The sequence below is a fragment of the Micromonospora sp. WMMA1947 genome, from assembly GCF_027497355.1.
GTDB lineage: Bacteria > Actinomycetota > Actinomycetes > Mycobacteriales > Micromonosporaceae > Micromonospora.
On sequence record NZ_CP114909.1, the window covers coordinates 4,445,808 to 4,561,150 of the forward strand.

General features: G+C 72.7%; 103 protein-coding genes (1 of these 103 only partly in view). 46 read left to right on the forward strand and 57 right to left on the reverse strand.

Annotated elements, in window-relative coordinates; translation table 11 throughout:
• Positions 1-92: 92 nt before the first annotated feature.
• Positions 93-1,001 carry an NB-ARC domain-containing protein gene (locus O7604_RS21000; protein WP_281577499.1) on the forward strand — a complete coding sequence of 303 codons (909 nt, stop codon included), beginning with the start codon at positions 93-95 and terminating at the stop codon, positions 999-1,001.
• Between the two features lie 49 nt (positions 1,002-1,050).
• Here O7604_RS21000 and O7604_RS21005 read toward each other — a convergent pair whose 3' ends face one another.
• The 4 genes from O7604_RS21005 to O7604_RS21020 all read right to left on the reverse strand — a co-directional run bounded on the left by O7604_RS21005 (position 1,051) and on the right by O7604_RS21020 (position 4,341).
• Complete coding sequence (locus O7604_RS21005) at positions 1,051-1,725, reverse strand: pyridoxamine 5'-phosphate oxidase family protein (RefSeq protein WP_281577500.1); 675 nt, start codon at positions 1,723-1,725, stop codon at positions 1,051-1,053.
• 71 nt (positions 1,726-1,796) lie between these two features.
• Positions 1,797-2,858 (reverse strand): IS110 family transposase, encoded by a 1,062-nt coding sequence (locus O7604_RS21010; protein WP_120572001.1) that lies wholly within the window; start codon positions 2,856-2,858, stop codon positions 1,797-1,799.
• Between the two features lie 251 nt (positions 2,859-3,109).
• Positions 3,110-3,892 carry a DUF2470 domain-containing protein gene (locus O7604_RS21015; protein WP_281577501.1) on the reverse strand — a complete coding sequence of 261 codons (783 nt, stop codon included), beginning with the start codon at positions 3,890-3,892 and terminating at the stop codon, positions 3,110-3,112.
• 152 nt (positions 3,893-4,044) lie between these two features.
• Positions 4,045-4,341: a DUF1540 domain-containing protein gene (locus O7604_RS21020; RefSeq protein ID WP_091416833.1), complete on the reverse strand. Its 297-nt coding sequence runs from the start codon at positions 4,339-4,341 to the stop codon at positions 4,045-4,047.
• 592 nt (positions 4,342-4,933) lie between these two features.
• On the opposite strand from O7604_RS21020, the gene O7604_RS21025 reads away from it, so the two are divergent.
• Positions 4,934-5,533 carry a VanZ family protein gene (locus tag O7604_RS21025; RefSeq protein ID WP_281577502.1) on the forward strand — a complete coding sequence of 200 codons (600 nt, stop codon included), beginning with the start codon at positions 4,934-4,936 and terminating at the stop codon, positions 5,531-5,533.
• A gap of 73 nt (positions 5,534-5,606) precedes the next feature.
• Here the strand turns inward: O7604_RS21025 and O7604_RS21030 are convergent, their stop codons facing one another.
• A complete protein-coding gene (locus O7604_RS21030; RefSeq protein WP_281577503.1) occupies positions 5,607-8,327 on the reverse strand; it encodes a sugar-binding protein in 2,721 nt (906 codons plus the stop codon).
• Between the two features lie 524 nt (positions 8,328-8,851).
• On the opposite strand from O7604_RS21030, the gene O7604_RS21035 reads away from it, so the two are divergent.
• The 7 genes from O7604_RS21035 to O7604_RS21065 all read left to right on the forward strand — a co-directional run bounded on the left by O7604_RS21035 (position 8,852) and on the right by O7604_RS21065 (position 17,435).
• The gene (locus O7604_RS21035) at positions 8,852-10,000 is read left to right on the forward strand and encodes an ROK family transcriptional regulator (protein ID WP_281577504.1); all 1,149 of its coding nucleotides are present in this window, start codon (positions 8,852-8,854) and stop codon (positions 9,998-10,000) included.
• A 195-nt stretch (positions 10,001-10,195) separates the two neighbouring features.
• Positions 10,196-11,248 (forward strand): extracellular solute-binding protein, encoded by a 1,053-nt coding sequence (locus tag O7604_RS21040; RefSeq protein WP_269705462.1) that lies wholly within the window; start codon positions 10,196-10,198, stop codon positions 11,246-11,248.
• A 61-nt stretch (positions 11,249-11,309) separates the two neighbouring features.
• Positions 11,310-12,383, forward strand: coding sequence for an ABC transporter ATP-binding protein (locus O7604_RS21045; RefSeq protein WP_269705463.1), 1,074 nt, complete (start codon positions 11,310-11,312; stop codon positions 12,381-12,383).
• Complete coding sequence (locus tag O7604_RS21050) at positions 12,380-14,128, forward strand: iron ABC transporter permease (RefSeq protein ID WP_269705464.1); 1,749 nt, start codon at positions 12,380-12,382, stop codon at positions 14,126-14,128. Before O7604_RS21045 ends, O7604_RS21050 begins: the two co-directional genes overlap by 4 nt.
• Positions 14,116-14,937, forward strand: coding sequence for a creatininase family protein (locus tag O7604_RS21055; RefSeq protein ID WP_269705465.1), 822 nt, complete (start codon positions 14,116-14,118; stop codon positions 14,935-14,937). Before O7604_RS21050 ends, O7604_RS21055 begins: the two co-directional genes overlap by 13 nt.
• A gap of 48 nt (positions 14,938-14,985) precedes the next feature.
• Entirely contained in the window at positions 14,986-16,440 is a 1,455-nt protein-coding gene (locus O7604_RS21060) for a lyase family protein (RefSeq protein ID WP_269705466.1), read from the forward strand.
• A gap of 95 nt (positions 16,441-16,535) precedes the next feature.
• Positions 16,536-17,435 (forward strand): ROK family protein, encoded by a 900-nt coding sequence (locus O7604_RS21065; protein WP_269705467.1) that lies wholly within the window; start codon positions 16,536-16,538, stop codon positions 17,433-17,435.
• 70 nt (positions 17,436-17,505) lie between these two features.
• Here the strand turns inward: O7604_RS21065 and O7604_RS21070 are convergent, their stop codons facing one another.
• Genes O7604_RS21070 through O7604_RS21120 form a run of 11 tightly spaced genes read right to left on the reverse strand, consistent with a single transcriptional unit; the run spans position 17,506 to position 29,207 of the window.
• Positions 17,506-18,255 (reverse strand): enoyl-CoA hydratase, encoded by a 750-nt coding sequence (locus O7604_RS21070; protein WP_269705468.1) that lies wholly within the window; start codon positions 18,253-18,255, stop codon positions 17,506-17,508.
• A complete protein-coding gene (locus tag O7604_RS21075; RefSeq protein ID WP_269705469.1) occupies positions 18,252-20,366 on the reverse strand; it encodes an acyl-CoA dehydrogenase family protein in 2,115 nt (704 codons plus the stop codon). The genes O7604_RS21070 and O7604_RS21075 overlap by 4 nt, the downstream gene beginning before the upstream one ends.
• Positions 20,363-21,091, reverse strand: coding sequence for a co-chaperone HscB (locus O7604_RS21080; protein WP_269705470.1), 729 nt, complete (start codon positions 21,089-21,091; stop codon positions 20,363-20,365). Before O7604_RS21080 ends, O7604_RS21075 begins: the two co-directional genes overlap by 4 nt.
• A complete protein-coding gene (locus O7604_RS21085; protein WP_269705471.1) occupies positions 21,088-21,882 on the reverse strand; it encodes a CoA-transferase in 795 nt (264 codons plus the stop codon). The genes O7604_RS21080 and O7604_RS21085 overlap by 4 nt, the downstream gene beginning before the upstream one ends.
• On the reverse strand, positions 21,879-22,697 hold the full coding sequence (locus O7604_RS21090; protein ID WP_269705472.1) for an SDR family oxidoreductase: 819 nt from the start codon (positions 22,695-22,697) through the stop codon (positions 21,879-21,881). Before O7604_RS21090 ends, O7604_RS21085 begins: the two co-directional genes overlap by 4 nt.
• Complete coding sequence (locus O7604_RS21095) at positions 22,694-24,097, reverse strand: 3-hydroxyacyl-CoA dehydrogenase NAD-binding domain-containing protein (RefSeq protein WP_281577505.1); 1,404 nt, start codon at positions 24,095-24,097, stop codon at positions 22,694-22,696. The genes O7604_RS21090 and O7604_RS21095 overlap by 4 nt, the downstream gene beginning before the upstream one ends.
• A complete protein-coding gene (locus tag O7604_RS21100) occupies positions 24,094-25,260 on the reverse strand; it encodes a thiolase family protein (RefSeq protein WP_281577506.1) in 1,167 nt (388 codons plus the stop codon). Before O7604_RS21100 ends, O7604_RS21095 begins: the two co-directional genes overlap by 4 nt.
• Positions 25,260-26,594, reverse strand: a complete 1,335-nt coding sequence (locus O7604_RS21105) for an AMP-binding protein (RefSeq protein WP_281577507.1) — start codon at positions 26,592-26,594, stop codon at positions 25,260-25,262. Before O7604_RS21105 ends, O7604_RS21100 begins: the two co-directional genes overlap by 1 nt.
• Entirely contained in the window at positions 26,591-27,229 is a 639-nt protein-coding gene (locus O7604_RS21110) for a TetR/AcrR family transcriptional regulator (protein WP_269705476.1), read from the reverse strand. Before O7604_RS21110 ends, O7604_RS21105 begins: the two co-directional genes overlap by 4 nt.
• Complete coding sequence (locus O7604_RS21115; protein ID WP_269705477.1) at positions 27,226-28,056, reverse strand: cyclase family protein; 831 nt, start codon at positions 28,054-28,056, stop codon at positions 27,226-27,228. Before O7604_RS21115 ends, O7604_RS21110 begins: the two co-directional genes overlap by 4 nt.
• The gene (locus tag O7604_RS21120) at positions 28,053-29,207 is read right to left on the reverse strand and encodes an acyl-CoA dehydrogenase family protein (RefSeq protein WP_281577508.1); all 1,155 of its coding nucleotides are present in this window, start codon (positions 29,205-29,207) and stop codon (positions 28,053-28,055) included. Before O7604_RS21120 ends, O7604_RS21115 begins: the two co-directional genes overlap by 4 nt.
• Before the next feature lie 215 nt (positions 29,208-29,422).
• Between O7604_RS21120 and O7604_RS21125 the strand changes: the two genes are divergently transcribed.
• Entirely contained in the window at positions 29,423-30,190 is a 768-nt protein-coding gene (locus tag O7604_RS21125) for an enoyl-CoA hydratase-related protein (protein ID WP_281577509.1), read from the forward strand.
• A gap of 9 nt (positions 30,191-30,199) precedes the next feature.
• Positions 30,200-30,829 carry an enoyl-CoA hydratase-related protein gene (locus tag O7604_RS21130; protein WP_281577510.1) on the forward strand — a complete coding sequence of 210 codons (630 nt, stop codon included), beginning with the start codon at positions 30,200-30,202 and terminating at the stop codon, positions 30,827-30,829.
• Between the two features lie 53 nt (positions 30,830-30,882).
• On the opposite strand, the gene O7604_RS21135 is transcribed toward O7604_RS21130, so the two are convergent.
• The 6 genes from O7604_RS21135 to O7604_RS21160 form a co-directional block, all read right to left on the reverse strand.
• On the reverse strand, positions 30,883-31,302 hold the full coding sequence (locus O7604_RS21135; RefSeq protein WP_194799006.1) for a heme-binding protein: 420 nt from the start codon (positions 31,300-31,302) through the stop codon (positions 30,883-30,885).
• A gap of 42 nt (positions 31,303-31,344) precedes the next feature.
• Positions 31,345-32,550, reverse strand: coding sequence for a CoA transferase (locus O7604_RS21140; protein WP_281577511.1), 1,206 nt, complete (start codon positions 32,548-32,550; stop codon positions 31,345-31,347).
• Between the two features lie 46 nt (positions 32,551-32,596).
• Complete coding sequence (locus tag O7604_RS21145; RefSeq protein ID WP_269705482.1) at positions 32,597-33,616, reverse strand: ABC transporter permease; 1,020 nt, start codon at positions 33,614-33,616, stop codon at positions 32,597-32,599.
• Entirely contained in the window at positions 33,613-34,539 is a 927-nt protein-coding gene (locus O7604_RS21150; RefSeq protein WP_269705483.1) for an ABC transporter permease, read from the reverse strand. The genes O7604_RS21145 and O7604_RS21150 overlap by 4 nt, the downstream gene beginning before the upstream one ends.
• 61 nt (positions 34,540-34,600) lie before the next feature.
• Positions 34,601-35,707, reverse strand: coding sequence for a substrate-binding domain-containing protein (locus O7604_RS21155; protein WP_269705484.1), 1,107 nt, complete (start codon positions 35,705-35,707; stop codon positions 34,601-34,603).
• A gap of 44 nt (positions 35,708-35,751) precedes the next feature.
• Complete coding sequence (locus O7604_RS21160; RefSeq protein WP_269705486.1) at positions 35,752-36,597, reverse strand: ATP-binding cassette domain-containing protein; 846 nt, start codon at positions 36,595-36,597, stop codon at positions 35,752-35,754.
• 336 nt (positions 36,598-36,933) lie between these two features.
• On the opposite strand from O7604_RS21160, the gene O7604_RS21165 reads away from it, so the two are divergent.
• From O7604_RS21165 to O7604_RS21225, 13 genes are all read left to right on the forward strand, one after another.
• On the forward strand, positions 36,934-38,043 hold the full coding sequence (locus O7604_RS21165) for an amidohydrolase family protein (protein ID WP_281577512.1): 1,110 nt from the start codon (positions 36,934-36,936) through the stop codon (positions 38,041-38,043).
• Positions 38,040-38,417: an iron-sulfur cluster assembly protein gene (locus O7604_RS21170; protein ID WP_269705488.1), complete on the forward strand. Its 378-nt coding sequence runs from the start codon at positions 38,040-38,042 to the stop codon at positions 38,415-38,417. The genes O7604_RS21165 and O7604_RS21170 overlap by 4 nt, the downstream gene beginning before the upstream one ends.
• 270 nt (positions 38,418-38,687) lie before the next feature.
• Entirely contained in the window at positions 38,688-39,896 is a 1,209-nt protein-coding gene (locus O7604_RS21175) for a substrate-binding domain-containing protein (protein WP_269705489.1), read from the forward strand.
• Positions 39,893-40,669, forward strand: coding sequence for an ATP-binding cassette domain-containing protein (locus tag O7604_RS21180; protein ID WP_269705490.1), 777 nt, complete (start codon positions 39,893-39,895; stop codon positions 40,667-40,669). Before O7604_RS21175 ends, O7604_RS21180 begins: the two co-directional genes overlap by 4 nt.
• A complete protein-coding gene (locus O7604_RS21185; RefSeq protein WP_281577513.1) occupies positions 40,666-41,763 on the forward strand; it encodes an ABC transporter permease in 1,098 nt (365 codons plus the stop codon). The genes O7604_RS21180 and O7604_RS21185 overlap by 4 nt, the downstream gene beginning before the upstream one ends.
• On the forward strand, positions 41,760-42,800 hold the full coding sequence (locus O7604_RS21190) for an amidohydrolase family protein (protein WP_151498808.1): 1,041 nt from the start codon (positions 41,760-41,762) through the stop codon (positions 42,798-42,800). The genes O7604_RS21185 and O7604_RS21190 overlap by 4 nt, the downstream gene beginning before the upstream one ends.
• Entirely contained in the window at positions 42,790-43,089 is a 300-nt protein-coding gene (locus O7604_RS21195) for a NifU family protein (RefSeq protein ID WP_052166116.1), read from the forward strand. Before O7604_RS21190 ends, O7604_RS21195 begins: the two co-directional genes overlap by 11 nt.
• Complete coding sequence (locus O7604_RS21200; RefSeq protein ID WP_281577514.1) at positions 43,086-44,294, forward strand: CoA transferase; 1,209 nt, start codon at positions 43,086-43,088, stop codon at positions 44,292-44,294. The genes O7604_RS21195 and O7604_RS21200 overlap by 4 nt, the downstream gene beginning before the upstream one ends.
• A 10-nt stretch (positions 44,295-44,304) precedes the next feature.
• A complete protein-coding gene (locus O7604_RS21205; RefSeq protein WP_135240666.1) occupies positions 44,305-44,736 on the forward strand; it encodes a heme-binding protein in 432 nt (143 codons plus the stop codon).
• Entirely contained in the window at positions 44,733-45,617 is an 885-nt protein-coding gene (locus tag O7604_RS21210; protein WP_269705494.1) for a hydroxymethylglutaryl-CoA lyase, read from the forward strand. The genes O7604_RS21205 and O7604_RS21210 overlap by 4 nt, the downstream gene beginning before the upstream one ends.
• Positions 45,614-46,765, forward strand: coding sequence for a CoA transferase (locus tag O7604_RS21215; RefSeq protein ID WP_281577515.1), 1,152 nt, complete (start codon positions 45,614-45,616; stop codon positions 46,763-46,765). The genes O7604_RS21210 and O7604_RS21215 overlap by 4 nt, the downstream gene beginning before the upstream one ends.
• Positions 46,762-47,511 (forward strand): SDR family oxidoreductase, encoded by a 750-nt coding sequence (locus O7604_RS21220; RefSeq protein ID WP_281577516.1) that lies wholly within the window; start codon positions 46,762-46,764, stop codon positions 47,509-47,511. The genes O7604_RS21215 and O7604_RS21220 overlap by 4 nt, the downstream gene beginning before the upstream one ends.
• Positions 47,512-47,540: 29 nt before the next feature.
• The gene (locus O7604_RS21225; RefSeq protein ID WP_013286904.1) at positions 47,541-48,176 is read left to right on the forward strand and encodes a GntR family transcriptional regulator; all 636 of its coding nucleotides are present in this window, start codon (positions 47,541-47,543) and stop codon (positions 48,174-48,176) included.
• A gap of 58 nt (positions 48,177-48,234) precedes the next feature.
• Here O7604_RS21225 and O7604_RS21230 read toward each other — a convergent pair whose 3' ends face one another.
• From O7604_RS21230 to O7604_RS21350, 25 genes are all read right to left on the reverse strand, one after another.
• The gene (locus tag O7604_RS21230) at positions 48,235-49,095 is read right to left on the reverse strand and encodes a CoA ester lyase (protein ID WP_281577517.1); all 861 of its coding nucleotides are present in this window, start codon (positions 49,093-49,095) and stop codon (positions 48,235-48,237) included.
• A gap of 10 nt (positions 49,096-49,105) precedes the next feature.
• Positions 49,106-50,569 (reverse strand): dihydroorotase family protein, encoded by a 1,464-nt coding sequence (locus O7604_RS21235; protein WP_281577518.1) that lies wholly within the window; start codon positions 50,567-50,569, stop codon positions 49,106-49,108.
• Positions 50,570-50,591: 22 nt separating this feature from the next.
• Entirely contained in the window at positions 50,592-51,998 is a 1,407-nt protein-coding gene (locus O7604_RS21240; protein ID WP_281577519.1) for an MmgE/PrpD family protein, read from the reverse strand.
• The gene (locus O7604_RS21245) at positions 51,991-52,830 is read right to left on the reverse strand and encodes a cyclase family protein (RefSeq protein WP_269705500.1); all 840 of its coding nucleotides are present in this window, start codon (positions 52,828-52,830) and stop codon (positions 51,991-51,993) included. Before O7604_RS21245 ends, O7604_RS21240 begins: the two co-directional genes overlap by 8 nt.
• Before the next feature lie 31 nt (positions 52,831-52,861).
• Positions 52,862-54,061 carry a CoA transferase gene (locus tag O7604_RS21250; protein WP_135240659.1) on the reverse strand — a complete coding sequence of 400 codons (1,200 nt, stop codon included), beginning with the start codon at positions 54,059-54,061 and terminating at the stop codon, positions 52,862-52,864.
• The gene (locus tag O7604_RS21255) at positions 54,054-54,911 is read right to left on the reverse strand and encodes an IclR family transcriptional regulator (protein WP_269705501.1); all 858 of its coding nucleotides are present in this window, start codon (positions 54,909-54,911) and stop codon (positions 54,054-54,056) included. The genes O7604_RS21250 and O7604_RS21255 overlap by 8 nt, the downstream gene beginning before the upstream one ends.
• Before the next feature lie 45 nt (positions 54,912-54,956).
• On the reverse strand, positions 54,957-55,946 hold the full coding sequence (locus O7604_RS21260; protein WP_281577520.1) for an EamA family transporter: 990 nt from the start codon (positions 55,944-55,946) through the stop codon (positions 54,957-54,959).
• Positions 55,933-56,397, reverse strand: coding sequence for an Ohr family peroxiredoxin (locus O7604_RS21265; RefSeq protein WP_269705503.1), 465 nt, complete (start codon positions 56,395-56,397; stop codon positions 55,933-55,935). Before O7604_RS21265 ends, O7604_RS21260 begins: the two co-directional genes overlap by 14 nt.
• A complete protein-coding gene (locus O7604_RS21270) occupies positions 56,394-57,221 on the reverse strand; it encodes an alpha/beta fold hydrolase (protein ID WP_281577521.1) in 828 nt (275 codons plus the stop codon). Before O7604_RS21270 ends, O7604_RS21265 begins: the two co-directional genes overlap by 4 nt.
• Positions 57,218-58,582 carry a M20/M25/M40 family metallo-hydrolase gene (locus O7604_RS21275; protein WP_281577522.1) on the reverse strand — a complete coding sequence of 455 codons (1,365 nt, stop codon included), beginning with the start codon at positions 58,580-58,582 and terminating at the stop codon, positions 57,218-57,220. Before O7604_RS21275 ends, O7604_RS21270 begins: the two co-directional genes overlap by 4 nt.
• Before the next feature lie 36 nt (positions 58,583-58,618).
• The gene (locus tag O7604_RS21280; protein ID WP_269705506.1) at positions 58,619-59,365 is read right to left on the reverse strand and encodes an SDR family oxidoreductase; all 747 of its coding nucleotides are present in this window, start codon (positions 59,363-59,365) and stop codon (positions 58,619-58,621) included.
• Between the two features lie 100 nt (positions 59,366-59,465).
• Positions 59,466-60,326 carry an ABC transporter permease gene (locus O7604_RS21285; RefSeq protein ID WP_013286892.1) on the reverse strand — a complete coding sequence of 287 codons (861 nt, stop codon included), beginning with the start codon at positions 60,324-60,326 and terminating at the stop codon, positions 59,466-59,468.
• 12 nt (positions 60,327-60,338) lie between these two features.
• Positions 60,339-61,169: an ABC transporter ATP-binding protein gene (locus tag O7604_RS21290; protein ID WP_281577523.1), complete on the reverse strand. Its 831-nt coding sequence runs from the start codon at positions 61,167-61,169 to the stop codon at positions 60,339-60,341.
• Positions 61,170-61,194: 25 nt separating this feature from the next.
• Positions 61,195-62,304, reverse strand: a complete 1,110-nt coding sequence (locus O7604_RS21295; protein WP_281577524.1) for an ABC transporter substrate-binding protein — start codon at positions 62,302-62,304, stop codon at positions 61,195-61,197.
• Positions 62,305-62,370: 66 nt separating this feature from the next.
• Entirely contained in the window at positions 62,371-62,757 is a 387-nt protein-coding gene (locus tag O7604_RS21300) for a hypothetical protein (RefSeq protein ID WP_281577525.1), read from the reverse strand.
• The gene (locus O7604_RS21305) at positions 62,757-63,068 is read right to left on the reverse strand and encodes a hypothetical protein (RefSeq protein WP_091417013.1); all 312 of its coding nucleotides are present in this window, start codon (positions 63,066-63,068) and stop codon (positions 62,757-62,759) included. The genes O7604_RS21300 and O7604_RS21305 overlap by 1 nt, the downstream gene beginning before the upstream one ends.
• Complete coding sequence (locus O7604_RS21310) at positions 63,068-64,144, reverse strand: class I SAM-dependent methyltransferase (protein WP_281577526.1); 1,077 nt, start codon at positions 64,142-64,144, stop codon at positions 63,068-63,070. Before O7604_RS21310 ends, O7604_RS21305 begins: the two co-directional genes overlap by 1 nt.
• Before the next feature lie 63 nt (positions 64,145-64,207).
• Positions 64,208-66,235: an FAD-dependent oxidoreductase gene (locus tag O7604_RS21315; RefSeq protein ID WP_281577527.1), complete on the reverse strand. Its 2,028-nt coding sequence runs from the start codon at positions 66,233-66,235 to the stop codon at positions 64,208-64,210.
• Between the two features lie 487 nt (positions 66,236-66,722).
• Entirely contained in the window at positions 66,723-67,307 is a 585-nt protein-coding gene (locus tag O7604_RS21320; protein WP_281577528.1) for a TetR/AcrR family transcriptional regulator, read from the reverse strand.
• 60 nt (positions 67,308-67,367) lie between these two features.
• Positions 67,368-68,093, reverse strand: coding sequence for an ABC transporter ATP-binding protein (locus O7604_RS21325; protein WP_269705514.1), 726 nt, complete (start codon positions 68,091-68,093; stop codon positions 67,368-67,370).
• Complete coding sequence (locus O7604_RS21330; RefSeq protein WP_269705515.1) at positions 68,090-69,220, reverse strand: ABC transporter permease; 1,131 nt, start codon at positions 69,218-69,220, stop codon at positions 68,090-68,092. Before O7604_RS21330 ends, O7604_RS21325 begins: the two co-directional genes overlap by 4 nt.
• 132 nt (positions 69,221-69,352) lie before the next feature.
• Positions 69,353-69,778 (reverse strand): DUF6069 family protein, encoded by a 426-nt coding sequence (locus O7604_RS21335; protein ID WP_269705516.1) that lies wholly within the window; start codon positions 69,776-69,778, stop codon positions 69,353-69,355.
• Positions 69,771-70,238, reverse strand: a complete 468-nt coding sequence (locus tag O7604_RS21340; RefSeq protein ID WP_269705517.1) for an SRPBCC domain-containing protein — start codon at positions 70,236-70,238, stop codon at positions 69,771-69,773. Before O7604_RS21340 ends, O7604_RS21335 begins: the two co-directional genes overlap by 8 nt.
• Positions 70,192-70,572 carry a metalloregulator ArsR/SmtB family transcription factor gene (locus O7604_RS21345; protein ID WP_269705518.1) on the reverse strand — a complete coding sequence of 127 codons (381 nt, stop codon included), beginning with the start codon at positions 70,570-70,572 and terminating at the stop codon, positions 70,192-70,194. Before O7604_RS21345 ends, O7604_RS21340 begins: the two co-directional genes overlap by 47 nt.
• Before the next feature lie 145 nt (positions 70,573-70,717).
• Complete coding sequence (locus O7604_RS21350; RefSeq protein WP_281577529.1) at positions 70,718-72,085, reverse strand: PHB depolymerase family esterase; 1,368 nt, start codon at positions 72,083-72,085, stop codon at positions 70,718-70,720.
• 236 nt (positions 72,086-72,321) lie between these two features.
• On the opposite strand from O7604_RS21350, the gene O7604_RS21355 reads away from it, so the two are divergent.
• Positions 72,322-73,290 (forward strand): PaaX family transcriptional regulator C-terminal domain-containing protein, encoded by a 969-nt coding sequence (locus O7604_RS21355; protein ID WP_281577530.1) that lies wholly within the window; start codon positions 72,322-72,324, stop codon positions 73,288-73,290.
• A gap of 9 nt (positions 73,291-73,299) precedes the next feature.
• Here the strand turns inward: O7604_RS21355 and O7604_RS21360 are convergent, their stop codons facing one another.
• Positions 73,300-73,974, reverse strand: a complete 675-nt coding sequence (locus O7604_RS21360) for a 4'-phosphopantetheinyl transferase superfamily protein (protein WP_281577531.1) — start codon at positions 73,972-73,974, stop codon at positions 73,300-73,302.
• A 102-nt stretch (positions 73,975-74,076) separates the two neighbouring features.
• On the opposite strand from O7604_RS21360, the gene O7604_RS21365 reads away from it, so the two are divergent.
• Positions 74,077-74,556, forward strand: a complete 480-nt coding sequence (locus tag O7604_RS21365; protein ID WP_269705522.1) for a hypothetical protein — start codon at positions 74,077-74,079, stop codon at positions 74,554-74,556.
• A gap of 30 nt (positions 74,557-74,586) precedes the next feature.
• Here the strand turns inward: O7604_RS21365 and O7604_RS21370 are convergent, their stop codons facing one another.
• Positions 74,587-76,170, reverse strand: a complete 1,584-nt coding sequence (locus tag O7604_RS21370) for a ricin-type beta-trefoil lectin domain protein (protein ID WP_281577532.1) — start codon at positions 76,168-76,170, stop codon at positions 74,587-74,589.
• A 517-nt stretch (positions 76,171-76,687) separates the two neighbouring features.
• On the opposite strand from O7604_RS21370, the gene O7604_RS21375 reads away from it, so the two are divergent.
• The 3 genes from O7604_RS21375 (at position 76,688) to katG (ending at position 80,549) form a co-directional block, all read left to right on the forward strand.
• Positions 76,688-77,686 (forward strand): glycoside hydrolase family 11 protein, encoded by a 999-nt coding sequence (locus O7604_RS21375; RefSeq protein WP_269705524.1) that lies wholly within the window; start codon positions 76,688-76,690, stop codon positions 77,684-77,686.
• A gap of 134 nt (positions 77,687-77,820) precedes the next feature.
• Complete coding sequence (locus O7604_RS21380) at positions 77,821-78,276, forward strand: Fur family transcriptional regulator (protein ID WP_269705525.1); 456 nt, start codon at positions 77,821-77,823, stop codon at positions 78,274-78,276.
• Positions 78,273-80,549 carry a catalase/peroxidase HPI gene (katG, locus tag O7604_RS21385; RefSeq protein ID WP_281577533.1) on the forward strand — a complete coding sequence of 759 codons (2,277 nt, stop codon included), beginning with the start codon at positions 78,273-78,275 and terminating at the stop codon, positions 80,547-80,549. Before O7604_RS21380 ends, katG begins: the two co-directional genes overlap by 4 nt.
• Positions 80,550-80,625: 76 nt before the next feature.
• On the opposite strand, the gene O7604_RS21390 is transcribed toward katG, so the two are convergent.
• Complete coding sequence (locus O7604_RS21390) at positions 80,626-81,639, reverse strand: AraC family transcriptional regulator (RefSeq protein ID WP_281577534.1); 1,014 nt, start codon at positions 81,637-81,639, stop codon at positions 80,626-80,628.
• Positions 81,640-81,831: 192 nt separating this feature from the next.
• Between O7604_RS21390 and O7604_RS21395 the strand changes: the two genes are divergently transcribed.
• Together O7604_RS21395 and O7604_RS21400 are read left to right on the forward strand one after the other, a co-directional pair.
• Complete coding sequence (locus tag O7604_RS21395) at positions 81,832-82,467, forward strand: hypothetical protein (RefSeq protein WP_281577535.1); 636 nt, start codon at positions 81,832-81,834, stop codon at positions 82,465-82,467.
• A gap of 302 nt (positions 82,468-82,769) precedes the next feature.
• A complete protein-coding gene (locus O7604_RS21400) occupies positions 82,770-84,989 on the forward strand; it encodes a carbohydrate-binding module family 20 domain-containing protein (RefSeq protein ID WP_281577536.1) in 2,220 nt (739 codons plus the stop codon).
• Positions 84,990-85,010: 21 nt separating this feature from the next.
• Here O7604_RS21400 and O7604_RS21405 read toward each other — a convergent pair whose 3' ends face one another.
• The 4 genes from O7604_RS21405 to O7604_RS21420 all read right to left on the reverse strand — a co-directional run bounded on the left by O7604_RS21405 (position 85,011) and on the right by O7604_RS21420 (position 87,865).
• On the reverse strand, positions 85,011-86,240 hold the full coding sequence (locus O7604_RS21405) for an MFS transporter (protein WP_281577537.1): 1,230 nt from the start codon (positions 86,238-86,240) through the stop codon (positions 85,011-85,013).
• A 76-nt stretch (positions 86,241-86,316) separates the two neighbouring features.
• Positions 86,317-86,790, reverse strand: a complete 474-nt coding sequence (locus O7604_RS21410; protein WP_281577538.1) for a hypothetical protein — start codon at positions 86,788-86,790, stop codon at positions 86,317-86,319.
• Between the two features lie 35 nt (positions 86,791-86,825).
• Positions 86,826-87,014 (reverse strand): ribonuclease, encoded by a 189-nt coding sequence (locus tag O7604_RS21415; RefSeq protein ID WP_281577539.1) that lies wholly within the window; start codon positions 87,012-87,014, stop codon positions 86,826-86,828.
• A 41-nt stretch (positions 87,015-87,055) separates the two neighbouring features.
• The gene (locus tag O7604_RS21420; protein ID WP_281577540.1) at positions 87,056-87,865 is read right to left on the reverse strand and encodes a hypothetical protein; all 810 of its coding nucleotides are present in this window, start codon (positions 87,863-87,865) and stop codon (positions 87,056-87,058) included.
• A 112-nt stretch (positions 87,866-87,977) separates the two neighbouring features.
• On the opposite strand from O7604_RS21420, the gene O7604_RS21425 reads away from it, so the two are divergent.
• Both O7604_RS21425 and O7604_RS21430 read left to right on the forward strand, forming a co-directional pair.
• Positions 87,978-90,638: a cation-transporting P-type ATPase gene (locus O7604_RS21425; protein ID WP_281577541.1), complete on the forward strand. Its 2,661-nt coding sequence runs from the start codon at positions 87,978-87,980 to the stop codon at positions 90,636-90,638.
• 33 nt (positions 90,639-90,671) lie between these two features.
• Positions 90,672-91,550 carry a universal stress protein gene (locus tag O7604_RS21430; protein ID WP_281577542.1) on the forward strand — a complete coding sequence of 293 codons (879 nt, stop codon included), beginning with the start codon at positions 90,672-90,674 and terminating at the stop codon, positions 91,548-91,550.
• Positions 91,551-91,599: 49 nt separating this feature from the next.
• Here O7604_RS21430 and O7604_RS21435 read toward each other — a convergent pair whose 3' ends face one another.
• Complete coding sequence (locus tag O7604_RS21435; protein WP_269705536.1) at positions 91,600-91,899, reverse strand: STAS domain-containing protein; 300 nt, start codon at positions 91,897-91,899, stop codon at positions 91,600-91,602.
• Positions 91,896-96,044 (reverse strand): SpoIIE family protein phosphatase, encoded by a 4,149-nt coding sequence (locus tag O7604_RS21440; RefSeq protein WP_281577543.1) that lies wholly within the window; start codon positions 96,042-96,044, stop codon positions 91,896-91,898. The genes O7604_RS21435 and O7604_RS21440 overlap by 4 nt, the downstream gene beginning before the upstream one ends.
• Positions 96,045-96,374: 330 nt before the next feature.
• On the opposite strand from O7604_RS21440, the gene rph reads away from it, so the two are divergent.
• The 7 genes from rph to mmsB all read left to right on the forward strand — a co-directional run bounded on the left by rph (position 96,375) and on the right by mmsB (position 106,292).
• Positions 96,375-98,990, forward strand: coding sequence for a rifamycin-inactivating phosphotransferase (gene rph, locus O7604_RS21445; RefSeq protein ID WP_281579993.1), 2,616 nt, complete (start codon positions 96,375-96,377; stop codon positions 98,988-98,990).
• A gap of 48 nt (positions 98,991-99,038) precedes the next feature.
• Positions 99,039-99,407, forward strand: a complete 369-nt coding sequence (locus tag O7604_RS21450; RefSeq protein ID WP_269705539.1) for a MerR family transcriptional regulator — start codon at positions 99,039-99,041, stop codon at positions 99,405-99,407.
• Positions 99,408-99,449: 42 nt separating this feature from the next.
• Positions 99,450-100,544 carry a 12-oxophytodienoate reductase gene (locus O7604_RS21455; protein ID WP_281577544.1) on the forward strand — a complete coding sequence of 365 codons (1,095 nt, stop codon included), beginning with the start codon at positions 99,450-99,452 and terminating at the stop codon, positions 100,542-100,544.
• A gap of 169 nt (positions 100,545-100,713) precedes the next feature.
• A complete protein-coding gene (locus O7604_RS21460) occupies positions 100,714-102,090 on the forward strand; it encodes an endo-1,4-beta-xylanase (protein ID WP_269705541.1) in 1,377 nt (458 codons plus the stop codon).
• 195 nt (positions 102,091-102,285) lie between these two features.
• Positions 102,286-103,425, forward strand: a complete 1,140-nt coding sequence (chvE, locus tag O7604_RS21465) for a multiple monosaccharide ABC transporter substrate-binding protein (protein WP_269705542.1) — start codon at positions 102,286-102,288, stop codon at positions 103,423-103,425.
• 81 nt (positions 103,426-103,506) lie between these two features.
• Positions 103,507-105,045 (forward strand): multiple monosaccharide ABC transporter ATP-binding protein, encoded by a 1,539-nt coding sequence (gene mmsA, locus O7604_RS21470; RefSeq protein ID WP_269705543.1) that lies wholly within the window; start codon positions 103,507-103,509, stop codon positions 105,043-105,045.
• Positions 105,042-106,292, forward strand: a complete 1,251-nt coding sequence (gene mmsB / locus O7604_RS21475) for a multiple monosaccharide ABC transporter permease (protein ID WP_269705544.1) — start codon at positions 105,042-105,044, stop codon at positions 106,290-106,292. Before mmsA ends, mmsB begins: the two co-directional genes overlap by 4 nt.
• Before the next feature lie 59 nt (positions 106,293-106,351).
• On the opposite strand, the gene O7604_RS21480 is transcribed toward mmsB, so the two are convergent.
• Complete coding sequence (locus O7604_RS21480; protein ID WP_281577545.1) at positions 106,352-108,007, reverse strand: ricin-type beta-trefoil lectin domain protein; 1,656 nt, start codon at positions 108,005-108,007, stop codon at positions 106,352-106,354.
• A gap of 639 nt (positions 108,008-108,646) precedes the next feature.
• Between O7604_RS21480 and araB the strand changes: the two genes are divergently transcribed.
• The 6 genes from araB to yjfF form a co-directional block, all read left to right on the forward strand.
• Complete coding sequence (gene araB, locus O7604_RS21485; RefSeq protein WP_281577546.1) at positions 108,647-110,329, forward strand: ribulokinase; 1,683 nt, start codon at positions 108,647-108,649, stop codon at positions 110,327-110,329.
• Entirely contained in the window at positions 110,326-110,997 is a 672-nt protein-coding gene (locus O7604_RS21490) for an L-ribulose-5-phosphate 4-epimerase (protein WP_269705547.1), read from the forward strand. Before araB ends, O7604_RS21490 begins: the two co-directional genes overlap by 4 nt.
• A 96-nt stretch (positions 110,998-111,093) precedes the next feature.
• A complete protein-coding gene (locus O7604_RS21495; RefSeq protein WP_269705548.1) occupies positions 111,094-112,089 on the forward strand; it encodes an ABC transporter substrate-binding protein in 996 nt (331 codons plus the stop codon).
• A gap of 72 nt (positions 112,090-112,161) precedes the next feature.
• Positions 112,162-113,703: a sugar ABC transporter ATP-binding protein gene (locus O7604_RS21500; protein ID WP_281577547.1), complete on the forward strand. Its 1,542-nt coding sequence runs from the start codon at positions 112,162-112,164 to the stop codon at positions 113,701-113,703.
• A complete protein-coding gene (locus tag O7604_RS21505) occupies positions 113,700-114,770 on the forward strand; it encodes an ABC transporter permease (protein ID WP_269705550.1) in 1,071 nt (356 codons plus the stop codon). Before O7604_RS21500 ends, O7604_RS21505 begins: the two co-directional genes overlap by 4 nt.
• Positions 114,767-115,343, forward strand: partial view of a galactofuranose ABC transporter, permease protein YjfF gene (gene yjfF, locus O7604_RS21510; RefSeq protein ID WP_091417258.1) — the 5' portion only. The gene runs 416 nt beyond the window's last position; 577 of the gene's 993 nt are visible here — the first part of the coding sequence; the start codon lies at positions 114,767-114,769; the stop codon falls past the right edge of the window. Before O7604_RS21505 ends, yjfF begins: the two co-directional genes overlap by 4 nt.

Below are 115,343 nucleotides of genomic sequence, written 5' to 3' on the forward strand. Positions count from 1 at the left end.
CTGCTGACTGCCCGCTCAGCGGTCGCGGCGTCGGTGGTCCACGGTCACGAATCCACCAGAACCGGTACGGAGACGACGCTGTGATCGGCTACATGGATACGCTGGGTCATGAAATCGCTACCGCGCGGCGGCTGGCCAACCTCACCCAGGAGGAGCTGGCCGCCCGCACCGGGCTGAGCGTCCGGAGCATCCGCAACCTGGAGTCGTCGCGGGTGACACGTCCGCGGCCCGCGACCGTCCGGCTGCTCCGCGAGGTCCTCGGCCTGCCCACCCACCCGGCGCCGTCGGCCCGGATCCGGCCCATGCAACTGCCGCTGGAGGTTCCCGGCTTCACCGGCCGTTCGACACAACTGCGGCAACTCGACCGGCTGCTCGACGGCGGGCCGAGGCGGATGTCGAACGTGGTGGTGTGCGTCCTGTCCGGCCGGTCCGGGATCGGCAAGACGGCGCTGGCGCTGCGCTGGGCGCACCGGTCGGCCGCCCGGTTCGCCGACGGGGTGCTGCACGTCCAGCTCGGTGGCAGCGACCCGGGCGGCCCGGCGGTGGCGCCGGCGGAGGCACTCGGCGGTCTCATCGAGGCGCTCGACGTACCCGGTGGGGTCCCGTGCGGCCCGGCGGCGCGCACCGGGCTCTACCGCAGCGCGCTGGCCGGGCGCCGGATGCTCATCGTGCTCGACGACGCCCGCGACGCCGACCAGGTGCGGCCGCTGCTCCCCGGCGTACCCGGCTGCATGGTGGTGGTGACCAGCCGGAAACGCCTCACCGGTCTGGTCGTCGGCGAGGCCGCGTGCCCGGTCGTGGTCGACGAGCTGGCCGCCGGCGAGGCGTGGGACCTGCTGGCGGCCCGCCTCGGCGAGCGTCGCCTCACGGCCGAACGCGGGGCGGTACGGGAGATCATCGCGCACTGCGCGGGCGTGCCCCGGGCGCTGGCGGTGGTGGCCGCCCGCGCGGCGGTCCAGCCCCGGCTGCCGCTGGCGGAGGTGGCCCGTCAACTGCGGTAGGGGACCGGCGGATCGGGGCGGTCGCGTGGCGGCGCGGCCGCCCCGGCGGTCAGGCGCGGTCGGCGCGGGTGCCGGCGCGCGCGGCGACGTGTGCCGGCGCCGTCGCCTCCGGCGGCAGCGCCGGGTCGGTGAGCGGCTGTTCCCAGCGCGCGACCAGCGGAAGCTCGCCGGCCCAGAGCCCGAGGGCGGCGTCCGGGCTGTCGCCGTCGTCCGGCGGGCCGCTGCGCGTCTTCACCGACGCCTCGGCCAGCGGCAGCGCCAGCAGCGCGGTGGCCGCCAGTTCCCGCCGGTTCGGCCGGCGGGCGTGGTCCCACTGGCCGGGGGCGACGTGCTCGGTGAGCAGCCGCAGGCCGTGCAGCTTCTCGTCGGCGTCGGTCACCCACCGGGGCCGGCCGTAGATCATCGCGCTGCGGTAGTTGATCCCGTGCTCGAACACCGAGCGCGCCAGGACCAGGCCGTCCACCACTGTGACTGTCACGCAGACCTCGGTGTCGGTGGTGAGGCTCCGGCTGGCCACCGAGCCGTGCAGGTAGAGGTGCCGGTCGTCGAAGCCGTAGACGGTCGGCACCACCATCGGAGCGTCGTCGACGAGCACGCCGAGGTGGCAGACGAAGGCGGCCCGGAGCACGTCGAACAGGGCGGCGCGGTCGCGGCGCCCCTTCTCCTTCATCCGGCGCAGGGTGGTGCGCGGTGTCGCGGACAACCGCTCGTCGGCATCGGTCATGGCTGATCTCCCGTCGGTCCCGCCGTTTCTACCGGGTCGGGCCGCGGTCCTCAAGGACCGTGGGGACGCTCCTATGGCGCGTCAAGTGGCTGGGGTGGGCTTTCGAGGCGTCGGTAGAGGTCTCTTGCGATGTATCGCTTGAGGCAGCGTTTGATCTCTCGGTCGGTTTTGCCTTGGGCGCGGCGGCGGTCGGCGTAGGCGCGGGTGGGTTCGTCGTAGCGCAGTCGGGACAGGGCGACGGTGTGCAGGGCGCGGTTGAGTTGCCGGTCGCCTGAGCGGTTGAGCCGGTAGCGGATGGTTTTGCCGGATGAAGCAGGGATCGGGGCGGCGCCGGCGAGCATGGCGAACGCGGCGTCGTTGCGGCAGCGTCCGGGGTGGGACCAGGCGGTCAGGACGGTGGCGGCGACGATGGGTCCGACGCCAGTGAGGTCGAGCAGGTCGGGGCGCCAGGAGCGCACGATCATGCGGATGGCTGTCTCGTGGCTGGCTGCCTCCGTTTCCAAGGTCCGAATGCGTCGGGCGAGATCACGTAACACTGCCAGCGCGGTGGCGGCCTCGATGTCGCCACCGGCCGTGGTCGGTCGCAGCCGGCCAGCCGTGGTGATCATCGTTCGGGTGCGCTGCCCGCGAAAGCGGGTTCGCACCGCTTCGGGAGCGGTGATGACCATCGCGTGCAGCTGCCGCTGGGCGGCGGTGGCAGCCTCGACGGCCGCCCGGCGGGCGGTCAGCCGCATCTGCAGCGCTGCCCGCTGAGGCCCGGTCTTGGGCTGCGTCAGCCGGGTGCGGGCCAGGGCATCACGGGCGGCGCGTTCGGCGTCGATCGGGTCGGACTTCGCCCCGGCCCGGCGAGTCGGCCGCTTGGGGCGGTCCAGCTCGACAACCAGCTCACCGGCATCGGCCAGATAACGGTGAAGGCCGGCGCCGTAGCCGCCGGTGCCCTCCAGCGCCCAGGCCCGCAACCCTGACTGCTCATCGGCCAGGGCTACCAGCTCGGCGTAGCCGTCCGGGTCGGTGTTCACCCTGACCCGTGCCAGCACGGCACCGGTGCGGGCATCGAGGACCGCGGCGGTGTGGGTGTCTTTGTGCGTGTCGACGCCGATGACGACCTCGACCAGATCTGCCAGCATGGACATGCGTTCTCTCCTCACCGTGGGGGACGCGAGGTCCGGTCCGGCGCGGAGATGGCAGGACTGTGATGAGACACGCCAGCCGCTAACTGGCGGTCAAGCTCCTGATCAGGCCAAACGTCTCCCGCCGGGCCGGCGCTGGCAGCAGCAGACGGACAAGTCCCGCCAAGGGCACAAAGCCAGTCAGACGAAGGGTCACGCCTGCCACTGCCAGCCATCAGCTCATCACTACTGAACCGACCCCGCCATGCTCACAGTCAGCCGAGCAGCGTCCGCAGCGCCTCGGCCAGGCCGGAACCGGCGGTGACCGGGCGGGCGAAGGACAACCGGGTGTCGGCGTGACCGTCCGGCCGCTCCGTGCGCAGCACGATGCCCTCGGCGTCGAGCGCGACCGGGACGATCCGCGTCGCACCGGCGGCGTCGACGAGCGCGCCGAGCCGGTCGAGGACGTCGCGGTGGCACCGCGTCAGGTGCGCGAGGTGGGCCGCCTCGTCGACGGCGATCGGATCCGGGCGGGCGGCACGGTACGCGCCGAGGTCCACCGCGACGGGATCGGCGGCCCGGTCGAGGACGACCTCGTCCGGCGCGATCGCCCACAGCGCCACCGGGGGCAGGTCGAGCAGCGACATCACGGTGGTCGGATCGCAGGAGTCGAGGGCGGCCGGGTCGAACCGGCGGGCGGTGCCGAGGATCCGCAGCCGGGCGCGCACCCGGGAGCGCACGGCGACCGGGGCGAGGTGGGTCACGTCGAGGCGTACCGCGCCGGTGTGGCCGCGCGCGGCGACGAGCAGGCCGCCGGTGCGGCTCATCGCGTCGACAGCGAGGACGACCGTGCCGTCGGGGAGGACGGCGTGGGCGGAGAGGAGGTCGGCGGTGGTGTCGCCGATCGTGAGCCGCAGCGAGGAGGCGGCGGTCAGCACGCACCGGGCGGTGACGGCGTCGCGGGGCGTGGAGGTGGCCGTACTGCCCGCCGACGGCCCTGCGGCGACCGGGACGAGACCGGCCGCCGGGGCCGGGCGCCCCGCGGGGTGCAACGCCATGTCTGTCTCCTCGGCCGGGAAGGGGTGAAGTCGGCCCAGGTCAGACGGTAGTAGGTAAGGCTTACCTGTGCAACGGCGGTGGGGTGCCGAAGACGCGGTACGGGTCACGACGGTGAGCGTCGTGACCCGTACGGGGCGTGCTGTCCGATTTGTCAGGCGGGCTGGTAGGTGAGGCAGTCGCTGACCGTGGCGCCCGGACCGACCGTGATCGACTCGGCGGTGCAGGCGAGGTTGGTGTTGTAGACGCACTCGGCCCGCGCGCACGCGCCAACCGCGCCGGTGACCTCCTTCATCCCGCCGCTGAGCGACGACTCGACGAACGTCGCGCAGGAGGCCGCGTCGGCGGTCGCCGCCACGGTGATCGCGGGAGCGTGACAGCCGCTGTCGTTGAAGCTGCACGCGGTGGCGGCGCATTCACGGACCGGCGGAGACTGCAACAGGGTCTTCATGGTGCCTCCAAGTCATGCGGGCCGGCGGACGGAAAGGCCGGCCTCGTGGTGCTCGAATGCCATCTCGTATTTGCCGTGCGGCCCGGTGCTCAAACCCGTCGGCCGCCAGTGAGGATCATGCTCACCTTAACAACAGAATGCGCGGTAGGCAGCCGTACGGAGCCGTTTACACGCCGAATTCCGTAGGGCGAAGATAAGGCTAACCTTTGTTAGGTGAGTCTTTCTTGACTCGCCGCCACGGCGAGTGCCGGCGCGCGTCAGCCACCCGTCCGACCCGGATTGAACTGCGCGGACGCCGCTGTCGCTCCGCTCGCGGTCGGTGCGCCGGTGACGGAGTGAGCGAGCGCGCGACGACGGCGATTCCGCCCACGGCCGGCGCCATTCGGGTCGCCGCCGGAATGAGCCCGGGAAATCAACGCAACGGCCGGGATTCGGGCCGGCCCGGTGGTCGGAATGCGAATCCGGTGGCCGGAGGCGCAGGCTCCGCATTCGCGATGTCCTCCGGGCGGGGGTCCCCCGTCGGCGTGGTCGTGGCACCCTGGGCGGACGGCAGGCCCGGCGGACGCGGGGCGGGACGACGGGTGGAGGCGGCGTGATCGAGGGGTGGCACGGCTGGTTCGGCACGATCAACGGGGTCGTGCTGCTCACGGTGGCCGCGTTGCCGGCGGCCGCGCTCGTGGTGTGGGTCCTGGCCCGGCGGCGCGGCGGCACGCGGCCGGCGTGGCGGCGGTCGCTGGCCGAGGTGGGCATCGTCTACGGGACCGTGCCGTGGGTCTGGATGATCATGTTGCCGGGGGACGGCGCCGGTGTGGTTCCCGGCCGGGTGAGCCTGGTGCCGCTGCGGGACCTGCTGACCGTCCTCGCGAGCGGGCCGCTGACGGTGACCGTCCAGATCGTCGGCAACCTGCTGGTGTTCGCGGCGCTCGGGTTCCTCGGCCCGACGCGGTTCGCGGCGCTGGCGTCGATACCGCGGATCCTGGCGCTCGCGGCCGGCTGCTCGGTCCTGGTCGAGGTGGCGCAGTACGTCCTGCGGCTGGACCGGGTGTCCTCGGTGGACGACGTCCTGCTCAACACCGCCGGCGCCGGACTGGCCGCGCTTGCGTCGCGCCGCTGGTGGCGCGAGCCTGCCGGGGTGCAACCGGCCGCGACCGGTCCCGGGGCCGGCCCGCTGAGCGGGGCGCGGTCCGGGTAGCCGGGACGCACGATGGGCCGGACCTGCCGGCCCGGCCCATCGCGTGCGTCAGGTCGACGCGATCAGTATCCGCTCAGGAGATCTTCTTCGCCAGAGCGGTGGTGGCGCCGCCGTGCTCGTACGAGACGAGCAGCGAGGTGCCGGCCGGGAGCGACCCGCTCAGCGGCAGGACGAGCGTGCCGTCCTTCCGCAGGCCGGCCTGGGTCTGCGCCACGACCTGGTTGCCGTCCCAGAGGAAGGCCCGGGCGGTGCCGGCCTTCTTCACCTGGAGCTGGACGGACACCTTGCTCGCGTTGCGGGTGACCTTCTTGATCTTCACGGTGTTGTCCGCCAGCTTGGCGTAACCACCCGGTGCGACCCCGTCCGACACGGACTGCAGCAGGGTCTGCGGCGAGTCCACGCTCAGCGCCGCGGTGTCGGGCATGATCGGAGCCTTCGGCGCCGACGGCTTCGCCGGCAGGTCCGGCAGCAGCGCGTTGCCCCAGCGCCACGGGTCGGCCCGTACGCCGCTCCAGGTCGACCAGCCGACCCGGGTCTGCGAGCTGAGGTCCTGCGTGTCCGAGTCGTTGACCAGGATGTTCAGGCCCATCCGGCTCGGGTCGATGGTGTCCGGCAGCACGCTGAACGGAATCTTGACCTCGATCCGGTACCCGGTGTACGGGTTGCTGGTCACCACGGAGGCGATCTCCACACCCGGCGCGGTCTCCGGGCCGCCCTGGTGGTTGTCCCGCTCCCGGGCGAAGCACGGCGGGTTCCCGTTGGCCGGGTCGTTCGTGGCCGGGAAGAGCGCCATGTTGAACACCGTGGACGTGTTCGCCGAGTTGCCGCGCGGGTCGATGCCGAACTCGATGTTGTCGTTACGCCGCGGACGCTTGCAGTCCTCCGGCGGCAGGACGGTGCCGAGCACGTCATCGGTGATGTTGAAGATGGCGTACAGGGCGTCGTCGGTGTGGGTGAGCTGGGCGGTGCCGGAGATGTCCGACGCCGGGGCGGCGGTGCCCTCCCAGCGGGTGGAGATGTCGATGACCTCGCCGGTGTACTCGTGGTCGTGACCGTGACCGTCCACCGTCGGCGCGGTGGCGGCCTTCGGGATCGTGGTGGTCGGCACCAGGTTGAACGCGCCCGGCTCGTTCGCGCTGCCACCGGTGTAGCTGGTCTCGATCTGCACCCGGTAGGCGCCGTTGTCCGGGGCCCGGTTGGCCGTCGGCAGCGACGTGTCGGTGTTGGTGACGGTGAACGTCACCGAGGTGGTGGCGCCCGGCTGGAGCCCGCTGTACGGCACCTGCTGCTCGGCCACCGAGAAGCCGGCGGGGACGTTCAGCTTGACCGCGCCGGACTCGACCCGGGTGCCGTGGTTGGTCAGGTTGACCTTGACACTGCGGGTGCCGCCACTGGAGATGTTCAGCAGGGACTCGATGAGGGCGTCGAGCTGCTGGGTCTTGTTGCGTACGGTCCAGGCGCGGAAGTCGGCGATCTCCTCCAGCGGCTCCAGGGTGCCGCGCACCGGAGCGGTGCCCTGCACGCGGGCGCTGCTGGTGCCGCTGCCGTCCTTCTTGCTGGTCAGCGTGGCGTCGAGCTTGAAGCGGGTGCCCACCTCGACCTGCGCGGGCGGGGTGACCGTGAAGGTCTTCACGACCTCCTTGCCCGGCGTGAGCGTGCCGACGTTGCCGTTACCGGTCACCGTCCAGCCGGCCGGGACGTCCAGGGTGACCTTGGCGCCCGGGATGGCCTTCTCGGCGTACAGGACGGTGTCCACCTTGATGGGCTGACCGCCGACGGCCTCCCAGGTGCGCGGACGCACGTGGACCTCGGTGCCCAGCGGCAGGCCGCCCGGGGCACGCAGGGTGGCGCCCTGCAGCGCGCCGGTGCCGGCGCCCACGTTCGGGTCCGGGTACGGGGTGCGGGTGTCGATCAGCGTCAGCCGGTTGCAGCCGATGGCGTCCGGGTTGGTCGTCGGGAAGGAGCTGTTGCCCCAGCCCTGCGACACGTACTCCCGGCGGGCCCAGGTCTGGACCGTGTTCCACCGGTTGCCGTCGTGGCGCGCCGACTCGTAGCCCTGCCAGGTGCCGAAGATGACGTTGCTGGCCTCGGCCGGCGTGAACGTGGTCTCGCAGGCGGGGCCGTTGGTGCCGGTGGTGCCGCTGCCACCGGTCTGGAAGATGCGGGAGACCCGCCAGGGCTCGAGCCCTTCCTTCTTGATCTGCTCCGGGAACGCCTTCGGGTCGGCCGCCGCGTAGAAGGCCTCCACGGCCAGCATGGCCGCCTTCTGGTGGTTGCCGTGGTTGCCCTGGGTTGCCGAGGGGTTCATCGTGAGGATGACCTCGGGCTTGGTGGTCCGCAGGACCCGCACGATCCGGGACAGCGTCTCCTGGTGGCCCCAGACCTCCTCGGTCAGGGGAGCGCTGGCGGTGTACCAGAAGTCCAGCGCGTCCAGGTTGTAGATGTGCTCGATGCCGGCCCAGCCGACGGCCTTGCGCTCCTCGGCCTCCCGCAGGATGCCGAGTTCCGGGCCCTCCTCGAGACCGGTGGCGTTGCCACCGCCCTCGCCGCGGGTGGTGGTGATGACGCCGGCCTTCATGCCGTGATACTCGTTCCAGTATCCGAGCATGCCGAGCTGGCCGGCCTCGTCGTCCGGGTGGGCGCCGATGAACATGATGTCCAGGTCGACCGGCTTGTCGGACTTCTTGGCCTGGGGCTTCGGTGCTGCTTGCTGGGGGTTGGCCTGGGCCGGAGTGGCCAGGCCCAACGACAGCAGACCGCACATGGCGATCGCTGCGCTGGTGCGCCATCTCATGGGCATACCTCTTCGTCTCGAAGCGAGAGTGCTGCGGCTGGGGACGGTCGGCCCGGCACGGGCCGGCTGACACGTGGCTCGTGCCGGGCCGTGATGCAGACAGCTGTCCACTGAGGACCGTCAGGTCCTCGGGGGTCGTGGTGCTCGACAACGGGATGGTGGTGCTCGCGCACCGTCACGGGGGTGAGCGGTTCGCACGGTGGTGACGTCGGTCCACCGGAAGGCCTTCGGGCCGTAACCTAGGGATCTTGCGGAGGCGTCGTCAATAGGCTCGGACGACTTTCTTCCTTATCCGAATAAACAATCGCCCCTGCTCAGCGCGATCACCGGGAGGTCGACAGTGACCTGTGGACAGTCTATGTCCCGGTTTGGGACCCCGATGTGAACCACAGGGCTCGTTTTTGCCTGCCATGTCGGGCTGGCCCCGGCCCGCCCCGCTTGTCGGCCGCGGAACTTTCCCTGGTCGGCGGACCGAGATCATCTCGTTACTTGACGGCAGAATTTTTTCTCACTAGGAAGAAAGTGTGTCTGACAAAGCCCCGACCAGCCCGGTCAGCCGTGAGCGGTCCCGTGAGATCAAGCGTCTCTCGGTGATCTTGGCCGCCCGGCAGGCCCGGCGGCTGTCCCGCGTGGACCTGGCCGAGATGACCGGCCTCTCGGCGGCCACGGTGACCGCGCTCGTGCGGGAACTCGTCGCCGAGGGCTACCTCATCGAACGTGGCCCCGGTGCGCCCACCACCGGCCGGCCCCGGGAGATGCTCGAGTTCAACCCCCGCGCCGAGCTCGTCGCGGCGGTGTCGCTGGAGCCGCCCCGGATCAGCTGCGAGATCGCCGACAGCGAGGGCGCGGTCATCGCGCACCGCGTCGCGCGGCTCGGCGCGAACGTGGTGGACACCGTCTGCGAGTTCGTCCTCGACCTGGTCGGCGACAACCTGCCCTCGCTGCGCGGCGTCGCGATCGCGGTGCCCGGCGTGTCCAGCAACGGCGCGGTACGCCTCGCGCCGTCGGTCGGACTGGTCGAGGCGTGGCCGATCGGCGAATCCGTGCAGCGGCGGCTCGGCGTACCGGTGGTCGTCGACAACGACGTCAACCTCATGGCTGCCGGCGAGTGCGTCGCCGGCGCCGGCGCGGACGTGGCGAACCTGCTGCTCATCCACGTGGCCGACGGCATCGGCGCGGGTCTCGTGCTCGACGGCAAGGTCCGCCGCGGTGCCAGCGGCGCCGCGGGCGAGGTCGGCTTCCTGCCGCTGGGCGGCACCGCCGAGCGCCGCTACAGCGGCGTCGGCGAGTTCGAGGCCCGGTGGTCGGTCAACGCCGTCGCGGAGCGGGTCGTCGCGCTCAACCCGGGCCGCCGGCCCGAGTCGCCGGTACGGGAGCTGAGCCGGCTCGCCGCGACGTCGGAGCCCGCCCGCGCCTACCTCGACGAGGTCCTCGGCGCCTGGGCCGGGCTCATCCTCTCCTGCGCCTGCGTGGTCGACCCGGGGCTGGTGCTGCTCAGCGGCGCCGCCGCGGAACTCGACGACGCGGCCCTCGACCAGCTCCAGAATCTCGTCTCCGCGCGGACCCCGGCACCCACCGAGGTGCGCCGGGCCACCCTTGGCGACCAGGCCGTGCTGCACGGAGCGATCAGCTACGCGCTCTCGGCCGCGGTGCCCCGACCCTCGCTTCCCTGACCGAAACCGCCCCCGACGCCCCCGACCCCGACACCCCACCCGCACCCACCACCCACCTCACCGACGCCGTCGCGGCGACCGCGTCCGTACCCACGGACGGCCGGTCGCGGCGCGATGCGTCGCGCCCCGGTCCGGGCGCGACGCGCTGATCTTTCTTTCCGCTTCCGATAGTTCCCCCGCACAGTGGAGGTACCAATGAAACGTCGTTTGGCCCTGGCCGTCGCGTTCAGCGCGCTGCTGGCCGTCAGCGCATGCGGCAGCAGCGACGACGACAAGGACGCCGGCTCCTCCGGCTCCGCGTCGGCCGAGAAGGTCGTCATCTACAGCGCCCGTGACAAGTCGGTCACCGACTACGTCGTCGAGCAGTTCACAACCAAGAACCCCGAGTACAAGGGCAAGGTCGAGGTGCTCAACATGGGCGCCCAGGAGGTGCTCGAGCGGGTCCGCGCCGAGAAGGCCAACCCGCAGGCGTCGGTCTGGTGGGGCGGCACCCAGCAGGGCCTCGCGGCCGGCGCGTCCGAGGGCCTGCTGGAGTCCTGGCAGCCGTCGTTCGCCTCGAAGATCGACGCGCGGTACAAGGACGCCGAGGGCCGCTGGTTCGGCGAGATCCTGCTGCCCGAGGTCATCATGTACAACAACAAGGCGCTGACCCCGGAGACCGCGCCGAAGGACTGGGACGACCTGGTCGACCCGAAGTGGAAAGACAAGATCATCATCCGGGACGTGGCCGCCTCCGGCACCATGCGCTCGATCTACGCCTCGATGATCCAGCGCTACACCCCGGACGGGTCGAACCCGCAGCCCGGCTACGACTGGCTGCGCAAGCTCGACGCCAACACCGTCGAGTACGCCGCCAACCCCAGCGACCTGTACCTGAAGATGTCGCGTGAGCAGGGCGTGGTCAGCGCCTGGAACCTCCAGGACATCCTGCTGCAGGCCAACGAGAAGATGCCGTTCGGCTACGTGATGCCGGCCTCGGGCGCCCCGGTGCTCGTCGACGGCGTGGCCGCGGTCAAGGGCGGCAACAGCGAGGGCGCGAAGAAGTTCCTCGAGTTCCTGTTCGACGACTCGCTGCGGGCCAGCCTCGCAAAGGACTACTTCCAGATCCCCGCTGTCGACATCGCCGAGAAGCCCGAGTGGCTGACCAAGCTCGACCTCAAGCCGATGAACGTCGACTGGGACGTGATCGGCAAGAACGAGACCGCCTGGATCACCCACTGGAACGCCCAGATCAAGGGCAAGGGCTAAGACGCTCGGAACCGGGTCGTGCTCCGGCACGGCCCGGCTTCGTCCTGGAAGGACCCACGAAATGATCGATGTCCGACTGACGGCGGTCAGTAAGCGCTTCGCCAAGTCGAGCGACTCCGCGGCGGTCGATGACGTCACCGTCACCATCGGCGCCGGCGAGTTCTTCACGCTGCTCGGACCGAGCGGTTGTGGCAAGACGACGACGCTGCGCATGGTGGCCGGCTTCTACTTCCCGACCTCCGGTCACATCCACTTCGGCGACGACGACGTCACGCACTGGACGCCCAACAAGCGGGACACCGGCATGGTGTTCCAGAACTACGCGCTGTTCCCGCACATGACAGTGGCGCAGAACGTCGCGTACGGGCTCAAGGTCCGCCGGGTCTCCCGCGCCGACCAGGCCCGCCGGGTGGAGGAGGCGCTCGCCCAGGTGCACCTCGCCGGGTACGGCGACCGGCGCATCGACGCGCTCTCCGGCGGCCAGCAGCAGCGCGTCGCGCTGGCGCGGGCCCTGGTGATCCGTCCCCGCACCATGCTGCTCGACGAGCCGCTGTCCAACCTCGACGCGAAGCTGCGCGAGGAGACCCGCGCCGAGATCCGGCGCATCCAGCGGGAGAGCGGCACCACCTCGATCTACGTCACGCACGACCAGGCCGAGGCGATGGCGATGTCGGACCGGATCGCGGTCATGGAGTCCGGCCGGGTCCAGCAGGTCGGCACCCCGCACGAGGTCTACTACCAGCCCGCGAACGCGTTCGTGGCCCGGTTCATCGGACGCAGCAACGTGCTGAGCCTGCCGGTGACCGGCGCGACGGAGCAGCGCGTCCAGGTACGCCTGCCCGGCGGCGCCACGATCGAGGTGGGTGCCCCCACCGGACACGGCCTCACCGAGGGCGACACCGCACTGGTCTCGGCCCGCCCCGAGCACATCGCGCTCGGCGGCGACGACGACACGGCGGCCATGCGCGGCCGGGTCAGCCACGTCGAGTTCACCGGCATGGCCACCCACGTCACCGTCGACGTCGACGGCGACGAGGTGATGGCCGCCCTGGTCGACGCGCCCGCCGGGATGGCGCTCGGCGACGTCGTGGGCCTGCGGCTCGTACCGGAGCGGCTCTGGGTGGTCAAGCCGTGACCGCGGCGACCCCGACCGCCCCCGGCTGGGCGGCGGCCCTCGGCCGGCGCCTGGCCGGCGGGGCGAACTCCCGATGGTTCCCCTACCTGCTGGTGCTGCCGCTGGTCCTGGTGCTGTGGGGCTTCGTCGTGCAGCCGATGTTCGCCACCTTCCGGGAGAGCGTCAGCGCCAACGGCACCGACAACTACCTCCAGTTCCTCTCCTCCTCCGGGGTGGCCCGCGAGTCGCTGTTCACCTCGCTGTTCATCTCCGCGGCGAGCGTGCTGCTCTGCGGCATCGTCGGCGTGGCGATGGCGTTCCTGCTCAAGCGGTTCCACTTCCGCGGCCGGCGGCTCATCGAGGCGTTCATCCTGGTGCCGGCGGCCCTGCCGCCGCTGATCGGCGCCGTGTCGTTCCAGCTGCTCTACAGCAACATCGGCATCGTGCCGCGCGGCCTGCAGGCGCTGCTCGGCACCGACAAGCCGGTCCTGGCCTTCGACGGCATCGCCGGTGTGCTCGTGGTGCACACGTTCACCATGTACCCGTTCTTCTACCTGGCCGCCTCCGCGGCGCTGGCCGGAATGGACCCGTCGGTCGAGGAGGCGGCGTACAACCTCGGCGCGGGCCGGGTACGCGTGTGGCGCACCGTCCTGCTGCCGATGCTCACCCCCGCGTTGATCTCGGCGTCGCTGCTGGTCTTCATGACGTCGCTGGCGTCCTACACCGCGCCACTGCTGTTCAACGTCAGCCAGACCATGACGATGCAGATCTACATCAACCGCACCAACGGCGACCTGCCGATGGCCTCGGCGTACGCCTCGGTGCTCGGCATCGTCTCGATCATCTTCCTGCTGGCCATGCGCTGGTACGAGGGGCGGCGCAACTACCAGTCGCAGTCCAAGGGCGTCTCGGCGGTGCGGCGGGAGATCACCAACCCGATCGGCCGCTGGCTCGCCCCGCTCGCCTCGGTGCTGGCCACGCTGGTCCTGCTCGCCCCGGTCGGCGCGATCGCGCTGGTCGCGTTCTCCGCGGACCGGTCCTGGACCACCGAGGTGCTGCCGCCGACGTACACGTTCGAGAACTTCGTGACCATCTTCACCGACCCCAAGGCGTTCCAGCCGATCCTCAACTCGGTGCAGATGAGCCTGCTCGCGGTCGTCGGCTGCGTGGTGATCGGTGTGCTCATCGCGTACGCGGTGCGGCGGCTGACGTTCGTCGGACGCGGCCTGCTCGACGTGGCCGTGATGATCGCCTGGGCGCTGCCCGGCACGGTCGTGGCGATCAACCTGATCTCGGCGTTCAGCACCGGCAACGCGTTCAGCTTCGGGCAGGTCCTGGTCGGCACGTTCTGGATCCTGCCGCTGGCCTACTTCGTGCGGTTCCTGCCGATCGTGTTCCGGTCCAGCTCGGCGACGCTGGCGCTGATCGACCCGTCGCTGGAGGACGCCGCGCGCAACCTCGGCGCGTCCTGGCTGCGCGCGTTCTACACGATCACCGTGCGGCTGATGCTGCCCGGTGTGCTCGCCGGCGCGCTGCTGGCGTTCGTGCACGGCGTCGGCGAGTTCGTCGCCTCGGTGCTCATCTACACCTCGTCGACGGTGCCGATCTCGGTGGCCATCAACAACCGCATGTACAGCTTCGAGCTGGGCACCGCGGCCGCCTACGGCATGCTCCAGGTGCTGCTCATCTTCGTGGTGATGTGGTTCTCCGGACGGCTGGAGAGCAGCCGGACCGCGACCCGGAGGGCCGAGCAGTGGACGAACTGATCGAGCGGTGGCGGACCGGGGGAGGGCTGCTCCCGGTCACCCGGGTGCCCGGGCACGCGTTCGCGGCCGTGACCGAGGCGGCCGACCTGGCGGTGCTGCCGGTCGGGGCGGTCGAGTGGCACGGTCCGCACCTGCCGATCGGCACGGACCTGATCCTGGCCGAGGGCTTCGCCGGGGAACTGGCCACCGGGTCCGCCCGGGCCGTGCTCTACCCGGCCGCGCCGTACGCCGCCTGCCCGGGCCAGACCCGGCCGTGGCCGGGCACCGTGGCGCTGCGGCCGGAGATCGCCGTCGGCTACCTCGCCGACGTGCTCGGCGGCATCGTCGAGGCGGGCTTCCCCCGGGTGCTCGTGGTCAACGGGCACGACGCCAACATGTCCACCGTCCGTGCGGCGATGGAGTGGGTGTCCGGCCGGCAGCGGGCCAGCATGATGCTGGTCAACTGGTTCCAGCTCCTCGGCCCGGACGAGACCGCCGACATGTTCGGCGAGCTGCCGGCCCGGGGGCACGGCGGCGCGTACGAGAGTTCCGCGGTGCTCGGCTTCGACCCGGCCGCGGTGCGCCTGGACGCGGCGCCGGACCTGCCGCCGAAGCCGAAACTTCCCACCCCGTACCCGTACGTGCTCGTCGAGTCCCGGCCCGACCCCTGGCAGGGCTGGTCGGGCCACATCTCGCTGGCCGGCGAGGAGGCCGGCGACCGGATCCGCGTCACCGCCGGCGCACGCCTGCGTGAGCTGGTCGAGGCGTGGCTCGCCGCGCCGCTGCCCGGGCCACCCGGCGCCGACGGCGAGGACCAGACGACCGGATGAACCACGTGCGGCACGCCGCACGACAACGCACCACCTCGGGAGGCCACCATGAGCTCGTCACTGACCGTCTACCAACAGCACCATCTCCGCGTCGTGTTCGACCACCACGTCGCAAACCTCTACCCGGCGATGGTCACGGCCAGCAAGGCCCACGTCGTCATGCTCGCCGAGCAGGGACTGATCTCCGACGAGGCCGCCGCGACGATGCTGCGCGGCCTGGTCGCCCTCACCGGTGACCGGCCCGAGGAACTGGAGTACGACGGCAGCGTCGAGGACGTCTACTACACGCTGGAGAAGCGGCTCGCCGCCGCGGCCGGCATCGAGGTGTCGCAGCTGAGCGTGCAACTCGCGCGCAGCCGCAACGACCTCGACGCCGGCGTCTTCCGGATGGTGCTGCGCGACCAGCTGCTCCAGGTGCTCGACGCCCTGCTGGCCACCGGCCGTACCGTGCTGGACCGCGCGGACCGGCACGCCGACGTGGTGATCATCGGGTACACGCACCGCCGCCCGGCCCAGCCGACAAGCATCGGGCACGTCTTCGCCGGCTACGCCGAGGCGCTCGCCGGCGAGGCGGCCGCGTACGCCGACCTGCTGGACGAGATGAACCGCTCGCCGCTGGGCTCGTGCGCCTTCGCGGGCACCGACCTGGACATCTCGCCCCGCCGGCTGGCCGACCTGCTCGGCTTCGACCAGCTCATCGTCAACTCGTACGAGGCGGTGGCCGGCGCCGACCACCTGGTCCGGGTCGCCACGCTCAACGCGCAGGCGCTCGCCACCGGCGCCCGGCTCGCCCGCACGCTGATGGACTGGCTGAGCTGGGGCTGGGTGGTCACGCCCGGCGAGTTCACCCAGGGCAGCAGCATCATGCCGCAGAAGCGCAACCCGGTGGTGCTGGAACACCTCGTCTCGATGGCCGGCGCCGCCGCGGCCGACGCCGCGAGTGTGCTCAACAACGTCGGCGCCGCCTGGTGGGAGGACTCGAACAACGCCACCACCGACGTGCAGGCCCGGCTCTGGGACGGCGACGACCGGGCGTACCGGTTCTTCTCCCTGCTCGGCGGCCTGATCGCGAAGCTGGACCCGCAGCGCCCGCCGTCCGGCGAGGAGATCGTCGCCTCCGGCGCGACCACCACCGCCGCGGCCGACGCGCTGGCCCGCCACGGCGTGCCGTTCCGGGGCGCCCACTCGCTGCTCGGCCGGCTGGTCCGCGGCGGCGCACCCGCCGGCTGGACCGAGGAGTCGGTCCGGTCCACCGCCGCCGACCTCGGTCTGGCGCTCGACGACGCCGCGGTACGGGACCTGCTGGCCGCCGCGGTCCGCCCCGAACTCGTGCTGCGCCGCGCCCAAGCCGACGGCCCCGGCGAGGCGGCCGTCCGGGACCAGGTCGGACGACTGTCTACAATGCTCGACGCGGTGCAGGAGCGGGCGCAGACGTTGCGCGAGCGGCTGACCCGTGCCGACGCGGCTCTCGCCGAGGCGGTCGCGGCGAGGGTAGGCCCGTGACAGGGCGGCAGACGCAGCTGGCCGTGGTCGCGGACGTCGTGTCGCGGCGACCACGTGATCTGGACCGACGGCCCGAAGGGCGATCTGACATCACCATGGAACGACCGGCAATTCCGCGCCTGCTCGGCATCGACTTCGGCGGCACCAAGATGGCCATCGGCGTGGGCGACACCGACGGCCGGCTGCTCGTCTCCGAGCGGCTGCCCACCAATGCCGAGCAGGGCGCGCAGCAGGCCCTCACCCGGGCGCTGGACCGGGCGCGCGAACTCGCCGAGCAGACCGGCGGCACGCTGGTCGCGGCCGGCGTCGCCTCGCCCGGCGTCGTCCACGACGACGGCATCGAACTGGCGCCGAACGTGCCCGGCTGGGAGCAGCTGCGGCTGGCCGACGCGGTCCGCGCCCACCTGAACCTGGCGCACGTGCGGGTCACGAACGACCTGAAGGCCGCCGCCTATGCCGAGCTGCGGCTCGGTGCGCTGCGCGACGCCGATCCGGGGCTCGTCGTCGGGCTGGGGACCGGGGTGGCCGCGGCGGTCACCGTCAACGGCGAGGTGCTTCCGGGCCGCCACGGCGCGTCCGGCGAGATCGCCTACGGACTGACCGATCTCAGCTGGCCGCCGCGCCTGGAACCGATGCTGGAGGCGACGTTCTCCGGCCGGGCCCTGGACGAGCTGGCGCAGCGGCTCGGCGTGGACGGCCGGGCGGCCGGCCTGTGCGCGGCGGCGGAGCAGCCCGGCCCGGTACGCGAGCAGCTCCGCCTGCGCGTCGACGAACTGGCCCGCCAGCTGGTCACCTGCTGCCTGCTGCTCGACCCGCAGCGGATCGTGCTGGTCGGCAGCGTCGCGGGCAACGACCTGGTGCGGGAGTTGCTGACCGAGCGGCTCACGCACACGCTGCCGTACCCGCCGGAGGTCGTGCTGTCGGACTTCGCGCAGGACGCCGCGCTGCTCGGCGCGCTCGCCCTGGCGACCGAGGCGCAGCCCGCGGTGGTCTGACCGCGACCACCGGGAGACGCCGCCGGGCGGGGCGCACGCAGCGCCCCGCCCGGTCCGGTTCCCGGCCGGCTCACCTGCGGAAGGCAGCCACCGCCTCCTGGATCGCCGGCCCGGTCGCCGAGGACGCCTGCGCCCACGACTCGAACTCCAGGGCGGCGGCGAAGTCGGCCGTCTCCGCGGTGCGCACCGACGTCTTGATGTCGCGGGCCAGCGCCGGGTCCAGCGCCGCCCACCGCCGGGCGCGCTCGTGCGCGGCGGCCAGCGGGTCGTCGGCGAGCGTCGCGGCGAGCCCGACGCGTACCGCCTCGGGTCCGTCCACGCTCCCGCCGTCGAGCAGCAGTTGCAGGGCGCGTTCCGGGCCCAGCGCCCGGGTGAGGAACCAGGTGCAGCCCCCGCCGGGGTGCAGGCCGAGCTTCGTGAACGAGGCGATCAGCTTCGCCTTCGGCCCGACGATCCGGGTGTCGCAGGCGAGCGCCAGGTTCAGCCCGGCGCCCACCGCCGGTCCCTGCACGGCGGCGATCGTCGGGATCGGCAGCGCCCGTACCCGCAGGAAGCTGTCGTACACGCGGTGCAGGTCGGCGCGGATCTCCGCGACGCCACGGCCGGGCTCGCCGAACAGGGCGGGCAGGTCGGCGCCCGCGCAGAACGCCGTGCCGGCGCCGGTGACCACGAGCGTCCGGGCGTGCCGGTCGGCCGCCACCTCACTGATCGCGTCGCCGAGCGCGTCGCGCATCTCGGCGCCGATGGCGTTGCGCCGGTCCGGGTCGTTGAGCGTGAGCGTCCAGCGCCCGTCCTCGTTGTGCAGTTCCACGGTGCTCATGACTTCGCCTCCTGCTCGGTCAGCCAGGACCAGACGGCCGCGCTGCCGCGCGGCACCAGCGCCGCGCCGAGCGAGGCGGCCCAGAACTGCTGGGTGCCGTTCTCGTCCCGCCAGGACCAGAGCCTGCGGGTGGACAGATGCAGCGGGTGCTCGCGGGTCACGCCCATCGCCCCGTGCAGTTGGTGTGCGCCGCGCGCCACCAGCGTCGCGGCCCGCCCGGTGAGCACCCGCGCGGCGGCGACCCGCAGCGGGTCCGGGCCGGTCAGCGCGGCGTCCAGCGCGGTGCCGGCCAGCAGCGTGTGCGCCGTCATCCGGGCCAGTGTCTGCCCGACCGCCTGGAACGCCAGCAGCGGCCGGCCGAACTGCTCCCGCGTCGTCACGTGCTGCCGGGTGTGCTCCACGGCGGCCTCGAGCGCGCCGGTCAGCGCGGCGGCGGTCAGCAGCGCCGCCTCGGCGCGTACCGTCGCGGCGGGCGCGACGCCGGTGAGCCGAACGCCGTCGGTGACCGGCACGTCGAGCGTCACGTCGTCGCGCGGCTCGGCGGCCAGGTTGCGGCCGGGCGTGACCCGGACGCCGGGGTGGTCGGCGGGTACCGCGAACGCCTCGTCGGCCGCGTACACCAGCAGCGTGCGCGCGGCGGCGGCCCACGGCACGCGGGCGGCCGTGCCGCGCAGCCGCCCGCCGGTCACCGCGATCCCGTCGCCGGTGACCACCGTGGCGACGCCGTCGGGCAGGCCACGGCCGGCGGTGGCGAGCTGCCGGGCGGCCAGCACGGTCTCGGCCAGTGGCAGGGAGACGCCGTGGCGGCCCAGCCCACGCACGAGCGCCACCAGGTCGGTGAGGGTGCCGCCGGAGCCGCCCGCGCCCTCCGGCACCGACACGCCGGTCCAGCCCAGCCCGTGCACTGTGGACCAGAGCGCGGGCAGGCCGTCCGGGTCGCCGCCGTGCCCGCCGAGCACGTCGTCGGCCAGCTCCCGCAGCTCGTCGCCGCCGTGCCGGGCCGCCCGGGCGGCGCCCTTGGCGATGATGGTGCGCAACACCTCGGTGGTGCCGCCGCGGATGGAGAAGCCCGGCGCGGCCAGCAGGCCCTGGGCGAGCAGCCCGGCCGGTCCGTCGCCGTCGGGGTCGGGCTCGACGTCGAGCACGGTACGGGCGATCTCGTTGACGTCGGCCTCGAACTCGGTGCCCAGGTCCTTCAGCACCGCCGCCGCGTGCACCGGGGCCTGCCCGGCGTCCAGCTCACCGGCGATCCGCCAGGCCAGCCCGCGCAGCCCGGCCAGCCGGGCCAGCGCCGTACCCAGCGCGGCGTCCGCGTCGCGCCGTGCGGCGCACGCGTCGACGGTGGCGGCCAGCAGCGGGTACGTGCTGAGCACCCGTTCCATCCCGCCGCGTTCGAAGGACAACTGCTCGGTGACCTGCGTCCAGCCGTTGCCGGCGGTGCCCAGCACGTGGTCGCCGGGCACCGGCACGTCGTCGAAGACGACCTCGTTGAAGTGGTGCTCGCCGCGCAGGTCGACGATCGGCCGGACGGTCACGCCGGGCGCGGACATGTCCACGATCAGCTCGGTCAGCCCGTCGTGCCGGTCGTCGCCGGTGCCGGTGCGGCACAGCACGTAGGCGTGCGTGGACCGGTGGGCGTGGCTGGTCCAGATCTTGCCGCCGGTGAGCCGCCAGCCGTCGCCGTCCGGGCGGGCCGTGGTACGCACCGAGGCGAGGTCGCTGCCGGACTCGGTCTCGCTCATGCCGAGGCAGAACGTCACCTCCCCGGCGGCGATCGCCGGCAGGTACCGCTCGCGCAGCGCGGGGGAGCCGTACCGCAGGACGGCCGGGCCGATCTGCCGGTCCGCGATCCAGTGCGCGGCCACCGGCGCCCCGGCGCGCAGCAGTTCCTCGGTGACCACCAGCCGCGCCCGGTTCGAGCGGGCCTGCCCGCCGTACTCGCGCGGCCAGGTCAGGCCGATCCAGCCCCGCTCCGCCAGCGCGCGGCTGAACTCCGTGTCGTACGAGCGCAGCCACGCGTCGCACACCGGCCGGAACCGGTCGCCGTCGCGCCACTCGCCGACCAGCTCCCGCACCTGCCGGCGCAGCTCACCGAGATCGTCGTCAGTCATCCTCTGTCCGTTCCCTTCGCCACTGAGTAGCCGCGCTCGGCGGCCCGCCGCAGCACGCCGACGGCCGCGGCGCGCTCGGTCGCCGCGACCGGCGGCCGGGGGACCGCGTCGTCGACGGGTACGCCGAGCGCGGTCAGGTGGGCGCGCAGCACGTCGCCGTCCGCGGTGACCTCCTCCAGCCGCGGATCCGCGCCGAGCCGCACCACGCCCCACCGGGTGTGCAGCCGCACCAGCGCGTCCGGTGCGGGCGCGGCGGTCACGTGCTCGACCGCGCGCACGATCCGGCGCGGGTCACGGGCGCCGTGCAGCAGCACCAGTTCCCGCGCCGCCGCCGCGATGTCGGCGGCGCCACCGCCACCGGGGAGCCGTACCGTGGGCCGCTCCCGGGGGCCCAGGTACGACGAGTTGATCCGGCCTCGCAGGTCGACGTTGCCGGCGTCGAGCACCACCCGGTCGAACCGGTGGCGCATCGCCAGCAGCACGTCGGCGGTGCCGCCCAGCCAGCCGAACCCGCCGGCGTACGCCGGGTAGTCGGTGGTGCTCGTGGGCACGTCGGCGCCGGCCCGGTGCGCGCTGGCGCCGGCCTCGAAGACCTGGCTGAACGGTTCGCCGGGCAGCGCGTACGCGCACTGGCCGGCCAGCACCGGCCAGTGGAAGCCGGTGAACACCCAGCCGCCGCGCCGGAACTCCCGCGCCGCCCGGACCAGGAAGTCCGCGGTGCTCACCGCACCTCCTCGGCCAGCCACCGCCGGAAACCGTCGGCGGTGGCCGAGCAGCGGGTGTACCGCTCGTACGCCCGCACGTCGCGCGGGTACCGGCCGACCGCGCCGTCGGGGCGTACCGCGCCGGGGTGTTCGACCACCGCGTCGACGAGCAGCCCGGGGATGCTGATCCCGGCGGCGCGTACCGTCTCGGCGTCGGTGACCTCCTCGGCGACGAGCACCGTGCGGCGGGCCGCCTGGGCGGCGACGAGCACCTCACCCAGCGGGCCCCGGATCACCCCGTTGCCGTCGGCGTCGGCCAGGTCGACGTGGACGAACGCCACATCGGGCCGCTCGGCCCGGACCACCCGCGCCGGCCCGAACGCCGAGTCCACCCGGGACAGCCGGCCCCGGCTCCAGTCCTCGTCCACGTAGCCGGTGCCGGGCAGGTCCGGCACCGGCATGAACGGCACCCGCCAGGCGCCCGCGGTGAGCGCGGCGGTGAGCAGCCCGAGGCTCAGCTCGTGCAGCGTCACGCGGGTGTCGCCGTCCTGCGCGGCCCGCCGGAAGTTCCAGGCCGGCGCCGGGCCGACCGGGCTCCAGCAGTGGCCGTACGTGGCCGAGCGCAGCACCCCCGCGCCGAGCAGCTGGTCCATCAGCAGCCCGCCGGAGGCGATCACCACGTCCACGTCCCGGATCCGCTGCCGGATCATCTCGTGCCCGACGGCGAACAGTTGCGCGCCGAAGTTGCCCAGGTAGACCCGCCGGCCGGGGCGTACGTGCTCGGCCACGACGTCGGCGAGGGCGCGGCTCACCGGTACGCCTCCGCCAGCATGTGCAGCCCCGGGCCCAGGTGCGCGCCGCCGTCGAGCTGGACGAGCTGGCCGGTCATCATGGCGGCGGCCGGGCCGGCCAGGAACGCCACCAGCTCGGCGACCTCCTCGGCGCGGGTCGGGCGGCGCAGCGGCGTGGCCCGGTCCACCAGGTTGTCCCGCACGTGCCGGTCCGCCTCCGCGTCGAGCGCGGCGGTGAGCACCGTACCCGGCCCGAGGCAGTTGAGCCGGATGCCGTCGGCGGCCCACTCCAGGGCCAGCGTGCGGGTCAGCCCGAGCACGCCGGCGCGGGCCGCGACGGCGTGCGCCATGCCCTGCCCGCCGCGTTCCACACCGGACAGCGACATGTTCACCACCGCACCGCGGCTGCGCCGCAGGTACGGGTACGCGGCGGTGGTGAGTTGGAAGACGCTGGTGAGGTTCAGGTCGACCACCGCGGCCCAGCCGCGCGCCGAGATTCGCGCGGCGGGGGCGAAGAACTGCCCGCCGGCGTTGTTCACCAGCAGGTCGATCCCGTGGGCGTCGCCCACCTCGGCGACGGTGGCGGCAGCACGGGCGTGGTCGCGGACGTCGCAGACCGCGTACGCGTATCGGCCGTCCCCGCCGTTGGCCAGCTCTCCGGTGGCGGCGAGCGTGTCGGCGTGCCGCCCCAGCCCGGTCACGTGGGCGCCCAGCTCGACCAGGCGTACCGCCACCGCCCGGCCGATGCCGCTGCCGGCGCCGGTGACCACCGCGTGCCGTCCGGCGAGCACACCCGGGCGCAGCACGCGCACGTCGCTGTCGTCCTCGCGCGTCACCGGGCGGCCCTCGCCTCGCCGATCGCCTGCCGCCGCAGCAGTTGCGCCGGCCGGTAGCGGGGGTCGCCGAACGCGTCGGCCATCGACCGCAGGGCCTCGTACACCGTCCCCGCCCCGGCGGACCGCAGCGTCTCGAACGGCCCGCGCGGATGGTTCATCGCCAGGCGCAACGCCACGTCCACGTCCTCGGCGGTGGCGGTGCCCTCCTCGACCACCATGGCCGCCTCGTTCACCAGGCAGTGGGCGAGCCGGTCGCCGACCAGGCCGGGCAGCGCCGGCACCCGCACCGACGGCGCGCCGAGGTGATCCAGCAGCCGGTCGACGAAGCCGGGCACGGTGATGCCCGCCACCGGGTCCTCGACGACCTCGGCGAACACGGCGTCGTCGGCGCGCCGGTGCAGCCGGATCCAGCCGACCTCCGGGGGAAGCACGTCGGCCCAGCCGGCGTCCGAGCTGTCCAGCACCACGTTCTGCCGGGCCGCCAGCCCGGCCAGCTCCGACACCCGCTGCGGGGTCGGCGCGCCGAGGCTGACCACGGGGGCCGCCGGGCCGTTCGGTTGCCCCGGCTGCCGGACCACCCGGGCGTTGGCGTCGCGTGGCGGCTCGGTGGCGTAGTCGTAGAAGCCGCGGCCGGCCGCCTTGCCGGTCAGGCCGGCCCGGACCAGGCCGCGCACCTGGGGGATGGGCCGGTACCGGGGGTCGCCGAACTCGCGCAGCGCGGTCTCCGAGGAGGCCAGGTGGGTGTGCAGCCCGGTGAAGTCGAGCAGTTGCAGCGGTCCCATCGGGTGCCCGAGCGCGCCCCGGGCGACCGCGTCCACCACCGCCGCCTCGACGCCCTGCGCGAGGAGGAGCTGCGCCTCGTAGTACAGCGGGCGGCAGACCCGGTTGACGATGAAGTTCGGCGAGTCCCGGCACACCACAGCGGTCTTGCCGAGCGACTCCACGAGCGCCAGCGCCCGCCGTACCGCCGCCTCGGCGGTGGCCGCGCCGACGATCACCTCCACCAGGCGCATCCGGGTGGGCGGGTTGAAGAAGTGCAGGCCGAGCAGACGTTCCGGGGCGCCGAACGCGCGGCCCATCTCGTTGACGCTCAGCGACGAGGTGTTGGAGGCGACGAGCAGGTCCGGCCCGCCGGCCGCGGCGACCCGGGCGAGCAGGTCGCGCTTGGCGTCCATGTCCTCCACGATCGCCTCGATCAGCACGTCCGCGCCGGCGAGCGCGGTCTCGACGTCGGCGGCGGCCTCGAGGTCGCCGGTCGCGCCGTCGGCGCGGATCCGCTCCAGGCCGGCGCGGCCCAGCTCGGCGGTGGCGTCGACGACCCGGACGGTGAGCCCCGCCGCGGCGAGGACCTGCGCGATGCCCCGGCCCATCGGCCCGAGGCCGACCACGACGGCGATCACCGGGTCACCCGCTCGATCACGGCGGCGATGCCCTGCCCGCCGCCGACGCACAGGCTCGCCACGCCGTACCGGCCGTCGCGGCGGGCCAGCTCGTGCAGCAGCGAGACGACCAGCCGGGCACCGCTCTGACCGGTCGGGTGACCGAGGGCGATCCCGCCGCCGTTGACGTTCACCCGCTCCTCGTCCAGGCCCAGCGCGCGCACGTTCTGCACGATCTGCGCGCCGAACGCCTCGTTGATCTCGAACAGGTCGATGTCGCCGACGGTCAGCCCGGCCCGGCGCAGGGCCATCGGGATCGCCTCGGCCGGCCCGACGCCCATCATCGTGGGATCCACGCCGACCGCCGCGAACCCGACGATCCGGCCCAGTGGGGTCAGCCCGTACCGCCGTACCGCCTCGCCGCTCGCCACCACGACCGCCGCGGCGCCGTCGGCCATCTGGCTCGCGTTGCCCGCCGTGACCGTGCCGCCGTCGGTGAACGACGGACGCAGCCGGGCGAGCCGGTCCGGTGTGGTGTCGGGGCGTACCGTCTCGTCGCGGTCCAGCTCGTCCAGCGGCAGCACCTCCCGCGCCATCGCGCCGGACTCCCAGGCCCGGGCCAGCCGCTGGTGGCTGCGCGCCGACCAGGCGTCCTGGTCGGCGCGGGACACCCCGAACTCGCGGGCCACCTTCTCCGCCGTCTCGCCCATGCTCATGCCGCAGATCGGGTCGGTGCCGCCGTCGCGCCAGCCGTCCTGGAGCAGGACGTCGCCGCGCCGCACCCCGTCCCAGCGCAGCGTGTACGGCGCCAGGTACGGCATCGTGCTCATGCTCTCCGCGGCCACCGCCAGCGCCACGTCGGCCTCGCCGGACCGCACCGACCGGTGCGCGAGCTGCACCGCCTTGAGGCCGGAGGCGCACGCCATGTTGATCGTCTGTGCCGGCACCGGCACCGGTACGCCCGCCGCGAGCGAGACCTGCCGACCCGGGTTCGGGCCGTTGCCCGCCTGGCGGCAGTTGGCGACCACCGTCTCGTCCACCGCCTCGGCGGGCACCCCGGCCCGCGCCAGCGCCTCGGCGCCGGCCAGCCCGCCCAGGCGCACCACCCGTACGTCGCGCAGCGCGCCGCCGTACCGGCCGTGCGGGGTACGCACGGCGCCGACCAGGAACGCTTGCCTGTCCATCACGGAACCTTCCGCTCGGCGCGTACGACGCGCTTGCTCTTGTGGGTGCTGCGCGGCAGCGTGCCCTCGGCAACGGTCTCCACCACCGCCCGCACCGTCAGCTCGGCGCGCACGGCGTGCGCCAGCTCGCGGGCCACCCGCTGGTCGTCGCCCGTCACCTCGACGCGCAGCTTGATGCCGGTGAGGTAGCCGGTCGCCGGGTCGGTGACGTCGTCGTCGAGGACGATCAGGTATTCGCCGCAGGTGCCGGGGGTGGCGCGGACCACCTGCTCGACCGCGGACGGGAACAGGTTCACCCCGCGTACCACGAGCATGTCGTCGGCCCGGCCGACGACGCCGCCGGGCAGCCGGGCGAGCGTGCGCCCGCACGGGCAGGCCGTGCTGTCGCGGACCACCACGTCGCCGGTGGCCCACCGCACCAGCGGCGTCGCCCGCTTGTCCAGGTGGGTGAGCACCAGCAGGCCGGGGGTGCCGTCGGCCACCGGCTCGTGGGTGTACGGGTCGAGCACCTCGGCGTACGCGAAGTCCTCGGCCAGGTGGCCGCCGGCCTGTTCCTCGCACTCCCAGGCGATCGGCTGGAACTCCAGGCTGCCGTAGCCGTCGAAGCACTTCGCGCCCCACCGCTGCTCGATGTGCGCGCGGGTGGCCGGCACTCCGGCGCCCGGTTCGCCACCGACCTGGATCCGCCGCACCGGCGAGTCGCGCAGCGGTGTGCCGGCGCGTTCCGCGGTCTCGGCCAGGTGCAGCATGAACGACGGTGTCCCGCCGACGGCTGTGGTGCCGTACCGGAAGATGGTGTCGATCTGACGCTGGGTGTCGCCGGACCCGGCGGGCAGCAGCGTCACGCCGATGCGCTGGTAGCCGGCTGTCGCACCGAGCCCGCCGACGAACCAGGCGTAGCTGAACAGGCACTGGTACACGTCGGTGTCCCGGACGCCCTGGCTGTACGCCGCCCGCGCGTACAGGTCGGCCCAGCGGTCCAGGTCGTGCGCGGTCCACAGCACCGGGGTCGGGTTCGAGGTGGTGCCGGAGGAGAAGTGCACCCGGCGGCGGTCGGCCACCGGCGCCGCGACGGCGCTGCCCCACGGCGGGTGGGCGGCCAGGTCGGCCACGTAGTCGGCCTTGCCGACCAGCGGCAGGCGGCGCAGGTCGGCCAGGTCCCGGACGTCGCCCGGGTGGAAGCCGAGCGCGTCCCACCGGGTGCGGTAGAAGTCGCTGGCGGTGTACACGTAGGACAGTTGCGCCTTCAGGCGGGTGAGCTGGTACGCGGCCAGCCGCTCGCGCGGCCACGTCTCGGCCTCGTGCCAGTGGCGCGCGGAGAACGGCCCGGTCATCGCGGGCTCCGGCGCAGCCCGCCGACGATGAAGTCGGCGTACTCGTCGGCGAGCCGCTGGCGGGTGTTGTAGTCGCCGCGCTGCGGGTCGTACCAGAGGCTGATCCAGTTCAGCGCGCCGAGCAGCGGCTTGGTGGCCAGCCGGCTGTCCACCTCGCGGAACACCCCGGCCTCGCGGCCCTCGTCGATGACGTCGGCGAAAATCTGCTCGTACCGGTCGCGCATGGCGATCACGGTCTCCAGGGCCTGCTGCTGCGCCGGCGCCTCGCCGAGGCGGCGCATCTCGACCGCGCGCATCGCCACCCGCTGGAACGAGTTGCGGGTCATCATCAGCCCGGCGTGGTGGTGCGCCATCCGCCAGAGCCGGGTGGCCGGGTCGAGACCACCGTTGCCGGCGATCGGCTCGATGCCGTCGATCAGCTCCTGCATCCCGGTGGTGACGATGTCCAGGAAGACGTCCGCCTTGGCGCGGTAGTAGTGGTAGACGCGCCCCTTGGTGGCGCCCATCTCGCGGGCGATGTCGTCGATGGTGGTGGCCGCGTACCCGTTGCGGGTGAACGCGGTGGCGGCCGCCTCCAGGATGTCCCGCCGGCCGGGGGCGGGCGGGCGCGTGGTGGTCTCGTCGTCGGCGCTCATGCGGCGGTCTCCGGTGCGGTGTCGGGTACGACGGCGAGCGGGCGGATCGGTGACCCGGTGCCGCCCCGGATGGACAGCGGGGCGGCGATGAAGAAGAAGTCCCAGACCTCCTCGGCGGCCAGCGGCGCGAGGTTCATCGCCTCCATGATCGGCACGCCGTGGTCGACGAGCAGGTGGCAGTGCACCGCCAGCGCGGGGCTGGGCATGTGCTCGAACGCGATGGTGTCCGCGCCGGCCGCCACCACGCCGTGGTCGGTGAGCCAGCGCGCGCCGCTGACGTCCACGCCGGGTGCGCCGGTGGCGACACCGAGGTACGCGGCGTTGTCCGTCCACTTCTCGTCCCAGCCGGTGCGCACCAGCACCACGGCACCGGGGCGGGGGCGGGGCCGGTCGGCGAACCAGCGCTCGAACAGCTCCGCGCCGACTCCGTCGGCGGGCGTCAGCGGCCGGCCGAGCGCTACGGTCGCGTCCACCAGGTGACCGGGCGCCAGCATGGGCGGCAGGTCGTGCACGGACACGTCCGGCACCCCGCCGGCGTACGACTGGCTCGCCGTGACGTCCACGCCGCCGTACACCTTGCCGAGCCGGGAGACGTGCGCGAGCCCGTCGACGTGGGTGCCCACGTGCCCGCCCGTGGTGATCATCTCGGCGGCGGCGGAGACGCCGTCCGGGTACATGATCTCGCCGTGCCGCTTGGTCAGCGTGAAGCTGTACGGCGGGTGGTTCGGGTGGTGCGGGATGCCGGTGTACATCTGCTGCGCCAGGTCGAACACCCGGCTGGCGCCGGACGCGGGCCAGTCGACGCTCAGCCGCCAGGGCGCGCTCATGCCGCCACCGACGCCTTGATCGCCCGGCCCAGCACCAGCCGCTGGATCTCCGAGGTGCCCTCGTAGATCTCCAGGATCCGCTGGTCCCGGTAGAGCCGCTCGGCCGGGCAGGGCTTGCAGAAGCCGTCGCCGCCGAACACCTGCACGGCGGTGTCGACCGCCCGGTGCGCGACCTCGCTGGCGTACAGCTTGGCCATCGCGCCGAGGATGCCGACGTCGCCGCCCTCCTGGTGCGTCCGGGCCGCCTCGAAGGTGATCATCCGGGCGGCGGTGATGCCGGTGGCGACGTCCGCCAGCGGGAACGAGACGCCCTGGTTGTCGATGATCGGCCGGCCGAACGTCTCCCGCCGGACCGCCTCCCGCGACGCGACGTCGAAGCCGGCCAGGGCGACGCCGAGCGACTGGGCCGCGACGCTGATCCGCCCGGCGGACAGCGTCTGCATGGCCAGCCGCATTCCCCGGTTCAGGTCGCCGAGCACGTCACCGTCGGGCACCCAGGTGTCCAGCTTGAGGTTGCTGGTGAGCGTCCCGCGGATGCCCATCTTGTCCTCGTACCTGTCGATGACCACGCCGTCGGCGTCCTTGTCCACCAGGAACGCGGTGATGCCGCGGGTGCCGGCCTGCGGGTCGGTGAGCGCGAAGACCACGTAGTACCGGGACGCGCCGCCGTTGCCGATGTAGATCTTCTCGCCGCGCAGCCGCCAGCCCGCTCCCTCGCGTTCGGCTGTGGTGCGGATGCGGGCGGCGTCGCTGCCGGCGCCCTCCTCGGTCAGCGCGAAGCTGATCGCCTCGCCCCGGGCCAGACCGCCGAGGTAGCGCTCGCGCTGCGCGGGCGTGCCGGCCAGCACCAGAGGGGTGGCGCCCAGCGCGTACGCGGTGAGGATCGCGCCGGTCGACGGGCAGGCGCGGGAGACCTCCTCGATGACCGCGCAGGCGGTGACGAACGACGCGCCCCGCCCGCCGTGCTCGCGCTCCACGAGCAGCCCGGCCAGCCCTTCGTCGACGAGCACCCGCACGCTCTCCCACGGGTAGCGCTGCTCCCTGTCGAGTTCCTCGGCCAGCGGCGCGAAGTGGCGCGCCGCCACGTCCCGGGCGAGGTCGCGCCAGTGGCGTCCCTCGTCGTCCAGGCGTGGCTCCCAGATCACGGACACGTGGTGCCTCCCGGTTCTCCGGCGCGGGCCGGTCGTTGCGCGCCGCGCCATACCGTTGCGTATGTCGAGATGTCTAGGCGGTGCTCGTTGTCGGTGTCAAGCGGATCCCGGATGCTGTTTTTCCTTGTGTGCGCGGCTTTCGGCGATGGTGGCTCGGATCTTGACGACATACCGATGGGTATGTTCGCCTGGTGCGGACGACAGGGAGGTGATCCGTGGAACCCGTCGGTTACGCGGTACACGACGCGGTGGCGGTCGCCACCATCGACCGGCCGCAGACCCGCAACGCGCTCAGCGCCGACGTCCTGCGCGCGCTCGCCGCGGCCATGGACCGGGCCGAGGCCGACCCGGAGGTACGGGTGCTGGTGCTGACCGGCGGCCCGCGGCTGTTCGCCTCGGGCGCGGACATCCGCGAGCTGCGCCGGACGTCCCCGGCCGACTACCTGCTCTCCGAGCGGCTGGAGTGCTGGAACCGGTTCGCCCGCTTCGGCAAGCCGGCCGTCGCCGCGGTCGCCGGATACGTCCTGGGTGGCGGGTGCGAGCTGGCCATGACGTGTGACGCGGTGGTCGCCGCCGACTCCGCCGTGTTCGGCCAGCCGGAGATCAACCTCGGCATCATCCCGGGCGCCGGCGGCACCCAGCGCTGGGCCCGCGTCGCCGGCCGGTTCCGGGCCGCCGAACTGGTGCTCGGCGGCCGGCTGGTGGACGCCTGGACCGCGCAGCGGATGGGCCTGGTCAGCCAGGTGGTACCCGCCGAACGGGTGGTCGAGGCGGGGATTGCGCTCGCCGCCTCGATCGCCGCCCGCAGCCCGGTCGCGGCCCGGCTCGGCAAACAGGCGCTGCGGACCGCCGAGGAGGTCGGCCTGACCGCCGGCCTCGCCCACGAGCGTTCGCTGCTGCTGACGCTGCTGTCCACCGACGACCACATCGAGGGCATCGACGCGTTCCTGGAGAAGCGTCCGGCCCGATTCACCGGCCGATAGGAGAGAGACGTGACGCAAATACACGAGGCCACCGACCCGGGCGCGGGCGAACGGCTCGGCCCGGCCGCCCGCGCCGCCCTGCTCGACGCGCTCAAGCGGCACGCCCGTACGCCGGGGGAGCCGCTGCTGATCCGCGTCCAGGGCGACGCCTGGCGGCACGAGCCGGACGACTTGGCCCAGCCGGTGGTGAGCGGGCAGTTGCACGAACTGGTGCTGCGGGTGCACGCCGCGCCCGGCCCGGTGATCGTTCACGTCGACGGCGCCGTACGCGGCCTCGGGCTCGGCCTGGCGCTCGCCGCGGACCTGCGCGTCGCCGCGCCCACCGCCACGTTCGGCACCGGCTCGCCCGCGGCGTTCCTGGCCGGCGGTGCCGGACGGCTGCTCGCCGGTGTCGCCGGCACCGGCGTGCTGGCGCACCTGGCCTGGACCGGCGCCACGCTCGACGCCGAGGAGGCGCTGCGGCACGGCCTGGTCGGCTCGGTGTCCGCGGACCCGGACGCCGGGGCCGTGCTCGCCGCGCGGGTCGGCGCGATCGGCGCGGGCACGGCGTCCGCGCTGGCCCGCGCGCTGCGCGGCCGGGACCGGCCGGAGCTGACCGGCGCGCTGGACTACGAGTCCTGGCTGGCCGGCGTCGGGTGAGCCGGGGCGGGGGACCGCCGCTGCGGCGGTCCCCCGGGCCCGGTGCCGGAGCATCAGGCCACGGCCTCCAGGCCGGCGCGCGCGACCTCCATGTCCTGCGTGTAGTGCCCGCCGCTGACCCCGATGCCGCCGATCACCGCGCCGTCGGCGGTGATCGGGTAGCCGCCGCCGAAGACGACGAGCCGGTCGATGCCGGTGGTCGCGCCGGTGGCCAGGGGCGCGTCGTCCTTGATGAAGTCGTACCAGCCGTCGGTGGGCATGCCGAAGCCCGCCGCCGTGTACGCCTTGTCCTGCGCGACCTGCACCGACAGCAGCGCGGCGCCGTCCATCCGGGCGAACGCCTTCAGCACGCCGCTCTCGTCGACGACGGCGATGACGCAGGGCAGCGTCATCTGCTCGGCCTTGGCGATCGCGGCGGCGAGGATCCGCTGGGCGGCGCCGATCGTGACCGACGTCTTGGTGAAGTTGTCCATGAGGGGGTTCCTTCCGTGGTGGTGGGTGGGGTGGGGCAGGGCTCAGACGACGCCCGCGGCGCGCAGGCGGGAGATCTCGTCGCCGTCGAGTCCGGCGACGTCGCGGAGCACCTCGTCGGTGTGCTCGCCCAGCTCGGGCCCGACGCGGCGGATGCCGCCGGGCGTCGCGGTCAGCTTCGGCACGACGTTCTGCATCGGGAACTCGCCGAGATCCGGGTGCTCCAGCCGGACGATCGCCTCCCGGGCGGCGAAGTGCGGGTCGGACAGCATCTCCTTGGCGGTGTAGATCCGGCCGGCGGGGACACCGTGGCGGTGCAGCAGCTCCAGCAGTTCGTCCCCGGCGTACCCGGCGCACCACTTGGCGATCAGCTCGTCCAGCTCGCGCTGGTGCCGGCCGCGGCCGGTGTGGCCGGCGAACCGCGGGTCGGCGGCCAGTTCCGGTTGCGCCATCGCCTCGGCCAGCCGCCGGAACACGGTGTCCTGGTTGGCCGCGATCACCACCATGCCGCCGTCGGAGGCGACGTAGACGTTGCTCGGCGCGATGTTCGGCAGGATCGAGCCGGTGCGTTCCCTGATGTAGCCGCCGATCGCGTACTCCGGCACCAGCGACTCCATCAGCGCGAGCACCGACTCGTAGATGGCGCTGTCGACGATCTGGCCCCGGCCGGTCGCCTCGGCCACCCGCAGCGCGCCCATCGCGCCGACGGCGGCGAACGTGCCGGCCAGCGAGTCGCCGATGCTGATGCCGACCCGGCTGGGCAGCGAGTCGGGATCACCGGTGGTGTAGCGGATGCCGCCCATCGCCTCGCCGATCGAGCCGTACCCGGCGCGTTCGGCGTACGGTCCGGACTGCCCGTACGCCGACACCCGAACGATCACCAGCCGCGGGTTGATGTCCCACAGCACGTCCGGGCCGACGCCCCAGCGCTCCAGCGTGCCGGGCCGGAAGTTCTCCACCAGGACGTCGGCCTCGGCGGCGAGCCGGCGGAGCACCTCCTGCCCCTCCGGGACGCGCAGGTTGAGGGTGACCGAGCGCTTGTTTCGCCCGAGCACCGGGAACCACAGCGACTTGCCGTACGGGCGCTCGCGTCCCCACTCGCGCATCGGGTCGCCCCGGCCCGGCTCCTCCAGTTTGATCACGTCGGCGCCGAGGTCGCCGAGGATCTGGCCGCAGAACGGCCCGGCCAGCAGGACCCCGGCTTCGATCACGCGCAAGCCGGACAGTGGGCCGCGGGCATAGTCGTTCATGTCGTCCCTGTTCTCTCGTCGGTCGTTCCGGTGGTGCGGGTGGAGGTCAGGCCGGCACGGTGTGCGGCCGGGCCTCCGGCTCGGGTTCCGGCGCCGGGGAGTGCCGCTGCGTACGCTGGCGGATCCAGCCGAGCGACACCGCGCCGAGCAGCGTGACGCCGAGCAGGATGTCGCCCAGCGGCAACGGCATGCCGCGCAGCCGGAAGATGTTCAGCACGATGCTCAGCGAGAGCAGGCTCAGGAACGCCGTGATCGGGTTCCCGTGCCCGCCGCCGGCCAGCCGGAACCCGGCGATCAGCAGCGCGCCGTAGACGTACAGTTCGGTGCCCTCGCCGAGGGTGACGGCCGAGGCGCCGGTGCGCATCACCTGGATGCAGCCGGCGACCGCCGCGGCGGTGCTGGTCAGCACGAACAGCGCCAGCTGGACCCGGCCGGCCCGGATGCCGGCGCGGGCGGCGACCACCTCGTCGCCGCCGGTGGCGCGCAGGTGGGTTCCCCAGCGGGACCGGCGGACCAGCGCGCCGCACACCAGGGCGAGCCCCAGCACCACCAGGACCGGCACCGGCAGCGGCCCGATCGTGGTCTTCAGCGCGGTGCTGAGTTCCGGGGTGTACGCGGCCACCGAGCTGCCGTCGCTGATCACCTTCGCCAGGCCGCGGGCGGCGACGAGCATGCCCAGCGTGGCGATCAGTGGCCAGACGCCGAACACCAGCGCGAGGCCGCCGTTCGTGAGTCCGGCCAGCAGCCCGGTGCCGAGCGCGGCGAGCACGCCGATCTGCCACGAGCCGGAGGCGGTGTAGACGGTGGCGTAGACGACCGCGCCGAGGCCGAGGACCGAGCCGACGCTGAGGTCGGCGACGCCGCCGGTCATCGCCAGGCTCGCCGCGAGCAGGACGATCGCCGGGGCGAGCATGTCGCCGAGCATGCTGGAGATGTTGGCGCGGGTGGCGAAGTCGGGCGCGAAGCTCAGCGCGGCGGTCACGGCGACCACGAACAGCAGCACGCTCGTGGTGGACGGGCGGCTGAGCAGGGTGGCCCATCCGGGCCGGGTACCCGTTGTCGTCATGGGGTGCTCCTGACGCTGTTGACGGCGAGCGCGACCGCGAGCACGACTCCCTCGACGACCGGCTGCCAGCTGGACGAGACCCCCCAGGTGACGATCGCCGTGGGCAGCGTGTTGAGCAGCAGCAGCGCGACGGCGACGCCGACGAAGCTGCCCCGGCCGCCGGTGAGCGCCATCCCGCCGAGCAGCAGGATCGAGATCACCCGGAACTCGGTGCCGGGGGTCAGCGTGGACTGGACGATGTCGCCCTGGGACGCGAGGACCAGCCCGGCGAGGCCGGCGATCAGGCCGCAGAACACCAGCGCGCCGGCCTGGATCCGGTCCGGCCGCAGGCCGCGCACGAGCGCGGCCTGCCGGTTGCCGCCGACCGCGACGAGGTGCCGGCCCAGGCGGGTCCGGCCGGCCACGAACGCGACGGCGGCGAGCAGCACCAGCATGATCCAGAAGACCCGCGGTACGCCGAACAGGTCGCCGGCGACGTGCCGGCGCAGGAAGCTGTCGCGCGGGATCGGCACGAACTCGATGAACAGCCGGGTGGTGCCGCTGACCAGGAACATCGTGCCGAGCGTGGCGACGATGGGGTGGATGCGCACGCGCACGATCAGCGCCGCGTTGACGACGCCGATCAGCGTGCCGAACACCAGCACCGCGACCAGCACCAGGGCGAACGACGCGCCGTCGGTCAGCAGCTGGGCGGCGATCAGCGCGGCGGCCACCGCCGTCACGCCGACGGACAGGTCGAACTCGGCGCCGCTGAGCATCACCAGGCTGACGCCGACGACCAGGATGCCGATGAACGCCATGTTGAAGGCCACGGCGATGACGGTCTGGTGGGACAGGAAGGCCGGCGACTTCACGGCGGTGGCCAGCACCAGCGCCACCCAGAGCGCGGCCAGGGCGAGTGTGGCGCCGTGGCGGCGGAGCACGGGAAGACCCGTGCTCCGCCGGACGGCTGCCTGCGGGGCAGACACGGACATGGTCAGGTGCTCACTTGCCGAGCCCGTACGTCTCGGTACCCGCGGGACAGTACTGCTCGGCGGCAGACTTGGCCGGGGCGTCCTTGGCGTAGAGCGCGTCGATCCGCTCCTTGAGCGGCGGGATGGACGACACGGCGTCCTTCGGGAACGCGCAGACCGGGTTGAACAGCGCGTTCGGGTCCTTCGGCGAGTCGACCACGGGGATCTTCTCGCCGCCGACCATCCGGTCGAGGATCGTGTAGATCTGCTTGGCGTAGCCCTCGTACCAGAACGCGGTCGAGCCGCCGAGTCCCGGCGTGTCGACCCCGAACAGCATGAGATCGGCGCCGAGGCCGTAGCCGTAGATCTCACCGGCGCGGCTGAGCTGCTCCGCGGCGTTGATGGTGCCGATGATCATGTTGTCGTTGCCGCCGAGCGCGAGGATCTTCTTCGCGTCGGGCTTGGAGACCAGGATGTCGCGGGCGACGCCCTGGGCACCGTCCGGCGTGGTCGGCGAGTTGCGCCGGGTGATGACGCCGTCGATGTCCGGGCACACCTCCTTGAGTCCCTTGAGGATGCCCTCGGTGCGCAGCAGCGCCACGTCACCGGACTCCTCGTTCTCCAGCACCGTCACGAGGTCCGGCTTGCAGTCCCACTTCTCCTTCGCGTACGTCCCGCCGGCCCGGCCGGACAGCCGTCCCGACTCGACGTTGTTGATCCCGAAGAAGTGCGCGCCCGGGTGGGCGATGTCGATCGCGATGACCGGGATCCCGGCCTTGTTGAAGATGTCCATGATCTGCGGCGCGACCTTGCCGTCACCCTGGAACTCCACCACGTGGGTGACGCCGCGGGAGACCATGGTCTCGGCGTTCGCCACCGCGGTCGGCCCGTCCCGGTCGTTGTTGAGCACGAGAATCTCCCACCCGCGCTTCTCGGCCTCCTTGCGCATGCCGACGTCGATGGCCCCCAGCACGGGGCTGGCCGGCTCGGCGAAGTTGGCGAACCCGATCCGGACCTCCTTGGCCTCCATGGCCTTGCCCTCCGTGGGGGCCGCCGGGGCCGCCCCCTCGGTGGAACATGCCGCCGTCATGCCCAGCGCGACGACGAGCGCGGCGCTCGCGAACGATCTGCGTCTCACTCTGATCCCTTCTCTCGGGCTTGCTTCGGCCGGTGCGGCCGGTGTCAGGACTCGGTCACCGGTGTGGCGGGCGCGGCACCGGTGATCAGGGCGACGATGTCGCCGGAGGACGCCTCGGCGGTGGTCAGCTCGCCGACGGTGCGTCCCTGTCGCATGACCGTGACCCGGTCGGCGACGCGGAAGACGTGTTCGAGGTTGTGCGAGATCATCAGCACCGCGATGTCCTGCTGCTTGAGCGCGGTGATGATCTCCAGGACGTGCCCGGACTCGGTGACGCCGAGCGCCGCGGTCGGCTCGTCGAGCATCACGATGTTGCGGCCCCACATGGTGGCCCGAGCGACGGCGAGCGCCTGGCGCTGTCCGCCGGACATCGAGGACACGTGCGAGGACAGCGAGGGCAGCCGGGCGCCGATGCGGTCGACGGCCTTCTGCGTCCGCTCCGCCATCGCGCGGCGGTCCACCAGGCGCAGCAGCCGGGACATCGGGCCGCGGCCCAGCGGTTCCCGGCCCAGGAAGACGTTCTCCGCCGCGCTCATCGAGTCGATCAGCGACAGGTCCTGGTAGACGGTCTCGATGCCGGCGTCGAGCGCGTCGGCGGGGCCGGCGAAGCGGCGGGGCGCGCCGTCGACCAGGATCTCGCCGCGATCCGGCGTGACCACGCCGGCGAGCGTCTTCACCAGCGTCGACTTGCCGGCGCCGTTGTCGCCCATCAGCGCCATGACCTCACCCCGTCGCAAGGTCAGTGACGCGTCGCGCAGGGCCCGTACGGCGCCGAAGCTGCGGGCGATGCCGCGCGCCTGCAGGACCGGTGTGGTGGTGGGGGGTGGGACGTCGTCCCGGCGGCGCTCGACGTCCCCGGGACGAGGGACTGCCGCTGCCTGCTCTGTCATGGCGAGAGAGTCAAGCAATGTATGCAATCACTGTCAAGGATTCGCGGCGAGCCAATGGTTCCGGTGCTCGCCGCCGGGTCTCATTCGACCCGACGTGTCGAGAAAATCGGGAAAACCACGAGGTGGCGACGCCGGTCGTGGCGTGTGCCGACGGCTCGAGTGGACGACGAGGGCATCTTGACCGCTCCGATCTGCGCCCCTATGTTGTGTACATTCTCGGGCCGATGGTGGCCGCGATCACATACCGCGCACTGCCGCGACGGGCGGCCGGCGCGGTGACCGGCCGCGCCCGTCCACCGCTCGTCACGCTCCCGTCGACAGGAGAACGGAGTTGACATGATCAATGGGATGGTCGTGGTGGACGGTGTCGTCCACGGGTACGACTTCCGGCCCGCGAACCGGGCGCCGCACTGCTCCCAGGCCGCGTACGACGGCATGGTGAACGCGCTGTACCGCATCGGCCACACCTCGGTCGAGTCGCCGGCGCCCGGCTACCTGATGACGCGGGACGAGTTCACCGCCGGCTGGACCGCCGAGGAGCTGGCGGACATCGTGTTCGTGGAGAGCGCCGTCGACGTGATGATCTACCACGGCGTGGAGATCGACGGCTTCTTCGACGGCGGCGCCTCGCCGTACGAGCTGGGCCGCGAGCTGAAGCGGCGGTACCCGGACCGGGTGCTGCTGTTCGCGCCGGTGGACCCGCTGCGCGGCCCCGCCGAGCTGGACCTGATGCAGCAGCGCGCCGAAGAGGACGACATCGACGGGTTCAAGTTCTATCCGACCAACGGGCTGATCGACCCGGAGGTGAACTCCTCGAAGCTGATGCTGCTGGACGACCGCGAGCTGGCGTTCCCCTACCTGCAGAAGGCGCTCGACCTCGGCGTCCGGCACATCGGCGCGCACAAGGCGGTGCCGGCCGGAGCCGGTCCGCGGGTGCTCAACCACGTCGACGACGTGACCTGCGCGGCGATCGCCTTCCCGGACCTGACGTTCGAGGTGGTGCACAGCGGCTGGGCGTTCCTGGAGGACTGCGCGCTGCAACTGCGGACGCACCCGAACATCTGGGCGACCATCGAGTCGGTGTCGAACATGATCGTGCGCAAGCCGCGCCGGTTCGCCGAGATCGTCGGCATGCTCATGATGCACGGCGGCACGGATCGCATCATGTTCGCCACCGGCGTGCCGTCCGCGCACCCGCAGCCGATCATCGAGGCGCTGACGACGTTCGAGATGCCCCGGGACCTGGTCGAGGGGTGGGGCTTCCCCGAGTTCACCCCGGACGTGCTCGCCAAGCTGATGGGCGGCAACGCGCTGCGCCTGCACGGCCTGGACGAGAGCGCGGTGCGCGCGGCGGTGGCGGGTGACGACCTCGCCCGGCGCCGCGAGGACTACCTCGCGCACGCGCCCCGCCCGTGGGCACTCCACCGGGAACGGCTGGCGGCATGAGCGGCGCGGACCCGGTCGCCGCCGACCTGCGGTCACGCCTGCTGACCGCGTGCAACACCGTGTACGACCCCTGCGGGCTGGGCGTCGGCCGGCGGGTGGGCATCGTCGACATGGGGCTGGTACGCGACGTGCGGGCGTACCGCGAGCCGGACGGCCGGCTGCGGGTGACACTCGACCTGATCACCACCGGTCCGTTCTGCATGTACACGCCGTTCTTCGAGCAGAGCGTGCGCCGGGAGATCGGACGGGTGGCGCCGGAGGTCGACGACGTCGAGGTCGAGTGGGGCGACAGCACCGACTGGTCCGAGGCGCTGATGACCGAGCACGGCCGCGCGATCCTGCGCATCGGGCGTTCCGCAGCACCCGTCCGCTGACGCGTACCCCGAGAGCTTCACGTCGGAAAAATACAATTTCTCCGCCCGGTCGGGGCGAGCGCGCCTCCCTCGCGGGCTGGCGAAACGCCCGCCAACAGGGCTTATGTTTCGGCATTGTGAACTATTGACTGTCGATGTTGATCGTGTTGGACTGCGATTGCATGCAACCCGAAGCGCCCGTCACGCGCCGGGTTTGTTTTCGCCCCTCCCTGCGCCGACTCATCGACGTGCTTCTTTTCGACGCCTGCCACCCACCGAGGGAGTAGCACCGTGACACACACTTTCGGAGCCCGCCGGCTCCGCGCCGCCGCCGCCGCGTTCGGGGTGGCCGCCCTTCTGCTCACCACCGCCGCCTGCGGATCGGGTGAGGACAGCGCGGCCTCCGACACGCCCGCCGCGGTCAACGACGAGTACACCGAGATGGCCCGCAAGCTGATCGCCGCCGGCACCGGCGGGATGCTCTACTTCGAGGGCAAGGAAGCCGACATCACCCTCGACAAGATCAAAATCTACGAGGAATGGTCCGGGCCGACGACCTCGGTGAAGCCGCCGGCGAACGGCAAGCTCAACATCATCGTCTGCAAGATCGGCACCTCCTGCGAGGAGGTCGGCAAGCGGGCCACCGCCATCGCCGAGAAGCTCGGCTGGAGCGCCGAGATCCTGGACGGCCAGGGCACCCCGGAGGGCTACCAGAAGGCACTGGCCACCGCCGCCGCCAACAAGCCTACCGCCGTCATCACCGTCGCCATCCCGGAGAACCAGGTCGCCGACGGCATCGCCGAGCTGCAGAAGGCGAAGATCCCGGTGGTGGGCGTCTCCGCCGTCGCCGAGGGCGGCGCGGTCGGCTACGACGCGCACGTGTCCAGCCGGGAGACGTTCCAGGCGGTGCTGGCCACGGCGAAGGCCGTCGCCGACTCCAACGGCAAGGCCAAGGTCGTCTTCCTCTGGGACGTCGGCTACCCGCACCTGGTCGAGGCGCTCAACGCCAGCAAGCGCGTGCTCGCCGGCTGCACCGGCTGCGAGCTGCTGGAGGTCCGCGAGCGCACGCTGGCGCAGGCGGTCGACCCGATCGAGATGCAGAACATCACCACCTCGCTGATCCAGAAGCACGGCGACAACCTGCAGTACATCCTCACGCCGTACGGCAACGGCGTGGAGTCCGTCATCGCCGCCATCCGGGCCGCCGGGCGCAACGACATCAAGGTGCTGTCCAAGAACGCCGAGCCGGAGCGGCTGGGCAGCGTGGCCGCCGGTGACCAGCTCGCCGACTTCGGCGCCATCCGCGGCTGGAACGCCTACGCCGCCATCGACCAGGTCGGCCGGCTCGCCGCCGGTCAGCCCGCGCTGCCCGACGCCGAGCAGGGCATCCCGGCCACCGTCTTCGACAAGTCGAACGCGCCCAAGGACGGCGCTGTCGACTGGAACAGCTACGTGAACTACGCCGAGCGCTACGAGAAGATGTGGAGCGAGGCCCGATGAGTGCCGCCCCGGTGCTGGAGGCGGTGGGCGTCAGCAAGTCCTACGGCCGGGTACGCGCCGTCACCGACGTCTCCTTCGACGTACGCCCGGGCGAGATCCTGGGCGTCGTCGGGGACAACGGCGCCGGCAAGTCCACGCTGATGAGCATGGTCAGCGGCGCGCTGGCGCCGGACTCCGGCCGCCTGCGGGTGGCCGGCCGGGACCTGACGCCGCACACCATCGGCGCGGCCCGTACCGCCGGAATCGAGATGATCTACCAGGACCTCGGGCTCTCCGACAACCTGAGCATCGTCGAGAACGTCTTCCTCGGCCGCGAGTGGACCGGCGGCGTACGCGGCCTGCCGGTGCTGCGCAAGCGGGCGATGCGCGAGCGCACCCGGGCGGTGCTGGAGGAGCTCGGCATCGACCTGCACGACATGAACGTGCTGGTCGAAGGGCTCTCCGGCGGGCAGCGGCAGATGGTCGCCATCGCCCGCGCGCTGGTCACCGAGAACGAGCCGCGCGTCATGGTGATGGACGAGCCGACGGCCGCGCTCGGCACCACCGAGTCCGACGGCGTCAACGCGCTGATCCGGAGGCTGCGCGACCGCGGCTACGCGGTCATCGTGATCAGCCACCGGATCCCGGAGATCCTGTCGATGGCCGACCGGCTGCTGGTGATGAAGGGGGGCCGCAACGTCTACCACGGCCCCACCGAGGGGCTCGACGTCGAGCGGTGCGTGCAGCTGATCGTCGCCGGCACGCTCGCCACGGCGGGGGAGGCGGTCCGATGACCGCCGCCACCACGCAGACGCCCCCGGGCGGCGGCCGCACCGTCGTCAAGCAGAGCGCCGACCGGTCCCGCGCCGGGGCCGGGGAGCGCGCGGTCGAGGGGGTGAGCCGGTTCGGGCTGCTCGGCATGCTCGCCCTGGTGATCGCGGTCTTCTCCGTGCTCACCCCGGACACCTACTTCACCACCACGAACTTCCGGCTGATCCTGGTCAACCAGACCGTGACGGTGATCGTGGCGATGGCCGCCACACTGCCGCTGCTGGCGCACTACCTGGACGCGTCGGTCGGCCCGATGCTGGGCCTGGCGCAGGGCGTGAGCATCTGGCTGATCGCGGTGCAGGGCGTACCGATCTGGCTGGCCCTGGTGGCGGTGCTCGCCGTCGGCGTCGCCGTGGGCCTGCTCAACAGCCTGCTGGTGCTGAAGTTCGGCATGAGTTCGATCATCGCGACGCTCGCCGTGGGCAGCCTGCTGATGGGTCTGCTCTACATGGTCACCGGTGGCCGGGTGCTGTACCAGAACGTGCCGCCGGCGTTCACCGAGATCGCCCGTGGCGACCTGGGCGGCATCCCGCTGCCGCTGATCTACCTCGTGGTGCTGGTGCTGGCGCTGGAGTTCATCGTCGTCTGGACACCGTTCGGGCAGCGGCTCTACGCGATGGACGGCAACCTGCGCGGCGCCGCCCGGGCCGGCATCGACGTCCGCAGCTACACCATCCGCGCGTTCGTCGGCGCGGCGGTGCTCGCCTCGCTCGCCGGGGTGCTGCTGGCCTCGCGGATCGGCTCGGCCCAGCCCACGGTCGGCGAGCAGTTCCTGCTGCCGGCCTTCGCCGCCGCCTTCCTCGGCGCCGCCGCGCTGCGACCCGGCCGGGTCAACATCCTCGGCACCGTGATCGCCGCGTACTTCATCACCTTCACCATCGCCGGCCTGCAACACCTCGGCGCCGCGACCTGGATCGAGCGCGTCTTCAACGGCCTCGCCGTCATCGCCGGCGTCTCGGTCGCCGCCTGGTCGGTACGGCGCCGCCGCCAGCTCGCGGTCCGGCACGTCGAACGCCTGGAACACGACACCACCCCGAAGGGACGCCCCACCCCATGAAGAACGGCTTCTTCGTCCTCGACAACGCCATCCACATGTACAAGCTCACCGACGAGAACATCGACTTCAACCACGGCGGGAAGAAGTCGACGAACGCGCTCGTCGAGTACGCCCGCAAGTACTCCGCACCGGGCTACCCGTACGACGACATCTCCGGCCGCGAACTGTCCGTCGAGGACGCGTACCGGCTGATGTTCGAGGAGTCCGACACCGACATGGCGATGGCCCAGACGGTGCCCAGCCACGGCGGCTGGAAGCTGGGCTTCTCACCGGCGGAGAACAACTACAAGCTCAAGGAGGCGTACCCGGACCGGGTGCTGTTCTGCGGCGGCGTCGACCCGATCACCCACGGCCGCTACGGCGCGGTGACCGAGATGATCCGGCAGATCGAGGAGTGGGGCGCCACCAGCTTCAAGTTCTACCAGGCGCACTCCGGCGGCCTGTCCTGGAAGATCGACGACCGGCAGGTCGCGTACCCGCTGTGGGAGACCGCGCTGGAGCACGGCGTGACGAACGTGCAGTTCCACAAGGGGCTGGCGTTCAACACCCAGCACATCGCCGACCTGGCGCCGTACGACCTGGAACGCGCGGCGCAGGACTTCCCCGAGATGACGTTCATCGTGCACCACCTCGGTGAGCCGTTCATCAACGAGACGATCAACATCGCCGCCCGGTACGAGAACATCCACCTCGCGCTCACCGCCTGGATCAACCAGTACCCGGTCGCGCCCCGCGCCGCGCTGCACGCCATCGGCAAGTGCCTGCTGCACGTCGGCCCGGACCGGCTGCTGTGGGGCTCCGAGGCGTTCGTCTGGCCGAAGGTGCAGGCGTACATCGACCTGTTCGCCGAGATGCAGATGCCGGAGGACCTCCAGGACGGCTACGGCTACCCGGAGCTGACCGACGAGATCAAGGAGAAGATCTTCGGCCTGAACTTCGCCCGGGTGCTCGGCATCGACGTGAAGGCCAAGAAGAAGGAGCTGTACGGCAAGAGCGGCAAGAAGTCCGCGAAGAAGGGCCGCAAGGATGGGCGCTGACAAGACGGCGAAGGCCGCCGACCGCGCGCTCGACGGCAAGGTACGCCAGCTCGTCGAGGCGCACGGCGGCGGCGTCACCGTCGACGTGGACGCCGACGGCGACGCCCGGGTGACGTTCCACGGCCGCTGCGCGGCCTGCCCGTCGGCGCCGGTCACCATGGGCTCGCTGGTCCGCCCGGCGCTGCTGAAGATCGAGGGCGTCCGGTCGGTGACCCGGGCGGGCGCGGTGTCCCGGTTCGCCGAGGCGCGCATCGAGAAGATGTTCGGACTGTCGGAGCCGGCCGGATGACCGGCGGCTTTCCCGACGGGCCGCTGACCGGCGTACGCGTGGTGGAGGCCGGCGTGCTGCTGGCCGGACCGTTCTGCGCGCAGCTGCTCGGTGACTTCGGCGCCGAGGTGATCAAGGTCGAGCAGCCGGACGGCGGCGACCCGATGCGGCAGTGGGGGCGGGAGAAGCCGCACGGCAAGTCGCTGTGGTTCCCGGTGGTGGCCCGCAACAAGAAGTCGGTCACCTGCAACCTGCGGGTGCCGGAGGGGCAGCAGCTCATGCGCGACCTGCTCGCCGGCGCCGACGTGTTCGTGGAGAACTTCCGCCCGGGCACGCTGGAACGCTGGGGGCTCGCGCCGGAGGAGCTGCACCGGATCAACCCGCGGCTGGTCGTCGTGCGGGTCACCGCGTTCGGGCAGGACGGCCCGTACGCGTCCCGCGCCGGCTACGGCTCGATCGGCGAGGCGATGGGCGGGATCCGGCACGTCACCGGCGACCCGTCCACGCCGCCGAGCCGCATCGGCGTCAGCCTCGGCGACTCGCTGGCCGGCACGTTCGCCGCGCTCGGCGCCATGATGGCGTTGCGGGTGGCGGGCAGCACCGGCCAGGGCCAGGTGGTGGACAGCGCCATCTACGAGTCGGTGCTGGCGCTGATGGAGTCGCTGGTGCCGGAGTACGCGCTCACCGGCTACGTCAGGGAGCGGACCGGCTCGATCCTGCCCAACGTGGCGCCGAGCAACGCGTACCCGACGCGCGACGGCGCCACCGTCCTGATCGCCGCGAACCAGGACACGGTGTTCCGCCGCCTGGCGGCGGCGATGGGCCGCCCGGACCTGGCCGACGACCCCCGGTACGCCACCCACGCCGCCCGCGGCGCGCACCAGGCCGAACTCGACGACCTGATCGCGGCGTGGACCGTCACGTTCGAGCCGGCCGCGCTGCTGCGGCTGCTGCATCTGAGCGGCGTACCGGCCGGGTCGGTCTACACCGCCCGGGAGATGCTGGCCGACGAGCACTTCGCCGCGCGCGAGGCGATCGTCGAACTCGACCACCCGGAGATGGGCGCGTTCCCGATGCAGAACGTCGCGCCCCGGCTGTCCCGCACCCCGGGCCGGCTGCGTTCGGTGGGCCCCCGGCTGGGCGAGCACACCGACGAGGTCCTGCGCCAGGTCCTGTGCCTGGCCGACGACCGGATCACCGAACTGCGCGCCGCCGGCGCGATCTGAGGAGGCAGTCATGGCGAAGAACCCGCACGTGGTGAAGAAGCGCTCGATCTCCGCGCCGGCCGCGCGGGCGATGGTGGCCGCCGCCGTCGCCCGCGCCGAGGAGATGGGCTTCGCGGTCACCGTCGCGGTGTGCGACGAGAGCGGCGTGCTCAAGGCGTACGAGCGGATGGACGGCGCGCCGCTGGTGAGCGTCCAGCTGGCGCAGGACAAGGCGTACACGGCCGTCGGTTTCGGCCTCAGCAGCGACGGCTGGTACGACTTCATCAAGGACGACGGCCCGCTGGCCATGGGCGCCCCGCCCGCGATCGACCGGCTGGTGACCTTCGGCGGTGGCTATCCGGTGAAGGTCGACGACGTGCTGGTCGGCGGCATCGGGGTCAGCGGCGGCCACTACACGCAGGACATGGAGGTCGCGCAGGCCGGACTGAAGGCGCTGTCTTGAACGTCGAGATCGTCGAGGTCGGCCCCCGGGACGGCCTGCAGAACCACCCGGCGGAGCTGACCACCGGGCAGAAGGCCGAACTGGTACGCCGGGCGGTCGCGGCGGGCAGCCGGCGGGTCGAGGTGACGAGCTTCGTCAACCCGGCGAAGGTGCCGAAGCTCGCCGACGCCGACGCGCTGATGGCACTGGTCCGTGACGAGCCGGGCCTGGCCGCGATCGGCCTGGTGATGAACGGGCGCGGACTGGACCGGGCGGTCGCCGCAGGCGTCACCGAGGTCAACTTCGTGGTGGTCGCCACCGACACGTTCTGCCGGCGCAACCAGGGCACGACCACCGCGGAGGCGGTCGCGGAGGTGCGGCGGCTGCTGCCCCGGGCCCGGGAACAGGGGCTGCGCGCGTCGGTCACGGTCGGGGCCGCGTTCGGCTGCCCGTTCGAGGGGGAGACGCCGCCGGAGCGCGTGCTGCGCGTCGTCGACGACCTGGCACCGGTGGCGCCGGACGAGGTGGCGCTCGCCGACACCATCGGCGTGGCCGTGCCGTCCCAGGTGGAGCGGCTGTTCACGGCCGTGCGCGAGCGCACCGGCGCGAGCCTGCGCGGGCACTTCCACAACACCCGCAACCTGGGCCTGGCCAACGTCCTGGCCGCCGTCGGGGCCGGGGCGCGGGCGATCGACGCCAGCGTCGGCGGCATCGGCGGCTGCCCGTTCGCGCCGGCCGCCACCGGCAACGTGGCCACCGAGGACGTGGTGTACGCGCTGGAACGCTCCGGGACCCGGACCGGGGTGTCGCAGGAGGCGGCCATCGGCAACGCCAGGTGGCTGGGCGAGGTGTTCGGCGCCGAGCTGCCGGGCATGCTGAGCCGGGCCGGTGGGTTCCCGTGACCGGGCCGCTGGCCGGACTGCGGGTGCTGGACCTGACCAGCACGTTCTCCGGTCCGTACTGCACGCTGATGCTGGCCGACCTGGGCGCCGAGGTGATCAAGGTGGAGCCGCCGGGCGGCGACATCGCCCGCCAGCTCGGCGCCGCCCGCACCCCCGGCATGGCGGCGGTGTTCCTCAACATGAACCGGGGCAAGAAGAGCGTCCTGCTGGACCTCAAGGCGCCCGCCGACCGGGCCGCGTTCGACCGGCTCGTGCCGACGGTGGACGTGCTGGTGCACAACATGCGCCCGGCCGCCGTGGCCCGGCTCGCGCTCACCTACGACGACGTGCGGGCGCTGCACCCGGCGATCGTCTACTGCGCGATCCCGGGGTTCCGGAGCACCGGCCGGCAGGCCGACCGGCCCGCGTACGACGACGTGATCCAGGGCGCCTCCGGGATCGCCCGGCTGCAGAGCGTCAACCAGGACCAGCCCGGGTACGTCGTCACGCCGCTCGCCGACAAGATCACCGGACTCACCGCGTCCACCGCCGTGCTCGCCGCGTTGCGGCACCGCGACGCCACCGGCGAGGGGCAGCGCGTCGAGGTGCCGATGTTCGACACGATGGTCGCCTTCGGCCTGCTCGAACAGCTCGACGGCTGGACGTTCGACCCGCCCACCGGGCCGCCGCTCTACCCGCGTACCGCCGCGCCGAACCGCCGTCCGTACGCCACCGCGGACGGGCACCTGTGCGTGCTGATCTACACCGGCCGGCAGTGGGAACGGTTCCTCACCCTGGTCGGGCGCGCCGACCTGCTGCGCCACCCCGACTACGACACCGTCGGCAAGCGGATCGCCAACGCCGACGGGCTCTACCGGGTGGTCGCCGACGTGCTGCGCGGGCGTACCACCGCCGAGTGGCTGGCGGAGCTGTCGGCGATCGACGTGCCGTGCGCGCCGCTGGCGGGCTACGAGGAGATCCTGCGCGAGGAGGAACGGGCCGAAACGGGTCTGGTGTCGATCGTCGAGCACCCGGTGGCCGGGCGGCTGCGCAGCATCGCCCCGCCGATCGTCATGTCGGCCTCGCCGCTGCCGGCCGGTCGGCTCGCGCCGACGCTCGGCGAGCACACCGACGAGGTGCTCGCCGGTCCCGAGGGGAGCAGCGGATGAGGGGCAGGGTCGCCGTCGTCACCGGCGCCGGATCGGGGATCGGGCTCGCCGTCGCCCGGCGGCTGGCCGACGAGGGCGCCGAGGTGGTCTCCGCCGACCTGGACGTGTCCGCGTGCGTGGGCGTCCCGGTCACCGCCGACCTGGGCACCCCGGCCGGCGTCGCCGCCGTCGTGCGGGAGGTGACCAGCCGGTACGGGGGCGCGGACGTGCTCGTCAACAACGTGGCGCTCGCGCCGTACCGGGACGCCTTCACCGACATCGACGACGCGGCCTGGCAGCGCACCTGGGACGTCAACGTGATGTCCTGCGTGCGGCTGTGCCGCGCGCTCGTGCCGCTCATGGTCGAGCGGGGCGGCGGCAGCGTGGTCACCATCGGCTCCGAGGCGGCGCGGCACCCGAAGCCGCACATGCTCGACTACGCGGTCAGCAAGGCCGCGCTGCTCAGCCTCGCCAAGGGCCTGGCCCTGGAGTACGGCTCCCGGGGCGTGCGGGTGAGCACCGTCGCGCCCGGCCCGACGCGGACCGCGACCATGGACGCCTACCTGGAGTCGGTCGCGCTCCGGCTGGGCATCGACGTCTCCGCCGCCGCCGACCACGTGGTGCACGAGCTGCGCCGGCTGCCGCTGGGCCGGATGAACGAGCCGGAGGACGTCGCCGAGGTGGTGCTGTTCCTCGCCGGGGACCGGGCCCGGCAGGTGACCGGTTCGGAGTACGCCGTCAACGGCGGTTCCACCGCGTCGATGTAGGTTCACCATCGGTGAACAGAGGGGGACGCATGGGCCGGGCCACGCAGTCGGCGTACGAGTCGATCAAGACGCGCATCCTCGGCGGGGCGTACGAGCCGGGGAAGAAGCTGTCCGAGGAGGATCTCGCCGCCGCGGTGGGGGTGAGCCGCACCCCCGTACGGGAGGCGCTGCGCCGGCTGCACGCCGAGGGCCTGGTGGACTGGGAGGCCAACCGGGGCGCCACCGTACCGGCCTGGCGCGAGCAGGACCTGGAGGAGATCTTCGAGCTGCGCGCCCTGCTGGAGGGGTACGGCGCCGAGCTGGCCGCGACCCGGATCACGCCGGAGGAGATCGCCCGGCTGCGCGAGCTGTGCGCCGAGATGGAGGGCTACGCGGCCGGTCAGCGGCGGGACCGGGCGGACCGGATCGCGGTCTGCAACGCGCAGTTCCACGAGATCATCCTGGGCGCCGGGCGGAACCGCCGGTTGAGCGCGCTGCTCGGGGCGGTGGTGCAGACGCCGCTGGTGAACCGCACGTTCCGCCGGTACGACGAGGCGGCGATGGCGCGCAGCATGTCGCACCACCGGGAGCTGATCGACGCGTTCGAGGCACGCGACCGGGCCTGGGCCGGCTCGGTGATGCGGGCGCACATCCTGGCCGCGCGCGCCACCCTCGGCACGCCCTGACCCACGCCGGGCCGGGGACACGTCGTAACCCTCGACGGTCCCGGCCCGGCGGCACGGGTCATTCGGCGGACGCCTCGGCGCGGCGCACCACCTCGGTGGCGGCACGCACCACCGCCCGGTCCAGCAACCGCCCGTCGGCGTCGGTGGCCACCCCGGAGCCGCCACGTTCGGCCCGCTCCAGCGCCGCCAGCACGGCCCGGGCGGAGGCCACCTCCTCGGCGGTCGGGGTGAACACCTCGTTGATGGTCGCGACCTGCCCGGGGTGGATGGCGCTGCGGGCCCGGAAGCCCTGCCGCAGCAGCGCCCGGGTGGTCCGCTCCAGCCGTTCCGGGTCGCGCAGCGTCGTCTCCACCGGCCCCACCGCGGGGGCGATGCCGGCGGCCGCCGACGCGACGACGACCTGGGAGCGGATCGGGGCGAACTCCGCCCGGTCCGGCCCGGGCTGCAACCCCAGCTCACCGGCGAGGTCCGCCTCGCCGAGGCCGAGCCGCAGCACCCGGGGCGCTTCGGCCACCCGCGGCGCGGTGAGCACGCCCCGGGCGGTCTCGATCAGCGCCACCACCCGGAACGCCGGGGCGTCCGGACCGAGCCGCCGCTGTACCCGGGTCAGCGCGGCGTCGACCTCGGCGAGCAGCTCCAGCTCGGCCTTCGGCACCCACACCCCGGCCGCGGCGGGGGAGAGGACCTCGACGTCCGCCTCGACCTGGTCGCTGTTGATCCGCACCCACAGCTCGGGTGCGGACGGCGCGGCGGCGCCCAGGAACCCGGCGACCGTCTCCCGGGCCTGCGCCTTGCGGGCCGGCGTGACCGCGTCCTCCAGGTCGAGCACGAGCGCGTCCGCGCCCCGCCCGGCCGACTTGTCCAGCAGGTCCGCCCGGTCGCCCGGCACGTACAGGTAACTGCGCGCCACCGCCGCCATGTCGTTCCCCCTACCGCTGCGGGCGGGCGAGGTAGCGGCCGGCCGGCTCGCCGGTGACCTTGCCGTCGACGAGCACGTGCTGCCCGCGCACGAAGGTGTCGGTGACCCGGGCGGTCAGCTCGAAGCCCTCGAACGGCGTGTACTCCTGCGTCGACTCGGAGTCCTCGGCGCGCACCGTCCAGGTCGAGTTCGGGTCGACCAGGCAGATGTCGGCGTCGTAGCCCTGCAGCAGCGCGCCCTTGTTGCGCAGGCCGAAGCGCTGCGCCGGGTTCCACGAGGTCAGCTCCGCCACCCGCTGGTACGACAGACCGCGCCGGTTGCCCTCGGTGACCAGGCCGGGCAGCAGGTACTCGGCGCCGCCGAAGCCGGACTTGGCGACGAAGATGTCGTCGCGCGGCTCACCGAACTTGACCTCGTCCTTGCAGCAGGCGTGGTCGCTGACCACCCAGTCGATCTTGCCGTCCAGGACGTACCCCCAGAGCGCCTCGACGTCGGCGCGCGGGCGCAGCGGCGGGTTGACCTTGCCGCCCAGGCCGTGCGCGGTGTCGATGTCGGCCACCAGGTGACCGATGGTCACCTCGCGACGGAAGTCGATGTGCGGGAACGCCCGCGCCATCCGCAGCGCCGCGTCGACCGCCTTCTCCGAGGTCAGGTGCAGCAGGTTGATCTTCGGCAGCCCGGTCTCGTGCGCCAGGTACGACGCGATCGACACGGCCAGTCCCTCGGAGTGCGGCGGCCGCGACGCGTGGTACGCCTCCAGCCCGCGCAGCGTGCCGTCCTGCTCGACCTGCTTGGTGTACGCGCTCATGATCTCGGCGGTCTCGCAGTGCAGCGACAGCGAGATCTCGTCGGCCAGCTCGGGGAAACGCTCCCGGGCCGCCTGGACGCCCCGCATCACGAACTCGAAGTGGGCGTAGTCGTACCGCTCGCCCTCCGGGATCATCAGGAACGAGTTCTGGTCGGTGGACCGGCCGTGCAGGCCGTGGCTGCCGTAGAACATGAAGATCTTGAACGAGGTGACCCCGTGCTCCTCCACCAGCGACGGCACCTCACCGATGTGCTCCCGCGACATCGGCGCCAGGTGGAAGCCGTAGTCGATGTAGGAGCGGCCCTCGGTCGCGGCCAGCACCTCGGGGAAGAAGTCCGCGTACCGGCCGCCGCGGTTGAGGTAGTACTGCCCGGTGCGCATGTAGTTCAGCGCCGTGGTGACGCCGCCCTGCACCGACGCGCGGCTCTCCGAGACGGCGTCCTCGCTCAGCGGGTTGTAGATGCCCCAGTGCTGGTGGGCGTCGACCACGCCGGGGAAGGCGAGCCGGCCGCCGCCGTCGACGACCTGGGCGGCCTCCGCCCGGTCGATCTGCGGGGCGACGCGGCTGATCCGCCCGTCGGTGACGCCGATGTCCATCAGCTCGGGTTCGGGCCGGTCGTGCCGGACCACGCGGACGTTCGTCAGCAGCAGGTCGTAGGTGCTCATGGTGTTGCTCCTCGTGCTCGGTTCAGCGGCGGTTGATCAGGCCCATCAGGCCGTGGACGTCGGGGGCCCGGTCCAGCCGGTGGACCTCCTCGGTGATGCGGTCGGCGGTCGCCTCCGGCAGGGCGGCGGCGTTGGTGCGGAACTTGACCGCCAGTTCGGCGTCGCTGAGCGGACGCTGCGGCCCGCCCCGGTTGGCGAGCACCTCCTGCACCCACTCCTGCCCGTCGCGGGTGACCACCCGCAGCACGGCCGGGAACTGGTGCGGGAAGATGGCGTCGCACCGCTCGTCGCCCACCACGTCGACGCGCGCCATCAGCTCCCGCCGCTGCGGGTCGTGTGCCAGGGCGTCGGTGAAGTCGGCGAGGTCCACGCCGAGACCGCCGCCGCCGATCAGGCCGGCGACGACCGCGTACGGGCCGCTGAACTGCGCCTCGTAACCGGTCTGCGGTGCGCGCTTGCGCTCGATGGGCTGGCCGATGGTGCGTACCGTCGGCGTCGGCACGCCGAGCGTGATCGACTCGATCTGGTCCAGCGGCAGCCCGCGCTCGCGCAGCGCGATCGCCGCGTCGATGGCCGCGTGGGTGAAGTGGTTCGCCGGGTACGGCTTGAAGAAGATGCCCGGTACGGCCCAGTCGGTGCCGAGGCCGCGGACGATCTCGTCGCCGTCGAACTCGCCGCGCAGGAACGCCTGGAAGAAGCCGAAGCGTCCCTCCAGCACGGTCGGCGGGCCGGTCACGCCGTGCCGGGCCAGCTGCGCGGCGCTGACCGCCGCGTGCGCGGCCCAGCCGCAGTGGATCCGCTTGACCGTGCCGCCGTTGCGGTTGGACTCGATCAGCCCGGCCGCCATCGAGGCGGACACCCCGAGCGCGTCGAGCGCGCCGTCGGCGTCCAGCTTCAGCAGCCGGGCCGCGGCGACCGCGCCGCCGAGCGTGCCGCAGATCGAGGTGGCGTGCTGCCCGTGCTCGAAGAAGACGGAGTTGCCGGCGGCCGGGTCGTAGCCGGCCATGCCGAGCCGGACGCACACCTCCAGGCCGACGGCGATGGCCGCGACGGTCTCCTGCCCGGACGCCCCGGACGCCTCGGCGGCGGCCAGCGCGGCCGGCACCACCGACGCGCTGGGGTGCAGCACCGACGGCAGGTGCGTGTCGTCGTAGTCGAGCGAGTGCGCCAGCACGCCGTTGGCGAACGCGGCCAGCGCCGCCGGCGCCTTGTCGTCCAGGCCGACGACGGTTGCCTGGCCCCGGCCGCCCTGTTCGGCGACGTAGGCGAGGGCCGCCTGGCTGGTCGGCAGCGGCCGGGCCGCCACGCAGAGCCCGAGCACGTCCAGGACGCGGGCCCGGACGCTGGCGACCACCTCGTCGGGCAGCGTGTCGGCGGCGGTGTCGGCGGCGAAGGCGGCCAGGTGGCGACCCAGTGTCGGTTCAGCCACGGCTGATCACCGCCAGCGGGCGCACCGGGGAGCCGGTGGCGCCGTACAGCGGCAGCGGCGCCATCACGAAGGTGAACTCGTGCACCCCGTCGCGGGCCAGCTCCTCCAGCGCCATCGTCTCGATCAGGTAGATGCCGTGCTCCACCAGCAGGATCCGGTGCGCCGGCAGCGAGCTGTGGCCCTTGCCCGGGTGCAGGCACTCGAAGGCGATGGTGTCCGCGCCGGCCGCGTGCACCTGACGCTGCGCCAGCCAGGTCGCGCCGTCCGCGCCGACCCCCGGTACGCCGGAGTCCTTGCCGATGTACTGGTTGCGGTCCTCGTGGTCGAACAGCCGGCCCCACCCGCTGCGGATGAGCACCACGTCGCCCGCGCCCACCGGCGTGCCCTGCCGGGACTCCGCGGCGTCCAGGTCGGCCGGGGTGATCTCGTAACCGGGCTCGCAGGCCTCCACGCCCAGCGCGGCGGGCACGTCCAGCAGCACGCCCCGGCGGACCATCGGCGCGACGGTGTGCACGCCCAGCTCGTCGAACCGGCCGCCGACCTGCGCTTCGGCGGCGTCGGCGCCGCCGTGCAGCCGGCCGTCCTGGGAGACGTGCGCGAGCGCGTCGACGTGGGTGCCGACGTGCGTGCCCATCACCAGCAGGTCGTTGGCGGCGGAGCCGCCGTCGGCGCGCACCATGTCGCCGTGGCGGCGGGGCAGGGTGAGCCCGAACGCCGGGTGGTTCGGCGACTGCGGCATGCCGACGGTCAGCCGCCGGCCCAGGTCGTAGATCGTGACACCGGCCTGCACGGCGTCGAGCAGGCGGTCGGCGGTTCTGGCAGTGGTGCCCACGGGGTTCCTCGCGTTTCGGCTGTCGGCGTCGTCAGGCGACGACGCCACGGGCTTTCAGGTCGGCGATCTCGGCCGGGTCGCAGCCGAGTTCCTCGACGAGCAGGGCGTCGGTGTCGGCGCCGGGGGAGCGGCCGGTGAACCGGATCCGGCCCGGCGTCTCCGACATCCGCCACATGACGTTGTGCATCCGCATCGGGCCGAGGTCCGGGTCGTCGACCGTGGTGATCATCTCGGTGGCCTGGACGTGCGGGTCCTCGACGATGTCCTTGGCGCTGTAGACCGGTGCGACGGCGGCGCCGGCCTCGGCGAACGCCGTGGCCACCTCGTCGCGGGTCCGCTCGGCGATCCACGACCCCACGTACTCGTCGAGCAGGTCCGCGTGCGCCACCCGGCCGACGCCGGTACGGAACCACGGCTCGTCGATCACCTCGGGGTGGCCCACCAGCCGCAGCACCCGCTCGGCGATGGCCTGGGCGCTGGTGGAGATGGCCACCCACGACCCGTCCTTGGTCTGGTACGTGTTGCGCGGCGCGTTGTTCGTCGAGCGGTTGCCCTGCCGCTGCTCCACCACACCGAGCTGGTCGTAGACAGTGGGGCCGGGACCGACAGCGGTCATGATCGGCTCCAGCAGGCTCATGTCGACGACCTGGCCCCGGCCGCCGGAGCGCTCCCGGTGCCACAGCGCCATCATCACCGCCGACGAGGTGGCGATGCCGCAGATGCTGTCGGCCAGCCCGAACGCGGGCAGCGTGGGCGGGCCGTCGGCCGTACCGGTCAGGTGGGCGAACCCGCTCATCGCCTCGGCCAGCGTGCCGAACCCGGCGCGGGAGGCGTACGGGCCGGTCTGCCCGAAGCCGGTGATCCGGGCGATCACCAGACCGGGGTTGACCCGGTGCAGTTCCTCCGGGCCGACGCCCCAGCGCTCCAGCGTGCCCGGCCGGAAGTTTTCCACCAGCACGTCGGCGCGCTCGGCCAGCCGCAGCAGCAGCGCCGCGCCCTCCGGCGCGGACAGGTTCAGCCCGACCAGCCGCTTGTTGCGGGAGATCTCCTTCCACCACAGGGGATGGCCGTCCTTGGCCTTGCCGTGGCCGCGCATGCTGTCACCCATGGTCGGGTGCTCGATCTTGATCACGTCGGCGCCGTAGTCGCCGAGGATCTGACAGCACAGCGGCCCGGCGAGGATCGTCGAGACGTCCAGCACCCGCAGGCCCGTCAGCGGTCCGTCACTCACCTGTTCCACCTCCCCAGTTCTGTTCCTGACCCGTCCGGCCGGCGACACGCTGCGCCGGCGGCCGGAAACCCAGTTCGGCGGAGATCTCCGCCGCCGCCGCGGCGACCAGTGCCCCGTGCGCCGCGCACACCTCCGGGGTGAACCGGTTCTGCGGCCCGCACAGCGAGATCGAGCCGAAGACCTGCCCGGTCGCGTAGCGCACCGGAGCCGCCACGCTTCCCGCGCCGTTCTGCCGTTCGCCCATGCTCACCGCGTACCCCTGGCGCCGGACCCGGCCCAGTTCGGCCCGCAGCTTCGCGGTGGAGGTGATCGTGACCGGGGTGATCGCGTCCAGCGGATGGTGGCCGAGGTAGTCGTCGACCTCGGCGTCCGGCAGCGCCGCCAGGATCGCCTTCGACGACGACCCGGAGTGCAGCGGGTGGCTGGTGCCCAGGGACACCGACATCCGGACCTCGTGCGGCGAGAGCACCTGGTCGATGTAGACGCGCGACCAGCCCTGCCGTACCGACAACGTGGCGGTCTCGCCGCTGTCGCGGACCAGCCGGACCAGGTACCGGCGCGCGATGTCCGGCACGTCCAGGGCGCGCAGCGCGGCCAGGCCCACGGCGAGCGCGCCGGTGCCGAGCCGGTAGCGCTTGGTCTCCTCGTTGAAGGTGAGGAAGTTGTCGGCCACCAGTTCCTTGAGGATCCGGTGCGCGACCGCCTTCGGCAGACCCAGTTCCCGCGCGATCGTCGACACGCCGAGGGTCTCCGGGGCCCGTTCGGCGATGATGTTGACGATGTCGAGGGCGCGTCCCAGACCGGAGCGGGTCCGGCCGGCGGTGCTCTCGACAACCGCTGTCGTGATCATCTCTCATCCTCCACAGTCGACGTGCGTGCGCGGGGTCGCCGGGCGTCAGGCGGGCGCGACGGGGGTCTTCCCGGGTGGCAGGCCGCCGGCCTGCCGGGGTCGCTCCCGCGCGATGACGAGCGCCACCGAGGCGAGCACCACGGCACCGGCGAGCACCTGTCGTCCGGACAACGATTCATCCAGCACCATCATGCCGAGCAGGACCGCCACCACCGGGTTGACGTACGCGTAGGTGGACGCGAGCTGGATCGGCGCGTTGCGCAGCAGCCAGGTGTAGACGCTGAAGCCGACCACCGTGCACACCAGCATCAGGTAGGTCCACGCCAGCCAGGACCGGCCGGTCACGTCGGCCGGGTCGAACCGTCCCAGCTCACCGCTGACCACGCTCGCCACCGCCACCGCGACGCCGCCGACGAGCATCTGCCAGCCGGTGCCGACCAGGTGGTCGGCCGGCATGTGCAGCCGCTGCGACAGCGTCGAGCCCAGCGCCCAGACCATCGTGGAGACCACCAGCAGCAGCATCCCGCCGAGGTGCCATCCCTTCGTCGGCACCGAGAACAACAGCGCCAGCCCGGCCACACCGCCCAGTACGCCCACCGCCGCGAGTGCCGACGGCCGTGGGCCGACCGCCAGCCGCAGCACCAGCACCCACAGCGGCATGCCGGCCACCACCAGCGACGTCAGCCCGGTCGGCACGTACTGCTGGCCCAGGGCGAGCAGTGCGCTGCCCGCACCGACCATCAGCAGCCCGCTGGCGCCCACCCCGCCCCACTGCTGCCGGGGCAGCAGCAGCCCGGCCGGTCCCCGGCGCAGCGCCGCCACCGCGAACAGCAGCAGCGCCGCGGCCAGGAACCGGGCCGAGGTGGCGACCAGTGGCGGGATGCTGTCCAGGGCCACTCGATTGCCCAGGTAGGTCGAGCCCCAGATCAGGTAGACCGCGCCGAGCCCGACGGCCAGGGCCATCGGGCCGGCGGGCCGCGGCGGATCCGCCGGGTGGCGGACCGCTGCGGGCTCGGTCAGGTCAGCGGTGGCCATCGACCCGGATCGCCACCGCGGTGTTGCCCCGCAGGGCGTTCGAGTAGGGACACATCTGGTCGGCCAGCTCCACCGCGCGTTCCAGGTCGGCCTGCGGGCACTGCGGCGCGGACACGTCCAGCACCACCGCGATCGCGTACCGGCCGTCCTCGGTCTGCCCGAGGGAGACCGAGGCGGTCACCGTCGTCGGGCCGGGCTTGACGCCGGCCTGCCGGGCGGCGACGGCGAGCGCGCTGTCGAAGCAGGCCGCGTAGCCGGCCGCGAACAGCTCCTCCGGGTCGGTGCCGGGCGCGTCCGGACCCCGCTGCGCGGGGCGGGTCAGGTCGACCCGCAGCGACCCGGTCAGCGACCGGGCGCTGCCGCCCCGGCCGCCGGAGACCTCGACGGCGGCGGTGTAGAGCGTGTTCGCCGGTACGACCTTCGCCTCGGTGACCGGGGTGCCGGCGCTCACGCCGCCACCTCCCGTCCCAGGTCGGCGTGCACCTGCGCGGCGACCGCGTCGGCGAACGCCTCCGGCTGCTCGTCGGCCACGAAGTCGGTGCCGCCGGGGATGGTGACCAGCTCGGCGCCGGGCAGCGCGGCCCGCACCTGCGGCGTCATCCGGTCCAGCAGGTCGTCGGCGCCGTGCAGCAGCACGATGGGCAGCGCGTCCAGGGCGGCGGTGTCCACGTGGTGGTCGAACACCGCCCGGTACGCGGTGGCGTAGTCCGGACCGGTCAGCAGGTACTCGGTGACCTGGCGGTCCGCCTCCTCCGGGGTCAGGCGCGGGTACAGGCCGTACACCCGGTCCCAGATGACCTTCAGGTGCCCGCCGTCGCGGTCCGGGGAGTAGCCGGGCGCGTACGACCGCTTCTTCTCCGCCCGCTCCTGCTCGTCGTAGAGTGGGATGCCCTGCAGGATCAGCCGGTGCACCCGCTGCGGCGCCGACATCAACGCCTGGGCGCCGACGATCGCGCCGGTGTGCTGCCCGAGCAGGTGCACCCGGGACAGCCCGAGGGCGTCGGCGAACTGCCACACCCCGGTCGCGTACTCCGGGATGGACCACGGGCGCGGCGGCGCGTCGGACATGCCGAACCCCGGCGTGTCCGGGGCGATCACCCGCAGGCCGCGGCGGGCCAGCGGCTCGATCACCGCGTCGTAGGTGGCCGAGGAGAGCGGGGACTGGTGCAGCATCAGCAGCACCGGGGCGTCGGCGTCGCCGCCGTGCCGGTAGTGCACCTGGCCCCACGGCACGTCGGCGTAGGCGCGGCGGGCCACGCCGCGGGCCCGGGTCACTCCGTCACCGCCAGGGCTGCCATGACCTCGATGACGTGCTTGATGCCGGCCTTGTAGTCGTCCAGCCGGATGTTCTCGTTCGGGCCGTCCACACCGGAGTCGGCGCGGGACACGCCGACGCCGACGATCGGCCGGTCGGCGATCACGCCCTGGTTGCCGATCCACTGCGTGTACGGCTCGATGACCGGCTCGGTCCCGTACACCCGGCGGGCCGCGTCGGCGACCAGCGCGACGAACGGGTCGCGGTGGTCGGTGAGGTTGGGCCGGCTGGTCGCCATCACCTCGATGCGCAGGTCACCGAAGCCGGTCGCGGCCAGGTGGTCGCGGATGCAGCCGAGCACCCGGTCCGGGTCCTGGCCGGGCACCAGCCGGAACTCCAGCTTGGCCGAGGCGGTCGACGGGATGCCGAGCGTCACGTCGTCGCGCATGTCGCCGCCGGCGAAGCCCGCGACGGTGAGCGTCGGCACGGTACGGATGGCGACCGCGGCGGCCTGGTCGTCCAGGTCACCGGTGAAGCGGTCGACCTGCGCCCGCTTGCGCAGGAAGTCCCCGTCGAACGCGACCTTCTCCAGCAGCGCCCGCTCCTCGTCCGTCGGCGGCCGGGCGTCGTCGGCGAAACCGGGGATCGTCACGGTGCCGTCGGGCTGCTGCAGCTGCGCCAGGGCGGCGGCCAGCCGGGCCGTGGCGGCCGGCAGCAGCGCGGTGTTCTGGCTGGTCAGGTCGCGCGGCAGGGTCTGCGCGGTGAGGCGCAGGTAGAGCACGCCCTTCTCGGCGAGCTTGAGCAGCAGCCGGTCCTCGCCGTCGAGCCAGGAGTTCTCCCACAGCGCCGCGTCGCTGGCGAGCCGGTCGGCGTGCGCCTGCACGAACGAGCCCAGACCCGGGCTGTGCAGCCACTTCTTGCCCTCGAAGATGATCCGGTTGGTCACCGGCGGGGTCAGCCCGGCCAGCTTCCAGGCCGCCGCCGCGTGGATGCGGGACATGACGACGCCCTTGTCGTCGGCCACGCCCCGGGCGTACAGCCGGCCGTCGTGGATCTCCGCCGCGTACGGCGGGCTGATCCAGTCGGCGTCGTCACCGGCCGGCTCGACCTCCACGTCGTAGTGGGTGAAGTGCAGCAGCGCCTTGTCACCCTCGCCCGGCACCTCGGCCAGCACGTACGGGTACGACTGCTCCCACGGGATGATCTCGGCTTCGCCGCCCCAGCGGCGGACCGACCCGGCGATGAACTCGGCGGTGGCCTCCATCTGCTCCGGCTCCTGGCGGCGGCTGCGGATGCGGCACAGCTGCTGGAGCTCCTCGACGAACTCGTCGAAGTGCTTGTCGACGGCCGCCAGAGCGGCCGCGGTATCCGGTTTGGGCATGGTGGTCCTCACAGAAGGGGTCGGAGAGGGGGAAGTTCAGTGGATGGTGACGCCGCCGTCGACGAAGATCGTCTGCCCGGTGGTCATGGCGGCGGCGTCACTGAGCAGGTAGGCGACCGCGTTCGCGACGTCCTGCGGCAGCGCCATCCGGCCCAGCGGGATCGAGGCCATCTTGTCGGCCAGGTACGCGTCGTCGCCGCGTACGTCGGCGGTCATGTCGGTGGGCACGATCGTGGGTCCGACGGCGTTGACCCGGATCCGGTCCGGCGCCCACTCCAGCGCCAGCACGCGCGCCATGTGCATCACGCCGGCCTTGCTGACGCAGTACCCGAGCGTGTTCAGCACCGCGATGTGCCCGTTCGTGGAGCCGATGTTCACCACCGCGCCGCCGGCCTGCCGCAGCGCCGGGTACGCGGCCTGGCACATCCGGAAGGTGCCGGTCAGGTTGACGTCCAGGACGGTGGTGAAGTCCTCCTCGGACATCGTCGCCGCCGGTCCGCGCCGGACGATCCCGGCGTTGTTCACCAGCAGGTCCAGGCGGCCGTGGGCGTCCAGGACCTCGGCCACCAGGCCGGCGCAGGAGGCGGCCGACCGGACGTCGACCCGGTGCCGGGTGTGCGGGCCGCCGGTCAGCTCGGCCTCGGTCCAGTCGTCGAGCAGGTCGGCCTGGGCCACCGTCGCGCCGCGCTGCGCCAGGGTCGCGGCGATGCGGGCGCCGATGCCGCGGGCCGCGCCGGTGACCACTGCCACCCGCCCGTCGAACCGGTTCGGATCGGTGTTCATGTCTCGTGTCCTGCCTTTCCCGTCCGGCCACCGGCCGGGCGGGCGTGAACCACGCCCGGCCGGTGCTCCGCACGCGTGACGACGGTCCCGTCAGCTGTCGTCACGCGCCGATCACCTTCGTGTCCTCGGCCCAGAAGGCCAGCCGCTTCTGCAGCAGCCGGATCACGAAGTGCGCCACCAGACCCATCACCGACAGCACCACCAGGACGGCGAACATGCCGGCGATGTCGAAGTTGTAGTTGGTCTGCAGCAGCAGGTAGCCCAGGCCCTCCTTGGCGCCGATGAACTCGCCGACGACCGCGCCGAGGATGGCGAAGACGATGCCGATGTCCAGGCCGGCGAAGATGAACGGCAGCGCGCTGGGCAGCCGGACCATCCGGAAGATCTGGGTCTTGCTCGCGCCGAACACGGTCAGCATCTGGATCTTGTCGGCGTCGGCCGCCCGCAGGCCCTCGATGACGTTGACGAGCATCGGGAAGAACGAGATCACCGCGGCCATGACCACCTTGCTGGTCAGGCCGAAGCCGAACCAGACCACGAACAGCGGGGCCAGGGCGACCTTCGGCACGGTCTGGAAGGCCACGATGTACGGCATCAGGGTGGCTTCCACGATCTTGATCTGGGAGATGAACGTGCCGAGGACCAGCGCGGCCCCGACACCGATCACGAACCCGAGCAGCGCCTCCTGGGTGGTCACCCAGAAGTGGCCCCAGAACTGGTCGTCGCCGAGCTGCTGCCACAGCGACTCGACCACGCTCGACGGCAGCGGCAGGACGTACTCGTCGACGCCGATGAGCTGGACGCCGTACTCCCAGGCCAGGACGACCACGACGAAGACCGTCGGGACCAGCCAGAGCTGGGGCTTCTCGCGGAGGTCGAACTTGCGCCGGGCGGGCTTGGCGGGCCGGGCGGACGGCGCCGGTGGCTGGGCCGGCTCGCGGACCAGGTTGCTTGTTGCCATGGCTGTCCCTCGTCAGTCGATAACGCCGGCGGCGTTGAAGTGTCGGCGGATCCGCTCCACGTAGACCCCGGCCCGGTCGGACGACATGACGCCGAGGTCACGTGGCCGCTCCAGGTCGATGTCCAGGACCTCCGCGATGCGGCCCGGCCGGGGGCTGAGCACGACCACCCGGTCGGAGAGGAAGACCGCCTCCGGGATGGAGTGCGTGACCAGCACGATCGTCTGGTTGCTCTCCTGCCAGATGCGCAGCAGCTCCACGTTCATGTACTCGCGGGTCATCGCGTCGAGCGCGCCGAACGGCTCGTCCATCAGCAGGACCGCCGGGTCGTGCACCAGGGCCCGGCAGATGCCGGCCCGCTGCTGCATGCCGCCGCTGAGCTCGTGCGGATACTTCTGCTCGAAGCCGTTGAGGCCGACCATGTCGAGCAGTTGCTGGGCGCGTTCCCGGTGCCGGCGGGGATCCAGTCGCTGGATCTCCGCCGGCACCATCACGTTGTCGAAGATGGTGCGCCACGGCAGCAGCGTCGGTGCCTGGAACACCATCCCGACCTCGGGAAGGGGCTTCGTCACGTCCCGCCCGGCGATCCGTACCGCGCCGCCGGACTTCGGGCTGAGCCCGGCGAGGATCTTCAGCAAAGTGGTCTTGCCGCACCCGGACGGTCCCACGACCGAGATGAACTCGCCGCGACGTACCGTCAGGTTGATGTCGCTCAGCGCCTGGGTCGGTGCCGACTTACGGGGCCGGTACTCCTTGTCCAGCCCGTCGATCTCGATCCAGGAGTCTTCCGACACCGATGCCGGAGCCTGCGTCTGCGCCCGGCGGGCCGTCGCCTTGATGGCCATCGAAATCCCTTCCGCTGTCCGCTGCCTAGGCGGTGTAGTTCGCGGCCTTGCTCAGCACCGCGGCCTTGTCGAAGTTGTTCGCGCCGGAGAGCAGGCTCGGGTCCCAGAGCTTCTTCAGGTCGACGTCACCGGTGATCTGCCCGGCCTCCTTGGTGTACGCCTGGGTCTTCGCCCACTCCTCGTCGCTGATCGCGCCCCAGTCGCCGAACTGCTCCGGGTCGCCGCTGGCCGGGGTGGCCGTCTTCAGCCAGGCGGCGAGGCTCTCGGTGTCGGCCTTGAGGCGCTCGTCGGCGGACTTGCCGGCGAGGATCTGCGGGAAGACCTTGTAGCCGATCTTCATGGCGGCCTCGGGGTTCTTGGCCGAGAAGAGCATCGCCTTGTACGCCGCGCGCAGGAACCGCTCGTACGAGTCCTTCTTGGCGTCGAAGTCACGGGCGCCGACGCTGAAGGTCAGCGACCGGATGCCGCTGAACACGTCCGGGTTGGTCAGGTACTTCAGCTCGGTGCCGGCGTTCTCGATGACCGCGTACGCCTGGGTGTAGAGCGCCAGCATGTCGACCTTGCCGTCGTTGAGCGCGGCGGCGGCCTGCGCGCCGACGCCCACCGGCAGCAGCTCGACGTCCTTGGCCGGGTCGAGACCGGCGGCCTTGACGTAGGCGCGGGCGTACGGGGCCGAGCCGGAGGCCAGGCTGATCACGCCGATCTTCTTGCCGCGCAGGTCCGCGCCGCCGGTGATCGGGGAGTCCGGCTTGACCGCCATCACCCACGGCCAGTTCTGCACCAGGCCGCCGACGGCCTTGATCGGCACGTTCTTCTCCACCGCGCCGAGCGCCGAGCCGGCGTCGGCGGGGGTGATGTCACCGCTGCCGGACGCGACCGCCTGGAGGGCGGCGACCGAGCCGTCGGCGTTGATCGTCTCGACGGTCAGCTTCTCCTCGGCGAAGTAGCCGAGTTCCTTGGCGACCGCGTAGACGGCCACCTCCTCCTTCGGGCCGATCACGGCGGAGGCGATGGCCATGGTCAGCTTCGCCTCCTTGCCCTCGCCGCCGGCCTCGTCGTCGGAGCCGCCGCCGCACGCGGCCAGGACCAGCGTGGCGGCCAGCGCCGCCGGGAGCAGAGCCCACTTTCGTTTCATATGCACACACCTCGTCGTGAGTCGGGGGAGACCGCCTCCGCCGCCGTGACGGCGGAGGCGGGGGAATCAGCTGTCGCGCTGCTGCGCGACCAGGGCCAGATCGTTGTAGACGTGCTGCTCGACGATCAGTTCGCCGTCGAGCACGAACACATCCGCGTAGCGGATGTCCTCGAACGGAGTGCCGTCGAGCCATTCCCCGTACAGCCGCCCGAGCGAGGTCACCGTGACCCGCCCGTCGGTGTCACCCACCAGGTAGCGGTCCCGGTGCTTGCGCACCCACCGGTAGGTACCGGTGGACGCGGCCGCCATCTCCCGCAGCGAGGAGTACTCCCGGCCGCCCGGGAAGACCAACCGGGCCTGCGCGGCGAGAAAGCGTCCTGCTTCGTCCAGCTCGCGGTCCTCGCACAGTTGCAGGTACCTGTCGATCAGACCGGGCGCGTCCGGTGTGCCCATCAGCCGGTCTTCTCGCTCAGGGCCGCCTCCCACTGGTCCCGCAGCGGGTGCTCCGCGGGGCCGTGCTCGGTGAGGATGCGCATCAGGCGGGCCAGCAGCGCGTCCCGCTCCCGGTCGAGGACCTGCTGCTCCTCCTCGGTGGAGACGAACTCGTCGACGGCGCCCGCGGTGAGCGCGCCGGAGCGCGTCAGCAGCGCCTCGACGACGCGTACGCGCTGGCGGGTCACGTGCAGCTCGGTGGAGAGCTGCAGCACCAGGTCGAGCAGCTTGCCGACCTTGGGGTCTCCGAAGTAGTCGAACTCGGTGCTCATCACGCCTCCGGCTTGGTCGCGGCCAGTACGGCCCAGGGGAAGTGCCACTCGGGACGGTCGCCCCAGCCCTGCGGCTGGACGCCGTTGCGGCGCTCGTCGAACGGGGTCCACGACACGTCGGTCAGACCGGCCTCGGCGCAGACCTCGATCAGGTCCGAGCCGAACAGGTCGTGGAAGAACGGCTCGTTGTTGCGCTCGGCGTGCTCGTAGACGGTGGCGTCGCGCAGCGGGTCGCCGGTCAGCATGAACTCGAGGAAGCGCAGCGAGCCGCCCGGCTTGAGCAGGCGCGCGGCCTCCACGATCGTTTCCCGGATCGCGGCGGCCGGCATCTCGTGCAGCACCATCGTGCCGGTGACCACGTCGCAGCTGTCCGACTCGATGCCGGTGGCCCGGCCGTCGGCCTGCCGGTAGTCGATCGCGAGTCCGGTCGCCTCGGCCTCGGCGTGGGCCAGGCGCAGACCGGGTGCGGCCAGGTCCACGCCGATCACCTGCGCGGTCGGGTACTTGGCCGGCAGCGGGCGGGTGCTCTTGCCGAAACCGCACCCGATGTCGACGATCCGGGTCGCCGCGGGCAGCTCGGGCAGCGCGGTCTGGGCGAACAGCGTGTGGAACTTGTAGCCGTCGTTGTCGCGCAGCATGACAATGCGCGCGCCGAACTCGTACACGTAGGCCGACATGTCGTCGGAGAAGAAGCTGCCGGGCTGGATGTGGATGTCGTAGTCGGTGTACCAGTCGGGCAGTTCCAGGTCGGGGTTCAGCTCCAGCGAGCCCTTCGGCTGCTCGGGCAGCGAGGTGAGCTGGTCGGTCAGCTCCTCGCGGCGGCTGAGCACCGCGTCGCCGGCGACCTTCCACAGCATCTTCTGCTGCACCCGCTCCAGGTGGCTGAACCACGGGTAGAGCGGAAGACCACGCAGCACCTGACCGGCGTCGGTGATCGTCGTGGCCGACGCCCCGGTGGCGCCGTACTCGTCGCGCAGCGCCGGGTAGACGGTGTCCGCCCATCGCTTGCGCAGGCCGAGGACGAAGTCCACGGCGGAACGCTCATCCAGGGTGAGGCGCTCCTCGATGTCCAGCATGCTTGTCTCCTCTACAGGTGGGGGAGGTCCGGTCCGCGGTGCACCGCGACCGGGGTGGACGGGTCAGTGGGCGTACCGCACGCACTGGGCGGACGCGGTGTCGTAGGCGCCGAGGAACGCGCCGGCCATCCGCCCCTCGTAGACGGCCTCGAAGGCGGTGCGTGGGGCGTTCGCGTCGCCGACGACGTGGATGCGGGGGCCGTCGGGCAGCGCGTCGAGCTGCCGGTACAACTCGTCCGCGGCCTGCGCCGAACCGCCGTCGACGACTGTGGTGACGTCCTCGACGATCGTGTCGCCGCCGGCGAGCGGGCCGCCGAGGGCCACCGTCGTGGCGCCCGCGGCGCGGGCGGTCCGCATCGGGTGGACCGCGATCCCCAGGTCCGCGAAGCGCTTGAGCAGCGCCAGCCGCGAGTACGTGGTGATCTTGGCGCTGACCGTGGCGGTGGGGGACACGAGGTGGACGCGGGCGCCCCGGCGGGCGAGCGCCTCCGCGACCGACGCCGCCGACCAGGTGCCCTCGTCGTCCAGCACGACGACGGCACCGGCGGGCCGGTAGCCGGGGTCGGCCAGGTTGTCGACGGCCTGCCAGATGTCGATCACCGGCGGGCCGCCGGGCAGTTCCCGGCGGGCGGGCCGGGAGCCGGTGGCGAGGACGACGTCCTGGTAGCCACCGGCCAGCACGTCGTCGACGCCGGCGCGCCGGCCGAGCCGGACCGGGATGCCGGCGGCCTCGACGTCGCGGGCCAGGTCGCGGGTTAGCAGCCCGAGCCGCTCCCGTCCGGGTACGCGCGCGGCCACCTCCACCTGTCCGCCGAGGTGGTCCCGTGCCTCCACGACGGTCACCCGGTGCCCGGCCCGGTGCGCGGAGAGGGCGGCCTCGAGGCCGGCCGGTCCGCCGCCGACGACCAGGACGTTCCGCGCGCCGGACGGCCCGGGCAGTTCCGGCCAGGCGTCGGCCCACTCCTGCTCGGCGCCGACCTCCGGGTTCACCACGCAGGAGATCGGCAGGCTGGTCTCCAGCCGGCCGATGCAGCCCTGGTTGCAGGCCAGGCAGGCGCGCACCTCGTGCTGGCGGCCCTGCTCGGCCTTGCGGACCAGGTGCGGGTCGGCGATGTGCGGGCGGGCCAGGCCGACCAGGTCGGCCTCGCCCGCGGCGACGAGTTCGGCCGCCTCCGGCAGGCTGTCCAGCCGGCACACCGCGAGCACCGGCAGGTCCGGGAACTCCTGCTTGAACAGCGCCGCGTGGTGCCGGAACGGGGCGTGGCCGAAGCTCATGTCCGCCATCTGCGTCGCCAGCGACCAGCTGCCGTGGTAGGCGGAGTGGCTGACGTGCACGTAGGCGAGGGGGAACTCGGCGCGCAGCTTTCCGACGATCTCCAGCACCGCGGCCGGGTCGAGCCCGCCGGGCAGGAACTCGTCGGCGCTGACCCGCAGCCCGACGGGCAGGTCGGGGGCGGCGGCCAGCACCGCCGTCAGCACCTCGCGGGTCAGGCGCATCCGGTTGTCGAGGCTGCCGCCGTACGCGTCGTCGCGGGTGTTCGTGTGCGGTGAGAGGAACTGCTGGAGCAGGTGGCCGTGGCCGGCGTGCACCTCGAGGCCGTCGAAGCCGGCCTCGCGCATCCGCCGCCCGGCGGCGGCGAACGCGGCGACGACTGTCGCGATGTCCCGGCGTCCCATCGCGTGCGGGACGTGCGAGCCGGCCGCCCACGGCACCGGCGACGAGGACCAGGCGGCGGTGCGGGTCGCGTCGCCGTTGGCCTGCCGCCCGGCGTGCATGATCTGGGCGAACATGCGGGCGCCGTGCTCGTGCACGGCCTCGGTCACCGCCGCGTACGCCGGGATCGACGAGTCGTCGAAGCTGCCGAGGCTGATGCTGCGGCCCGCGCTGGTGGGGTGCACGCGGATCGCCTCGGTGATGATCAGGCCGGCTCCGCCGCGCGCCCGCTCCGCGTGGTAGGCGACGTGGCGGCGGGTGGGCACATTGTTCAGTCCGAAGTTGGTGGTGTGGCCGGGGACGAAGACCCGGTTCCGCAATGTGAGACGACCGAGCCGGGTGGGGGAGAGAAGGGCGAGGAGCTTGTCGTCGGGCATGCTCGGACTTCCTGTTTCGGGCCGCACTCGGCGAGGCCGAGGGCGTTCGGATGAACCGTACGCCGTTCGATTGAGTGGAACGGTAGGGCCGGGTTCAACATGCCGTCAACGGGTTACTGGTCAGTAATTTAGGCCGCCGAACCGCCTCTGAGCTGCTGTTCCACTAGGCGGAACGCTGACCGATGATGACCGTCGATGGCGCGGTCGATCGTTCGGATGCTCCTGATCGGACGACGGTGCCGGCCGCCGATCGACTGTCGGCGGTTCCTGCCCATCATTCGGACGGCCCCGCCGGACCGTGCCGGTGGCCGTCCCGGGCGGCGACGGTGCGTCCTCTCGAGCGGCGACACTGCGCCGGGTGCACGGCGGCCCGGGCCGCCGCCGGGTTGCGCACGTGAGGTGCGGCGTCGGCGACGACCCGGGCCGTCGTTCGGTCTGCGGATGTGGTGGTGGACGGGGCGCCGTCGGGCGTCCCGGTCGCGCGCGGTCAGCCGGCGTGCGGGCGCAGGTACGGCGTGAGCAACTCGCGGGCGAGGCCGGTGGCGGCCGGAAGGTCGAGACCGTTCTCGATCATCCGGCTGAGCGCGTAGACGACCGACTGGACGAGCTCCGCCATCCGGTCCGGGTCGCTCGCCCCGTGTTCGGTCAGCGCGGCGCGCAACGGCGCCTCGAGGCTGTCGTGCAGCAGCCGGCTGGACGTCGCCAGCACCTCGCTGTTGCCGGCCGACGCCAGCGCCCGGGCCAGCGCGTGGTCGCCCCGGGCAACCAGTTGCAGGTTGGCCTCGACGTACGCCAGGATCCGCGCGCCCGGCGTGCGGGCCTCGGCCATCTGCTCCTCGACGAAGGCCGACCACCGGGGGAAGGTGTCGGCGACCAGCACGTCGAACATGTCGGTGCGGGACTTGAAGTACGAGTACGCGCTGGACCGGGCCAGCCCGGCGTGCCGGGCCACGTCGGCCAGGCTCGGGATCTGCTCCGGATGCTCGGAGAGCAGGGCGCGGGCGGCGTCGAGCAACGCCGCCCGCTGTGCGGCCCGGTGTTCCGCGACGGTCGAGGCTTGGATCTTCGGCACCGCGACCTCCCCGTGTCTCCCGCCGTCCGTGTCCGGTCCGCGTCGCTCCCTGGTCGTCGGTCAGCTGCTGGTGGCGAGCTTGCCGTCGATCATCTCGTAGATGGTGTCACAGTATTGCAGGACGTCGTGATCGTGAGTGACCATCACGACGGCCACCGAGCGCTCCCGCGCCTCCTGGGCGAGCAGCTGGACGATGTCGTGGCTGCGGGCCCGGTCCAGCGCCGCGGTCGGCTCGTCCACCAGCAGGACCGACGGCTCGGTCATCAGCGCCCGGGCGATGCCGACGCGCTGGCGTTCGCCGCCGGAGAGCTGGTGCGGACGCCGGTCGGCCTTACCGGACAGGCCGACGTGCGCGAGCATCTCCAGCGGGTCGCGCCCGGACCGTTCCCGCCGCCCGCCCAGCCGCAGCGGCAGGCGCAGCTGGTCGGCGGCGGTCAGCGCGGGCAGCAGGTTGCCCGACTGGAACACGAATCCCACGTGCCGGCGGCGCAGCTCGGTGCGCGTCCGGCGGCTGGACACGGTCATGTCGTGCCCGGCCACGGTGACGGTGCCCTCGTCGGGGCGGGCCAGCCCGCCGGCGACCGCCAGCAGGCTGGACTTGCCCGCGCCGGACGGCCCGACGATCGCGGCCAGTTCGCCCCGGGCGACGGTCAGGTCAACCGCGTCCAGCGCGTGCACCGTCTCCGCGCCGTCGCCGTGCCGCAGGTGCACGCCGCGCATGACCAGGCCGAGGTCGTCCCGGGCGGTGCCCGGTGCCGAGGGGGACGGGGTGGTCCGGCTGCTCATCGGTTGCCTCCCAGGGCGGTCGCCGGGTCGATGGACGTGAGGCGGACGACGGCGGCTGCCGCGCCGACCAGGCCGAGCACGAGCAGTCCGGCCGCGGCGGCGGCGATGCTCTGCGGGTGCAGCGCGAACGGAACGTTGCCGCCGGAGATCAGCGCGCCGAGGCCCAGGCCGATCCCCATGCCGACGGCGATGGCGACGGCCAGCAGGATCAGCGCCTGGGTGAGGGCGTCACGCAGCACCCACCGGGTCGAGGCGCCGAGCGCCCGCAGCACCGCGACCTCCTGCTTGCGCTGGATCGCCCAGACCGCGAAGAACGCGCCGGCCACCAGCGCCGAGATCGCGTAGAGGAAGCCCTGGATCAGCTGGAGCGTGGTCGTCTCGGCGGTGTAGCCCGGCGAGGCGCCGTAGGACTCCTCGAGCGTCATGCTCTCGGTGCCCGCAGCCTTGTCGCCCGCGGCGAGGTCCACCGAGTCGCCGTCGGCCGCGCGGACCGCGACGGCGGTGATCTCCTGAGCCGCCTGGGCCGGCACCTGCGCGCCGGCCGGGGTGCCGGACTTGATCGCCTGCCACGTGGCCAGCGGCACGTACGCCACGTCGACGTGGCCGAAGGTGTCCTGCTGCTCGGTGACGCCGACGACGCGCAGCCGCGTACCCAGCCGGTCCACCGTCACGGTGTCGCCGACGCGCAGGCCCGCGTCGATCGCGGTGGGGCTCACCACGATCCCGTCGGCCGGACCGAGCCGGTCGCCCTCGCTGGCGGCGGGCGACAGGAACGAGTCGGTCTCGACGCCGAACAGCGCCAGGTCGACCTCGGTGCCACCGTCGGTACGCCCGTTGATGAGCGTGTTGCCGAACGGGGTCGCCTCCGCCACGCCCGGCTGGTCGCGCCAGGTGTCCACCGCCGAGGCGTCCACCACGCTGCGCGAGAACGCCGAGTCGTGCTGCACGCCGTGCGCGAACGCGAACGAGGTGACCGGCAGGTTCTGCAGGCCGGAGACGCCGTCACGGACCAGCCCGACGGACAGGCCGGACAGCATCACCATCAGCACCGAGATCAGTGCGATCACGGCCCCCATCAGGGCGAATCGCAGCCGCGCGAACCCCAGCTCGCGAATGGCCAGGAACATCAGCCGCCACCTCTCAAACTTGTCGACACCATGTCGCCATGTTAACAACGCGGTGTCGGTAAGATGGTGGTGGTTGTCTACCCGGTCGCATTCCGTGACGGGGCCGGTGATGCGCGGCCTGCCGCGCCGGCGTCAGGCGGCGACCGGGCCCGCGGCGGCGCGGCGTGCGCGCCGGCCGAGGGCGGTCACCGCGACCACGATGATCGGGGCGAGTGTGAGGTGACAGACCGCCAGCGTGATCGTGCTGGTGGTGTCGAGGTCGGCGGGCAGCGTCATGGTGGCGATCGTGAGGACCGCGAGCGCCGGGCCGATGATCAGCGCCGCCCGGACCGCCCACGCGAATCGGGGCGCCAGCACGGCGACGGCGGTGAGCCCGAGCGCCAGCGGCAGCGCGCTGAAGCCCGCGACGGTCACCGCGTCGACCTCGACCCGCCGGTCGTCGGCGGTGAACAGGAAGCTGCCGCCGGCCGCGCGGCCGATCGCGTACACGATGAGGTTGACGACCACCGCGACGGCGGTGGCGAGCGCGACGACGGCGGTACGGGACAGGTCAGCCACGGGAGATCTCCTCCGTCTGCTCTCGGATCAGGTACGCCTCGATGCGGGCGAACGCCCCCACCCAGACCTCGCCGGCGAAGAAGTCGCGCAGTTGCGGGGCCGGGAAGCCGCTCTGCACCACGGTCATCAGCGTGCCGCCGTCGCGCGCCTCGAACGTCACCTCGATGCGCGTGGTCATGGTGGTGCCGTCCGGACCGCTGCCGATCGACTCGGTGACCAGCCGGTGCGGCCGGTCGATCTCCAGGAACGTCTGCGTCTCCCGGAACAGCGCGTCGGGCGAGGGACCCCAGACCGCGGTCTGCGTCCCGCCGACCCGCAGGTCGACGTCGATCTCCACGATGCCGGGCTCCTCGTCGAGGATGCCGAACCAGATTTTCTGCTTCCCGGCGTCGGTGTAGGCGTCGAAAACCTGCTCAGGTGTGCCCGGGAGGTGTCGTGTCACGCGCAGGTCGAGTGTCATGGTCGCGGTCCTCCGTGGTGAGTGTGAGGTAGGCGTCGAGCCCGTCGAGGCGGCGCGCCCAGAGCCGTTGGTAGAAGGCGATCCAGGCCATGGCCGAGTCCAGCGGGGCCTCGCTGAGCCGGCACTGCCGGGACCGGCCGACCTTGCGCGTCACCACGAGACCCGCGTCCTCCAGCGCGCGGACGTGCTTGCGCATGCCGGTGAGGCTCATCCCGGTGGGCTCGGTGAGCTCGCTGAGGGTGGCCGGGCCGGTGCCGAGGCGGATCAGGATGGCGCGTCGTGTCGGGTCGGCCAGGCTGGCGAACACCCGGTCGAGCGTCTGTTGCTGAACCACGTGGTTCACCGTACGACACTGAACCATTCGGTTCAACGTTATCCGGAGGCCGGCGTGGCGTACGCGCGAAACGGCCCCGCGACCTCGAGGATCGCGGGGCCGTCTCCGGCGCCGTGGGAAGGAACGCCGGAGTGTGGGGTGCCGGTCAGGCGAGCGTGCAGGACGCGCCGTTGAGGCTGAACGCGCTGGGCCGGGCGGTGTTGCCGGTGTGCGTGGCCTGGAAGCCGATGGTGGTCGAGCCGCCGGCCGGGATGGCCGCGTTGTAGGAGACGTTACGCGCCGTCACCTGGCCCGAGGAGGGGGAGTACGAGGCGTTCCAGCCGGAGGTGATGGTCTGGCCGCCGGGCAGCGTGAACGCCAGCGACCAGCCGTTCACCGCGGCGGTGCCGGTGTTGCTGATGGTGATGTTCTCGGTCAGGCCGTTGTTCCAGGCGTTCAGCTCGATGCGCACCGAGCAGGCGCCGGTGCCGGGCGGCGGGGTGGTCGGTCCCGGCGGCGGCGTGGTCGGGCCGGGCGGGGGAGTGGTCGGTCCCGGCGGGGGCGTGGTGGGGCCGGGCGGGGGAGTGGTCGGTCCCGGCGTGGTGGTGAGGCCGAAGAAGGCCACGGCGGCCGCGGCCATGCCGGCGGACGGCAGGCTGTGCCCGGCGCCCTGGATGCTGTACGCCTCGACCTGGACAGTGCCGGAGGTGTCGGCGTAGCGGCGCCGGTTCCAGCCGGACTGCGGCGTGTCGGTGGACGTGGGCGTCTGGCTCAGGCCGAACACGTTCGTCCACTGCTCGATCGTCTCCTGGAGCAGCGAGTACGGCACCAGCGTGTCGTTGGTGCCGTGCCACAACTGCACCCGGGGCCGGGGCCCGGTGTAACCGGGGTACGCCTGGCGGACCGCGTCACCCCACTGCTGCGGGGTGCGGTTCATGTTCCCGCCGGTGCACTGGCTGGAGCCGGGCGGATAGTCGGCGGCGCCGGCGAAGCAGTTGAACGGCACGCCCATGAACGCCGCGCCGGCCTTGAAGACGTCCGGGTAGAGCGCCAGCATGTGGTTGGTCATCATGCCGCCGGACGAACTGCCGGTGGCGTACACCCGGTCCGGGTCGGCACCGTACTGCTGCTGGACGTAGCGGACCATCGAGATGAGCGACACCGGGTCGCTGCCGCCGCCGCGCCGCTTGGCCGCGTCGGACCAGGTGTCGAAGCAGTTGCCGAAGCCGGCCTGCTGGGTGGCGCTGGGGTAGATGACGATGAAGCCGTACCGGTCGGCCAGTCCGGCGAACTCGCTGCCGGAGTAGAAGCCGGGGCCGGAGCCGCCGCAGCCGTGCATGGCCACCACTGTCGCCGGCCGGGACGGGCGGGCGTCCGGCACGTAGACGTGCATGCGCATCCGGCCGGGGTTGTCGCCGAAGCTGGTCACCTCGGTCAGCGACGCCGCGTACGCGGGTTGGACGGTGGGGATCACCAGGCCGGCCGCCGCCAGCGACGCGGCCAGGGCCACCACCATCTTGGCTCTGATTCTCACGGAATCTCCTTCGATCGCCCTGTGCGGGCGGTGACGGGCGGGTGCGCGCCGCGTCGGCGGCCCGGACCGCCGCGGTGTCGCGTCTCGCCCACTGACGTGTCTCGCCCGGCCTGGCTCCGTCGTGTGGCACATAGTGTTCCCGCCGGGCGCTGAAGTGTCAATCGATGCGCTCCGATGAGCTGCGGCGGCGTTCGTCTACAGTCGGTGCACCGTCCCTGAGCCGAGCCGGAGCGCGTGTGGCAAACCCGTTCGACATCGAGGAGATCTACCCGGACGAGGGGCCCGCGGCGCGGTTGCCCCGGCGGCAGGCCGGCACGTCGCCGCAGAGCGTCGCGGTGACCGTGCTCGCCGACTACACGCTGCGTACCCGCGCCGCCCTGCCGTCCGCGGCGATCGTCGCCCTGCTCGGCGAGGCCGGGGTGACCAGCGCCGGAGCCCGTACCGCGATCAGCCGGCTGGCCCGCCGTGGGGTGCTGGAGGGCAGCCGGCAGGGCCGCAACAGCTTCTACCGGCTCAGTCGCGCCGCCGCCGAGTACCTGTCCGCCGGCGGGAACTGGATCATCGCCTCCACGACCGACGTCCAGACGTGGGACGGATGCTGGACCATCGTGGCCTTCTCGCTGCCGCAGGACCACGGCGCGCAACGCCGGGCGCTGCGCGGCCAGTTGCGCTGGCTCGGCTTCGCGCCGCTCTACGACGGGCTGTGGATCTCGCCGTACGAGCTGGCCGCGCCGGGGCGGGCCCGGCTCGCCCCGCTCGCCCTCGGCGCGGTCACGGTGTTCCGGGGACGGCAGGACGCGCTGGACGCGATCGGCCAGCGCGCCCCCGTCGACGCCTGGGACGTCGACGCGATCAGCGGGCACTACGAGGCGTTCCTGCGCCGGTGGACCCCGCTGGTGTCGCGGCTCGGCTCGGTCGACGGTGCCGCCGCCGTGCGGGCCCGTACCGAGGTGATGGACACGTACCGGCGGTTCCCCACGCTCGACCCGCGGCTGCCGCTGGAACTGCTCCCGGCCGGGTGGCCGCGCCGGGCGGCCCGGGACGTGTTCGCGGCCGTCTACGACGGCCTGGCCGAGGCCGCCGAGACGCACGTCCGGGCGGTCGTCGCGCGGTTCGCCGACCCGGTGCCGCCCGGCATCCGGGCGCACACCACCGCCGACATGCTCGCCGGCGTGGGCGAGGACGGGTGCGGCGCCGCGGGCTGACCGCGATCGTCACCCGCCGACGGCGCAGCGGCGCTCGACCGTGTACGGCCCGGTGCCGGCCAGTGCGACAGCCAGCGCGACCCCGGCGGGCGCGGGCAGGTCGGCGAGCCGGTGCGGGCCGGCCGGCCGGACGCACTCGACCGTGTCACCCCGGTGCACCGGCATGCCGAGGTTGGGCCACAGCGGGCCCCCGGCCGCTTTGACGGCGGCCTCCTTGCGGGCCCACAGCCGGGTGAACCGCAGCGCCCGGTCGGCGTGGCCGGCCCCGGCGGCGACGTGCCGTGCCTCCTGCGGATGGAAGAGACGCACGGACGCGGCCACCGGGTCCCCGCCCGGCGCGACAAGCTGGATGTCCACCCCCACCGGCCGGTCCTCGCTCAACGCGACCGCCACGAGATCGCCGGAGTAGGACAGGCTCGTGTGCAGGCCGGCCCACGGGCCGGTCAGCGCCGGTTTGCCGTACCGGCCGGGCCGCCAGGCCAGCGCCGCCGGTGACGCGCCAGTGGCCCGTCCGGCCAGCAGACGCAGCGCGCCGTGTGCCACGGTGAACCGGTCCCGCAGCGTCTCGGCGCCCAACCGTGCCGCCCGGCGCCGCTCGTCCGCGTCGAGCACCGCCCGGTAGCGGGCCAGCTCGTCCGCCGGCACCGCGGCGGCGACGATCCAGACCCGGACGGTGTCCCGCATGGACGGCAGCGTAACCGCGCCCGTCACGCCGCCACCCGCCTGCGGCGCCGCGGGCTGACCGGCGAAGATCGACGGTTGGCGGAGCCGTGCCAGAATCTGGCCGTGTCCTACCTCCCCTCGCAGCCGTATCCGCCGATGCCGGGCGGCGTCAGCCCGCTGATCGCCTACCCGCACCCGATCTCCCCGCCGCCGGGCTGCGGGGTGCTCGTCGTCTCGGTGAACCGCGGGCCGTACCTGATTCCCGTGCCGGTGACCAGCCGCTTCAAGATCGACCGCCAGGTGGTCGCGATCCCCGGCGAGGGGACGTGGCACGTCGCGGTGCCGGCCGGCACGCACGACGTCCGGTACACCGACTTCCTGGGTGTCCCGATCGTCACCACGGCGCTCGCGGTGCAGCCGGGCGCCGCGCACCACCTCGCGTTCCGCTTCGGCGGGTGGCGCAACCGGGTCTACGACGGGTACGGCACCGACGTCACCCGGTTCGGTCTGTGGTCCAACTACAGCATCATGCTGATCGTGCTGGCCGTCTTCGGCCTGGCTTGCTGCGGGGTGTTCGGGCTGGCCCTGGGCTCGAACCCCTGATCCGTCCGGCCGGCGGGCCTGGTCGCGCGGTCAGCGCAGCGACCAGGTCTGCTTCACGTTGAACACACAGGTCCAGGCGTTCAGCGGAGCACCCGCCGCGTGCCCGTCGACGTCCAGGCAGCGGTCGGTCGCCCGGTTGAACAGCGACCGCCGGCCCTGGCTCTCGATCCACTCCCACTTCTGCGCCGGGTTGCCGCTGCACCACGCGGTCTGCACCGGCACGCCGTCGCGCTTCTCGCCCCAGGCCACGTCCAGGCAGAGGCCGCCGTCGACCCGGACGCTGCCGTCGGACGCGAACGTCCACCACTGGGAACGCTCCTCCCGGCAGGCCCGCAGCACGACGCGTACGCCGTCCCCGCTGCCGCCGCTCGCGCACAGGCCGGTCTCCTTGCCGACGAGTTGCTTCGCGCCGGCCGGACGGACCGGTGCGGACGGCTTCTCCGACCGGTCCGGCTCGCCGGACGCCAGTGGCGGCGTGGACGGCCGCGCGGCCGACGAGGCCGTCGGCTTCGGCGAGCGCGTGGTGGCCGGGGGCGAGCCGGAACTCGCCGGCGTGCCGCGCAACCGGCCGTCGAGGGCGTAGAAGTCGGTGAACTCCCGGACCGTGCGCAGGAACGCCTGCGTGCCGGCGTCGAAGTCGCCGCCGGTGTGGCGCACGGCGTCGGTCCCGTTGCGGTACGCCGCCAGCGCCAGCAGATCCGGGTCGCCGTCGAGCGCGGCCAGTTCCCGTCGCAGCGCGCAGAGCGCGGCCCCGGCCGCCGGTACGGCCGCCTGCGGCTCCCACGGCGAGGCGCCGGACGGGCCGTACGCACGCCACAGCTCCGGCCGGAACTGGGCGATGCCCTTGCGACCGCCGTCGCCGAGCAGGTTCGGGTCGAAGCCGGACAGGGTCATCAGCTGCGCGGCCACCGCGGCCGGCGGCACCTGCGGGCACACCGAGCCGGCCCGTACCACCAGGCGGACGTACGCGGCGGGGACCGCCTTGGGCTGCCGGCGTTCGCCCTCGGCACCGGCCGCGACGGCGTCGGTGAAGCCGTCCTGCCGCCCGTAGTAGGCGGCGTACCGGTTCACCTCGTCGACGTACGGGACCGCCGCCGAGGGCACCCCTGCGGCGCCGCGGACCTCGTCGAATCCGGTGTGGAAGGCAGCGAGCGACAGCCGCCACGGGTCGCCGGGGACTTCCGCCGTGCGCAGTTGCCCGGCCAGGTCGCACATGTGGTGGGCCAGCGCGAGGATGTTGGCGGCGGCGTCCGTGCGCGGCGCGTCCGGCCACGGCGCCCAGGTCCGCCATCGCTCGTCGTCCAGTCCGGCCAGGCCCCGGCCGCCGGACGCGGTCCGCTCGGCCCGTCCGTCCAGACCCGACTCGGTCATCAGCTGCCCGGCCAGCCGCGCCGGGGTCAGCGTGGGGCACGACCGGGCCGCGGTCCGGATGGCGGCGAGCTGCTCGGCGGAGACGGTCCGGCCGGCCGACTCACCGTCGCGGGCGGTGGCGACGCTCCCGCTGAGGGCGGCGACCACCAGGCTGAGCGCCGCCAGTCCGGCGGCACCGGCGGCGACGACTCCGCGCGGGATCCGGCGCGGGCGGGTGTCCGGGCCGGGGACATCGGGTGTCACAGGGCGGTCCTTCCGGTGATGACGTACGCCGGACGGGTGCGCGACGTCCTCGGTTCACCCGGCCGGAGCCGGGTCCGACTCCGGTCCGGCCGCCATTGAACCGATCGACCGGCGAGCAGTCAAATGTGGACGGTCCGGCCGGGCCCGCCCGTGCGGGGGGAGCGGCGGTGCCGGTGTTGATCCGGAACGGGACCGAAAAGTTTCGGAATCTCGTTGCCTCCGTCGGCGACAGTGCGCCGGTGACCGGGCCGTCCACGCTGATCGGAGGCCCTTTCCGGCAGCCGTAACGCCCGTTCAGGGCCCCGCTGCGGTTACCACAACATTTCCGGAACTTGTTGACAGGATGAACCGGGGCTCCAATACTGTGGCCATCGGCGTATCTCGATTGACGTCGATGTCCGACCACCACCGTGGCGCGGCTGTCGCCCCGGTCCCGCCGTCCGCGGGCGGGCGAGCACCCGCGGCTCGCGCCACCCGGTTGGCCGCCCGCCAGCCGTCACAGGGAGGAAACCCGTCCATGAAAGACGCCCCCGTCCGCACGGGCATCCGCAGGCGCGGACGCCTCAGGATGGTCCTCGGCGGCGCCTGTGCCGTGGCGCTGATCACCGCCGGGGCGACGGCGGTCACGTCAGCTCCGGCTTACGCCCAGACCGTCACGTCGAACTCGACCGGCACGCACAACGGCTACTTCTATTCCTTCTGGAAAGACAGTGGCAACGTCTCCATGACCATGGGCAACGGTGGTCAGTACAGCACCCAGTGGAGCAACATCAACAACTTCGTGGCCGGCAAGGGCTGGAACCCGGGCTCACGCCGGACGGTCAGCTACTCCGGCAGCTTCAACCCGTCCGGCAACGCGTACCTGACGCTCTACGGCTGGACGCGCAACCCGCTCGTCGAGTACTACATCGTCGACAGCTGGGGCAGCTGGCGCCCGCCGGGCAGCGGCTACATGGGCTCGGTGACCACCGACGGCGGCACGTACGACGTCTACCGCACCCAGCGCGTCAACGCCCCCTCGATCGAGGGCACCCGGACGTTCTACCAGTACTGGAGCGTCCGCCAGCAGAAGCGCGTCGGCGGCACCATCACCTCCGGCAACCACTTCGACGCCTGGTCGCGCTACGGCATGAACCTCGGCACCCACGACTACCAGATCATGGCCACCGAGGGCTTCCAGAGCAGCGGCAACTCCAACATCACGGTCGGCGGCACCAGCGGTGGCAACCCGACCACCCCGCCGCCGAACAACGGTGGCTGCACGGTCAGCGTCAGCCGGGCCGAGGAGTGGGGCGACCGGTTCAACGTGACCTTCTCGGTCAGCGGCACGAGCAACTGGGTGGTCAGCATCCAGACCCAGGGCGGGCAGAGCCTGCAGAACAGCTGGAACGCGTCGGTCAGCGGCACCAGCGGCACGCTCACCGCACGCCCGAACGGCAACGGCAACAACTTCGGCATCACGCTCTACAAGAACGGCAACAGCAACACACCGACGGCGACCTGTTCCGCCGCCTGAGCCCTTTTCCGGGGAGGGGGTGCCGCGCCTGGCGCGGCACCCCCGTTTCGTGTGCCCGGACGGTCATGATGTGACAGCCGACACACCTGGGCGAAAACTTGATTGATTCCAGAAGACCGGACTAAGGTCGTCGCATGACGGCCGACTTCGAGACGCAGCTCCGGGCGGTCTCGTTGCGGGTGACCCGGCCCCGCCTGGCGGTGCTGGCCGCGCTGCGCGACCATCCGCACGTCGACACCGACACGGTGATCGCCCTGGTCCGCGCCGAGCAGCCCACCGTGTCCCACCAGGCGGTCTACGATGTGCTCCGGGCACTCACCGACGCCGGGCTGATCCGGCGCATCCAGCCGGCCGGCGCGACGGCCCGCTACGAGTCACGGGTGGGAGACAACCACCACCACGTCGTGTGCCGTTCCTGCGGCGCCATCGCCGACGTCGAGTGCGCCGTCGGCCGCGCCCCCTGTCTCACCGCCTCCGACGACCACGGTTTCGTGGTGGACGAGGCGGAGGTCGTCTACTGGGGCACCTGCCCCGGCTGTGCGGCCGACCGTACCGCCCAGCGATCCGCCAGTTCGGAAGGAAACAGATGAGCGACACCCAGGACAACCGGCCCGTCAGCCCGCAGGGCGTGGACGCCAAGGAGGCGGCCGGCTGCCCGGTCGCGCACGACTCCGTGACCGCGCACGGCAGCGAGAGCGAGAACCCGGCGATCGACTCGCCGACCCCGAAGACCGGCGGTCGTCCGCGCAGCAACCGCGACTGGTGGCCCAACCAGCTCGACCTGTCGGTGCTGCACGCCCACTCGCACAAGGGCAACCCGCTGGGCCCGGAGTTCAGCTACGCCAAGGAGTTCGCCAAGCTCGACGTCGAGGCGCTCAAGCGGGACATCACCGAGGTGCTCACCACCTCGCAGGACTGGTGGCCGGCCGACTTCGGTCACTACGGCGGCCTGATGATCCGGATGAGCTGGCACGCCGCGGGCACCTACCGCATCGAGGACGGCCGCGGTGGCGCCGGTGACGGCGGGCAGCGGTTCGCCCCGCTGAACAGCTGGCCGGACAACGCCAACCTGGACAAGGCCCGCCGGCTGCTCTGGCCGGTCAAGCAGAAGTACGGCCAGAAGATCTCCTGGGCCGACCTGCTGGTGCTCGCCGGCAACGTGGCCCTGGAGTCGATGGGCTTCAAGACCTTCGGCTTCGGCTTCGGTCGGGAGGACGTCTGGGAGCCGGAGGAGATCTTCTGGGGTCCCGAGGACGCCTGGCTGGGCGACGAGCGCTACGCCTCCGAGAAGGAGATGGTGGCCGGCGTCGGCGCGACCGAGATGGGTCTGATCTACGTCAACCCGGAGGGCCCGCGCGGCAACGCCGACCCGCTCGCGGCGGCGCACTTCATCCGTGAGACGTTCCGCCGGATGGCGATGAACGACGAGGAGACCGTCGCGCTGATCGCCGGCGGCCACACGTTCGGCAAGACCCACGGCGCGGGCCCCGCCGACGCGCACGTCGGCCCCGAGCCGGAGGCGGCGCCGCTGGAGGCGCAGGGCCTGGGCTGGCTGAGCACCTACGGCGAGGGCAAGGGCGGCGACACGATCACCAGCGGTCTCGAGGTGACCTGGACCGACAAGCCGACGCAGTGGAGCAACCGGTTCTTCGAGATCCTCTTCGGCTACGAGTGGGAGCTGACCACCAGCCCCGGTGGCGCCAAGCAGTGGGTCGCCAAGGACGCCGAGGCGATCATCCCGGACGCCCACGACCCGTCGAAGAAGCACAAGCCCACGATGCTCACGACCGACCTGTCGCTGCGCGTCGACCCGGCGTACGAGAAGATCTCCCGCCGCTTCCTGGAGAACCCGGACGAGTTCGCCCTGGCGTTCGCCAAGGCCTGGTACAAGCTGCTGCACCGTGACATGGGCCCGGTCAGCCGCTTCCTCGGCCCGTGGGTGCCGGAGGCCCAGCTCTGGCAGGACCCGGTGCCGGCCGTCGCGCACGAGCTGGTGAACGACGCCGACGTCGCCGCGCTCAAGGCGAAGGTGCTGGAGTCCGGCCTCACCACCGCACAGCTGGTCTCCACCGCGTGGGCCTCGGCCGCGAGCTACCGCTCCACCGACAAGCGCGGTGGCGCCAACGGCGCGCGGGTCCGGCTGGAGCCGCAGCGCAACTGGGAGGTCAACCAGCCGGAGCAGCTCGCCACCGTGCTGAGCACCCTCGAGGGCATCCAGCAGGAGTTCAACGCCGCCGGCGGCGCCCAGATCTCGCTCGCGGACCTGATCGTGCTGGCCGGTTCGGCCGCGGTCGAGCAGGCGGCGCGGGACGCCGGCGTCGAGGTGACGGTGCCGTTCCACCCGGGTCGTACCGACGCCACGCAGGAGCAGACCGACGTCGAGTCGTTCCGGGTGATGGAGCCGCGCGCCGACGGTTTCCGCAACTACCTGCGGCCGGGCGAGAAGACCCAGCCGGAGGTGCTGCTCATCGACCGCGCGTACATGCTGAACCTGACCGCCCCGGAGATGACCGTCCTGGTCGGCGGCCTGCGCGCGCTCGGCAACAACGTCGGCGGCGCCGCGCACGGCGTGCTCACCGACCGGCCCGGCGTGCTCACCAACGACTTCTTCGTCAACCTGCTCTCCCCGGGCACCCGGTGGAAGGCGGCGGAGTCCGAGGAGCACGTGTACGAGATCCGGGACCTGGCGACCGACCAGGTGAAGTGGACCGCCACCGCGGTCGACCTCATCTTCGGCTCCAACTCGCAGCTGCGGGCGCTGGCCGAGGTCTACGCCAGCGACGACGCGCGGGAGAAGTTCGTCCGCGACTTCGTCGCCGCCTGGACGAAGGTCATGGAGCTGGACCGCTTCGACCTGGCCTGATCCGCCGTATCCGGGCGAGCCCCGGTCCGTCGCGCCGCGACGGGCCGGGGCTCGCCCCGTTCGCGGGCCGTTCCGGTCAGTCGTGCAGCGTACGGCTCGGTGGGATGCCGAACACGGACCGGTAGTGGGCGGTGAACCTGCTGTGGCTCAGGAAGCCCCATCGGGTGGCGATCCGGCTGACTGTCTCGCGTCTCGGATCGCCCATCCGCAGCTCCTGGTGTGCCCGTTCCAGCCGGATGCGCCGCAGGTGGGCCGCCGGGGTGCTGTCCAGATGGCGCCGGAAGGCCAGTTGCAGGGATCGCACGGACACGGCGGCGGCGACGGCTACGTCCGCCGGGCTGATGTCCTGGTGTGCGTTCTCCTCCATGAAGGCGATGGCCCGGCGGAGCGTCGACGCCGAGGCGTCGCGCCGGTCCTGGCGCGCCGGGTCGGTCAGCGCGGTGTTGGGGAAGACGGCGAGCGCGGCCGCCGCGAGGATGCGCGCCGCCGTGCCGAGCACCAGCGGGTGTCGGCTCGCCTCGGGATTGCCCAGCACGGCGTGGCGGACGTAGCGGGCCGTCGACCGCCAGTGCTCGGCCAGGACCGGCGAGGCCGGCTGGAGGTCGGTGAACCGGACCGGCACGGGCCGCCGCCCGGGAACGGGAAAGGCGACCTGGTGGAGCAGGCCCGTGTCCAGCTGGACCAGGAGCACCTCGCCGCAGCGCCACCGGAGCCGGTACGGATGGCCCGGGTGCGCGTTCAGGAATACGTCGCCGGGGCGGAAGGAATGCGGTTCGCCGTCGACGACGCGGTTCACCATGCTGCTCGCGCTCTGGCAGACGACAACGGAATCGATCTGCTCGACGTCGATGCGCAGATCGCCGGACTGCGCGACCCGGTCCATCCGGAACGCGCCGGCGTTGAGCCGGCGGTGGCTGAGCCGGTACCCGGCATTGCCACGGATGCGCATGCCTTGCGTGCCATACGCCTCGGAGAGGTAATGGTGAATGAGGTCGGGTCGACGGCTCCGGAAGTGATGACTGACGATGGGGCTGTGCCTCACGTCGTCCCCCTGCCGTATTTGTCCGGAGAGTGGAGCGGAAGTCGTCACCGCGGGGAGCGAGGGAATCTCACCTCTCCGGATGCTATTACCCGATGGGATTCCTGCATATCCCGAATCCCATCAATGGCTTTTGCGCTAAGCGATCAATGGCATGCCTTCCGTGCGCTTACGGGACTAGCCCGGCGTCCGCCGGTGCGGAAAAGTCGACGCCGGCTTGCTGCGGTGGTCGAGGGGGCGCAGATGGACATCGCGAATGCACGGGAGGTGGCCCGGAAGGCGGCGGCGGCGTCGCTCCGGCAGCTCACAGCGGATCATCGGGTGGCCGGGCGGCTCCGGGGACACGAGCCGACCCTGGCAACGGCGGTGCGGGAGACGCTCGAGGAGGCCCTGGGGCGTCCGTCCGACGCCGACGGCGGTGCGCTGCACGAGTTCTGCCGACGGCGGGAGTGGACGCTGGACGAGTTCGACGCGTTGGGGCATCACCTGCTCACCGCCGTGCTGGCCCAGCGCCTGGGGGTGGAGGCGCTGGTGCGGGTCGGCGCGGCGCTGACCCGGGTCCGCCGGCGACTCGCGGGGCCGGCTGCCGTCACCGCACCGGCCCGCCCGGACCGGCGGAGCCGCAACAGCGCGTCCCGCCGTTACGCCCCGCCCGCGCACCTGCCGCTCGCGCCGAGCTGGCAGTGCAGCGGCTGCGCCGCCGCCTGGCCGTGTCCCACCAAGCAGAGTCAGCTGCTCGTCGAGTTCGGCGGTACGACAGCGGGGCTCGCCGTCTATCTCGGCGCCTGCCTCGTCGCCGCCACCAAGGATCTTCCGGCCCTGCCGCCCGCCCAGGCCAGGGCTCGCTTCCTGGGGTGGCTGCCGCGCCGACGGTTCTGACCCGGCCGCCGGTCGCGCGCCCGCAAACGTTGGAAAATTTGTTCGGAAGTTGCGGCCTTCCCGCGCAGCGGGTCCGCTCGTCCCGACCGGCGGGAACTGCCCTCGGCGCTCGATCGCCGGGTCCAGCGTGGATCTCCGCTGGTGGAGCGGATTCTGGGTCCGTTCGTGTTGCCTGCGGGTTTCAAAAACTTTGCCGCAAGCTCTTGCAAAGACTTTCATGGATGGCGCATGGTGTTCGCTACCCGGGACGGCCGCCCCACCCCCGCTCACCCTTTCGAACCCACGGAAGAGGTCCCCCGACCATGCCATCCGCCAGGCCACACCCCCGTGGCCGCGCCGGTCGCCTGCTGCTCGCCGCCGCGCTCGTCGCGGCCGGCGGCACAGTGGCCGTCGCCGCTGCCACCACCGCCCCCACCCCCGCCCGCGCCGCCGTCGTCCTCAACGACAGCGAGGTGACCGCCAACCTCTGGGAATGGAACTGGGCCTCGGTCGCCGCCGCCTGCACCGACCACCTCGGACCGGCCGGCTACGGCGCGGTGCAGGTGGCACCGCCGCAGGAGTCGGTGCAGCTGCCCACCAGCGCCGACGGCGCGTACCCCTGGTACGAGGTGTACCAGCCGGTGTCGTACAAGCTGGACAGCCGGTTCGGCAACCGTCAGCAGTTCGCCGCCATGGTCACCGCGTGCCACAACGCCGGTGTGCGCGTCTACGTCGACGCGGTGGTCAACCACATGGCCGGCACCAACAACCCCGCCGGTACGCGCGGCTACGCCGGCACCGAGTTCTCCGGCTACGACTACCCGGCCGTGCCGTACGGCGCCGGGGACTTCCACCGCCCCGGGGACAACTGCCCGACCGGCGGCGCGATCAGCGACTGGAACAACGAGTCCCAGGTGACCAGCTGCGAGCTGCTGTCGCTGTCGGACCTCTACACCGAGAAGGAAGCGGTCCGCAACAAGATCGCGGCGTACCTCAACGATCTGATCGGGCTCGGTGTGGACGGCTTCCGGGTCGACGCGGTCAAGCACATCCGCAAGGACGACTTCGCGGCCATTCTCGGCAAGCTGAACAACACCGTCGCCGAGGGCCGGCGGCCCTACGTCGCGCAGGAGATCTTCGACGGGGCGAGCAACCCGGCGTTGCAGGCGCGCGCGTACATCGGCAACGGCGACGTGCTCGACTTCGCGTACGCCAAGGGCATCCGCTCGGCGTTCCAGGGCTCGATCGCGGCGCTGGCGAACGTGCCGAACTGGAACCTCGACGCGCCCGGCGCCAACGTCTTCTCCATGGTCACCAACCACGACCTGGAGCGCGACGGTGTGGTGCTGTCGTACAAGAACGGCACCGACTACGTGCTGGCCAACTACTTCGCGCTGGCCTACCCGCACGGCAAGCCGTCGGTATACGACAGCTTCACCTGGTCCAACCGCAACCAGTCCCCGCCGCACGACGGCACCGGACGGGTCACCGACACGGTCTGCGGCGCCGCCTGGACGTGCCTGAGCCGCACCACCGGCGTCAAGGGCATGGTCGGCTGGGCCAACGCCGCCCGCCCGGTGAAGACCGTCTCGGACTTCACCACAGTGAACAGCAACGTGATCGGCTTCCACCGGGGCGACCGGGCGTGGATCGGCATCAACGACTCCGGCTCCGCCACCACCGCGACCTTCGTCACCGGGCTGGCCGACGGCCGGTACTGCGACGTCATCTCCGGCGTCGCCAGCGGCAGCGGCTGCACCGGCGGTACGGTGGCCGTGTCCGGCGGCCGGGCCACCGTGACCATCCCGGCCAACGACGCGATCGCCGTCCACGTGAACGCCCGGCCGGGCGCGAGCCCGTCCCCGAGCGCCTCCCCGACGGTCTCGCCGAGCGCCTCCCCGACGGTCTCGCCGAGCGCGTCGCCCACGGTCAGCCCGAGCGACCGGATCGCCACCACGTTCACCGTCACCGCGAACCTCGCCGCCGGGCAGGACGTCCGCGTCGTCGGCAACGTACCCACGCTGGGGTCGTGGACGCCCGCGAACGGCGTCACGCTCGCCGCGCAGGGCGGCGGCGGCGTCTACCGCGCCACCGTCGACCTGCCCCGGTCGACGACCGTGGAGTACAAGTTCGTCAAGCTGACCGCCGCGGGCGCCGCCACCTGGGAGTCCGGCGCGAACCGGACCCTCACCACCCCGGCCGGCGGCACGTACGCGGTGACCGAGACGTTCCGTGGCGACACCGTCACCACGGCGGTCGCCACCACCTTCTCCGTCACCGCGACCACCGTCTACGGGCAGAACGTGTTCGTCGTCGGCAACATCCCGGCGCTCGGTGGCTGGAACCCGGCCGCCGCCGTCGCGCTCTCGCCGGCCGCGTACCCGGTCTGGCGGGCCACCGTCGACCTGCCGCCGAACACGGCGGTCGAGTACAAGTACGTCAGGAAGAACCCGGACGGCTCGGTGACCTGGGAGTCCGGCGCGAACCGGACGCTCACCACGCCGGCCGGCGGCACCCGTGCCGTCACCGACACCTGGCGCTGACGATCGTGCGGCCCGTCCCCGTCACCCCCGGGGACGGGCCGCATCCGGTCCGGCCCGCACCCGGACCCGGCCGGACTCCGCCCCGGCGGCGGGCCCGCCCCGGCGAGGTGCGCCGACGGTCGCCCCCAGCGCGACGGTCAGGCACACCACGGCGGCGACCACCAGCGGCGGACGGCCGCCCACGGCGACCGCCGCCGACCCGAGCGGGATGGCCAGCGTGATCGGGCCGAACATCGCCGTGTTCGCCGTCCCGGCCACCCGCCCGAGCATCGCCTGCGGCGTGTACGCCTGCACGGCGGTGACCGCCGCCACGAGCGTCCAGGGCAGACCCACGCCGGCCACCACCGAGGCGGCCACGGTGCCCGGCCACCACGGCAGGCAGCGCCCGAGGCATCCGGCGGCGAAGAGGACCGCACCCGCGGCACCGACCGCGATCTCACCACGGCGACGGACGAGCCGGCCGACGACCAGCCCGGCGACCAGCGACCCGGCGCCCTGCGCGCTCGCCAGCACGCCGAGGAACGTCGACGGCATGGCCAGGCCGGTCACCACCACGTCGTACAGCGCCGCGGTGGTGAAGCCGGACATCGCGATGGACACCGCCGCGAGCGCCACGGGTACGCGTACCGCCCGCCGGGCCAGCAGCGCGGCGAGGCCGTCCCGCACTCCCGCCGGACGTGCGGCCGGGGGAGCGGGGACGGCCCGCGTCAGGCGCAACGCGCCGTACAGGGCGGCCGCGAGCACCGGTACGACGGCGGCGAGCACCGCGACGACGTGCCCGCCCCGCCACGCGTACAGGCCCGCCCCGGCCAGCGGCGCCACCAGCTTCATGCCCTCCTGCGCGCTCGACCGCCAGCCGTTGACGTCGGCCAGCCGGGACAGCGGGAGCGCGGCGGGCAGCAGCGCGGTCTCGCCCGCGTCAACGAGCACGTAGCCGACGCCGTACGCGAGCGACACGGCGTAGATCAGCCACGCGTCGCCGGGGCCGCGAACCGCCAGCAGGCTCAGCAGCGCGGCGGCGAGCGCGAGGTCGACGCCGATCACCAGGGAACGCCGGGGCACCCGGTCGAGCAGGCCGCCGAGCCACGGGCCGGCCAGGGTCGGGGCGTAGACGCACATGCCGGCCAGGGCGGCGAGGCCGGTGGAGCCGGTCAGGTCCAGGATCCAGATGCCGGACACCAGGGCCATGGCGCTGCCGCCGAGGCCGGACAGCAGCGAGACGGCCACGAACAGGAAGGCGTTGCGGCGCATGGGTCCCCCGAGAGTTGAGCCTGGAGGACTCATCCTCGGGACATGAGCCTGAGCGGGGCAAGACTTCGAACGCGTGTCAATGCCCCGTTGACAGCGCTGTTGCGATCCGCCGGGCGGCGTCGCGTACCGGAGCGGGCAGCCTGCAACCGGCCCCGGCCAGGTCGTCGGCGAGGTGCGCGGCCAGCGCGCACAGCGGCCCGGCGGTGGCGTCGAGGGCGAGCGCGCAGGTGCGGCGCGTCAACGCCGCGCGGGGGAAGCGGCCGTCCCACGAACGGTCCGCCTCGATCCAGCGGTGCAGGCCGGCGACGGCGGCCCGGAGCGCCGGCACGTCGGGGGAGCCGGCCGGGTCGAGCCGGGTCAGGCGGACCCGCCGGGCCGCCACGAGGCGCTGCCGGCGCTGCTCGGCGGCCTGCCGGCTGCGCAGGCCCAGCGCCCGCGCGATCTCGGCCCAGGTGGCGCCGTCGTGCCGGGCCCGGTCGATCAGATCCAGTTCCCGGTCCTCAAGCCGGACCCGCGCCGCGGCGATCTCGGACAGGCCGGCCAGGGTCACCCGTCAACGCTACATTGACAGCCGGGCCCGAAGTATCAGTCCTTCGGGACGCCCGGGCCCACCTCGCCACGCGCCAGGTGCTCGGCGTTGCGGTCGGCCTCACTCTCCGCGTTCTCCGCGCCGGCGCCCGGGTCCCGGGTACGCCGCCCCTCGGCGTCCTGGAAGACCTGCCCGCGCTCGAGCGCGCCCTCCTGCTGCCGCTGGAACTGCTCCGGATCAGTCATGACCGTCAGGTGCCCCGGCCGCCGCGCGGCAAACCGGTCCGTCAGCGCGGCGGCGCCACGTAGAGGGCGGTCCGGCAGCCGGTCTCGCCCGGCTCCAGCCAGATCCGGTCGTACCCGGGGGACTCGATCTTCCCGGCCGGTGTGCGGACGAGCAGCAGGCAGTCCCGTTCGGCCGGTACGCCGACGGCGGCGACGAGCGCGCCCTCGTGCACCGTCGTGTCGATGGTGATCCAGTCCTGCGGGAAGGCGGCCCGCACCGCGCCCGCCAGCGTCTCCGGGGTGGCGGTGCGCAGCACAGCGGTGAGCCGCTGCCGCCCGTCCTCGGGCACCCTCGGCACCGGCGCCGCCGTCGGTGGCGAGGGCGCGGCGCCGCTCGGACAGTCGATCTCGTGGTACGTCGTGTAGCGGTAGAGCGTGAACTCGTAGCGGTAGCAGCGAGTGGCCTCACCGGCGGTGTTGCTCGCGCCGCCGATCGACACCGGCGGCCGTTCCGGCACCGTCACCACGAATCGCACGTCGACCGTGGCCCGCTCGTCCCCGGCGGTGCGGCCGGACCACGCCAGCGCCTCCCGCCGGACCGTACCGCCGCCCGACGCGGCGTCCGTCGGCTCCTGGACGATCTCGGCCGCCGCGATCGACCCGGCGTCCCGCACCCGGTTGCGGTGCCCCAGCTGCGTGTTGAGCTGCTTCGCTTCCACCGCCGCGGCGTCGCGTGCCAGCGTGTCGCCGCTCTCCTCGCCGATCCCCTTCCCGCATCCGGCCGAGGCGAGGAGGAGCGCCGCGAGCGTCCAGCGGATCCACCGGTGACGCGCTGCAGGTTTCGGCCCGGTGGCGCTGCGTGTCCGGTTCACCGCGCGGACGTTACCGGCGAGCCGGGCGCCGCGCTGCCCCGTAACGCCGGGGGGCCGTTGGTCCCGGGTCCGACAGGCCCTCGGCCCTGCGATCCGTGCGCGCCCGCGCGCCATGCTGGGACTGCCCGGCGCGGGCGGCGACGACATGGAGGACGATGTGGTGATCAACGGCGGGCCCGCTGCGGCGACGACGCCCACCGAGATCTCTCCTGCCCCCGCGAGCGGGCTCGGCTCGGCCGAGGCGGCCGCCCGGCTGCGCGCCGACGGGCCGAACACCGTGGCCGCCCCGCGCAAGCGAGGGCTGGCCGGCCGGGTGTTCCGCCAGCTCACCGACCCGCTGGTGGCGCTCCTGCTGGCCGCCGCCGTGGTGACCACACTGCTGCGCGACTACCCGGACACCGCGGTGATCGTGCTGGTAGTCCTGATCAACACGGCGATCGGCGTGGTGCAGGAGGTCCGCGCCGATCGGGCCGTCGCCGCGCTGGACCGGCTCGCCGCACCCACCGCGCGTGTGGTCCGCGACGGCCGTGACCTCGTGCTGCCCGCCGCCGACCTGGTCCGCGGCGACCTGGTCCGGCTGGAGGCCGGCGACGTGGTGCCCGCCGACCTGGACCTCACCGACGCGGTACGCCTCAGCCTGGACGAGTCGGCGCTGACCGGCGAGTCGGTGCCGGTGACCCGGGTCGCGGGGGAGGAGGCGAACGCGGGCACGGTGGTCACCACCGGCCGCGCCACCGGGACCGTGGCGCGTACCGGCGCGGCGAGCGCGCTGGGCCGGATCAGCGCCCTGGTCGCGGCGACCCGCCCGGCGCCCACGCCGCTGCAGCGTCGCCTGTCCTCGCTCGGCCGGGTGCTCGGCCTGACCGCCGTGGTGCTCTCCGGGCTGGTCTTCGCGATCGGCGTGCTCGACGGGCAGCCGGTCACGCAGATGGCCGTCACCGCCGTCAGCCTCGTGGTGGCGGCCGTGCCGGAGTCGCTGCCCGCCGTCGTCACGCTGGCGCTCGCCCTTGGCGCGCGCCGGATGGCCGGCAGCCGCGCCATTCCCCGCCGGCTGCACGCGGTGGAGACCCTCGGGTCGGTCACCGTGATCGCCTCCGACAAGACCGGCACCCTCACCGAGGGCCGGATGGCGGTGCAGCACGCGGTCGTCCCCGGCCGCGACCGCTACGCCGTCACCGGCACCGGCTACGCGCCCGACGGCGAGGTGCACCACCGGGGCGAGCCGGTGAGCGCGCCGGACGAGCTGCGCGCCCTCGCCCGTGCCGGGCTGCTCTGCAACGACGCCACGGTGACGCCGCCGACCGACGAGCGGCCGGAGTGGACAGCGATCGGTGACCCGCTGGAGGCGGCGCTCGTCACGTTCGCCGCCCGGTGCGGCCTGGATCCGGAGGCCACCCGCGACGCCTGGCCCCGGGTGGCGGAGGCGCCCTTCGACCAGGACCTGCGCCGGATGACCACGGTGCACCGCCGCTGCGACGGGCGCTACCTGGTCGTCTGCAAGGGCGCGCCGGAGAACCTGCTGGCCGCGCCGCTGGTCGACGCCGACGCCGGGGAACTGGCCGAGCTGACCGACGCCGCGCACCGGCTCGCCACCGAAGGGCTGCGGGTGCTGGCGGTGGCCTCGGCCGTGGTGGACACCCTGCCGGACCCGGCCCGGCCGGCCGGCCTGCGCCCGCTGGGCCTGGTCGCGGTCGGCGACCCGCTGCGCGCGGCGGCGCCCGGCATCGCCGCGGGCTTCGAGGAAGCAGGCATCCGGCTGGTCCTCATCACCGGCGACCACCCGGCGACGGCCGCCGCGATCGGCGGGCGGCTCGGGCTCTGGCGCGATGGCGACCCGCTCGCCAACGGCGACGACGGCGACCCGGGCCGCGCCCACCCCGAGACCCGGGTGTACGCGCGGACCCAGCCGGAACAGAAGCTCGACATCATCGCCGGCCTCCAGACCCGGGGGCACGTGGTGGCGATGACCGGCGACGGCGTCAACGACGCCCCGGCGTTGCGCCGCGCGGACATCGGGGTGGCGATGGGCGGCGGCACCGAGGTGGCCCGGCAGGCCTCCGACCTGGTGCTCGTCGACGACGACCTGACCACTGTGGCGACCGCCATCGGCGAGGGCCGCCGGATCTACGACAACATCCGCCGGTTCCTGCGCTACGCGCTCGCCGGTGGCGTGGCCGAGATCGCGGTGATGCTGCTCGGCCCGCTGTTCGGCCTGCCGGTGCCGCTGCTGCCGGCGCAGATCCTCTGGATCAACCTGCTCACCCACGGCGTTCCCGGTGTGGCGCTCGGCGCGGAGCCGGCCGAGCCGGGCACGCTGCGCCGGCCGCCCCGCTCCCCGCAGGAGTCGGTGCTCGGCGCCGGCCTGGGCCGGGACGTGCTGGTCACCGGCGCGCTGATCGCGGCGGCGACGCTCGGCGCGGGCGTGTGGGCCGCCGCGTCGGACCGGCCGTGGCAGTCCGTGGTGTTCGTGGTGCTCGGCCTGGCCCAGCTCGGTGTGGCGCTGGCGGTCCGCGCGATCCGTACCCCGGGCTCCCGTGAGCGCAACCTCGCGCTGCCGGTGGCGGTCGCGATCTCCGCGGCCCTCCAGGTGGCCGGCGTGCTGCTGCCGCCGCTGCGCGAGCTGCTCGGCACCTCCCCGCTCAGCGCGCTCGACTTGCTCGCGTGCGCCGCGATCGGCGTGCTGCCCGGGCTGGTGCTGCGGCTGACCCGCCGCTTCCGCGGGACCAACGGCCCGCGGGCCGGGACCCCGGACCCTGCCGGGCCGGCCGCCTGACGGGCAGGCTGAGCACGAGTGAAGGAGGACGACATGACGATCCACTCGCAGGCACCCGTCGTGGTGGGCGTGGACGGCTCCGCCGCCTCGCTGGACGCGGTCCGGGTGGCCGCCCGCGAGGCCGCCGCCCGGAACCGGCCGCTGCAGGTCGTCCACGCGTTCATCTGGCCGCTGACCCGCGCGCCGCTCACCCCGGCCCCGGGTGCGCCCGCCGGCGCCGGCCTGCGCAACCAGGCCGAACGGTGCGTCGCCGAGGCGGTAGCCGAGGCCGGCAAGGTCGCGCCGGACGTACCGGTCACCGGCGTGGTGGTCGACGGCGCGGCGGCGGCGGTGCTGGTCGCCGAGTCCCGCGAGGCGGCGCTGATCGTGCTCGGCCACCGCGGCCTGGGCGGGTTCGCCGGCCTGCTGATCGGCTCGGTCACGCTCCAGGTGTCGGCCCGCGCGCACTGCCCGGTCCTGGTGACGCGCGGCGAGGCGCGCGCCGACGGGCCCGTCGTGGTCGGTGTGGACGGCTCCGAGCTGTCCACCGCGGCGGTCGGATTCGCGTACGAGGAGGCCGCCCGCCGGGACGCGCCGCTGATCGTGGTGCACGCCTGGCTGTACCCCACGCCGATCGGCCCCGGCGACATCCTGCCCCTGGTGTACGACCCGGAGGCGCTCGCCGAGGAGTCCCGGCGGGTCGTCGCCGAGTCGATCGCCGGCTGGGCCGAGCGCTACCCGGACGTGCCGGTACGGCAGCGGTCGCTGCGCGGTGCCCCGGCCCGCGTGCTGGTGGAGGAGTCGAAGGACGCTCAGCTGGTGGTGGTCGGCGCGCACGGCCGCGGCGCGCTGGGCGGGCTGCTGCTCGGCTCGGTCAGCCACGCGGTGCTGCACCACGCCCACTCGCCGCTGGTGATCGTGCGCAACGCCTGACCCCGCGAACGCGCCCGGTCCCGCGACAGCGCCTGACGCCGCTACGGCGTCAGGCGCTGTGCACCGTGGTGAGGTCGGCCAGCCCGGAGATGGTCAGCAGCGGCTCCAGCAGCGGACCGGCGATCAGCGCGATCCGGTCGGCGTGCGGGAACAGCGCGGCCAGCCCGGCGCTGTCCAGGTACTCCACCTTCGTCAGGTCCACGACCAGCGGTTCGCCGTCGGGCCGGACGGCTTCGGCGAGCGCGTCGGCGAAGGCGGACGCGTTGCTCATGTCGATCTCACCGACGGCGGCCAGCACGCGGCCGCCGTCGGGTCGGTCGCTCGTGGTGAGCGTCAGGGACGTGCTCATGGCCTGATCCTCGCCTGCATGTCGACTGTGGTGCCGGTGGCCCCCGGGGTGACGCTGATGCTGTCCATCAGCGCGCGCATGAGCACGAGCCCCCGGCCGCGGTGCGGGTCGGACGGCTGGTCGCGGTGCCGCCAGTGGCCGCTGTCGGTGACGCTCAGGCGCAGGTCCCCGGCGGTGGCGGCGGCACGCAGGCGGATCCGGCCGCCCGGATCGTCGCGGTGCCCGTGCTCGATGGCGTTGGCGCATGCCTCCCCGGCCGCCACCAGGATGTTGTAGGCGTGGGCCGGGGCCAGCCCGCAGCGGTCCAGCCATCCCCGCAGCGCGCTGCGGACCTCGGCCAGCCGGGTCGATTCCGCGGGGAACTCCAGCTCCAGCGGCCCGGGGTGGCGGTAGAGCAGCAGGGCCACGTCGTCGTGGTAGCCGCCGTCGGGAGCGAGCCGGTCCATGATCTCGGTCGCCAGGACCTCGACCGGCGCGTGGTGTCCCTGCTGGATGGCGTCGGTGGCGCGGGCGATGCCGGCGGTGATCGGCTGGCGGCGGCGTTCCACCAGGCCGTCGGTGTAGAGCATCAGGGTGGCGCGCGGCTGCACTGTCGCCTCCGCCTCCGGGCGTTCCTCGCCGGGACGGACGGCGAGCGGCCGGGACCGGCCGTGCCGCAGGAGTTCCGGAGTGCCGTCCGCGCGGACCACGATGGCCGGCGGGTGGCCGGCGCTGGAGTAGCGCATCAGGCCGGTGGCCGGGTCGAGGACGCCGCAGAAGACGGTGGCGCAGGACGCGCCCGGCAGCAGCGCCGCGAAGCGGTCCAGGGCCACCAGCGTCCGGGCCGGGCTCGGGTCCTGCAACAGCAGGGCACGGCAGGCGCTGCGCAGCTGCCCCATCACCGTGGCGGCCTGCAGGCCGTGCCCCACGCAGTCGCCGACCACGATGCCGATGCGCCCGTCCGGCAGCTCCACTGTGTCGTACCAGTCGCCGCCGACCTTGAGCGGCATCGCGGCGGGGGAGTACCGCACCGCGAAACCGGCGGGCAGTTGCGCCGGACCGAGGATCGCCCGTTGCAGGGCCAGCGCGGTCTCCCGCTGCTGGTCGATCTGGTGCACCCGGTGCAGCCCCTGACCGATGTGGCCGGCCAGCAGCGCCAGCAGGGTCTGGTCCTGTTCGGTGAACGGCCGCTTCTCGCCCAGGTCGATCCAGACCGCCATCGTGCCGTGCGGGTGCTCGACGGCGATGCCGGCGCCGTGCGTACGCGCCGCCACCGGGGTCAGCAGCGGAGTGTCCCGCAGCGCGAGCAACGCCTGGCGGCGCTCCGGCGGCAACGTGTCCCAGCGCGCCGCCGGGTCGGTGGCGGTCACGGCGGGGGTGGGCTGGTCACCGAAGACGGCGGTGAGCACGCCGGCGGCCCGCCACAGCTTGCGCAACTCGTCCAGCACCCCGGACAGCGCGTCGGTGAGGTCGTCCGCCTGGGACAGCCGCATGCTGAGCCCGGCCAGGGCGGTCTCCCGCTGCACCGCGTAGTGCTCGGCGGTGACGTCACGGAACGTGCCGACGATCATCCGCCGGCCGCTGTCCGGGTCGTCGACCTGGTTGAACGCGGCCGAGATCCAGATCCGGTGCCCGTCTCGGTGGGTCACCGGCACGGTGTACGTGCCCCGGGTCTGCCCCACGAGCGTCGAGAACGCGGCCGCCACCTGGCGGTGCGCGTCGGGCTCGGCCTCCCGGTCCGGCCACCACGGGTGCACCGCCGGGTAGGGCAGGCCCTCGGTCCCGTAGCCGAGGATGCCGGTGAACGCCGCGTTGATCTCGACCACCGCACCGTCCTCGTCGCAGACGAAGAACGCCTCCTGCAACGAGTCGACGAGCGCGGTACGCCAGCGGGCGTGGTGGTTGCGCAGCCGGGCCAGTTCCACGTTCGCGCGGACGCGGGCCAGCAGTTCGGCCGCCGGGAACGGCTTGACCAGGTAGTCGTCGGCGCCTGCTTCCAGCCCTTCGATCGAGGCCTCCTGACCGGCGCGGGCGGACAGCAGCAGCACCGGGGTGCCGGCCGTACGCTGGTCGGCGCGCAGCGCGGCCACCAGTTGCAGGCCGTCGAGCCGGGGCATCATCACGTCGCTGACCACCAGATCGGGGGTCTGCGCGCGGGCGGCGTCCAGCGCGGCCTGCCCGTCGGTGACCGCCCGCACCTCGTGCCCGGCCGAGCGCAGCAGCCGGGTGAGGTACTCCCGCATGTCGGCGTTGTCGTCGGCCACCAGGACGCGGGCCGCCGCCCCGCCGGGCACCGGCTGGACCGGTTCGCCGGCCGGGTCGTCCCCGCCGACGGCGGCTTCCGGGTCGGCGGGCAGCCAGCGCAGCGCCTCCTGCACGAACGGCTCGGCCGACGCCGGCGTCCGGCCGGTGCCCGCCGGAGCGAGCGCGTCGGCGGGAAGGTGCCCGGTGCCGAACGGCAGCCGGATCGTGAAGGTGGTGCCCCGGCCCACCGTGCTCTCGGCGTCGATCTGGCCGCCGTGGAGCGTGACCAGTTCCTTGACCAGGGCGAGGCCGATCCCGCTGCCCTCGCCGGAGCGGGAGCGGGCGTTCTCGATGCGGTGGAACCTCTCGAACAGGCGCGGCATCTCGTCGGCGGGTACGCCGATGCCGGTGTCGGAGATCCGCAGCACCGCCGTGTCGCCCTTGCCGCGCAACTCGACCCGGATGGTGCCCTCGAAGGTGAACTTCAACGCGTTGCTGAGCAGGTTCAGCACCACCTTCTCCCACATGCCGCGGTCCAGGTACGCGGGCTCGGGCAGGGGCGGGCAGTCGACCTCGAAGGACAGACCGGCCCGTTCGATCGCCGACCGGAAGACGCTGGCCAGGTCGGCGGTCACCGCGGCCAGGTCCACCGGCTCGTAGCGGGCCTGCATCCGCCCGGCCTCGATCCGGGAGAAGTCGAGCAGGCTGTTGACCAGCTTGCCCAGGCGCAGCCCGTTGCGGCGGATGACGTCCAGCTCGGCGCGGACCTGCTCGTCGGCGTCCGGCAACCGGCCGCGCAGCTCGTCCAGCGGTCCCATGATCAACGTCAGCGGGGTGCGGAACTCGTGGCTGATGTTGGAGAAGAACGCGGTCTTCGCGCGGTCCAGCTCGGCGAGTTCCTCGGCCCGGCGCTGCTGCGCCTGGTAGCTGCGGGCGCTGGCGATGCCGGTCGCCAGGTGCCCGGCGGTCAGCTCCACGAAGCCGTGGTACCCGTCGTCCAGCGCCCGGTAGCGGTTCAGCCCGGCGACCAGGAACCCGTACGGCGCACCGCCCTGCTGCCGCAGCGGCACCAGCAGCGCCTCGGCCGGCGCGGCGGGCCAGACACCGGTCGGCAGGTCCGCGAAGGCCGGGCCGTCGAGCGTGACCCGCACCGACTCGCCCTCGGCGACGGCGCCGGCCGGCCACGGGGCGGCCGGGTCACCGAGCGACAGCGTGGCCGGGGCCGCCGGGTGCCCGGTCGCCAGCCCGGTCGCCTCCACCAGCCGGGCGCCGCCGTCGCCGTCGTACAGGTAGGTGAGCGTGAACGGCAGGTCCTGCGGGTTGCGGGCCAGCTGGCGGCTGACGAAGGCGAGCGTCTCCCGCTCGGTGCGGATGACGCTCGGGTCCGACCCGAGGTCGCGCAGCGTGGCCATCCGCCGCTCACCGATGACCCGCTCGGTGTCCTCGCTGACCACGCAGAGCATCCCGACCAGGCTGCCGTCGTCGGCGCGCAGCGGGCTGTAGGAGAACGTGTGGTACGTCTCCTCGCGGTAGCCGGCCCGCTCCAGGAACAGCAGCAGGCCCTCGTCCCAGGTCGCCTCGCCGGTGCGCAGCACGGTGTCGACGCGGGGGCCGATGTCGTCCCAGATCTCGGCCCACACCTCGTTCGCCGGGCGTCCCAGCGCCCACGGGTACTTGCGGCCGAGCGTGTCCCGCCGGTAGGCGGCGTTGCAGAAGAAGGTGAGCTGCGGCCCCCAGGCCATCCACATCGGGAACCGGGAGGACAGCAGGATCCGCACCGCGGTCCGCAGGCTCTGCGGCCAGGTGTCCGGCGGGCCCAGGGGGTGCGCCGACCAGTCGATCCGCGCCAGGTCCGGCCCGATCTCAGCGTCGACGGCGAAGACGTCGGCGCGCGTACGCGGGTCGGTGTCAGCGCCGCTCATCGCCCGAGTCTCCCCCACCCCGTCCGGTCCCGCTCGTTCAGGCCGGCGTCGCGGCCTCGTGGTCGCTTCTTGCCCCGTCGCGCCCCCGGCACTCCACCCGGGGCGGGGAGATCTGACTCACGTGAGCGCAGCGGGTCAGGGCAGGGGGTTGTGGTGCGGCAAAACGAAAGACTGCGGCAAAACGAAAGACTGCGGCAAAACGAAAGGCAAGGAGACCGATCTCCTCGCCACCACAAACGTATATCGCACCCCGGGTCTTGCCGCAAGGCCCCGGTGATGCCGCAGAATCATCGGCCGATGCTGATTGAGCTGCGAAAACGGGGGCACGGCATGACCGGACGGTACGTGTGGCAACTGCACGAGGTGGACGAGACGCGGATCGCCGCCGTCGGCGGCAAGGGCGCGCACCTGGGCGCGTTGACGCGGATCGACGGGGTGCGCGTACCCGGTGGTTTCTGCGTCGCGACCGACGCCTTCCGGCTGGTGGCGCGGACGCCGGCCCTCGCCGGACCGCTGGACCGGCTCGCCCGCGCGGACGCGGACGACCCGGCGGCGCTCCGGACGGCCGCCGCCGAGGTCCGCCGCGCCGTCGAGCGGACCGCGCTGCCGGGTGAGGTCGCTGCGGCGGTCACCGGCGCGCTGTCGGAGTTCGGCGCGGACGCCGCGTACGCCGTGCGGTCGAGCGCCACCGCCGAGGACCTGCCGACCGCCTCGTTCGCGGGCCAGCAGGACACCTACCTGAACGTGGTGGGCGCGGCCGAGGTGCTGCGGCACGTCAGCCGCTGCTGGGCCTCGCTGTTCACCGAGCGGGCGGTGACCTACCGGCGGAGGCACGGCATCGAGGACCGGGCCGTGGACATGGCGGTGGTGGTGCAGCTGATGATCGTCCCGGACGCGGCCGGGATCATGTTCACCGCCGACCCGGTCAGCGGGGACCGGACGGTGGTCTCGGTCGAGGCCGGCTTCGGTCTCGGTGAGGCACTGGTCTCCGGCCTGGTGAACCCGGACGTCTTCACGGTCCGCGACGGCGCGGTGGTCGGCCGGACGATCGGCACGAAGGCGCGGGCGGTGCGCGCGGTGGCCGGCGGCGGCACCCGGGAGACGCCCGTCGACCCGGCGCGGCAGGCGTCTCCCGCGCTGACCGACGCGCAGGCGGTACGACTCGCCGCGCTGGGGCGGCGGATCGAGGCGCACTTCGGGTGCCCGCAGGACATCGAGTGGGCGCTGACCGGCGACGACGTCCACATCCTGCAGAGCCGGCCGATCACCACGCTGTTCCCGGTGCCGGCGGCCGCCGCCGACGGGCGGTTCCACGTCTACCTGTCCGTGGGCCACCAGCAGATGATGACCGACGCCATGAAGCCGCTGGGCCTGTCGATGTGGCGGCGCACCGCCATGGCGCCGATGCACGAGGCGGGCGGCCGGCTGTTCGTCGACGCCACGCCGCACCTGTCCACCCCGGCGGGCCGGGCCGCGTTCCTGGGCATGATCGGCCGGGCCGACCCACTCACCCGGGACGCGCTGGAGACGGTCCTCGCCCGGGACGTGGTGCCGGCCGCGCCGGACCCCGCACCGGCCGCGCCGGACCCCGCACCGGCCGGCCCGCCCGCGAGCGGGCCGCCGCCCTCGATCGACACCGACCCGGCGATCGTCACCGCGCTGGTCGAGCGCAGCCGGGAGTCGGTCGCCGCCCTGCGCCGCGACATCCGTGGCCGGTCCGGGTCCGGGCTGTTCGACTTCCTGGACGAGGCGTTCGCCGAGCACAAGCGGGTGCTCACCGATCCGGTGAGCGCTCAGGTGATCATGGCGGGAATGCAGGCCGCCTGGTGGCTCAACGACAAGCTGGGGGAGTGGCTCGGCGAACGCGACGCGGCCGACACGCTCACGCTGTCCGCGCCCGGCAACGTCACCGCCGAGATGGGGCTGGCGCTGCTCGACGTGGCCGACGTGATCCGCGCGTACCCCGAGGTGGTGGCGTTCCTGCGGGACGGCGCCGACGACGGGTTCCTGGACGAACTGCCGAAGCTGCCGGGCGGCGTCGAGGCACGCGCGGCCGTCGAGGGCTACCTCGACCGGTACGGCATGCGCTGCGTCGGCGAGATCGACATCACCCGGCCACGGTGGAGCGAGCGCCCGGCCACACTCGTGCCGCTGATCCTCGACCACGTCCGCACCTTCGCCCCGGGCGCCGCCGCGCGCCGCTTCGCCGACGGCCGGGAGCGGGCGCGGGCGAAGGCCCGGGAGGTGCTCGACCGCCTGCGCGCCCTGCCCGACGGCGAGCGCAAGGCCGCCGAGACGCAGGCGATGATCGACCGGGTACGGACTTTCGCCGGCTACCGGGAGTACCCGAAGTACGACATCGTCAGCCGTTACGCCGTGTACAAGCAGGCGCTCATGGTAGAGGCCGACCGGCTGGCCCGCGCCGGTGTGCTCGCCGATCCGGAGGACGTCTTCTACCTCACCTTCGACGAGTTCCGCGAGGTCGCGGCCACCGGCCGGGCCGACGCCGCGCTGATCCGCGGGCGCCGGGACGAGTTCCGGGCGCATCAGGCGCTCACCCCGCCCCGGGTGCTCACCTCGGACGGCGAGGCGCTGAACGGCTCGTACCGGCGCGCCGACGTGCCGCCGGGCGCCCTGACCGGGCTGGCGGTCTCGGCCGGCGTCGTCGAGGGGCGGGCGCGGGTGGTGACGGACCTGACCGGTGCCGACCTTCAGCCGGGCGACATCCTCGTCACCGCGCACACCGATCCGAGCTGGACGCCGCTGTTCGTGGCCGTCGCGGGCCTGGTGACGGAGGTGGGCGGACTGATGACGCACGGCGCGGTGATCGCCCGCGAGTACGGCCTGCCCGCCGTGGTGGCGGTGCCGGACGCGACCCGGCTGATCCCCGACGGCGGGCGGATCCGCGTGCACGGCACCGACGGGTACGTCGAGCTGCTGTCCTGACCGGCGCGGCATGCTCGATGATGGACGTGCGACGAGCGGGGAGGCGTGATGCGGATCGGGGAGTTGTCGGCGCGTACCGGGGTCAGCGCCCGGTCCATCCGGTACTACGAGCAGCAGGGCCTGCTCGCCGCCGTGCGCACCGCGAGCGGGCAGCGGGTCTTCGCCGAATCGGCGGTGGACCGGGTCCGGCTCATCCAGCGGCTGTTCGACGCCGGGCTGAGCAGCCGCCGGATGGCCGAGCTGCTGCCCTGCGTGACCGATCCGGAGATCCGTACCTCGTGGCTGACCGACCGGCTGCGCGAGGAGCGGGCCCGGATGACCGCCGAGATGGCACGGCTCGCGCACGCCGTCGCGGTGCTCGACGACGTGGTGTCCGACATGAGCGTGACCGAGGACACCCGGGATCCGGCCGCCTGAGCGCTTGCCCTTGACACCGGTGTCAACTTCTAGCTTCGGGTCATGAACACGACCCTGGACACCGCATCGCTGGTGGCGCCGCTGTTGGAACCCGCCACCGTCGCCGGACTGCCGCTGCCGTCCCGTTTCGTGATGGCGCCGATGACCCGTAACCGCGCGCCGGGTGGCGTGCCGACGCCGGAGATGGCCGAGTACTACCGGCGCCGTGCCGCGGCCGGCGTCGGCCTGATCGTCACCGAGGGAGTGCTGGTGGACCACCCCAGCGCCGGCCACGAGGACACCGTGCCGCGGATGACTCCCGGCGCGGCCGAGGCCGGCTGGCGCGGCGTGGTCGAGGCCGTGCACGCCGCCGGCGGCCGGATCGCCGCGCAGCTGTGGCACCTGGGCAGCCTGCGCGAACCGGTGGACGGCGCTCCGGCGTGGACCCCCTCGGGGGTACGCGAGTCGGGCCGCCCCGCGCCGCGCGCGATGACCGTCGCAGACGCGGACGTGCTGCTGGCGGCGTACGCGGACGCGGCCCGGGTGGCGGTCCGGGCCGGGTTCGACGCGGTCGAGATCCACGCCGCGCACGGCTACCTGCTCGACGAGTTCCTGTGGCCGTACACGAATCGCCGGACCGACGTGTTCGGTGGCTCCCCGGCGCGCCGGGCGGCGTTCCCGGCCGCGGTGGTGCGCGCGGTCCGCGCGCAGGTGCCGGTGGGCCGCCCGGTGATCGTGCGGTTCTCCCAGTTCAAGGAGCGGGCGTTCGACGCGCGGATCGCGGACACCCCGGCCGAGCTGGGGCAGATCCTCACCGCGTTCGCCGAGGCCGGCGCGGACGTCCTGCACGCCTCGCAGCGTCGCTTCTGGCAGCCGGCGTTCGCCGGCTCGGCGCTGAACCTGGCCGGCTGGGCGAAGCGCCTCACCGGCCTGCCGTCGATCACCGTGGGCTCGGTCGGACTGCGGCGGGAGTTCCTGCGCCCGGACGGCCCGGAGTCGGTGGCGGGCCTGGCCGCGCGGCTGGCGGACGGGGAGTTCGACCTGGTCGCTCTCGGCCGGGCGCTGCTCGGCAACCCGGCCTGGGTGCGGCACGCCGCCGCCGGGCGGCCGGACGAGATCGTCGACTACCGGAAGGCGCACGAGGACGTCTATCCCTAGCCGGAAAGGGTTGACGCCGGGGGATGTTATCGCTCACAGTCGATGGCAGGGCATGAGCGCCGCAAGGCTCACCGGGCGAGCCGCGCTGGTCGTACCCCGACACCGCCACCGGACGCGGAGTCGGGACGTCGCACCACCACCATCGCGTGACCCCCGGAAGAGGAATCGCATGAGACGAACGAGAGCCTTGCTGACCACCGGCATCCTGGCCGGCGCGCTCGCCGCCGGGATGGCGGTGGCCCTGGCGCCGACCGCGAGCGCCGGCACCACGCTGCGCGCGGCGGCGGCCGAGAAGGGCCGATACTTCGGCGCTGCGGTCGCCACCAACAAGCTGTCCGACAACACGTACGCCACGGTGCTGAACCGCGAGTTCAACTCCGTGGTGGCCGAGAACGAGATGAAGTGGGACGCCACCGAGCCGCAGCAGGGGCGGTTCACCTACACCGGCGGCGACCGGCTGGTCAGCCACGCCCGGGCGAACGGGATGTCGGTGCGCGGGCACGCGCTGCTCTGGCACCAGCAGCAGCCGTCGTGGGCGCAGGGTCTGTCCGGCAGCGCGCTGCGCAACGCCGCGATCAACCACGTCACCCAGGTCGCCACCCACTTCCGCGGGCAGATCTACGCCTGGGACGTGGTGAACGAGGCGTTCGCCGACGGCGGCAGCGGCGGGCGCCGCGACTCGAACCTGCAGCGCACCGGCAACGACTGGATCGAGGCCGCGTTCCGCGCGGCCCGCGCCGCGGACCCGGGCGCGAAGCTCTGCTACAACGACTACAACACCGACGGCATCAACGCGAAGTCGACGGGCATCTACAACATGGTGCGCGACTTCAAGTCGCGTGGCGTGCCGATCGACTGCGTCGGCTTCCAGTCGCACCTGGGCACCACGCTTCCCGGTGACTACCAGGCCAACCTCCAGCGCTTCGCCGACCTGGGCGTGGAGGTGCAGATCACCGAGCTGGACGTGATGACCGGCGGCAACCAGGCGAACATCTACGCCGCCGTCACCCGGGCCTGCCTGGCGGTGTCGCGCTGCACCGGCATCACGGTGTGGGGCGTGCGGGACTGCGACTCGTGGCGCGGCTCGGACAACGCGCTGCTGTTCGACTGCTCCGGCAACAAGAAGGCGGCGTACAACGCGGTGCTCGACGCGCTGAACTCCGGCACCAACAACCCGCCGCCGACCACCACCCCGCCGCCGAACAACCCGACCACCCCGCCGCCCAACAATCCGACCACGCCACCGCCCGGCCAGGGCGGGTGCACGGCCTCGGTGACGCTGAACTCCTGGACCGGTGGCTTCGTCGCCAACGTGAAGGTGACAGCGGGCTCGTCGGGCACCCGGGGATGGACCGTCACCATGACGCTGCCGGCCGGCGCGAGCGTCACCAACACCTGGAGCGCCACCGCGAGCGGCAACAGCGGCACGGTGCGGTTCACGAACGTCGACTACAACGGCCAGCTCGGCGCCGGCCAGAGCGCCGAGTTCGGGTTCCAGGGCAACGGAAGCGGATCGGGCATGACGCCCACCTGCTCCGCCTCCTGAGCGCAGGCGTCGCGGGGGCGGCACGACGTGCCGCCCCCGCGACGTCCGGTCGCGTCCTACCTGGAGCGCCGTCTCTGTTACAAGAAAGAGACATGCACATTTCGCGCGATTGGTTGACGGGGCAACTTGTGAGCGTTAACACTCGCCGTGACGGTTACCTGTGTCACAGGGGCCCACGGAGGGGAGAGGACGCTCGTGCGCAGACGAATCCTGGCCGCAGTCAGCGGCGCCGCGCTCGCGATCAGCCTGGCCGCGTGCAGCGGCGAGGGCGCCGGAGGCGGCTCGGACACCAGCTCCGCCAAGCCCGGCGACCTGACGATCGGCGTCTCGATGCCGACCCAGACCTCGGAACGGTGGATCGCCGACGGCAACTCGGTGAAGGAGAAGTTGCAGGCCAAGGGCTACAAGGTCGACCTGCAGTACGCCGGGGACGACATCCCGACCCAGTCGCAGCAGATCGACCAGATGATTACCCAGGGCGCGGACGTGCTGGTCATCGCCCCGATCGACGGCACCGCGCTGAGCGGCCAGCTCCAGGCCGCCGCCGCTGCGAACATCCCGGTCATCTCCTACGACCGGCTCATCCGCAACAGCCCCAACGTCAGCTTCTACGTCAGCTTCGACAACTACAAGGTGGGCGTGGCGCAGGCCAACGCGCTCCTGGTCGGCCTCGGGCTGCTCACCAAGGACGGCGCCAAGGGCACCGCCACGGGTCCGTTCAACGTGGAGCTGTTCGCCGGCTCGCTCGACGACAACAACGCCGGGTTCTTCTTCAACGGCGCGATGGACACGCTCAAGCCGTACTTCGACGCGGGGACGCTGAAGGTCAAGTCGGGGCAGACCAAGATCGAGCAGGCCGCCATCCTGCGCTGGCAGCAGGAGACCGCGCAGAAGCGGATGGAGGACCTGCTCACCTCCAGCTACAACGACGGCAGCAAGGTCGACGGCGTGCTGTCGCCCTTCGACGGCCTGTCCCGGGGCATCATCACCGCCCTGCAGAACGCCGGTTACCGCGGCGGCGCCAAGAAGATGCCGGTGGTGACCGGGCAGGACGCCGAGGTCGCGTCGGTCAAGCTCATCAACGACGGCGTGCAGAGCTCCACCGTGTTCAAGGACACCCGGCTGCTGGCCGAGCAGGCGGTGATCGCCGCCGAGGCGTTCCTGCGCAAGGAGGAGCCGAAGGCCAACGAGACCAAGGCGTACAACAACGGCGTCAAGGTCGTGCCCGCGTTCCTGCTGCCGGTGCAGACGGTCTACAAGGAGGACATCAAGTCCGTCCTGATCGACTCCGGCTACCTGACCGAGCAGGAGGTGGCCGCCGGCCGGGCCGGCTGACCCGCGGCGACGGGCCCGGCGGCCACCCGCGCCACCGGGCCCGACCGCTCCGGACACCACGACCACGAGCAGGACGGATACATGAGCGATCACATCCTCGAGATGCGTGGCATCACGAAGACCTTCCCCGGGGTGACCGCGCTCCAGGACGTCTCGCTCGCCGTACGGCGCGGCGAGATCCACGCGATCTGCGGTGAGAACGGCGCCGGGAAGTCCACCCTGATGAAGGTGCTGTCCGGGGTCTACCCGGCGGGCAGCTACGACGGTCAGATCGTCTTCGACGGCGAGCCGGTCGGCTTCCGGGGCATCCAGGACAGCGAAGCGCGCGGCATCGTCATCATCCACCAGGAACTCGCGCTGGTGCCGTACCTGTCGATCGCCGAGAACATCTTCCTCGGCAACGAGCGCCGCGGCCGCGGCGGGCTCATCGACTGGCACCGCACCAACGCGGAGGCCGCGGCGCTGCTGCGGTCGGTCGGGCTGCACGAGAACCCGGTCACCCCGGTCATCCAGCTCGGCGTCGGCAAGCAGCAACTCGTGGAGATCGCCAAGGCGCTGTCCAAGAAGGTGCGGCTGCTGATCCTCGACGAGCCGACCGCGGCCCTGAACGACGTCGACTCGGCGCACCTGCTGGACCTGATGCGGCGGCTGCGTGACCAGGGCATCACCTGCATCATGATCTCGCACAAGCTCGGCGAGATCACCGCCGTCGCCGACTCGACCACGGTCATCCGCGACGGCCGTACCGTCGAGACGCTGGACATGTCCGACGGCGCCGTCACCCAGGACCGGATCATCCGCGGCATGGTCGGGCGCGACCTGGCCGCCTTCTACCCGACCCGCAGCGTGACGCCCGGCGACGAGGTGCTGCGCATCGAGGACTGGTCGGTGCGCCATCCGACCCAGGACCGCCTGGTCGTCGACCGGGCGTCGCTGCACGTGCGGGCCGGGGAGGTCGTCGGCATCGCCGGGCTGATGGGCGCCGGACGCACCGAGCTGGCGATGAGCGTCTTCGGCCGGGCGTACGGCCGGGACATCCGCGGCCGGATCTTCGTCCGGGGCCGCGAGGTACGGACGCGCACGGTGGCCGAGGCCATCGCGAACGGCATCGCGTACGCCACCGAGGACCGCAAGCACTACGGCCTCAACCTCATCGACGACGTCCGGGGCAACATCTCGGCCGCCGCGCTCGACAAGCTCGCCCGCAACGGCTGGATCGACGGCAACCGGGAGATCCAGGTCGCCGAGCGGGGACGGCGCGACATGAACATCAAGGCGCCGACGGTGATGTCGGTGGTGGGCAAGCTCTCCGGCGGCAACCAGCAGAAGGTCGTGCTGGCGAAGTGGCTGTTCACCGACCCGGACGTGCTGATCCTCGACGAGCCGACGAGGGGCATCGACGTCGGCGCGAAGTTCGAGATCTACACGATCGTCAACCGGCTGGTGGCCGAGGGCAAGGCGGTGGTCCTCATCTCCTCCGAACTGCCCGAGCTGCTCGGCATGTGCGACCGCGTCTACACCCTCGCGGCCGGCCGGATCACCGGGGAGATGCCGGTGAGCGAGGCCACCCAGGAGAACCTGATGGAACTCATGACCAAGGACAGGGATCTCGTCCGATGACCAGCACCAAGCCTCCCCCCGCCACGAAGATCGCCACCCCGGACACCGGCGCGGCGGCGACCCTGCACACCGGCACCAGCGATCCGCGCACGCTGATCCTCGGCAACCTGCGGCAGAGCGGCATCTACATCGCTCTGGTAGTGATCGTCGCGCTGTTCGCGGTCCTCACCGACGGCGTGTCGCTCAGCCCCGGCAACCTCACCAACATCGTGCTCCAGTACTCGTACATCCTGGTGCTCGCGATCGGCATGGTCATCGTGATCATCGGCGGGCACATCGACCTGTCCGTGGGATCGGTGGTGGCGCTCACCGGAGCGGTCTCCGCGGTGCTCGTCATCCGCGAGGGCATGCCCTGGTGGGCCGGCGTGCTGGCCGCGCTCGCGGTGGGCGTCGCGGTCGGCGCGTGGCACGGGCTCTGGGTCGCGTACGCCGGGATCCCGGCCTTCATCGTCACCCTGGCCGGCATGCTCCTGTTCCGCGGCCTCACGCTGCGGGTGCTGGACAACATCTCGCTGTCGCCGTTCCCCGAGGAGTACCAGCGGGTCGCCGCCGGTTTCCTCAACGGACTGCTGGGCGGTGAGGGCTACGACGCCTTCACGCTGTTCATCGGCGCGTTCGCCGTCGTCGGGTACGCGGTGGCCGTGTTCCGGACCCGGGTCGCCCGGGTGCGCCACGAGCAGCCGGTGGAGTCGTTCCCGCTGTTCGTCCTGCGGATCGTGGTGGTCGGCGCCGTGGTCATGTGGTTCGCCTGGCAGCTCGCCAACGCCCGCGGCCTGCCGATCGTGCTCATCGTGCTGGCCGTTCTGGTGCTGATCTACGGCCTGCTCACCCGCCGTACCGTGTTCGGCCGGCAGGTGTACGCGATCGGCGGCAACCTGCCCGCGGCGATGCTGTCCGGCGTGCGGGTGAAGCGGGTCAACTTCTGGATCTTCGTCAACATGGGCTTCCTGTCCGCCGTGGCGGGCGTGATCTACTCGTCCCGGTCCAACGGCGCCCAGCCGGCCGCCGGCAACATGTTCGAGCTGGACGCGATCGCGGCGGCCTTCATCGGCGGCGCGGCGGTCACCGGCGGGGTCGGCACCGTGGTCGGCGCCATGGTGGGTGGCCTGATCATGGCGGTGATGAGCAACGGGATGCAGCTCATGGGCATCGACCAGTCCGTCCAGTCGGTGGTGAAGGGTCTCGTCCTGCTCGTGGCGGTGGCGTTCGACATCTGGAACAAGCGCCGGGCGGCCGGCGCCCGGTGACGGCCGGCCGGACGCTCGCCCCTTCGTCCGGCCGACCGCCGTTCACCGGCCGCAGCCGCTCACGCCCGGCTCCACCGCTGGTTGGTGTTGCCGTGGCAGGTCCAGACGATCACCCGGGTGCCGTTGGCGGTGCCCGCGTTGTCGACGTCCAGGCACAGCGACGGGAAGCGCACGTTGCTCACCGTGCCGTTGCCGTTGATGGTCCACTGCTGGTTGGTGCCGCCGTTGCAGTCCCAGATCTGTACCCGGGTCCCGGCCGTCGCGCTGGTCGACACGTCCAGGCACTTGCCGAGCACCTGCAACGCCTGCCCGTTGGCGGTGAACTGCTGGTTGGCGTTGCCGTGGCAGTCCCAGATCAGCGTTCCGGTGCCGTTGGCGGTGCCGGCGTTGTCGACGTCGAGGCATCGGCCGGACGACTCGCTGCGCAGCCGGAACGTGGTGGGGACCGGCGGCGGGGTGGTGGTGCCGCCCCCGCTGACCCGGTAGACCACCGTGCCGTGCGCGGGCACGCTGGCGGAGATCGTGCCGGTGCTGGTGGAGGTGGCGTCGGTCCACGCGTCGCGCAACGTGAACGAGCTGCCGCTCTTGCCGATCGCGGCCGCCGTGGTGGAGACGGTGGTGGTCGAGCCGCCCTGGTTGAACAGCGCCACCGCCACGTCACCGTTGGCCAGCGGCTTGGCCAGCACCCGCCGGGTGCCGTCGAAGGAGACCTGGACCGCCTGGCGGCCGAGCGTGTCCTGGTTGATGGCGACCAGGTTGGCGTTGCGCAGGATGGCCAGGGTGGCCGCGCTCGCCGAGCGTACGTCGTTGCCCATCATCAGCGGCGCGGCCAGCATGGACCAGAGCGCGAAGTGGCTGCGCATCTCGGTGTCGTTCATGCCGCCGTTGCCGACCTCGAGCATGTCCGGGTCGTTGAACCCGCCGGGCGCGGCGTATCCGGCCAGCGGCACCGTGACGTCGACGATGTTCTGGATGCCCATCGGGTACCCGTTGGTCTGGCCGGTGTTCCACGCGTTGGTGATGTCCTCGGTGGTCCGCCAGAGGTTCGCCACGTCGCTCCAGTTGCGCAGCGGCCCGGTCTTGGCGTGGTAGCTGTTGGGGTTGATGCTGTAGACGATCGGCCGGCCGGTGGACGCCAGCGCGTCGCGCATGATGCCGAACCGCGCCACCTGGTCGTTTATCGTCCCGGTGCCGGAGCACCAGTCGTACTTGAGGTAGTCCACGCCCCAGGCGGCGAACTGCCGCGCGTCCTGGTACTCGTGGTTGAGGCTGCCGGTGGCGCCGGGGAACGTGCCGCCGACCTGGGCGCAGGTCTTGTCCAGTGGCACCTGGTAGATGCCGAACAGCAGGCCCCGGGCGTGCAGGTAGTCACCGAGCGCCTTCATCCCGCTGGGGAACCGCTGGGGGTGCGCCTGGAGGTTGCCCTGCGCGTCCCGGTTCGGGTTGAACCAGCAGTCGTCCACGACGACGTACTTGTAGCCGAGGTCGCGCAGGCCGTTGGCGACGATCGCGTCGGCGGTCTGGCGGATGAGGGTCTCGTTGATGTTGCAGCCGAAGGTGTTCCAGGTGTTCCACCCCATCGGCGGGGTGCGGGCGACGCCGTTGTCCAGCGCCCGGGCCGGGCGTGGGGCCATGGCCTGGTCGGTGACGGTGGCGGCGAGCGCCACCGCCGCGACGCCCAGGACGGCCAGCGTCCGTCGGGTCCATTTGCGCACGGGTCCTCCTCGGTGGCCGGGCGCCGTCCGTGCCGGTGCCCGGAAGGGAGCGGCCCGCCGGTCGCACGGCCTCGCCCGTGGTCCACGGGGACGGACGCGGCACGGCAGTTCCAGCGGCCGGTCGGTGCCGGCGGGCGCTCGTGGGTGGTGGGGGTTCCGGCGGTCGACGGGGTCGCCGTCCGTCGCCGCCCGGCTGCGGCGCCGGGGTTTCCCGGACAGCGGCGCCACAGTGCGGGGATGGCGAAATGTTATCGCTGACATCAAACACTGTAAATAGGCTGACGACCCCCGGGCGGCCCGCGGCCGCCGGTCGCCGCGGGCGTCGAGGGGAGAAAAAGAGCCGCTGAGCGGCCCTCTGAGCGGCTGGGCGGCGGTGTCTGGACGCCTGGACCCGGGGCGGCGGGAGCGCCGAGAGAATTTCCGGAAGTTCCATCGATTGTTGTCGTTAACAGGTCGTCGGCCCGCAGTCCGGCCGCGCCGTCGGCGTGGATCTCCCGGCCGGCGGCAGGGCCGGTCCGCGCGGGGCGGCGGACGCCGGTTCCGGGTGCCGCCGCTCGTTACGCAGCTGTTGCCCGGAGGTGTCTTGACGGATGTATATGTGAGCGCTAACACTAACCCCGTGACACGGCGGAGGTGCAAATGAGCGAAGTGGACGCGTCGGATCGGTACGTGATCGGGGTCGATTTCGGCACACTGTCCGGGCGGGCGCTCGTGGTCCGGGTCCGTGACGGCGCCGAACTCGGTACGGCGGTGCACGAATACCGGCGCGGGGTCATCGAGACCGCGCTTCCCGACGGCGGCCCGGCTCTGCCCCCGGACTGGGCCCTCCAGGACCCGGACGACTACCGCGACGTGCTGCGCCACGCGGTGCCGGCCGCGCTCGCCGAGGCCGGCGTGGACCCGTCCCGGGTGGTGGGCATCGGCACCGACTTCACCGCCTGCACCGTGCTCCCGACGCTCGCCGACGGCACGCCGCTGTGCGAGATCCCGGACCTGCGCGACCGGCCGCACGCCTGGGTGAAGCTCTGGAAGCACCACGCCGCGCAGCCGCACGCCGACCGGATCAACGCGCTGGCGGCCGAACGCGGCGAGTCGTGGCTCGGCCGCTACGGCGGCAAGATCTCCGCGGAGTGGCAGTTCGCCAAGGGCCTGCAGATCCTGGAGGAGGATCCGGAGGTCTACCGGCGCGCCGAGCGTTTCGTCGAGGCCGCCGACTGGATCGTCTGGCAGCTGTGCGGCGCCGAGACGCGCAACGTCTGCACCGCCGGCTACAAGGGCATCCGGCAGGACGGCCGGTACCCGTCGCCGGACTACCTGGCCGCGCTCGCCCCCGGCTTCGCCGACTTCGTGACCAAGCTGGACGGTCCGCTGCTGCCGCTGGGCGCGCGGGCCGGCACCCTCAGCGCCCGCGCCGCCGCCTGGACCGGTCTGCCCGAGGGCATCGCGGTCGCGGTCGGCAACGTCGACGCGCACGTCACCGCCGCTGCGGCCCAGGCGCTGCGGCCGGGCCGGCTGGTCGCCATCATGGGCACCTCCACCTGCCACGTGCTCAACGGCACCCACCCGGCCGAGGTGCCGGGCATGTGCGGCGTGGTCGACGGCGGCATCAGCCCCGGCGCCTGGGGCTTCGAGGCCGGGCAGAGCGGCGTGGGGGACATCTTCGGCTGGTTCGTGCGGCACGCCGCCCCGGCCGGGTTCGACTCGCACGAGCGGCTCACCGAGGCCGCCGCCGCCCAGCCGGTCGGCGCGCACGGCCTGGTGGCGCTGGACTGGTGGAACGGCAACCGGTCCCTGCTGGTCAACCACGACCTGAGCGGGATGATCGTCGGGCTGACGCTCGCCACCCGGCCGCCGGACGTCTACCGCGCGCTGCTGGAGTCCACCGCGTACGGCACCCGGATGATCGTCGAGGCGTTCGCGCAGGCCGGGGTGCCGGTCGACGACCTGGTGGTGGCCGGTGGGCTCACCTCCAACCGGCTGCTCATGCAGATCTACGCCGACGTGACGAACCGGCCGCTGAGCATCATCGGCTCCGCCCAGGGCCCGGCGCTCGGCTCGGCCATCCACGCGGCGGTGGCCGCCGGGGCGTACCCGACGATCCACGAGGCGTCCGCCGCGATGGGACGCATCGACGAGGCCGTCTACCGGCCCGTCCCGGAGAACGTGCGGGCCTACGACGCCCTCTACGCCGAGTACCGCGCCCTGCACGACCACTTCGGTCGCGGCGCGAACGACGTCATGCTCCGCCTGCGGGCGATCCGCAACGCGGCAGCCGACGCCGCCGCGGACCGCACCGCCGCGACCCTGGAGGTGGTCGGATGAACAGCCAGGTGACCGCGCTGCGCGAAACCGTGGCCCGCCTGCACCGCGAACTGACCCGCTACGACCTGGTGGCCTGGACCGCCGGCAACGTGTCGGCCCGCGTACCCGGTCAGGACCTGATGGTCATCAAGCCGAGTGGTGTCGACTACGACGACCTGACCGCCGAGGCCATGGTGGTCTGCGACCTCAACGGCGCGGTGGTCGACGGCGACGGCGCCCCGTCCAGCGACACCGCCGCGCACGCCTACGTCTACCGCGCCATGCCCGAGGTCGGGGGCGTCGTGCACACCCACAGCGGATACGCCACCGCCTGGGCGGCCCGCGGTGAGGCGATCCCGTGCTGGCTGACCGCGCAGGCCGACGAGTTCGGCGGGGAGATCCCGATCGGGCCGTTCGCGCTGATCGGTGGCGACGACATCGGCAAGGGCATCGTCAGCACGCTGGCCGGGCACCGCTCGCCCGCGGTGCTCATGCGCAACCACGGCGTCTTCACCATCGGCCGCGACGCGCGGGCGGCGGTCAAGGCCGCGGTGATGTGCGAGGACGTCGCCCGGACCGCACACCTGGCCCGGGCGCTCGGCCAGCCGGTGCCGATCGCGCCGGCCGACATCGACTCGCTCTACGACCGCTACCAGAACGTCTACGGCCAACGTCCGCCGGCGCCCTGACCCCGGACCGGGCGCCGCGCATCCACCCCACCACCACACCCGGCCGCACCGGCTCCCCGCCGCGCGTCCGGAACTTCCAACCCCGGAGGAGAACCGATGAGTACCAGGAGCACGGCCCGCAGGGCCATCGCCGCGCTCGCCGGCGTGCTGCTCGCCGGCAGCATGGCGGCCTGCGGCAACAGCGACACCGGCGGTGACGCCGGTGGCGGCAACGACAAGATAGTCCTGGGTTTCTCCCAGGTGGGCGCCGAGAGCGGCTGGCGCACCGCGAACACCACCTCGATCAAGGAAGCGGCCGCCGAGGCCGGGATCGAGCTGAAGTTCGACGACGCGCAGCAGAAGCAGGAAAACCAGATCAAGGCGATCCGCAACTTCATCCAGCAGAAGGTCGACGTGATCGCCTTCTCGCCGGTGGTGGAGTCGGGCTGGGACACCGTGCTCAAGGAGGCCAAGGACGCGAAGATCCCGGTCATCCTGACCGACCGCGCGGTCGACTCGGCCGACAAGTCGCTCTACAAGACGTTCCTCGGCTCGGACTTCGTCAAGGAGGGCCGCCTCGCCGGCGAGTGGCTGGTGGAGCAGAAGAAGGCGGCGTCCGGCCCGGTCACCATCGTGGAGCTGCAGGGCACGACCGGCTCGGCGCCGGCCAACGACCGGAAGAAGGGCTTCGCCGAGGCGATCGCCGCCAACCCGAACCTGAAGATCGTCGCCTCGCAGTCCGGTGACTTCACCCGCGCCGGTGGCAAGCAGGTCATGGAGCAGTTCCTCAAGGCCAACCCGAAGATCGACGTGCTGTTCGCGCACAACGACGACATGGGCCTGGGCGCGCTCGAGGCGATCACCGCGGCGGGCAAGACGCCCGGCAAGGACATCACCATCATCACCGTCGACGCGGTGAAGGACGGCATGCAGGCCCTCGCGGACGGCAAGTTCAACTTCATCGCCGAGTGCAGCCCGCTGCTCGGCCCGCAGCTGATGGAGCTGGTCAAGAAGGTCAAGGCCGGCGAGGAGGTGCCCGCCCGGATCGAGACCGAGGAGACCACCTTCACCCAGGAGCAGGCCAAGGAGGCACTGCCCAACCGCAAGTACTGAGTCACCCGGGGGTCGCCGTCGCAACCGACGGCGGCCCCCGCACCACCACCGCAAAAGAAGAGGTCCGATGGGATGACGGGTAGCCGTCCGGTCCTGACCATGACCGGTATCAGCAAGACCTTCCCCGGGGTCCGCGCGCTGCACGACGTGGACTTCCGGCTGTTCCCGGGCGAGGTCCACGCCCTGATGGGCGAGAACGGCGCCGGCAAGTCCACCCTGATCAAGGTGCTGACCGGCGTCTACGGGACCGACGCGGGCGTCGTCACGCTCGGCGGCGAGCAGGTCTCGTTCAGCGGCCCGATGCAGGCCGCCGCGGCCGGTGTCAGCACCGTGTACCAGGAGGTCAACCTCTGCACCAACCTGTCGGTGGCGGAGAACGTCTTCATCGGCCGGGAGCCCCGCCGGTTCGGTGCGGTGCGCTGGGGCGAGATGCGCCGCCGGGCCCGTGACCTGCTGGCCCGCCTCGACCTGGACCTCGACGTGAGCGCGCCGCTCGGCTCGTACTCGCTGGCGGTGCAGCAGATGGTCGCCATCGCCCGGGCGATCGACGTGCAGGCCCGGGTGCTGATCCTGGACGAACCGACGTCCAGCCTGGACGCCGGCGAGGTGGCCCAGCTGTTCCGGATCATGCGGCAGTTGCGCGACGAGGGGATCGCGATCCTGTTCGTCACCCACTTCCTCGACCAGGTCTACGGCATCGCCGACCGGATCACGGTGCTGCGCAACGGCCGGCTCGTGGGGGAGTACCGCACCGAGGATCTGCCGCAGTTCAGCCTGGTCGAGAAGATGATCGGGCAGGAGCTGGACGTGCTGGAGCGGCTCGACGAGCAGCAGAAGCGCGCCACCGTCGACACCGCGGACAAGGCCCCGCTCGCGGACGCCGCCGAACTGGGCCGGCGCGGCGCCGTCGCCCCGTTCAGCCTGCGCATCCACGCCGGTGAGGTGGTTGGCCTGGCCGGCCTGCTCGGCTCCGGCCGTACCGAGGTGGCGCGGCTGATCTTCGGCGCGGACCGGGCCGACCACGGCCAGGTCCGGCTCGACGGCGGCCGGACGCCGGTGCGCAACCCGATCCAGGCCATCGGCCAGGGCGTCGGGTTCTGCTCGGAGAACCGCCGGGCCGAGGGCATCGTCCCGGAACTCACGGTCCGGGAGAACATGATCCTGGCGATGCAGGCCGCGCGCGGTTGGCTGCGGCCGATCCCGCGCCGCCGCCAGGACGAGCTGGTCCGCAGGTACGTCGAGGCGCTGAGCATCCGTCCGGCCAACCCGGAACTGCCGGTGCGCAACCTGTCCGGCGGCAACCAGCAGAAGGTGCTGCTGGCCCGCTGGCTGATCACCGAGCCGCGCCTGCTGATCCTCGACGAGCCGACCCGCGGTATCGACGTCGGCGCCAAGGCCGAGATCCAGAAGCTGGTGGTGCAGCTCTCCGACGGCGGTATGGCGGTGCTGTTCATCTCCGCCGAGCTGGAGGAGGTGCTGCGCCTGAGCCACCGGGTCGCGGTCATGCGCGACCGCGAGATGGTCGCCCAGCTCGACAACGACGACACGCTCGACGCCGACCGCGTCATGCGCACCATCGCCAGTGGAACACCCCGGGAGGAGGTGACCCGATGACCGCCGTCGCCGACCGCCTCCGCCCGCTGACCGGCCACCGCCTGTTCTGGCCGGCGCTCGTGCTCGTGGTCATGATCGCCGCGAACACCGTCTACCGTCCCGGCTTCCTCGCCGTCGAGGTCAAGAGCGGCCACCTGTACGGCACGCCCATCGACATCCTCCGGCTGAGCGCGCCGCTGATCCTGGTCGCGCTCGGGATGACGCTGGTCATCGCCACCGGCGGCATCGACCTGTCGGTCGGCTCGCTCTGCGCGATCAGCGGCGCGATCGCCTGCCTGCACATCAGTGGGGCGGCCGACCAGAACAGCCCGGCCACGGTGGCCACCGCGCTGGCGCTGGCGTTCGGCGCCGCGCTCGTGCTCGGCGCCTGGAACGGGATACTCGTGGCGGTCATCGGCATCCAGCCGATCATCGCCACGCTGATCCTCATGGTCGCCGGGCGGGGCATCGCCCAGCTGGTCACCGAGGGCCAGATCATCACGATCAACTCCGGTCCGTACCGGGCGATCGGGCTCGGGCACTTCCTGACGCTGCCGCTGGCCATCCTGATCGCGCTCGCCGCCGCGCTGCTCGTGGCCGCGTTCACCCGGCGGACCGCGCTCGGCCTGATCGTCGAGTCGGTCGGCGGCAACGCCGAGGCCAGCCGGCTCGCCGGCATCCGGTCGCGGCGCATCGTCTTCCTCGTCTACGTGATCAGCGCCGTCTGCGCCGCGCTCGCCGGTTTCATGGTCACCGCGAACGTCTCCAGCGCCGACGGCAACGCCGCCGGCCTGTGGATCGAACTCGACGCGATCCTGGCGGTCGTCATCGGCGGCACCTCGCTGGCCGGCGGCCGGTTCTCCCTCGGCGGCACCGTCCTCGGCGCGCTGATCATCCAGACCCTGACCACCACGGTGTACGCGATGAACATCTCGCCGCAGACGTCGCTGCTGTTCAAGGCGGTCGTCGTCATCGCCGTCTGCCTCGTGCAGGCCCCGGCGTTCCGGGCCCGGCTGCGCCGGCGACGGCGCGGTGCCGAACCCGGCCCGGCGGCCCCGCAGCGGGAGAAGGAGCAGGTGCCGGCATGAGCAGCACGTCGTTGACCACCGGCCGCTCCTGGCGGCCCAGCCTGCCCCGGCGGCACGTGCCGGTGCTGGCCACGCTCGCCCTGCTGCTGGTCATGTACGGCATCGGCGTGTCCCAGTACCGCGCCTTCTCCAACGTCCAGGTCGTCTTCAACGTCTTCATCGACAACGGCTTCCTGCTCGTCGTCGCGGTGGGCATGACGTTCGTGATCCTGACCGGCGGCATCGACCTGTCCGTCGGCTCGGTGGTGGCGATGACCGCGATGGTGTCGGCGTCGTTGCTGCGCGACGGCCTGCCCGCGGCCCTGGTGCTGGTGATCGCGCTGCTGATCGGCCCGACGCTCGGTTTCCTGATGGGCTGCGCGATCCACTTCTTCGAGATCCAGCCGTTCATCGTGACACTCGCCGGGATGTTCTTCGCCCGGGGCATGTGCACGTTCATCAGCGACTCCTCGATCTCCATCACCGACGGTTTCTGGACCTCGATGTCGCAGCAGCGCATCGGTGACCCGGCCGGCAACTTCGTGTCGATCAGCGTGCTGATCGCGTTCGCGGTGGTGCTGATCGCGGCGTACG

Excerpts from the sequence above, each read along its gene's own strand:
- araB (WP_281577546.1), top strand. The coding sequence starts at position 108,647 with ATGAGCGAAGTGGACGCGTCGGATCGGTACGTGATCGGGGTCGATTTC.
- O7604_RS21160 (WP_269705486.1), bottom strand. The coding sequence starts at position 36,597 with ATGACAGAGCAGGCAGCGGCAGTCCCTCGTCCCGGGGACGTCGAGCGC.
- O7604_RS21040 (WP_269705462.1), top strand. The coding sequence starts at position 10,196 with ATGAAACGTCGTTTGGCCCTGGCCGTCGCGTTCAGCGCGCTGCTGGCC.
- O7604_RS21010 (WP_120572001.1), bottom strand. The coding sequence starts at position 2,858 with ATGTCCATGCTGGCAGATCTGGTCGAGGTCGTCATCGGCGTCGACACG.
- O7604_RS21360 (WP_281577531.1), bottom strand. The coding sequence starts at position 73,974 with ATGCGGGACACCGTCCGGGTCTGGATCGTCGCCGCCGCGGTGCCGGCG.
- O7604_RS21045 (WP_269705463.1), top strand. The coding sequence starts at position 11,310 with ATGATCGATGTCCGACTGACGGCGGTCAGTAAGCGCTTCGCCAAGTCG.
- O7604_RS21440 (WP_281577543.1), bottom strand. The coding sequence starts at position 96,044 with ATGAGCGGCGCTGACACCGACCCGCGTACGCGCGCCGACGTCTTCGCC.
- O7604_RS21330 (WP_269705515.1), bottom strand. The coding sequence starts at position 69,220 with ATGTTCCTGGCCATTCGCGAGCTGGGGTTCGCGCGGCTGCGATTCGCC.
- O7604_RS21260 (WP_281577520.1), bottom strand. The coding sequence starts at position 55,946 with ATGGCCACCGCTGACCTGACCGAGCCCGCAGCGGTCCGCCACCCGGCG.
- O7604_RS21425 (WP_281577541.1), top strand. The coding sequence starts at position 87,978 with ATGCTGGGACTGCCCGGCGCGGGCGGCGACGACATGGAGGACGATGTG.
- O7604_RS21165 (WP_281577512.1), top strand. The coding sequence starts at position 36,934 with ATGATCAATGGGATGGTCGTGGTGGACGGTGTCGTCCACGGGTACGAC.
- katG (WP_281577533.1), top strand. The coding sequence starts at position 78,273 with ATGAGCGACACCCAGGACAACCGGCCCGTCAGCCCGCAGGGCGTGGAC.
- O7604_RS21435 (WP_269705536.1), bottom strand. The coding sequence starts at position 91,899 with ATGAGCACGTCCCTGACGCTCACCACGAGCGACCGACCCGACGGCGGC.
- O7604_RS21030 (WP_281577503.1), bottom strand. The coding sequence starts at position 8,327 with ATGAGATGGCGCACCAGCGCAGCGATCGCCATGTGCGGTCTGCTGTCG.
- O7604_RS21135 (WP_194799006.1), bottom strand. The coding sequence starts at position 31,302 with ATGGACAACTTCACCAAGACGTCGGTCACGATCGGCGCCGCCCAGCGG.
- O7604_RS21450 (WP_269705539.1), top strand. The coding sequence starts at position 99,039 with ATGCGGATCGGGGAGTTGTCGGCGCGTACCGGGGTCAGCGCCCGGTCC.
- O7604_RS21015 (WP_281577501.1), bottom strand. The coding sequence starts at position 3,892 with ATGGCGTTGCACCCCGCGGGGCGCCCGGCCCCGGCGGCCGGTCTCGTC.
- O7604_RS21500 (WP_281577547.1), top strand. The coding sequence starts at position 112,162 with ATGACGGGTAGCCGTCCGGTCCTGACCATGACCGGTATCAGCAAGACC.
- O7604_RS21285 (WP_013286892.1), bottom strand. The coding sequence starts at position 60,326 with ATGGCAACAAGCAACCTGGTCCGCGAGCCGGCCCAGCCACCGGCGCCG.
- rph (WP_281579993.1), top strand. The coding sequence starts at position 96,375 with ATGACCGGACGGTACGTGTGGCAACTGCACGAGGTGGACGAGACGCGG.
- O7604_RS21375 (WP_269705524.1), top strand. The coding sequence starts at position 76,688 with ATGAAAGACGCCCCCGTCCGCACGGGCATCCGCAGGCGCGGACGCCTC.
- O7604_RS21315 (WP_281577527.1), bottom strand. The coding sequence starts at position 66,235 with ATGCCCGACGACAAGCTCCTCGCCCTTCTCTCCCCCACCCGGCTCGGT.
- O7604_RS21455 (WP_281577544.1), top strand. The coding sequence starts at position 99,450 with ATGAACACGACCCTGGACACCGCATCGCTGGTGGCGCCGCTGTTGGAA.
- O7604_RS21310 (WP_281577526.1), bottom strand. The coding sequence starts at position 64,144 with ATGCTGGACATCGAGGAGCGCCTCACCCTGGATGAGCGTTCCGCCGTG.
- O7604_RS21325 (WP_269705514.1), bottom strand. The coding sequence starts at position 68,093 with ATGAGCAGCCGGACCACCCCGTCCCCCTCGGCACCGGGCACCGCCCGG.
- O7604_RS21190 (WP_151498808.1), top strand. The coding sequence starts at position 41,760 with ATGAAGAACGGCTTCTTCGTCCTCGACAACGCCATCCACATGTACAAG.
- O7604_RS21415 (WP_281577539.1), bottom strand. The coding sequence starts at position 87,014 with ATGACTGATCCGGAGCAGTTCCAGCGGCAGCAGGAGGGCGCGCTCGAG.
- O7604_RS21195 (WP_052166116.1), top strand. The coding sequence starts at position 42,790 with ATGGGCGCTGACAAGACGGCGAAGGCCGCCGACCGCGCGCTCGACGGC.
- O7604_RS21380 (WP_269705525.1), top strand. The coding sequence starts at position 77,821 with ATGACGGCCGACTTCGAGACGCAGCTCCGGGCGGTCTCGTTGCGGGTG.
- O7604_RS21280 (WP_269705506.1), bottom strand. The coding sequence starts at position 59,365 with ATGAACACCGATCCGAACCGGTTCGACGGGCGGGTGGCAGTGGTCACC.
- O7604_RS21300 (WP_281577525.1), bottom strand. The coding sequence starts at position 62,757 with ATGGGCACACCGGACGCGCCCGGTCTGATCGACAGGTACCTGCAACTG.
- O7604_RS21170 (WP_269705488.1), top strand. The coding sequence starts at position 38,040 with ATGAGCGGCGCGGACCCGGTCGCCGCCGACCTGCGGTCACGCCTGCTG.
- O7604_RS21490 (WP_269705547.1), top strand. The coding sequence starts at position 110,326 with ATGAACAGCCAGGTGACCGCGCTGCGCGAAACCGTGGCCCGCCTGCAC.
- O7604_RS21180 (WP_269705490.1), top strand. The coding sequence starts at position 39,893 with ATGAGTGCCGCCCCGGTGCTGGAGGCGGTGGGCGTCAGCAAGTCCTAC.
- O7604_RS21110 (WP_269705476.1), bottom strand. The coding sequence starts at position 27,229 with ATGAGCGCCGACGACGAGACCACCACGCGCCCGCCCGCCCCCGGCCGG.
- O7604_RS21340 (WP_269705517.1), bottom strand. The coding sequence starts at position 70,238 with ATGACACTCGACCTGCGCGTGACACGACACCTCCCGGGCACACCTGAG.
- O7604_RS21075 (WP_269705469.1), bottom strand. The coding sequence starts at position 20,366 with ATGACTGACGACGATCTCGGTGAGCTGCGCCGGCAGGTGCGGGAGCTG.
- O7604_RS21005 (WP_281577500.1), bottom strand. The coding sequence starts at position 1,725 with ATGACCGATGCCGACGAGCGGTTGTCCGCGACACCGCGCACCACCCTG.
- O7604_RS21495 (WP_269705548.1), top strand. The coding sequence starts at position 111,094 with ATGAGTACCAGGAGCACGGCCCGCAGGGCCATCGCCGCGCTCGCCGGC.
- O7604_RS21255 (WP_269705501.1), bottom strand. The coding sequence starts at position 54,911 with ATGATCACGACAGCGGTTGTCGAGAGCACCGCCGGCCGGACCCGCTCC.
- O7604_RS21305 (WP_091417013.1), bottom strand. The coding sequence starts at position 63,068 with ATGAGCACCGAGTTCGACTACTTCGGAGACCCCAAGGTCGGCAAGCTG.
- O7604_RS21275 (WP_281577522.1), bottom strand. The coding sequence starts at position 58,582 with ATGCCCAAACCGGATACCGCGGCCGCTCTGGCGGCCGTCGACAAGCAC.
- O7604_RS21405 (WP_281577537.1), bottom strand. The coding sequence starts at position 86,240 with ATGCGCCGCAACGCCTTCCTGTTCGTGGCCGTCTCGCTGCTGTCCGGC.
- mmsB (WP_269705544.1), top strand. The coding sequence starts at position 105,042 with ATGACCAGCACCAAGCCTCCCCCCGCCACGAAGATCGCCACCCCGGAC.
- O7604_RS21020 (WP_091416833.1), bottom strand. The coding sequence starts at position 4,341 with ATGAAGACCCTGTTGCAGTCTCCGCCGGTCCGTGAATGCGCCGCCACC.
- O7604_RS21065 (WP_269705467.1), top strand. The coding sequence starts at position 16,536 with ATGGAACGACCGGCAATTCCGCGCCTGCTCGGCATCGACTTCGGCGGC.
- O7604_RS21400 (WP_281577536.1), top strand. The coding sequence starts at position 82,770 with ATGCCATCCGCCAGGCCACACCCCCGTGGCCGCGCCGGTCGCCTGCTG.
- O7604_RS21230 (WP_281577517.1), bottom strand. The coding sequence starts at position 49,095 with ATGGCGGCGGTGGCGCGCAGTTACCTGTACGTGCCGGGCGACCGGGCG.
- O7604_RS21225 (WP_013286904.1), top strand. The coding sequence starts at position 47,541 with ATGGGCCGGGCCACGCAGTCGGCGTACGAGTCGATCAAGACGCGCATC.
- O7604_RS21000 (WP_281577499.1), top strand. The coding sequence starts at position 93 with ATGGATACGCTGGGTCATGAAATCGCTACCGCGCGGCGGCTGGCCAAC.
- O7604_RS21205 (WP_135240666.1), top strand. The coding sequence starts at position 44,305 with ATGGCGAAGAACCCGCACGTGGTGAAGAAGCGCTCGATCTCCGCGCCG.
- O7604_RS21140 (WP_281577511.1), bottom strand. The coding sequence starts at position 32,550 with ATGAACGACTATGCCCGCGGCCCACTGTCCGGCTTGCGCGTGATCGAA.
- O7604_RS21395 (WP_281577535.1), top strand. The coding sequence starts at position 81,832 with ATGGACATCGCGAATGCACGGGAGGTGGCCCGGAAGGCGGCGGCGGCG.
- O7604_RS21115 (WP_269705477.1), bottom strand. The coding sequence starts at position 28,056 with ATGAGCGCGCCCTGGCGGCTGAGCGTCGACTGGCCCGCGTCCGGCGCC.
- O7604_RS21105 (WP_281577507.1), bottom strand. The coding sequence starts at position 26,594 with ATGACCGGGCCGTTCTCCGCGCGCCACTGGCACGAGGCCGAGACGTGG.
- O7604_RS21460 (WP_269705541.1), top strand. The coding sequence starts at position 100,714 with ATGAGACGAACGAGAGCCTTGCTGACCACCGGCATCCTGGCCGGCGCG.
- O7604_RS21185 (WP_281577513.1), top strand. The coding sequence starts at position 40,666 with ATGACCGCCGCCACCACGCAGACGCCCCCGGGCGGCGGCCGCACCGTC.
- O7604_RS21145 (WP_269705482.1), bottom strand. The coding sequence starts at position 33,616 with ATGACGACAACGGGTACCCGGCCCGGATGGGCCACCCTGCTCAGCCGC.
- O7604_RS21200 (WP_281577514.1), top strand. The coding sequence starts at position 43,086 with ATGACCGGCGGCTTTCCCGACGGGCCGCTGACCGGCGTACGCGTGGTG.
- O7604_RS21100 (WP_281577506.1), bottom strand. The coding sequence starts at position 25,260 with ATGGACAGGCAAGCGTTCCTGGTCGGCGCCGTGCGTACCCCGCACGGC.
- O7604_RS21070 (WP_269705468.1), bottom strand. The coding sequence starts at position 18,255 with ATGAGCACCGTGGAACTGCACAACGAGGACGGGCGCTGGACGCTCACG.
- O7604_RS21060 (WP_269705466.1), top strand. The coding sequence starts at position 14,986 with ATGAGCTCGTCACTGACCGTCTACCAACAGCACCATCTCCGCGTCGTG.
- O7604_RS21430 (WP_281577542.1), top strand. The coding sequence starts at position 90,672 with ATGACGATCCACTCGCAGGCACCCGTCGTGGTGGGCGTGGACGGCTCC.
- O7604_RS21505 (WP_269705550.1), top strand. The coding sequence starts at position 113,700 with ATGACCGCCGTCGCCGACCGCCTCCGCCCGCTGACCGGCCACCGCCTG.
- O7604_RS21295 (WP_281577524.1), bottom strand. The coding sequence starts at position 62,304 with ATGAAACGAAAGTGGGCTCTGCTCCCGGCGGCGCTGGCCGCCACGCTG.
- mmsA (WP_269705543.1), top strand. The coding sequence starts at position 103,507 with ATGAGCGATCACATCCTCGAGATGCGTGGCATCACGAAGACCTTCCCC.
- O7604_RS21235 (WP_281577518.1), bottom strand. The coding sequence starts at position 50,569 with ATGAGCACCTACGACCTGCTGCTGACGAACGTCCGCGTGGTCCGGCAC.
- O7604_RS21290 (WP_281577523.1), bottom strand. The coding sequence starts at position 61,169 with ATGGCCATCAAGGCGACGGCCCGCCGGGCGCAGACGCAGGCTCCGGCA.
- O7604_RS21220 (WP_281577516.1), top strand. The coding sequence starts at position 46,762 with ATGAGGGGCAGGGTCGCCGTCGTCACCGGCGCCGGATCGGGGATCGGG.